The following is an 85,995-nucleotide window of genomic DNA, read 5'->3' as shown; positions in this document are numbered from 1 at the left end:
CCTTTAGCAACACACGGATTTCCGCCGGCTGCGCCTTATGTTAATAAGAGTCTGTCGTGGATGCCCCCGACGCTGACCCCGACGCCGACCCCGACGCTGACCCCGACGTTGACCCCATCGACGACCGGTTCGACGTGCTCACCCTCGATACCGGCGATGCGCCCGACATCGTCGCCCACGCGCCGGACGTGCTCGTTCCCGGCGGATTTCTGGCCGCGTACTCGCCGTTCGTCGAGGGAACGAGCGAGATCGTCAACGCCGCCCGTGCGGCCGGTCTCGAGGACGTCGAGACGCTGGAGACGATCCAACGGGAGATGGACTTCTCCGAGCGCGGCTCACGCCCCTCGACGGCAGGGGTCGGCCACACCGGCTATCTGACGATCGCGCGGCGCCCCTAGACGGGACGGGTGTACAGGTGTGGGGATATACGAGTGTGCAGGTGTGGGTCGTCGATCGGCGCGACGGCGCAGCGATTAGTGGTCGTCCTCGCGCCACTTGTGCTCGCACTCGGTGCAGACGAAAAAGCGCGTCTCCGACTCGTCAGCCGACCGAATCTGTTGCATGTACCAGTAGGCGCTGTCGTTGCCACACTCCGGACAGTGGACCGTCGTGGTCGGGAGACCCTTGTCCTCGGCGTCGCTGACGTCGATGATCTCCGAGGCCTCCTGGCCCTGCGTGGTCACCATCCCCGCCTCCTCCTGTTCGTTGCGGCCCTTCTCGAAGCCACAGGCGGTACATACCCAGTGGTCTTCGCCCTCGCCGGCTTTCATCATCGAACCGCACTCGTCGCAAAACTCCATACCCGGTGAATGCCACGTCACGATATATAAACGACGGGATCGAACCGGTCGACCGTCTCGCGTCGGTCGGCGTCGACGTTCCGGCCCGACCGCCGACGCGTCGTTCAGAAGGCCCTTCAACTCGACCGTCGAACGCCTCGACGGATGGGACTGATCGGACGGCTGGTCGCGCCGATCGTCGGTGGCGACAGACGAGTGATCGTGTTGGGATCGGCCCGGATGGTCGGGGCGATCGGTAACTCGTTTCTGATCGTCGTCCTCCCGCTGTACATCGCCAGCGGCGTCGTCAATCTTGAGGGGCTGCTCGGCGGACAGATCGGGGTCGGTCCGGCGTCGGTTCCGGTCACGGAGCCCCTACTCATTGGGTTCGTGCTCTCGCTGTTCGGGTTCCTCAACAGCTTGTCCCAGCCGTGGACGGGACGGCTGTCCGACCGCGCCGGAGCGCGTCGCCCGTTCATCCTGGCGGGGATCGCGCTGTTGGGGACCGCAAGCGGACTGTACGTCTTCGCCACGGACTACTGGACGCTCGTCGTGCTGCGGGCGGCACAGGGCCTGGGCGCGGCGCTGACGATTCCGGCGGTCGTCGCGCTCGTGAACGAGTACGCCGCCGGCGCGGACGAACGCGGGGAGAACTTCGGCGTGTTCAACACGTTCCGGCTGTTCGGGTACGGATTCGGCCCGATCCTCGCCGGCGTCGTGGTCGAGGGCGGCCCCTACGACCTGTCGGGACTCGGGATCGAGACCGTTCTGGGACGACCGGCGGTGATCGACGGCTTCGACGCCGCGTTCCTCGCGGCCTGTGCGGGCGCGTACCTCTCGTTCGCGCTCGTGTACTGGCTGGTTCACGACACCGAGGAGTCGGCGAAAGCGAGCGACACGGACGTTTCGATCCGCGTGTTCGGGGACGATCGACTTCTCGATCCGGTGTTCGCGCTCGGACTGGCGACCGTCGCGATGGGCATCTGCGTTGCACTCTTTGCCACGTTACAGAACCAGATCAACCTCCGGCTCGACCAGGCGCCGATCTGGTTCGGGGTCCAGTTTGCGGCCGTGACGATCGCGAACGTCGTCTTTCAAGTCCCGGTCGGGCGTGCAGCCGACCGACTCGGCCGGCGACCGTTCCTCCTCGCGGGATTCGTGCTGCTCGTGCCGTCGACGCTGCTGCAAGGAGTCGTCACGACGCCCACGACGATGCTTGCCGTTCGGCTCCTGCAGGGGATCGCCGTCGCGTTCGCGTTCCCGCCGTCGCTGGCGATCGCCGGCGACATCGCCTCGGAGGGGGAGTCCGGGTCGACGCTGTCGGTACTCACGATGGGGTTCGGACTGGGGGTCGCGATCGGTCCGTTGACCTCCGGATTCCTCGTCGAATACGGCTTCATCGTTCCGTTCGCGGTCGGAGCGGCGCTGGCGGTGGGGGCCCTCCTCGCCGTAGTGACGCAGGTCGAGGAGACGCTCGGGGTGAGCGCGTGAGTGCAGACGGATCGGCACGAAACGGGACCCGATAGATCCGTCGATGTTCGCACACCCGTCGGGCAGTCCCGTCCGGTCGGGCAGTCCCGTCCGGTCAGGCGGTCCGCTGCGGCTTGAGCCCCGAGATGTACTCGGTCAGATCGGTCGTGGAGACGACGCCGATCACGTTGCCCTCGTCGTCGATGACCGGGAGGTGATGGATCCCTTCGGCGATCATCACGTCGGCGACGTCGGTGATCGCGTCCTGTGCGCTGGCGGTCGTGACGGCGGTGCTCATGTATCGCTCCACGGTCGTCTTGGCTTTCGGCTTGCTGGCGGCGACGATGTGGACGAAGTCCGTCGTCGTCAGGATGCCCTCGAGCCGACCGTCATCGTCGACGACGATGAGCGATCCGATGTCGTTCTCGAGCAACAGCGAGGCGGCCTCCTCGACGAAGGTGTCCGGATGTACGGTGATCGCCTCGCTCGTCATGACGCGTCCAACGAGAATGTCGTCCATACACCGTCGTGTGGTAGCACACCGAATAAGGCTGTCGACACCGGCCGTCTCCGGCCGGGATTCGGAACGTCCTTACTCGCGGACGGGATAGCCGGCGGTATGAGTCTCACCGACGAGGAGCGGGACCGACTCGCCGACGTGGTCCGGCTGCAGCCGACGAAGAACGCCGAGCTGCAGTCGGCGTGGGAGCTGGACTCCGGCAGCGAGGTCCACGGCTACCTCGAGTCCCACCTGAAGGAGTACTACTTCCGGGACGACAACAGCCTCATCCGTGCGACCGAGGAGGCGGCCGACCTGGTCGACGTCGAACCCGGGATCGAGGCCGGCGGTGCGGACGGGAACGGCGACGGTATCCCGAGCGTGATCCGGGTTCCGGAGCTGCAGGCGCGCGTGTTCGCGGTCGTCCCGGGGCCGGACGAGCGGTCCGAATCGGTCGTGAGCGTCCTCAACGGACTTCGATCGGAGTTCGACGTCGATCCCGACGTGGACGACGTCCGGGCGGCGCTACAGAGCCTTCGTCGAAAGAACGTCGTCGACGTGGTCTATCGAACGGTCCCCACGTTTCGGCGTGCCGTCGAGCGCGACGCGGTCGACGTCGAGATCGCCGAGTAACGGTCGAGTGATCGGTCAGCTCGTAGCGATCGACGAGTGACGGTTCAGAGATCGACCTTGGTCCCCACGCCCAGCCGCCGTGCCTCCTCGTAGACGTGCGTCGCAGCGGCGGCATCGAGCACCGCGCTGCCGACCGATTCGACGACGATGACGTCCGTCGGGGACTCCCGACCGACGTCCCCCGCGAGCGCGGCCGAAAGCGGGATCAGGTCCTCGGCAGTCACGTCGTCCGGGATGTCGCCCGTCTCCGCGGCCTCCTCGGGAACGTCGCCGAACAGCAGCTCGGCGCGACGGATCGTGTCGGCGTCGAGCTCGCGCATCGAGTCGTCGTAGGCCCCGATCGCGACCACGAGCGTGCCGGGGTCGAGGTCGCTCCCGTCGAAGACCGGCTCCCGTGCGGGCGTGGCGGTGACCACGATCGTCGCACCCGAAACCGCCTCGCGGGGCGCGTCGACGGCCGTCGCGTCGATCCCCTCCGCACGAAGCGCGCTCGCACACTCGAACCGGGAGTCGCTCGGCGAGTAGATGCGGGCGCGGTCGAGATCGATCGCGGCGTCGATGGCCCGGACCTGCCAGCGTGCCTGCTGGCCGGCGCCGATCACGCCGAGCGTTGCCGGACCGTCAGTCGCGAGCGCACGGGCGGCGACGCCGCCGATACACCCCGTTCGGGCGTTCGTGATTCGGGATCCGGCAAGGGTGGCGGCCGGTACCCCGGTCGCCGCGTCGGTGAGCGCGATCGTGGCGTTGAGCGTGTCGAGCCCGCGTTCGGGGTTCCCCTCGTGGACCGCCGCGAGCTTCGTGGCATAGGTCTCCGCCCCGTGGACGTACGCTGGCATCACGAGGGCCGTCCCGAACGGTCCCTGGACGGAATCGGGACGTTCCGCGTCGTCGGATCCTGGGTCGGTTGGTGCCGGTAGCGTCAATCCCTCCCCGACCGGGAAGTGCGGACGATCGGGACGTTCGACCTCGCCGCGGCCCTGTTTCCGGAACGCCTCATCGACCACCGCAAGCAGCGTCTCGATGTCGAGGACGCTCGCGACGTCGTCGTCGGAGAGGATGCGCATCTCGTCCCACGAGACGCGGTCTCGTTCCTAAACCGTTTCGACGACCTGGACGGACCGTCCCGTGTCGAAACACGGATCCAGCCGAGCCGGACCGACCGAGCCGGAACAACCGGCGGTCACAGGCCGAGCCGGAACAGCCGACGGTCACAGGCCGAGCCGGAACAGCCGGTTGGCCGTCAATGCGGTCGTCCCGATCGCCATCACGAGTGCCAGCAGCCCGAACGCGACGGTCCAATCCGCAACGTCGGCGACGGTGCCGACGAGGACGCTCCCGGAGGCGCCAAGCACCATATAGACGGTGCGAACGAGCCCGAATCCCGCGCCGCGCTCGGCGTCGCCGAGGAGGTCCATAAACCGGGATTGGACCGGCGCTCCCCACGACATCGCGACGCCGACGCCGGCCGTGGCTGCCGCGAGGGCGATCGTTCCCAGGTCCGCGATCGCGGCGTAGACGAGGCCGCCATAGCTAAAAATGCCGATTCCCATCGTCAGCGTTGCGACGGCGTCCCGGCCGACGCGGTCGGATATCGAACCGAGAACCGGTTGGATGCCGCCGTGCACCAGAAAGTACAGCGAGAACAGGAGGCTCGCGGTCGCCGTCGACAGCCCCGCTGCATCCGTGAGAAACGTCGGGAGGAACGACGCGGTCGACTGCCACGCGAACGCCCCGAGCATCGCGAGGCCGGTCGTGTAGGCCATCGGCGGACGCGAGACGAGCTCCACCAGCGGTCCGAGCGCGAACCGCTCCGCGATCGCCTGATCCGGCCGGAGCGGCTCGGTCGGACGAACCCGCCACGCAAACAGGACGAACACGGGAACAGCCACCAGAACGCCCAGCAGAACTGCCGCTCGCCAGCCGTACCGAGCCCCGACGAGTGCGGCTGCCGGCGGCGCGAGCAGACCCGCGGCCGGTCCGCCGGAGACGTGGATCCCGATCGCGCGCCCGATACTGTCGAACTCGCGGGCGAGCAACGTCGTCGCGACCGAGTAGTGGAGTCCGGCACCGGCGCCGAGCAGAACCGTGAACGCGAGGAACGCCCAGATCGAGGGAGACAGCGCCACGAGCAGCGCCGCGACCGCCGTGGCGCCGATCGCGACGAGGATGATCCGGCGCTCGCCGTACCGTTCGCCGAGCACGCCGGAGGGGAACTGGGTGAGCGCGTAGGCCGCCCACATTCCCGAGAGCGCGAGCCCGACGGTCCCGTAGGAGACTCCGAAATCGTCGGCAACGAGCGGAACGACCGGGCTGATCGCCAGCCGGGCGACCATCGTCGCGCTGAACGCGAGGGTACACAGCCCGAGTACCGTGTACGCGTATCGCCGCGTCATCGGTCCGACACCCTCTCGATCGCCGGCATCACTCGATCACGAACCGCTTCGGATAGTCGGTGATGACCTCACACCCGTCCGTCGTCACGACCACGAGGTCCTCGACCCGGATGCCCCCGACGTCGGGGTCGTACAGTCCGGGTTCGATCGTGACGACGTTCCCCGGCTCGAGCTCGCCGGCCCCCATCGAGAGCCGCGGCGGCTCGTGGACCGCCAGCCCGACGCCGTGGCCGGTCGAGTGGATGTATCCGGTGTCGGTGTCCGGATCGCTTCGCAGCGTCGGGTAGCCGGCGTCTTCATACACCTCACAGGCCGCGACGTGGACGTCCTCGCCGGTCGCGCCGGGTTCGACGGCGTCGATGGCCGCGTCCAGCGCCGACACGGTGAGGTCATAGCGCTCGCGGAGGGCGTCCCCGGGCTCGCCGACGACGAACGTTCGCGTCATATCCGCGAAGTACTTCGTGTCGGTGTCCCGCGGAAAGACGTCGATGACGATGGCGTCGCCGGCGTTCAGGGGTCCGGATCCGCGGTCGTGCGGGTCAGCCGCCTGTGCACCGCCGGCGACGATCGTCTCCTCGGAGGCGCAGCCGTGTCGCAACAGGGTCACCTCGATCTCCTCACGAACCCGTTCGCTCGTCAGGACATCGCCCCCGTGAACCAGCGTCCCGTCCTCGACCGCGGCCTCACTGAGCAGGGACTCCGCGGCCGCCATCGCGGATTCGGTCGCCCGCTGTGCGGTCCGGATCCGGTCCACCTCATCGTCGGACTTGACGGCCCGAAGTGACGCGACGGCGTCCTCGTGGTCGACCGCGACCGTGATCCCACGATCGCGGAGACCGTCCGCGGTTCCGACGGGGGCACGGTCCGGCATCAACACCGACTCGACGCCGACGTCGGCCAGGAAGTCGGCGTACATGTCGAGCCGCCGTTCACGACCGCCGTACTGGAAATCGTACTCGGCGTGTCGGCGGACGGTGTCGGCGCGCGACTCGCGTTTGGCGCGTGCGTACTCGAGCCCGGACACCAGCAGGTGGACGCCGCCGTCGGCGTACAGCGTGAGAAACGGGTCCGGTCCGGTAAAGCCCGAGAGATACAGCTGGGTGGGGTCCTCCCAGTCGGCGTCGATCAGATACCCATCCACGTCACGTCCCGCGATCGTCTCCGCAAGCGCCGGCATATCCCGAGTCATACGGATCGCTGCGGCGGCGTCGCCTATAGTGGTTGGCTTCCGGACAGCGTTAGCCCGTGGACATCCCCGATCGTCATCGGTCACGCGGCACCAGATCGCGGCCCCACCGGTGGCGTCCGATCGTCGCCTTTACAGCGAAACCATTATATGTTACCATCCGTCGGATCGTCTCGTTCAGTGAGATCCACACCGATATGGATCGAATGACAGATAGGGACCGTCTACTATCAATTTTCTATTTGTATATATATGGAATATATAAATACATTTATACGTGCTTGGGCCCTATACTATAGTGAGGACGACGAAGTCGAGACGCATCTCTCGGATCCGACATCAGGCGGATCCGTTCGATCCGAGCGGCCACCGCCCCTGATCCCAGCAAATGAGCAATCACCCCATCACACACCCCGACGAACACGTTGATGAGCACGAGACAGCGGAGAAGACACACAAGAGCGACGAGGAAGCACACGACGAGGAAACACACGACGAGACACACGAAGTCGACGAGGAGCTCCGGTGCCCCGAATGCGGTGGTCAGCTGACGACCGACACCGAACACGGCGAGACGGTCTGTGCCGATTGCGGGCTCGTCGTCGAGGAGGACGAGATCGATCGCGGGCCCGAATGGCGCGCCTTCGACGCCAGCGAGAAGGACTCGAAGTCCCGCGTTGGCGCCCCCACGACCGAGATGATGCACGACAAGGGGCTCTCGACGAACATCGGCTGGCAGGACAAGGACGCCTACGGGCGGTCGCTGTCGAGCCGGCAGCGCGAGAAGATGCAGCGGCTCCGGACCTGGAACGAGCGCTTCCGCACCCGCGACTCCAAGGAGCGCAACCTCAAGCAGGCGCTCGGCGAGATCGACCGGATGGCCTCCGCGCTCGGCCTCCCCGAGAACGTCCGTGAGACCGCCTCCGTCATCTACCGGCGCGCGCTCGACGAGGACCTCCTTCCGGGTCGCTCGATCGAGGGCGTCGCGACCGCCGCCCTCTATGCGGCCGCTCGACAGGCGGGAACGCCGCGATCGCTCGACGAGATCACGGGCGTGTCACGCGTCGAGAAGGACGAGATCGCCCGGACGTACCGCTACGTCGTCCGCGAGCTCAAACTCGAGATCCAACCGGCCGATCCGGAGAGCTACGTCCCCCGGTTCGCCTCCGATCTCGGCCTCTCCGACGAGGCAGAAATGCGGGCCCGGCAGCTGTTGGAGACCGCCAAGGACCAGGGCGTTCACTCCGGAAAATCCCCGGTCGGCCTCGCCGCAGCCGCCGTCTACGCCGCCTCCCTGCTCACCAACGAGAAGGTCACCCAAAGCGAGGTGAGCGAGGTCGCGAACATCTCCGAGGTGACGATCCGCAATCGCTATCACGAGCTGCTCGACGCCGAGGAAGGGATCGCGACGCCGTGAACCGCCTTATTCAGCCGTAGATCGCGGCTCCACCGTCGGTGTCGATCGGCGTTCTTCTTATTCCGTGTCCCGAGACGGGTGGTATGGAGACTACTCGCCACTTCACCGCGACCGCGTACATCGTCAACGACGGCGCCACCGCCCTCCACGACCACGAGCGACTCGGCATCCGCGTGCCACCGGGGGGACACATCGACCGCGACGAGCTCCCGCACGAGGCCGCGATCCGGGAGGTGTACGAGGAGACCGGCCTCGAAGCGGAGCTCGTCGCCGATCGGGCCGGGATCGAGGGCCCGAACGGCCGGAGTCTGCCCCAACCGGCACACCTCCTGCTGTACGACATCAACGTCGACGACGCGGGGCGGGTCGGCCACCAACACGTCGACCATCTCTACTTCGCACGTGTGCCTTCGCGGGCGATCGACCCGGCAGGATCGGAGGAGGTCGATCCCGACGACTGGCACTGGTACACCCCCGCCGATCTGCGGACGAGCGACCTCGATGCGGACGTGATCGATCTCGGCCGTGAGGCGATCGAGCGGGTTTCGAAGTCGCCGGGCGAGTCCGGCGGACGCTGAAGTCGGGAAGGAACGTCTGACGGCCGGCATTCGCTCCGGAAAGTATTTGCGTCGCCTCCGGCGAGTTACCCCCAAATGGATGCCGATCGCACCGACCTCGTGACCGAGTGGGAGGCGGAGTCCGTCTCCGACGGGTTCGCCGGGCTGGCCCGGCTCGCCGATCGCGGCTTCTCGGGCGTGGTGACCGATGCGGCCGTTCGGATCTACCTGTTGAACGGCCGCATCGTCGGCGTCACCGGCGGATCCCTGTCGGCGTTCGAGGACGCCTCGGGAACCGCCTATACCGCTCCCGACGAGTCGCTACCGCTGCTGTTCGCGATGCAGACCCGCGGCGGCGAGCAGAAGGCACAGTATTACACCAACGACACCCCGATCTCCGAGGCCGATCGAACGCTCTCGGAGTCCAACTTCACCGGCTACATCGAACTTTCCGAGAACGTGCTGTCCGGCGATTACTACGTCGCGTACTACGGCGGCGAGTCGTTCCCGGTCGCGTTCATCGGCAACGCCGAACAGCTGAAGACCGGGACGGAGGCTTTCGAGCTGGCCGACGACGAGGTGGGCATCTACAGGGTTCACGAGGTCGATCTTGAGGTCCAGGACGTCCCGGAGCCTGCAGCGGCCGCGGGGTCGGCGGTCTCGGGCCGGGGATCGTTCGCGGAGACGACCTCCGAGAGCGAGACGTTCCCCACGGAGGAGGGCCCCCTGGAGGGCGGGACACCCTCCAAGAGCGGAACGACCGACACAGCGGGATCGAGCGAGATGGCGGACTCCGCGGACGCTACGGAACCCGCGGACGCTACAGAGCCCGCGGACGCTACAGAGCCCGCGGACGCCACGGAACCGACCGAGACCGACGATACGGCCGAGGTGACGGACACGTCCGATGGTGCGGTGACGATGGGTAAACACGGGGAGCCGGGGAGCGGGTCGAACGGAAGCCACCCCGACGAGAGCCACTCCGATGGGAGTCAGTCCGACGGGAGACCACCCACCGAAACTTCGGGAGCCGGGGGCGCCGCCGCGACCGGCGCCACGGCCGACGACGACTCGACGGCGCCCTCGCCATCACCCGGTGAGCCGGACCGTGACGACGCCGAGACGGGAACTGGAGCCGACGAAGCCTCGGCCGGTTCGCGATCGGAGCCCGACCCACGGCCACGTCGTGATCGAGGGTCGACGGAGACACGCAACGCAGCGAAAGGTGGTGAGACGGCGACGCCCCCCGACGCAACGCATACCGGTGAGACGACGGCAACGGACGCTGACGCCCGTCAGCACGGGAACGAGGCCCGGCAGGGAGAGAACCCCCAGCACCAGGGAAAACCACCCCAGCGCCAGGGAGAGAACCCCCAGCACCAGGGTGACGCCCCGGCAACGTCCGAGAACGTCTTCTCCCAGGAGGCCGAGTGGCGGGAGGCGAAGTCGATCCCGTCGATCGACCCCTCGGAAACGCGGGCGAACCGACGGCCGCCGGAGGCCGACGACGCGGCGCCGAACGAGGCGGCCGCATCGGGGAGTGCTCGCTCCGGAACGGACCGGCGGGAGCCACGATCGACGGACGACGCAGCCGGCACACAGCGGTCGGCAACGACCCGGCGATCCGCGGCGGACACCGACTCGAAGGCGGCGGCAGCACGGGACCAACGCAGGTCGGCCTCCGGGACAGGTTCCGGAACGGAACCTCGTGGGGCGGCTGCGGGCGACCTCCGGAACCGGGTCGAACGGCTCGAGAACGAACTCGCGAAGGCGACCGATCAGCGGGACCAACTCGAGGCGGACCGCGATCGGCTCGAGGCCGAACGGGACGAACTCGCCGCCGAACGCGACGACATCGCTGCCGAGCGGGACGAGATCGCCACCGAGGCGGAGCGGCTCCAGGAACGGGTCGAGGAACTCGAGTCGACGCTGGATCGCGTTCGCGGAGAGCTCGAGGAGGCCCGTGCACAGCTGCCGGAGGGTGATCGCGTGCTGTCGCCCGCGGACGCGCTGGCCGGTACCAACCTGTTCGTCCGGTACGACTCCAAGGGCGGGGCCACGCTCGAGAAGGCCCACAACGGCTCGGTCGAGCGCGAGGAGCTCGTCGACAACCTGCGGATCGAACACCACACGAGCTTCGAGGACGAACGCGTCGTGGTGAACGGCCAGCCGTATCGGGAGTTCCTCGTCGAGACGATGGAGTTCGGCTTCACGAACTGGGTCGTCACCGAGTTGCTGTTCGAGATCCGAGACACGGGGAACGTCAGCGGGCTGCAGGACCTCTATGATGCGATCCCGCGAATCGACCGCGCCGAGATCGGCGGGTCGGTGTCACTCACCTACGAATCCGAGGGCGAGGAACACCGCGAACAGCAGACGTTCGACCTGGTGTTGCGCGACCGGATGGGGAATCCACTCGTCGTCGCCGACCTCAACGACGGCCGGGACCCGACTCCCGAGGGAACCCTCGAGGGGCTCGTGGAGACGGGCTCACAGCTTGCCGAGGGCACCGACGAGTTCACCGCGGGCGTCGCGGTCACCTCGAGCTTCTTCGACCCCGGCGCCCTGGAAGCGGCCGAGGATGCGACCGGCGGAGGCCTGTTGAGCCGGTCGAAAAAGCGGAACTTCGTGAAGGTCGCGCGAAAGCGGGGGTTCCATCTCTGTCTGGCGGAGTCCCGCGAGCACGGGTTCCACCTCACCGTACCGGAGCTGTGAGGACGGCCCCGTCGTAGCGGATCGGATTCCCGACACCGATGCGGACAAAACGGTGATCGTGACGGTCTCGCGGCGCTTACGGGACGATCGAAGAAGCAAGCAGCGGTCAGGTCTCCCGAGTGTCGATCAGTTTTCGAGTTCGGCGGCGGAGTCGATGCGCATCTCGGCGAGCTTGTCGCCGATCTCGTCGAGTTTGTCGTCGAGTTCGTCGACGAACTCCTGCGTGCGTTCGGTGGTGATCGCGCCCTGGCTGGACGGCTCGATGAGGTTCTCCTCCTCGAGGACGCGAAGCGAGTACCGAACCTTGTGGTGGGGGTATCCGGTCTCGTTCGACATCTTGACGATGCCGATGGGTTCGTTCTCGATCACCATCTTCAGCACCTGTAGGTGCCGTTCCAACATATCGACTTCCTTCTCCAGTCGGTCTATCATGGCATATGTTAACTTGTCATCCCGGGGTTTAAAAGTTGCTGTCCGCGACGCAAGAACTGCCAATGGATGTGAACGTACCCCACTCAGTGGCTTAACCGTTCGGATCGGGCACGAGTACGGTGATCGATCGGGTGAGACCACACGATATTCCTACTCGACCACGGAGCCGGCTCCACGCCCGGGAACGGTGGTCAACGCGTCCTCCAGAACGCGGAGCGCGTCCACGCTCGCGGACCGATCGACGACGAGGAGGGCGGCCTCGCCGCCGGCCGCACACGTACGAACCTCGATCCCGGCGATCCGCAACCGGTCGATGGCGTGGCCGAGCACGCCGGGATCCACCGATCCGGTCACACGTAGCGCCGTCCGGTTGCCGCCGGGAACGACCGCAACGTCGCCGACGATCGCAAGAGGGTGCGTGTTCTCATCCCGTCCGCACTCCCCGTCTTCATCTCCGCGTCCGTCTTCATCTCCGCTTCCGTCTCCGTCCACGACGGCGGCGCGATCGACGACGTCCACGCCGCTCCGCATCGACACGCTAGCACCGACGTCGGCGTGGTCGACGTCCTCGAAATTCCCCCCGAATCGCCGGATTGCGGTGGCAACTGCATTGGGATCCCCCTCGAGATCGGGGTCGTGGTCGAGGAGCCACTCGGCGGCCGCGGCGTGGTTGAGCACCCCCGCCCGCAGCGAGTCGTGCAGGAACGGGTGGGCACGAACCGCTGCCCGGGTATCGGCTGCAAGCGACATATACGGTGGTACCGTGGCGGCTCCCTTGAAGCCGCCGAACCGGGTACCGGACCCCGGGTCGGGACCCAACCGTCTACCCGAGGCCCAACCGTCTACCCGAGGCCCAGCCGCCTGCCCGGGACCCGGCCACCGTCGCGGCGACGGCTCCGAAGTCCCTAAGGTCGGCGCGTCCCTGGATCACGTATGCAGTCGCTGGTCATCGTGGCTCACGGGTCACACCTCAATCCGGACTCGAGTACGCCGACGTACGACCACGCCGACACCATTCGCGAGGCGGGCGCCTTCGGCGAGGTCCGCACGGGCTTCTGGAAGGAGGAACCACACCTCCGGGAGGTCCTTCGGACCGTCGAGGGCGAGGAGGTGTACGTCGTTCCACTGTTCATCTCCGAGGGCTATTTCACCGAACAGGTGATCCCGCGTGAACTCCGCCTGGAGGGGTGGGACGTCGAGCAGTGGGGATCCGACGGCCTCTCGGCCGACCAGGCCACGCTGACGGCGACGGACACGGGACAGACCGTCCACTACTGCGGGCCGGTCGGCACGCACGAGGCGATGACCGACGTGTTGATCCGGCGAGCGGAGACCGTGACCGACGACCCCGACGTCGGCGACGGGTTCGGCCTCGCAGTCGTGGGCCACGGCACCGAGCGCAACGAGAACTCGGCGAAGGCGATCGAGTACCACGCGGATCGGATCCGCGAGACCGGCCGCTTCGACGAGGTCACGGCGTTGTATATGGATGAGGACCCCGAGGTCGACGACGTGACCGACCACTTCACCGCGACGGACGTGGTCGTGGTGCCCCTTTTCATCGCCGACGGCTTCCACACCCAGGAGGACATCCCGGAGGACATGGGGCTCACCGACGACTACCGGACCGGTTACGAGGTGCCCGCGACCGTCGACGGCCACCGGATCTGGTACGCCGGCGCGGTCGGGACCGAGCCGCTGTTGGCCGACGTGGTGCTCGAGCGCGCGGCCGACGCGGGCGCCGACGTCGGGGCGGCGATCGAGCGCGTTCGTCGAACCACCGCCGTCGCGGCGGGGGAACGATGACGGGACACGCCGAGGCCGACGGGACGGTCCCGGATCGCGACGCGGTGCCATCGATCGACCTCCCGACGGCCGCGGTCGACGCGCTGGCGCGGTCGCCGGACGACGACCACCGTGCACCGACGATCGCGGTCGACGGGTTCCGGGTCACGGCCACGACCGGCGACACGTACACCTTCGAGACGGCGGCGGAGCGACACACCGGTCTGTCCCGAGCTGAACTCGCGGACGCCGCCCGCGACCACGACGTTCTCGTCGCCGATTGGTACGTCTTCGAGCACGTCGTCGACGACGAGGGGGCCCGCGGAGCCTTCCTCCGGTGGCTGGAGGGAGCGACGGAGCGTCTCGAACGCCTCGGACGTCTCGATGACGGGCGAACCGACGCGGCGGATGCGAGCACGTCCGATGCGGCCGAGCGATCGGAACCGACGACCGCAACCGCGATCCGAGACCGGTTCAGGTCGCTGGCGTCGGGCATCGAGCACGACTGGGGCCAGCTCCGGATCACGGCCACGATCGCAGACGACGGAACGCGCCGCTACGCGATCCGCCACGCCGACGCGGCGGGGATCGACCGGGACCATCTCGAAACGCACGATGACCCACGGGACGCACGGTCGATCGCCAAACACGATCCGGACGGCCGATATCGACCGCTCAAGACCGCGCCGACGCTGCCGACCGGGTGGGTCTTTCCCGACCTCGACGCCCACGAGTGTTACGAGACCGTCGAGACGTTCTACCCTGCGACCGTCGCCAACTGGGACCGGGAGCGGCGCGGCGACCTCGACGTCTCCCACTGGCACGAGACGATGGCGCGACAGACCGGTATCTACGGCCTGATCGAGACGTGGGACCGCGGCGAGGGACACGAACACGTCGAGTGGGTCGCGGAGACGTGCTGTGCGGATTCACAGTGCCTCAAGCGTCGCGAGTGGGAGTACGACGCCGAGACCGACCTGTCCGTCGACGGCGGCGACGGGGTCTTCCCCTGCCGTGAGCCCTGCTCGCTCGTCGTCTCGGCCGCCCGCCGGTGGACGAAACTCGAGTCGGAGGCCGAACGCACCTACGAGTTCGACCTCACGCCGAGCGAGAAAGAGCAGCTGGAGGCGCTCATCGACGCGGTCGCCGACGGACGCGTCGAGGAGATCCGCGAGGCGGACCTCTCGGAGGGGGCGAACCGATACCGAACCAGGTTCCTGCGGGCCAAGCGGTTCGACGACGACGGGACCCTCTGTGGCGTCCCGACCAACCCCGAAGAGGGGACGACCGGCGAATAAGCGGCGGCCGAATCACCGAAGGGCCAACGCGAGCGCGACGACGACTGCGGCGACGACGATGCCGGCCGCCAGGAAGACGATGGGCGTGTTCAGGGCGGTGCCGACAGCGAGCGCGAGCGCGACGGCGATCGCCGCCACGACGATCGCCGGGCCGAGACCGTCGCCGAAAACCGCATCGAGCGCCGCAACGAACCGCTCGGCGGGCGTCGGTTCGGGGTCCCGCTCGGGCGGATCCGCCAGTGACTCGTCAACGGTCACCGACTCCGACGCCGGATCCGGCGCCGGCTCGACGATGACGGTGATGTAGGACGTTCCCGACCCGTGGCCGACGACGGCCTTGAGCTTTCCACGGACGGTCTCGGCAGGCCGATTCGGGGTCACGTCGACGTGAACGACCCGCCGGGCGTCGGCCTCGAGGTAGTGGTTCGTCTCCCCGAGGCTGGCGATCCGTCCGAGGTCGTCGTCGACGTTGAGGTGAACGTGGGCGGCCTGGCCCTGATTGTCGATCGCCATCTCGAAGGATCCCTCGACCGTGATCCGGTCGGGAACCGCGATCGAGTGCACGCCGTCGCCGTTCACCTCGATCGGGATCGTCTGCACGTCCATACTCTCGCGTGCACGGTAGAAAAAGGTTCACGACGATCGACGAAGGGCGACCGAGCTTACGCCGGCGCGTCCTCGCGCATATCCGGCGGGAGGAGGTTCGGGATGCCGTCCTCGATCGGGTACGTCTCCCCGCAGTCGGTGCAGGTGAGCGTGCCCGCGAGGATCTCGCCGTCCTCGCGGTCCTCGACGGCCAGGTCGAGATCGTGTTTATCGAGCGGACAGCAGATGATATCCAGCAGCGACTCCTTCATGGCCGGCGGTAGGCGAGGCGCCATCAAAAGTCTGCGGGTTGTGCCCGGCCCGAGCGACGGTGGTGGGTAGCAGCACCGACGGAGAAGCGGGCGGCGACGTCGCCGTGACGCTCCGGATCACCCGCGGCCGTACCGGAACAGCGTCGCGGACGCGACGGCGGCCGCTGCGGGAACGATCGCGAGCAGGAGAAACAGGGCGCGCTGTGTCGTGTACGCCAGGATGGCCCCGCTGACGGCGGCTCCAAGCGACCCGACCCCGAAGTTCGCGAGATACATATACCCGTAGGCGATCCCGCGATCGCCGGACCCGGTGTATTCGGCGACGACGGCCTGCATCAGCGGCTGCTCTCCGAACAGCACGAACCCGAGCAGGAGGCTTACGCCGACCACGGCCACGACGCCGAAGGCCGCGGCCGGGACGAACGCAAGGCTGAGCGCGGCGAGCAGCAGAAACGCGCCGATCGCCACCTGCTCGGGCGGGTACCGGTCGCTGAGCCTGCCGCCGACGTATTGGCCACCCATCCCCACACACAGCAGCGCGACGTAGACGTACCGGGAGGGGGCGACCTCGCGATCGAGGAGGACGACCGGCTCAAGGACCGGCGAGTCGGAGAGGATCTCGGGCAGGAAGGTGAGTATCCCGCGGTAGAAGAACCCCTGCAGAACCACGATGGCGAAGACGATCGCGAACAGACCCGCGAACAGCGTCCGGCTATCCGTGAGGACCTCGCGGACCGAGGGTGGATCGCCGGTTCCGGAGCCGCCCGACCCGGAGCCATTACTCTCCGCAACCGCGGCCGTCTCGTCGACGTCGACGAGCGCGATCGCGATGGCGGCGATGATGGCGGGGATCGCGAACGCCGCCGTGACGGTCCGCCACGGAAGGGTCATCAGGAGGAGGACGGCGATGAGCGGTCCGAGCGTGATGCCGAGGTTACCCGCCATCCCGTGGAAGGCGAACGCCGACCCACGGTCCTCGATGCCGGTGCTAATGAGCCGAAGCCCCGAGGGGTGATACAGGCTTGCGCCAGCCCCCCACACCAACAGTGCCGCCGTCAGGCCGGCGATCCCGCCGAATCCCAACAGGAGAAAGCCGAGCCCCATCCCGAGCAGGCACCCGATCACCAGTCGCTTCGAGCCGTAAACGTCGGCGGCGATACCGGCGGGCAGGGATCCGATCCCGAACAGCGCGTAGCCGACCGCGACGACGGTTCCCATCGTGCCGGATCCGACGTCGAAGGCGACCATCCAGTAGGTGAGAAAGACCGGGATGGACATCTCGAAGGCGTGGACCATCCCGTGACCGGTCATCGCGATCGCGAGGATCGACCGGTCGTTGCCGTTCATCCCGTCTCAGGCGGTCTCGAAGGGGTTCGCGAGCTCGATCGTCTCCTCGCGTCCGGGACCGACGCCAACGGCGTAGACCGGCGCGTCGACCGCATCGCTCAGGTACTCGAGGTACGCTCGCGTCTCCGCGGGCAGGGCATCGAGGCCGGCGTCGGCTCCCTCGGCGGCGACGGCAGACCAGTCGACGTCCGGCCACGGGTCGAACTCGCGGAAGACCGGCTCACACCGGCCCCACTCCTCGGTGGTCGCGGGCATCGACTCGATGCGCTCGCCGTCGAGCTCGTAGGCGTCACACACCTTCAGCTCGTCGAGCCCCGAGAGGACGTCCACGTGGTTGACCGCGATTCCGGTGAATCCGGAGACGCGCGCGGCGTGGCGAAGCATCGGCAGGTCGAGCCAGCCGATGCGGCGCGGCCGACCGGTGACGGTGCCGAACTCGCCGCCCCGTTCGCGGATGTGGTCGGCCAGTTCCTCCTCCCTGTCGGTACCGTCGAGCTCGGTCGGCAGCGGGCCGGTTCCGACCCGCGAGAGGTAGGCCTTGACGATGCCGACGACCTCTCCCTGACCGACGACGGTCGGGCCGACTCCGGAGCCGACCGCGGCGCCGCCGGCGGTGGGGTTCGAGGAGGTGACGTAGGGGTAGATGCCGTGGTCGATGTCGATCGACGTTCCCTGGGCGCCCTCGAACATGATCCGGTCGCCCGCCTGGCGGGCTTCGTGGAGGAACTGCGAGCAGTTGATCGCCATCCCGTCCGCGGCGAGGCGGTCACCGTAATCGGCGTACTCCTCGAGGAGGGCGTCGACGTCGAAGGCGTCGGCGTGGTCGCTGGCAGCGACGTCGAGACCGTAGACCTCCTCGGCAAGTGCCCGCTTTTGCGGGACGACGTACTCGAGCCGATCCCGGAGCACTTCACGGTCAAGCAGGTCGCCGATCCGGATCCCGCGCCGGCCGGCCTTGTCCTCGTAGGTCGGGCCGATCCCCCGGCCGGTCGTCCCGGCGTCGAGGTCGGAGTCGGATTTGACCTCCTCCTCGATGCCGTCGAGCACGCGGTGATACGGCAGGATGGCGTGGGCGCGCTTGGCGACGCGCACGTCGGGGTCGAGCCCCCGGTCGCGCAGGCCGTCGATCTCCTCGAAAAGCGTTCGCGGGTTCACGACGCAGCCGTTCCCGAGGACGCCGATCTTGTCTCGAACGGCGCCGCTCGGGACCAACGATAGCTTGTACTCGTCGCCGCCCTCGACGACGGTGTGGCCGGCGTTGTCGCCGCCCTGATAACGGACGATGACGTCCGCGTCCCCTCCCCACCGGTCGACGAGGGCGCCCTTGCCCTCGTCTCCCAGCTGGGAGCCGACGATGGTGACTGTCATACACCCGCCCTTCTACAGGCCGTACTAAACCGATTACGGTCCGTCCGTCGCGAGGAGTACTCGACGCCACACCAACCCGACCGGAGGCTGCAACTCCCCGAACGGATCGCCCCAGTGCGATCATCTATACGGGTGGGTACCCAATACCAGAGACGCATGACGCAACTCGGGATCGACGCCGACTGGAGCGCGATGTACATCGACGGCGAGTGGATCGAGGCGGCCGGCGGGGAGACGATCGCCGTCGAGGATCCCTCGACGCGTGAGACGGTCGCCCACGTCCCGCGCGGGACGGAGGCGGACGTCGACGCCGCCTACGAGGCCGCCGCCGCGGCCCAGGAGGAGTGGGCCGCAGCGCCGCCGGCACGCCGGGAAGAGGCGATGCAGTCCCTGCTGGGCGCGCTGGAGGAACACCACGAGGCGATCGTCGACCTGCTCGCCGCCGAGGCCGGCGGATCGCGGGCGATGGGTGAAACGTCCGTCCATCTCGCGACCGACCAGGCCGCCGAGGCCGCGACGCTGCCGCGCCGGATGAAGGGCGAGACGGCCGCCTCGAACGTACCGGGCAAGGAGAACGTGGTCGAGCGGATTCCGTCCGGGACCGTCACCGTCATCTCGCCGTGGAACTTCCCGTTGAACCTCTCGATGCGGGCGGTCGCGCCCGCGATCGCGGCCGGAAACACGGTCGTTCTCAAGCCCTCGACGAACACGCCGATCGTGGGTGGACTGCTGTTCGCGAAACTGCTTGAGACGGCCGACCTCCCGGACGGCGTCCTCAACGTGGTCACCGGCCGCGGGTCGGCGATCGGCGACCGCGTGGCGAGCCACCCCGTCAGCGACGTGGTCGCATTCACGGGGTCGACGCCGGTCGGCCGGCAGGTGGCGGCCCAGGCCGCCGAGAACCTCGCGACGCCGGCGATGGAGTTAGGTGGGAACAACGCCCACATCGTCACCGCCGAGGCGGACCTCGATCGGGCGATCGACGCCGCCGTCTTCGGGTCGTTCGTCCATCAGGGACAGGTGTGTATCTCCATCAACCGCCACCTCGTCCACGAGGCCGTCTACGACGAATACGTCGACCGACTCGTCGAGCGTGCCGAGTCGATCTCGGCCGGCACCGCCCACGATCCCGAGACGATCGTCGGCCCGATCATCGACGAGTCCCAGCGCGAGGAGATGCTCGAGTACGTCGAGGAGACGGTTGCGGCCGGCGCGACCCTCGAGACCGGCGGCGAGACGGTTCCACTTGACGGCGTCGACGACTCGCTCGTGGTCGCCCCAACCGTGCTCTCGGACGTCACGAACGACATGTCGGCCGCCTGTTTCGAGCACTTCGGCCCGATCGCGCCCGTGATCCCGTTCTCGGACGTCGACGAGGCGGTGGCGCTCGCCAACGATACCGAGTACGGCCTGTCGGGGTCGGTTCACGCCGGCGACGTCGGGACCGGGCGCGCCATCGCCGACCGGCTCGAGACCGGGATGGTTCACGTCGGCGACCAGCCCATCAACGACGAGGCCCACGTCCCCTTCAGCGGCACCAAGGCCTCCGGAATGGGCGGCTACAACGCCGAGGAGTTCCTCCACGAGGTCACCGAGACGAAGTGGATCTCGCTGCAACACGAGCCGCGGGAGTACCCGTTCTAGGAATTCGTTCTCGGAACCCGTTCCGGGGGCCCGTTCTAGCTCCCGGTGTCGTACTTGTACGTCGCCGTGTCGGGGTCGATGCCGAAGTCCTCGGGCGACTCCTCGTGGTCTCCATCCGTCTCCCCCTCGGCGATGGCGTTCTTGAACGCCTCGCGATCACCCGCGGGGAGGTCGAAGGCGTCGACGTCGATCCGGAGGCCGACCACCGCTTCGTCGACGACCGACCGTTTCTCCGAGAGCCGCTCGCGCAGCCGGTCGGGGAGGTCGGCGTCATCGATCGGTTCGAAGCCGAAGCGCTCGAGGTAGCCGGGCTCGTCGGTGAGCGAGTAGACGGCCTCGAACCCCTCCGTGGCGGCCGTCTCGACGAGCCGCTCGATGACGTGTGCACCGACCCCCTGGCCCCGCCAGGGCTCGAGGACGCCGATACCGGTCAGCTCACACAACTCGGGGTCGTCCTTGTGGATCCGGAGCCGTCCGAACCCGACGCGCTCGTTCGCCTCCTCGTCGACCGCGATGACGTAATCCCGCGAGCGAAACGACATATCGTCGAGACCCATCGCCTCGATGTGGTCGAGCAACCACGCTTCGTCCCGGTTTTTGGCATCACGGACGTACATACTCGCGGCTAAGAACCCCCACGGTGAAAACCGTTCCCCGCCGAACCACGAAAGTACTTACCGGATCGATCACAAGACCCACGGGATGGATCCCCTCGATGACTGCGCGGAGATCGCCTACCGCCCGGATCCGGAAACCGCCGCGAAGACGAACGTCCGGGCGTTCATGCGCGAGTACGGGATCGACGACTACGACGAGCTGATCGACCGAACCTGTTACGGGATCGACGGCGTCGAGGAGTCCGGCGTGGAGTGGTTCTGGGACGAGATCGTCGACTATCTCGGGATCGAGTTCGACGAGCCCTACGACGCGGTTCGTGACGATACCGACGGCCCGCAGTTCTCCAACTGGTACGTCGACGGCGAGCTGAACGTTGCACACAACGTCTGTGACCGCCACGCCGCGCCGGGATCGCCGACCCGGAACCGCGTCGCGGTCGTCTGGGAGGGCGAGCCCGGCGACGTCCGCGAGCTGACCTACCACGAGCTCGCCCGCGAAAGCGATCGGGTGGCAGCCTACCTGGAGTCGATCGGAACCGATCCCGGCGACACGGTCGGGCTGTATATGCCGATGGTTCCGGAGGTCGTCCCGATCCTCTACGGCTGTTTCAAGGTCGGCGCGATCGCCGTCCCGATCTTCTCCGGGTTCGGGACCGAGGCCACCGCGACGCGGATCGCCGACGCGGAACCGGCGGTCCTGTTCACCGCCGATGGCTTCCACCGCCGCGGCTCGTCGGTGACGCTCAAGGACACTGCGGACGCGGCGATCGAGACGGCCGGACACGTCGAACACGTCGTGGTGTACGACCGGCTCGGGCGGACGCCGGATACAGAGACGCCGAATGAGGGGGCTCCGGACGCGGAGGCGCTGGACACGGTCCCCTGGACGGACGGACGCGACGAGACCTGGGCGGCGGCGATCGACTCACAGCCGGTCGGCCACGGGGCCGAACCGCTCCCCGCCGATCACGAGTCGCTGCTGTTGTACTCCTCGGGAACCACCGGCGAGCCGAAGGGGATCGTTCACACCCACGCCGGCGTCCTTCTCCAGTGCAGCAAGGAGATCCACTTCGGGTTCGACCATCGACCGAGCGACCGGTTCTTCTGGGTCTCGGACATCGGCTGGATGATGGGACCGTGGATGCTGATCGGCAACCACACCTTCGGCGGCACGGTCGTCCTCTATGAGGGCGCCCCTGACTACCCGGACCCCGACCGATTCTGGGAGCTGATCGAAACGCACGGCGTGACGACCTTCGGGGTCTCGCCGACGGCGATCCGGGCGTTGCGAGAACACGGCGACGACTGGGTCGACCGACACGACCTCTCGAGCCTACGGCTGCTCGGATCGACCGGGGAGCCGTGGGACCCTGAGTCCTGGCACTGGTTCCACGAGACGGTGGGGAACGGCGAGTGTCCGATCATCAACATCTCCGGCGGGACCGAGATCTGCGGCTGTTTCCTGATGCCGATGCCCGACCAGCCGCTGAAACCGTGCACGCTTGGCGGGCCCGGGCTCGGGATGTGCGTGGACGTCGTCGACGAGACCGGCGAGTCCGTTCGGGAGGCCGGCGAGCGGGGCTACCTGGTCGCTCGCGACTCCTGTCCCTCGATGACCAAGAGCCTCTGGTCGGGCGACGATCGATACCTCGCGGAGTATTGGTCGCGGTGGGAGGGGCTGTGGAACCACGGCGATTTCGCACAGGTCGACGCGGACGGGTTCTGGTTCCTCCACGGTCGTGCCGACGACACGTTGAACGTCGCGGGCCGGACGGTCGGTCCCGCCGAGATCGAAGGCGTCCTGGTCGAGCATCCCGCGGTGACACAGGCGGCCGCGATCGGCGTTCCCGACGAGACGACGGGGACCGCGGTCGTCTGCTACGTCATCCTCGATCCCGACGCGGAACCGACCGACGAGCTCCGCTCCGAGCTGCGAGCGCTGGTCGGCGAGCAGCACGGCAAGCCCTTCCGACCGCGTGCGATCCGGTTCGTGCCCGAATTCCCCGAGACGCAGTCTGGAAAGGTCGTTCGCCGCGCCATCGCGGCAGCCCACCGCGGGGAGGACCCGGGCGATCGCTCGTCGATCGAAAATCCCGAGGCGATCGCGCGGATCCGCGATCTGCAGTGAGTCACCGCTTGCCACGGTGAGCGATGGACGGGAATGGGCAGCGGGAACCGGGAGACGAAGCCGGGAAACGAACTCGTCCCCGGACGGTCAGATCGGAACGTCGTCAGGGCGGATCGCGTCCGGGTCGTCGCGGTCGGCGGTTACGACCAGGTCCTCCGGGGCGATCGCGGACTCGGCATCCGGACGCGACAACACCGTCACTCCGCCGCCACACAGCGGCGCGAGCACGCCGGCCACGACCGCACCTGGATGCGCGAGCGAAGCTCGGAGGACGACCCGGCGGCCGGGGCCGAGATCGTATCGGTCAGCGACGCCGACCGCGGCGTCGATCGCGTCGCCGTGAGTGATGGGATCGCCGCCGGGCGAGCACAGCAGCGGATCCGCCGGCTCGATCGTCGGCGACGGGAACGCCGGATTCTCGCTCCAGACGGTTTCCTCCCAGTGGGTGACGGTGGGGTCTGCCGGATCCTCCCCGACGGCGACCACGCGCGTTCCCGGCCCCGCGTCCGCCGTGACGTCCGGAACGTCGGCGGCCGGGACGACGATCGCTTGCGCGCCGGCCGCAAGGCTCGCGTCCACGTCGAACCGGACGCGAGCGCCCAGGAGGCCGGCACCGAGAAACGCGAGGACGAACGGAAAGTCCGGAACCGGCGCGATGCCGACCGCGGCACCCCGCCGGACGCCCTCGTGGCGGAGCGCGTTGCCGGCCTTGTACGCGTTCGTGATCAGGTCGTGGCGGCTGCGCTCCCGGCCGTCCGGCGTCACGAGGGCGGGGTCGTCGCTTCGTCGATCACGGGCGAGCGGGTCCGCGAGAGTCTCCATACGTCGACTCCGGCCGAGAGGCTCAAAAGCGTCCCTCTCGAGCGGTGCGGACGATGGGGAGCGCGGTGCGGACGATCGGCGTCAGGGTGCGGACGTTCGGTATCGGGGTGGTGTCAGAAGGAGCGCTTCAACTTCTCGAAGAAGCCCTGCTCGACGTCGATCTCCTCGCCGCCGGCCTCGGCGAACGCCTCGAGCGCCTCACGCTGGTCGTCGTTGAGCGAGTCGGGGACGACGACCTGCGCCTGGACGTAGAGGTCGCCGCGACCTCGACCGCGCAGTCGGGGCATCCCCTTGCCGGAGAGCCGGAACGTCTCGCCGCTTTGGGTTCCGGCCGGCACGTCCATCTCGACGGTGCCGTCGACGGCCTCGATCTGCACCGTGTCGCCGAAGACGGCCTGCGGGAACGAGACCGCCTCGTGGACGTGGAGATCGGCGCCGTCGCGTTCGAACCGGTCGCCGACGTCGACGTCGACCTCGATGAGGAGGTCGCCGTTCGGCCCGCCGTTCTCGCCGGGCGCGCCCTCGCCCTCCATCCGGAGGCTCTGTCCCGACCGGATCCCCGCGGGGATCTCGACCGACAGCGTCGCCTCGTTGCGGACGGCGCCGTCGCCGCCACAGTCCGAACATCGCTCGCTGTAGGTCTCGCCGGTTCCCTCACACCGGGGACAGGTGGTCGTCTGCTGGACGCGCCCGAGCGGCGTCTGTTGTACCTGGGTCACCTGTCCCTGGCCGCTGCACTGTCGACACGTCGAGACGTCCGCGTCCGGGGGATGGCCGGCGCCGTCACAGGTGTCACACGTCTCAGGGCGGGTGACGGTGAACTGCTTGGTGACGCCCTCGAAGGCCTCCTCCAGATCGATCGTCACGCCCGTCCGGAGGTCCTGACCCTGCCGCGGGCGATTCGGATCGCCGCCGCGACCGCGGCCGCCACCGCCGAAGAACTGGTTGAAGATGTCCTCGAAGCCGCCCGCGCCACCGGCACCGCCGCCGAAGGGGCCGCCCGCACCCCCGCCGGCGCCACCGGCACCGGATCCGGTCGCGCCGCGCTTTTCGGCCTCGACGAACCGATCGTGACCGAGCTGGTCGTACTGGCGGCGCGTCTCCTCGTCGGTGAGGACCTCCTTGGCCTTCTTGATCGTCTTGAACTTCTCCTCGGCGTCGTCGTGGTCGCTGACGTCGGGATGGTATTCGGCCGCCTTCTTTCGATACGCCTGTTTGATGTCGTCGGCGTCGGCGTCCCGTGAGACCCCGAGTACGTCGTAGAAGTCCTCGCTCATGCGTGGTGTGGTAGTCTTGTGGCGTCGTAATTCGTCGGGCTACTTGAAAAGCGTGACCCAGGACGCGGCACAACGATACCGAAAGCATCGATCCGCCCTGTGTCGTCGGTTCAGCCGGCAGCGCCGGCGTGTGCCGGTCGCCGAGGACGACTACTCGTCGTCCTCGCTCTCGTCCCCGTCCACGTCCTCGAAGTCGGCGTCGACGTACTCGTCGTCGCCGGGCTCGGCAGCACCGTTGCCGGCCGCGCCGCCGGGACCGGCCGCACCGCCCATCCCGCCGGGGCCAGCGCCGCCCATTCCGCCGGGACCGGCGCCCGCGGCGCCGGCGCCGCCGGCAGCTCCGGCCTGAGCCGCCTGCTCCTGGTACATCTGCTTGCCGATCTCCTGGAGCTGCTCGGCGAGGTCCTCGGTGACCGACTCGATCTCGTCGATGTCGGCGTCCTCGTCCTCGAGGACGTCCTCGACGTCCGCCATCGCGTCCTCGATGTCGGCGATCACGTCGTCGTCGACCTCCTCCTCGTTCTCGTCGATGAGGGTCTCCGCGCGCTGGACCGTCGACTCGGCCTCGTTGCGGGCCTCGATCAGCTCGCGGCGCTTCTCGTCCTCCTCGGCGTGCTGTTCGGCTTCCTCCTGCATCTGCTCGATCTCCTCATCGGAGAGGCCGGCGCCGCCCTCGATGGTGATCGACTCGGCGTTGCCCGAGCCCTGGTCCTCGGCCTCGACGTTGACGATCCCGTTCTCGTCGATGTTGAACGAGACCTCGATCTGCGGCGTTCCGGCGGGCGCCGGCGGGATGCCGGTGAGCTGGAAGGCGCCAAGCAGCTCGTTCTCCTCGGCGATCTCGCGTTCGCCCTGGAAGACGCGGACGTTGACGGAGGTCTGGTTGTCCGCGGCGGTCGTGAAGACCTTCGAGGCCTCCGTCGGAATCGTCGTGTTCTTCTCGATGAGCCGCTCGAAGAGGCCGCCCTTCACCTCGATGCCCAGCGAGAGGGGTGTCACGTCGAGCAGGACGATGTCGTCGACGTCGCCCGAGAGCACGCCGCCCTGGACGGCCGCGCCCAGCCCGACCGCCTCGTCGGGGTTGACGTTCTTCTTCGGCTCCTGACCGACGAGCTCCTCGACCTTCTCCTGGACCTGCGGCATCCGGGTGGATCCGCCGACGAGGATGACCTCGTCGATGTCGCCCTTCGAATAGCCAGCGTCCTCGAGCGCCTGCTCGGTCGGGCCGACGGTCCGCTCGAGGAGGCCCTCGGTCAGCGACTCGAAGGTGGCTCGGGTGATCGACTGCTCGAGGTGGACCGGGCCGGAGTCGGTCGCCGTGATGAACGGCAGGTTGACCGTCGTCTCCTTCTTGTTCGACAGCTCGATCTTCGCCTCCTCGGCGGCCTCGGTGAGCCGCTGGAGGGCCTGCCGGTCCTCACGGAGGTCGATCCCGTGGTCGTTCTCGAACTCCTCGGCGAGGTGGCCGATGATCGCCTCGTCCCAGTCGTCGCCGCCGAGGTCGTTGTCCCCGTTGGTCGCGACGACCTCGTAGACGCCGCCGCCGAGATCGAGGATGGAGACGTCGAAGGTGCCGCCGCCCAGGTCGTAGACGAGGACGGTCTGGTCGGACTCGTCGTCGAGGCCGTAGGCCATCGCGGCCGCCGTGGGCTCGTTGACGATCCGGTCGACCTCGAAGCCGGCGATCTCGCCGGCGTCCTTGGTCGCCTGTCGCTGCTTGTCGTTGAAGTAGGCCGGGACGGTGATGACCGCCTTCTCGACGTCGTCGCCGAGGTACTCCTCGGCGTCGCGTTTGATCTTCTGGAGGATCATCGCCGAGACCTGCTCGGGCGTGTACTCCTCGCCCTCTATCTCGACGGTGTAGTCCTCCTCGCCCATGTGCCGCTTGATGGACTGGATCGTTCGGTCGGGGTTCTGAATCGCCTGGTTCTTGGCGGGTTTGCCGACCAGCCGCTCGCCGTCGTCGGAAAACGCGACGATCGACGGCGTCGTCCGGTCGCCTTCGGCGTTCGCGATGATCTCCGGGTCGCCACCCTCCATCACCGCGAACGCTGAGTTCGTGGTACCGAGGTCGATACCGAGGATCTTGTTGCTCGCCATCTTGGGAGGAAATACCGGCTTGCGTCGGTTAAAGGTTACTAGACGGGACCGATCGGCGGTTCAAACGAACCCGACGCAGTCGTGCGGTTTCGTCGATCGGCGTGTTCTCGTGTTCGGTGTATTTATACAGATCCACATTTCAACCGACGCCCACGCTCGTGGGCGGGCGTCGCGCGCTTCGTGTCACTCCCGACCGTGGCCGAGCGGCTTCTTCCGGTCGACCTCGACCTCGACGTGGACGGAGTCGGGGAACTCGCGACCGACCATCTCGCGGGCGATGTCGTCGGCGCCGTGGATCTCCAGTTTGCGCGCGTACACCGTGTACTCCCACGGGGAGAACTGGTCGCCCGGACGGAGCTGTTTATAGAGCTGGACGCGGGTTCGTTCGGGCGAAAAGGCGTGGGGGCCCTTACACTCTACGCCCTTGCGTTCGATCGTCCGGTGGAGATCGTCGACGGTCTCCTCGAGGACGCGCCGATCACCGGATTCGAACGAGAGTTTGGTGACGAAGGTCATCGCTGGGGGATATCGATCGTGGGGCGCCGACGGGTAAAAACGCACCTACATCCGGTTTCCGGAGGGAACGGGAACACGTCACAAACGGATCGGCCGGCGGAAACGAGACGAAAACTCAACACGGAACGTGGACGACGAATCACACAACGTGGATGACGAACCACACGGAACGGAACGGAACGACGTGACGCGGGTGTCGCGTCCGACACCCTCTTTAGCGGCGACCAAGTAGAACGCCGCAATGACGGTCGAAGCGACGAGTGCTGGAGCCATCCTCTTCCGCGACACCCGCGGCCACCGGGAGTATTTACTCCTGAAGAGCCGTCCGGGGGACTGGGAGTTCCCCAAAGGCGGGGTCGAGGGGGACGAGGAGCTCCAGCAAACGGCGATCAGGGAGGTCGAGGAGGAGGCGGGGATCGCGGATTTCCGCCTCATCGACGGCTTCCGCAGGGAGTACGATTACGTCTTCGAGGCGAACGGCGAGACCATCCACAAGACGGTCCACCTGTTCATCGCGCGCTCGTTCGAGGCGAGCGCCGAGCTCTCGAAGGAACACCGCGACCTGCAGTGGCGCGATTACGACCAGGCGATCAACACGATCACCCAGGACGGCCCCCGCGAGATCTTCGAGGAGGCCCACGAGTACCTCGACGAGATCAAAGCCGAGGACGACGACCGGTATCACTAACCACCGGCGGGGCCTACTCCTTCCCAACCGGGACCACGGTACCGCTACCGCGGACCGGAACCGTCTCCGGTCCGATCGACGTCGTCGACGGTCGAACCGGCGCGACGGTCGAACCGGCGTGGCGATGCCGTCCCGGAGCGTCGGCGTCCCCCACGTAACTCCTGCACCGGACGAGTGCGCGATCAACACGACGAGTACGCCGATGACTCAACACACACCGACCCGACCCCGACCGGCCAGACAGCAATGGGGAGACAATGACTGACGAGAATCGTGCCCGGACCACGGGGGAGACTCACGACACCACCGGAGAGGAACGGCAGGACTCGACCGATGACCGACGACGGCAGGACTCAACGGACGACCGACGCCGACGAACGCGGGACCGGACCGGCGAGACACGGAGGCAGGGTCCCACCGACGAGACACGGGACCACCTCGCCTCGTTGTTTCGCGATACGCGACGCAACGCGACGATCGGCTGGGTGCTCGTCCTCCTCGTCGGGCTCGTCTTCATCGAGAGCCTCGTCGGGCTCGATCTCCAATGGCTCATCGTCTCGGCGGCCACCGCAGTCGTGATGGCGATCCCGGCGGTGGCTCGACGTGACTGGCGCGTGATGTTGCCCTGGGAGCTGCTCGTGATCGCCGCGCTCCCGCTCGTGGGGCGAGCGCTCGCGCCGAGCGTCGAGATCGGGATCTTCGCAACCTATCTCGCGCTCGCGGCGCTCGCGTTGCTCGTCGTCGTCGAGCTCGACATGTTCACGCCGATGCGGGTGACCCACTGGTTCGCGGTCGCGCTGGTCGTCGTCGCGACGCTCGCGACGGCGGCGCTGTGGACGATCGTCCGCTGGGGACTGGACCGAACGATGGGCACGGTCTACCTCGCCGACAACGAGGCGTTGATGGTCGAGTTCCTCTGGGTGACGATCGCCGGCGTCGCCGCGGGCCTCCTGTTCGACCTGTACTTCCGCCGGCGCGACCGCGCGCTCACGCGACGGCTCGAACGGGAGCTCGGGGATGCATCGACCTCCGGACCCAGCGACGACGAGGGAGGGGCGTCCCGATGATCCGCCGGCTTCGGGCGGCGCTCCCGAGCGCGACCAAACACGGTCTCGCGCGGACGATGCAGGGCCTGCTCGTGGTCCTCATCGGCTACGGGCTGTGGATCGGCCAGCCGAAGGCCGTGACGAACGGCAGCGCTGCGCTGGCGATCACCTTCGCGCCCGCGATCATCCAACGGAACTACCGCGTGGCGATCGACCCGTTCCTCGCGCTCTGGTTAACGACGGCCGTGTTCCTCCACACGCTCGGGTCGGCCGGTCTCTACGCCACCTGGTGGTGGGACCACATCACTCACGCCACGTCGGCGTCCGTCGTCGCCGCGATCGGCTACGTCGCCGTCCGGGCGGTCGACACCCACCACGAGGAGATCCATCTCCCGCGGCGGTTCTTCGTCGTCTTCCTCGTGGCGTTCGTGCTCGCGTTCGGCGTCGTCTGGGAGCTGTTCGAGTTCGGTCTCGACGTCTTTTCGGCCCGAACCGGGGTCTCGATGCCGCTTGCCCAACACGGCCTCGAGGACACCGTCAAGGACCTGGTGTTCAACTCGATCGGCGCGCTGATCGTCGGTATCTGGGGACAGGCGTACCTCTCGGGTGTCGGCGAGCGCGTGGTCGATCGCCTCCCGGTGGACGACTGAGGGATCGGCGAACGGGGCGGTCGCGAGCCTGCACACGACCGTGATCCCGCGCACCACTCTCCGCACACGGGTGGGAGACCGGCGCACGCACGCCGATAACCGCCAGGCTTTATCCGACCGGGTCTGTACCGGCGGCATGGACCTGCTGGAGCAGTCACTCCTCGACGCCCCGATCATCGAGAAAGGTGACTACGAGTACTTCGTCCACCCGATAAGCGACGGGGTTCCGATGTTGAAACCCGAGCTGCTTCGGGAGATCGTCATCCGGATCATCCGGAAGGCGGAACTCGAGAACGTCGACAAGATCGTCACGCCGGCGGCGATGGGGATCCACATCTCGACGGCGCTGTCGCTGATGACCGACATCCCGCTCGTCGTCATCCGGAAGCGGCAGTACGGCCTGGAGGGCGAGGTCCCGCTGTTTCAGGAGACCGGCTACTCCGAGTCCGAGATGTTCATCAACGACGTCGAACCGGGCGACCGCGTGCTCGTGATCGACGACGTCCTCTCGACGGGCGGGACGATGAAGGCGATCCTCGACGCGCTCACGAACGACATCGGGGCGGACGTCGTCGACGTCGTCGCCGTCATCAAGAAGGCCGGCGAGACCGAACTCGAGGACACGGACTACACCGTCCGGACCCTCATCAACGTCACCGTCGAGGACGGCGAGGTCGTCATCGTCGACGCCCACGGCGACGGGTGAGGTGACTCCGGGGACGCCGAGCCTGGACCGATCGCCCACCCGAGGATCCAGGCGACGGTCCGCCTGTGGATGTTGACTCCGCGCTCACTCCACACGCCGAACGCCGGTGATCTCGAACCGGGCGCCGCCGGAATCCGACTCGACCGCGCGAACGGTCCAGCCGTGTGCCTCCGCGATCTCCGAGACAATGGCGAGGCCGAAGCCGGTTCCCTCAGGCTCGCTCGTGTAGCCGTACTCGAAGACCTCCTCGCGTTTCTCGGGCGGTATCCCGGGCCCGTCGTCGACGACGTAAAATCCCGCCCCGTCCGCAAGCAAGCCGACGGTGATGGTCACGTCCTCGCCGCCGTGTTCGATCGAATTTCGGAAGAGGTTCTCGAGTAGCTGCTGGAGCCGGTCGGCGTCGGCGTCGATGGCGGCGTCGGCATCCACTTCAAGCGTCGCCGATCCCGCGTCGATCACGCTCCAGGCCTCCTCACACACCGTCCCGAGCCGGACATCCTCGGTCTCGCCGATCGGCTGTCCCTGCCGGGCGAGCGTGAGGACGTCGGCGATCAGTTCCTCCATCCGGTCGAGCGCGTTCGCGGCCGCCTCGAGATGCTCGTCGTCGCCGGTCTCCACGGCGAGATCGACGCGTCCCTGGGCGACGTTGAGCGGGTTGCGGAGGTCGTGGGAGACGACGCTTGCGAACCGGTCGAGCCGCTCGTTCTGTCGCTCGAGCTCCATCCGGTAGTGTTCGCGGTCGGTGACGTCGGCGATCGTCAGTAGCCGGCCGAGGTGACGCGACCCGGCAGTAAAGGGCCCCACGGAGATCCGGTAATACCGGGTGTCGCCGTTCCGGTCGACGCGACAGATGTCGTCGTCGGAGTCGATTGCGGCGGCGATTTCGGGAAGCGCCTCGGCGAGCGGCTCGCCGATGACGATGCGGTCGGCGATCTCCGGGAGGTATCGCCGTGCGCTGACGTTGTAATCGCGGACCCGGCCCTCGTCGTCGAGGACGATCACGGGTTCGTCGGCCTCATGGGCGATGCGCGTCGCCTGGAACTGGTCGAAGAAGATGAACAGCACGCCGACCGCGAAGACGGCGACGCCGAGGGGCTCGTAGGTCATATCGATCAGCCCGGGGTTCAGGTAGCCGACGATGTCGAGCACCAGCGGGAGCCCGGTGATGCCGACGAGCACCGCAAGCGGCGTGGTGTCGGCGCCGACCTGCGTGAACTGTTCGACGAGCATAAAGATCCCCACGGTCGCAAGCGCGTAGGCGAGCCCCATCGCGATCCAGTGGCCGATGAGGTGTTGGACGCCGAGGTGGGGGAACGGCGTCGCGCTCGCCTCGGCGACGAAGTACATCCCGTGTATCGGGTTGGTGAACTTCGCCGCGAGGACGACGACGAAGATGCCGATCGCGGTGCGGCGGTAGATCGGCTGCCGGTGGATCGTTCGTCCGGTGTAGGCCGAACAGAAGTAGAGCCACGCGCCGATCGTGGAGAATCCGGCCACCAGACCGATGACGTAGAGGACGAGCGCGATCGTTCCGGGCGGCGCGAGCAGGAACCCGACGTGGGCGGTCGCCCAGAGACCGCTCAGGACCAGCAGCGAGACCAAGCCGGCGCGAACGTCGGGGTCGTCGAACGTTCGTGCGCGCGGGACGCTCGCGAAACACGCGACCGCGGCCGCGGCGAACGCGAGCACGTAGACTGCCAGGAGCGTCGATCCCGAACCGAACGACTGGACGAGCACGTTCCGACCTAATGACGGGGAACGCTAAAGGTGTTTACCCGCCGTCGATCCGGTAGGCGGGCTCCTCGAGACGCTCACAGCGACACTCCGGACACCGGGAGGGTCGCGACAGCAGCGTCTCGAACCGGTCGAACCCGCACTCCGGACAGGTCGGCGGCGCCGCGAGGAACCGCTCGTCGGGCTCGACCGACTCCGCGACGTGTTCGAGGTGCTCGTAGACGACGGGCACCGGCACGGCGAACTCCTCGGCAAGCCCGCTTGCGGTGGCCGCGTCGTCGCGAAGCCGATCGGCGATCCGCTGGCGCGTCGTGCGGTCGTCGGCGGGGGCGGACATACGCGGTGGTATGCCGCCGCCGGGATAAATACGTCTCGCCGTCCCGGGCTGTGACGGTCCCCTCGGCGTCACGTAGATACGTTCGTCCCCGGCGTCGACGTCGGGTCGCCACGAGACGAAAAGAATGATACGACCCCTTCACGTCTGGGCGAGTATATGAAGGCGGTTGTCCTCGCCGGCGGGTACGCGACGCGGCTGTGGCCGATCACGAAGGATCGTCCGAAGATGTTCCTCCCCATCGGCGACCACACGGTCATCGACGAGATCTTCGCGGATCTGGAGGCCGACGACCGGATCGACGAGGTGTTCGTCTCCACGAACGAGCGCTTCGCCGGGGAGTTCGAGACGTATCTGGCGGAGACCGACTTCGACAAGCCCACGCTGTCGATCGAGGACACGACCGACGAGTCCGAGAAGTTCGGCGTCGTCGGCGCGCTCGCCCAGCTCGTCGACCGGGAGGGGATCGACGACGACCTCGTCGTCGTCGCCGGCGACAACCTCATCAGCTTCGACATCGCCGACTTCGTCGACTTCTTCGCGGAGACCGGCGAGCCGGCGCTTGCCGCCTACGACGTCGGCTCCCGCGAGAAGGCGAAGTCCTACGGCCTCGTCGAGCTCGACGGGGATCGCGTCGTCGACTTCCAGGAGAAGCCCGACGACCCCAAGAGCACGCTCGTCTCCATCGCCTGTTACGCGTTCCCCGCCGACCGGCTCGGGGATCTGTCGACCTACCTCGAGGCGGGCGAGAACCCCGACGAGCCCGGGTGGTTCATCCAGTGGCTCCAACAGCGCCGGACGGTGCGGGCGTTCACCTTCGACGGCGCCTGGTTCGACATTGGGACGCCCGAAAGCTACCTCGACGCCATCGAGTGGTCACTCGACGGCGGCACGATCGTCCACGAGGACGCGACGGTGGCCGACTCGCGGCTGGGTGAGACCGTCCACGTGATGGCGGACGCGACCGTCGAGGACGCGACGCTCGACCGGGCCGTCGTCTTCCCGAACGCGAGCGTCCGGAACGCGGAGATCCGCGGGTCGATCATCGACCGCGGCACGACGATCGAGAACTTCGACCTCTCGGGCGCGCTCATCGGCGCCCACACCTCGATCACCGACGGCGGGCAGTTCTAGGCGGCGATCGGCGCCAGCTCTCGGTCGACGGGCAGTTCTCAGTCGGCGCGGGTTCTAGCGATGACCGCCGGCTCGGTCCCGCTGACGGTTCCGGCGATCACTCCAGCCAGGCATCCTCGATGCGCAGGTGGCCGCGTGACCCCTCCCAGACCGGGTCGGCGTCGAACCGGATCGGGCGGTCCATCTCCGGGCCGTCGGTGACGATCGTCTCGAACTCGCCGCCCTCGCCGAGGACGTGGACGCCGTACTCCTCGGTGAGCGCCTGCAGCTCCGCGAGGGCGTCGCGATCCAGCGTTCGGCCGAGCCAGGATTCATCGAGGCCGTAAGCAGCCACCTGAACGATCCTGATCTCGAAGCCGGCGTCGATCATCGCCTCGGCGAGCGCGACCGGGTCGCGCTGCCACAGCGGCGCGAACAGGCCGATCCCCAGCCGGTCACACATCGCCTCGATCCGGCTCGTCTGGAACTCGCTTTCGACGGCGCCGGCGGTGACGCCGGCCAAGTCGATCGGGCCGTGCCGGCGAGCCAGGGCGTCGGTGGGGTCGACGGTCGTCTCGGCGTCCGGTCCGCGCTGGAGACTCGCGAGGGCGGCCTCGAGCGGTTCGAGTTCGGCGTCGCCCTGTGCGCCGGACTCCTCGGCTCCGGCGGCGTCGAAGTCGTCCGGTTCGATCTCGAGGAGGTCGATGCCGATGCTCTCGGCGGCGAGGCTGGCGAGCCCCGTCGCCGGCGTGTGGTACATGTACGAATCCCCCGTCGGATGGACGGTCAGGAGGGCGGCGACATCGAGGTCCGCCTCGAGGGCGCGATGGAGGGCCCACGCGGAGTCCTTGCCGCCCGAAAAGAGGCTCACCCACTCGTCGGTCATACTTGAGACGGCGAGCCCCGCGGATAAAGCGGCAGCGGTCCGGGTGTGAGGACTGCAGGGTGGAGGCGGATGGCTGCAGGGTGGAGGCGGATGGCTGCAGGGTGGAGGCAGATGGCTGCAGGGTGGTGGAAGGGGGAAACGGCGATCCGGGTGTGGGTCGGATGTGGTCGGGGACCGGTCGGGACGTTGATGAGTGCGGGCGTGCAACTCGGTATCGAGATGTACGATCGCGTACTCGTTCCCACGGACGGCACCGAGACGGTCGAGCAGACGCTCCCGCACGCGCTGTCGATCGCCGCCGATAACGACGCCACGGTACACACCCTCTACGTCGTCGACAATCGCCTCGTGACGGCGGCCGAGGGCGACGCCACGGACAACCTCCGGGACTCGCTGGAGGCGGACGGCGAGGCCGCCGTCGCGGACGTCGCCGACCGGGCCGCCGCTGAGGGTCTCGAGACGGTCGAGGCGGTCCGAACGGGGACGCCCTGGAAGGAGGTCCTCGCGTACGCCGACGAGGCGGACTGCGACCTGATCGTCATCGGCGCCCACGGGAAGACGCCCAAGGAGAAGATCGTCTCGCTCGGCAGCGTCTCCGAGCGCGTGGTCGACAACGCCTCGATCCCCGTCTTCGTCGTGCGACGCGACCGATCCGAGTAGCTCCACATCGGGGCGGCTCGCGTCGAGTGGTTCTGGGTCAGAGGAGGGTCGCTCATCCGAGAGGACGAACGCGGCACCGGCCGCGACGGCTGCGAAGACGAACAGGACCGCACTCGTGGGGAATACTCGTAGCGAGCGAGATCACTCCTCGTCGACGTCGTCGGCCTCGGCTCGTTGCGCGCTCAGTTTTTCCCAGATCTCCGTACAGCCGGCTCCGTCCTCAACGTCGGCGAGGTGCTCGTCGTCGGCGACAACTTTGTTACTCATATTTCGAGTAACTACCCGTCGTGGTATCAATCTTCGGGTCGGTGACATCGGTTCCGGTATCTCGGATCCGCCCGATTTGCGGTGAACGCGGTTCAGGACGAAGGTGAAACGATCGTCGGCGGTGAGGTACTCGTCAGCGACGTCGACGCAGGAAACTGTGGGTTAAAGGCGCTCGCGGCGCAGGTCGGCATATGGCCACCGAGCGCGACCCGAGCGATCTGTTGGAGACGCTCGATCGCACCGAGTACGAGGAGCGGGCGCTGGAGCGGTTGCTGGAACTCGGGCGCACGACCGCCCCGGACCTCTCGGAGGCGACCGGGATCCCGAAGGCCCGCATTTACGGCGTGCTCGACGAGCTGGCGGACGCGGGCTACATCAAGGTCATTCCGGGACGACCCAAGCAGTACCAGCCGAAGCCGCCGGCGGCGATCCTCGATCGCGCCGTCGAAAACCGCCGGCAGTCGTACGAATCCTACCGTGCCGAGATCGAGTCGGTTCGCGAGGAATTCCTGGAGACGCTCGGGCCCCTCTACGAGCGCGCGAGCGAGGACATCTCCCCGACCGAGGAACTGTTCCACGTCGTCGACGTCGGCGACCCCAGCGAGGCCGAGACGCGCTCGCTGTATCGGGACGCCGCCGAGCGCGTCGACGTGCTCACGAAGAGTTTCGAGTACTTCGAGTCGGTCGAGCCGGCCGTCGCGGACGCGATCGACCGCGGCCGGGACCTCCGCGTGCTCTTCCTGGACCCGTCCTTTCTGAGCGCGGAGAACGCCGCCGTGCAGGAGCGGACGGTGGCCCGCCTCCGCGACGACTATCCCGACGTCGCGGTCCGGTTCAGCGCGACGCGGTTGCCCTGGCGCGGGACGATCGCGGACCCGAGTATGGCGTACGACTCCGGCCGCGCCGTGTTGCTCGTCGAGGAGGAGGAGATCCCCCTTCACAAGCGGCAGGCCGCGGTCACGGAGAACCCGTCGTTCGTGGCCGGGCTCGAGCGGTACTTCCAGCTCACCTGGGAATACGACACCCTCGAGACCGACCCGTATTCGTGAATCATCTCGGCGTTCACCGACTCGCCGTACCTCACCGATACCGCCGGACGTCGAGGTCGCGAACCGCATCGAAGTGGCCGTCTGCCGTGACGAGCGTCGCTCCCGCATCGCGGACCGTTCCCGCGATGATCGTGTCCATCGCCCCTATCGGCGTTCCCGCGTCCCGGAGTTCCGCGTCGATCACGGCGGCCTCGGCCGCGCCGCCGGGCGAGAGTTCCAGCGGTTCGAGCCAGTCGAGATCCGCACGGGCGTCCGCCACCCCCGATCGCCCGCGCAGCCGCGCGGCGCCGACGAACACCTCGTGCAGCGCGATCGTGGATGCGAACAGGGGACGGCGATCGGTCTCCTCGAGGAACGTGGCGATCTCGGGCTCCCCCTCGAGATAGTCGATCAACGCGTTAGCGTCTAAACAGTGCATTCTGGCGGTCCTCGAAGTCCTCGTCCAACTCGTCACTCGCGTCGTCGACCGCGTCCCGGAGTCCCGTCCCCTTCCAGGCCCCGAACCCCTTCATCACGTCACGTTCATCTCCCGTCACCCGCAGGAGGACGTCGGTGAAGCTCTCGTCATCCCGTTTCATCTCCCGCAACCGCTCGTAGGCCTCCTCGGTCACGGTGATCGTTTTCGTCGCCATACCCGATATCGTGTACACGTACACGTAAATGTATCTGGTAAAACGACGGACCGGGACGTCGTTCGTGACTCGACTCAGGCGTCGAGCTCGTCCGCGCGATCGCGGAGCAGTCGGCGGATCGAGTCCTCGACGGTGTGGTCGGGCTCCCACCCGAGCTCGGTCCGGGCGGCGTCGATGTCGACGTCGAAGGTATCGACGAGCGTCTCCTCGCGGGGGTTCTCCAGCAGCGTGACCTCGGGGTCGACGCCGAGCTCCTCGCGGGCGATCGACGCGGTCAGCTTCGCGACCGACATCACGCTCGGGTCCTCCGCGGAGGCGATCTCGTACTTCCGCACGCCGGTCTCGCCGGCGTCGAGCGCCTGGAGGAGTCGCTCCGTGCTCCGGACGTACGCCCGCGCGACGTCGGTGACGTGGACGTAGTTTCGCGCCTGCGTCCCGGGTTCGTAGACGGTGAGCGGCTCGCCGGCGAGCACGCGGCCGACGAAGAAGTTGATGACCGTCCCCTTCGAGACGCGCTGACCGTCGATCTCGTGTTCGCCGTAGAGGTTCGACTTGAGGTAGAGGTGGGCGGGGAACGCGCCGTCGGCGAGGTCCTCGATCGCGTGCTCGCCGAGCACCTTCGTGCGCCCGTACCAGTTCATCGGGTCGCGGTCGTCGTCGACGGTGATCGGGAACGACTCGGGGTCGCCGAGCACCGCCATACTGAACGGGAACACGAGCGCGGCCCCGGTCTTCCGGCAGAACCACGCGACGTTGGTCGTCCCCTGGACGTTCACCTCGTAGGCGAGATCGGCGTGGTCCTCGCAGTCGTCGACGCCGCTTATCGCCGCCAGGTGGCAGACGACGTCCGCGCCGGCGAGCGCGTCCTCCAGCCGATCGCGGTTCCGGACGTCGACGTGTTCGACCGCGACGTCGCCGATCCGGCGCACGTCGCCGAGGTAGAAGTTGTCGACGGCGACGATCTCCCAGTCGGGGTGTGCCTCCCGAAGCAGGCGCACCACCTTGCTGCCGATGAACCCGGCCGCGCCGGTCACGGCGACGGTCGTCTGGCTCGTCATACTCGGGGTCGCGTGACGTGGCGGCAAATAGGCCACGTTTCGGCCGCGGGGCTCGTCGACGGTCGTTCCGGAGGCCGTCGTCAGTCGTCGGCGACGCGGGCGTCCAAACGGCGCCACTAAGTAGCACGGTGTCCAATCGATGGGTATGAGCAGCATCGATGTCCCCCCCGACGTGCTGGATGCGATCGCGGCGCCGCCGGAGGATCGTGAACCGATCGTTCGGCAGGAACTCGCGGTGTCGCTGTACCGGGAGGGGTACCTGTCCTTCGGGAAGGCACGGGAGCTAGCCGGCCTCTCGAAGGCGGCGTTCCACCAGCTGCTCGGGGATCGCGGGGTGGAGCGACACTACACGGAGGCTGATCTCGCGATCGACGTCGAGTACGCGAACGAATGACGATCGTCTCAAACACGTCACCACTGTTGAATCTCGCGCTCATCGAGCGACTTCACTTGGTCGAGGCGCAGTTCGGCGAAGTCGTCATTCCGCGGGTCGTCTGGGACGAACTCACCGCGGGAGCCGAGGGTCGGGACCTCATCGAGGCGTTCCACGATCGGGGAGGGATGCGGATCGTTTCCCCGAAGCCGACCGAGCTTCGAACTGAATTCGAACGGCAACTCGATCGGGGAGAGGCCGCCGCCATCGCATACGCGATCGAGGTCGACGCCGAACGCGTGCTCATCGACGAGCGTGAAGGCCGTGCGACGGCCACACGTCACGGCGTCCCGGTGACCGGCGTCGTGGGGATTCTCCTCCGCGCATCCGCCCGAGAAGCGATCGATCTCGAAACGGAACTGGACGCCCTCCGTGAGGCGGGGTTTTGGATCTCGGACGCGCTGTACGACCGTGCTCTCGAGATGGACGGGAATCGGTAACTACTGACGTCGTGCGATCCCGAGCGAGTCGGTGAGAAAGCGTATCGACACTAGACGGTGTGTGGCGGTGAGAGCGAGCGTTTCGCGAGCGTTCGGATCGTCTCCTCGCGATCGCGACGAAGTGCACGCATTTCGTCGGGATGCTCGTAGTAGTACGCGAGCGCGGCGTGGACCTCCGCGAGCGTGCGATCGAGTTGGTCGGCCACGTCGGCGGGAGCGTGCCCGCCGGCCGCGAGGTCGTACACGTCGAGGACCCCGACTCGACTTCCCGCGATCCGGGGTTCCCCGCCGAGTACGTCTTCAGTAGACACGATCTCAGCCATACGGACGAGTTCGTCGGGAACCGATATAAACGTCCGGGCGGTGGTCCCGACTATTCGGGAACCGTCTCCAGCTGGCTCTCCCGGCGAGAGCCAGTCGAACGCCGGCCTCGCGGAGCGGGAAGCGTACCCGCCACCCCATCGCTTCGCGACCCGGCTATTCCGTCGCCGACTCCGTCGCGATCGGGGCGCCCTCGCCGAAGCGGTCGGCCAGATCGCGGATGCCCTCCCGGAGGGAGCGCTCGGTCTCGAAGCCGGTCTCCGCGAGGCGGTCGAAGTCCACGTTGTAGGAGGGGCCGGGGTGTTCCTCCTCGAGGTAGGTGACGTCGAGGTCGCGGTCGAGCTCCTCGCGGACGGCCTCGGCGATCTCCGCGACGCGGTAGTTGGCGTCGTCGTCGCCGACGTTGTAGACGAGCCGGTCCCAGCTCTCGGGGTCGAGGGCGGCGTGTGCGTACGCGCGGGCGGCGTCGGTCACGTGGATGAACGGGCGCCAGTTGCTGCCGTCGCCGTAGACGGTGAGGGGGTGGTCGGTGAGCGCGCGGAAGACGAAGTGGTTGACCACGAGGTTGAACCGGACGCCGGGGGCGTAGCCGTAGTTCGTGCTCATCCGGAGGGCCGTGCCCGTCAGGTCGTACTCGTCGATCGCCTCCTCGAGGAGGCCCTCGGCGCGGAGCTTCGTCTCGGCGTAGGGGTTGATCGGGTCGGGATCGACGGTCTCGTCGATGTCCTCGGCGGCCGCCCGCCCGTAGACGTTACACGAGGAGGCGAAGACGACGTTCGAGACGCCCAGCTTGCCGGCGGCCCGGAGGACGTGCTCGGTCGCGTCGTAGTTCACGCGGGCGGTCTCTTCGGGGCGGTCGTGGGTCGAGGCCGCGCCCGTGATGGCCGCGAGGTGGATCACGGTGTCGGCCGGGCGCATCGCCGACTCGACGTCGCCGTACTCCGTGACGTCGCCGCGGCGGAACCGGATCGTGTCGTCGGTCGCGAGCCCGCTGGCGAGCAGGTTGCGCGGGGAGGACCCGGAGAGGTCGTCGAGGACCGTGACGGTCGCGACGCGCTCGTCCGCGCGCAGGCGGGGGACGAGCGCACTCCCGATGTAGCCGCAGCCGCCGGTGACGAGGACGTGTCGGGGCGTGGTCGTCACCGGGCCTCCACCTCGGGCTCCCGGTCGTCGGCGTCGCCGGTGGCGTCGGCGTCCGTGTCGTCATCGTCCGCCTCCGCCGCGAGGCGGTCCTCGAGCACGCCGGGGAGGAAGCGGTCCTCGTGGGCGGCGATCGTGTCGGCGTTCTCGAGGAGGGCCTCGATCACGTCGCGGATGCCCGCCTCGAAGGTGACTGACTGGCCGTCGATGAGGTCGAGGTAGCGGTCGTTTTCGATCTCCATCTTGTGCGTCTCGTCCTCGTCGCGGGGGTTCTCGAAGTGTTCGACCTCGGTGCCCAGATCGAACTCGGCGGCGACGTCGGCGATGGTGGTGCCCATCTCGACGATGGAGATCGGGCGGGTGACCTGGTTGTAGACCACGTGGTCAGCCGGGCGGTCGTCGGGGTCGCCGAGCGCGAGGCGGGCGAGGCCCTCGACGGCGTCCTCGAGCGCGACGAAGGGCTTGCGCTGTTCGCCCTTCCCGTAGACCGTGATGGGGTAGCCCGCGACCGCCTGGGCGGCGAAGCGGTGGGCGACGACGCCGAAGTAGTAGTCGAAGTCGAACCGGGTGGCGAGGCGGTCGTCCGCCGCGGTCTCCGCGGTTCCGGTCCCGTAGGTGATCGCGGTCCGGACGTCCGAGACCGGCAGATCGAACTGGGCGTTCGCGAGCCGAAGGTTGGCCGCGTCGTGGCTCTTGGTCAAATGGTACCAACTCCCCGCCATCGCGGGGAAGGGGACGTCGTCGCACTCGCCGCCGTGTTCCATCGTCGCGCCGCCCTCGGGGATGGGGAACTCGGGGGCACCGTAGACGCCGGTCGTCGTCGTCTCGATCAGGTGGGTGTCCGAGAGGTCGTTCTCGTGGAGCCCCCACGCGAGGTTGCGCGTGGCCTGCATATTGTTGTGCTGGGTGAAGTTCGCGCGCTCGCCGTTGATCTGCGAGTAGGGCGCGGAGGGCTGGGCGGCCGTGTGGACGACCGTGTGGGGCTCGTGGACCTGCAGCAGCTCGTCGACGAACGACCGATCGGTCAGGTCGCCCTCGACGAACGAGAGGTTGCTACAGCCGTGAACCTCCTCGGCGGCGTCGAGGCGCTCCGCCATCGACGCGATCGGGATCGCCGACGTCGAGCCGACCTCCGAAACCCACTCCCGGCGCCCGAAGTTGTCGGTCAGGAGGACGCGATCGTCGGTCCGTGTCGCGATGCGCAGTGCGGTGGGCCAGCCGATGTAGCCGTCGGCGCCCGTGACGAGGATCGTCATTGGTTACTCAGGAGTTGAGTAACTAGTGGGTAAAAGGTTGTGGAAACGGGGTGGGTGGCAGTTTGGGGGGACACACCTCGTACCGAGTGAGTTGCGGCGTGTTTCGGGGTGAGGTCGTGGTCGTCGATCGTGGTGGCAGACACACCTCGTACCGAGTGAAGATCCAACTGGGTGGGACGTGCAAACGTGCAGAACGTGCACAGCGTACAGAACGCGCACGTGTGGCACGTGGCGGTCGATCGGTCCTCCGTGACGCGGTCCTTCGTGGTGCAGTCCTACGTGGCGTCGAGACCCTGCGCGACGACGTCGGGTGACCGGAGGAGTCGGTGGACGCGGAAGCTGCCCTCGCCGTGTCCCCCGCCGGTGTATTCGCTCTCCGTGACGCCGAGGAAGGACTGATCCTTCAGGAGGCGCTGGACGCGATCGTCGCTGAGCGGGCTCGTGCCGGCCTGCTCGGTGAGGAGCGCAAGCGCCCGGAGGATGTGTTTGACGTGTGGCGTCCGTCCGCTCACGAGCTTCTGGAACCGGTTGATCTCGGCGCGTTTCAGCGCGTCGTCGACGTGCTTCTCGGTGACGCGATCGGCGCGTTCGGTCTCGGCGAGGCGCCCGGACTCATACAATATATCCATCGCCTTTCGGGCGTCGCCGTGTTCGCGGGCGGCGAGCGCGGCGGTCTTCGCGATCACGCCGTCCTCGGGCTCTCCCCTCACTCCCGGTCGACGTCGACGGTCCCGTTCGGACCGATCCGGACGACGACGTCGAAGATGGGGCGAACGGTCCCGACGACCATCTCGTGGTGGGCGTCGGGGTCCATATGGAAATGCGCCCGACACCCGCTTGCGGCCAGCCGCCGGGTCAACACGTGGAGGAACCGGAACAGCTTCTCGTCGGAGACGGCCTGCTGCAGCGCCGTCAACGAATGCAGACAGAAGACGATCGGCCGCCCGTCGGATTCCCACTCGGAGAGCTGTTTGGTGATCAGAATGCCGAGCTTCGAGAGGTTCCCGGGCCGGGAGACGCGCGTGACCGAGACCGACTGTCCGCCCCCGGTCGTCTCCGAGGCGACCGACCGCGACCCGCCGTGGCTGCCGACCTCGATCGCCGCGATCTCGCCGGCATCGATGCCCGCCCGGTGACACACGTCGATCCGCTCGGCGGCCGACGCTTCGACCGCGACCAGTAGCACGTTTCGCTCGCGAGGTCCCGCCGGCGCATCCTCGTCGGCCGGCCCGGACCCGACCGCGTCGGCCGCCGCCCCCTCGCCGGCATCGAGCAGTCGACCGCAGGCCGCCGTCGAAAGGGGCCCCGACAACGGGCTGAGCACGAGCGCGCTCGATCCCGGCTCGAGCGCGTCGAACGCCGGAAGCTCGGGGACCGACTCCGATCGTGGCTCGTTCGTGGGTCCCGTCGGCACTGATGCATCGGTTGCGTCCGCCAGCGATTCGCCGAGGTGATCGGTGTCGGAATCCCGGTCTCCCGCCATCGATGTCGTCGGCTCCCCGTCGACCGCCCCCGAGTCGGCCGCAGCCGAGTCGGCGGACGTCGTCTCGGTGGCGGATGCCTCCGTCGTCTCCCGCAAGCCGGACGACCGGGTCTCGGTCGACTCATCCGGCCCACCTGACTCATCCGACCCATCCGCGTCGACCGAGCGAGTGTCCCTCGGCGATGAGTCCGTGTCCGTCATCGCCGAATCCGTGTCCGTCGTCGCCGACATCGACGACGTCGGGTCGTCCCATATCCGCCCCGTTGACGTACGATCCGCCGACTCTCCGGCGTCTGCGGGGACATCGCCTCGAGTCTCGACGGCGTCCGTCTCCGTCGCGTCCGTCCCCGTCTCCCCCGCGGACCAGACGCGATCGCCGGCATCTCCCGGCTCCCCAGCAGTGTCGGGTTCCGTTGCCGGCTCCACGTCGGTTTCCGTTGCCGGCTCCGTATCCGACTCCGTGTCGGGCGCTCCGTCGACGGTCTCCCCCGCCTCCGGTGGCCCCTCGTCGTGTACCCATTCCCAGGAATCCGCATCGTCCTCCGAATCGGCGCCAGTCGTCATCCTCGATCCGTCAATCGTCTCGGCGCGATCAGTCCCCTCGGGATCGCTCTCGGTCTGCTCGGTCTGCTCAGTCTGCTCGGCCGTTTCAGGATCGCTCTCTGTCGTCGATCCCGTCCCCGTGGTGGATGGTGATGCGGGCGTCGTGGATTCGGTCGGAATCGGATCCACCTCGGCTGGCCACCGGTCATCCACGCCGTCGGGTGCGGTATCGCCCGCATCCTCGCTCGCATTCTCGTCCCCACTGCTCGTGTCGCCTGCCACCTCGTCCGGCGTCTCCGTGGCCGTCCCGTCCCCAGTTTCGCCGCGCAAGCGGGCTCGGAGCTGCTCGAACCGCCCGCGCCGTCGCGCGTCGGCGGCGTCGCCGTCCGGATCGTCGGCATCAGCGGCGTCGTCGGTCATCCCCGACCCTCCAACCGAATCGTGGCCCGCACGGCCCGCACCCGTCCGTGTCGGCACGCCCCCGACGCGACCGGCTCACGCGTCACCGTCGAGGGGATCGTCGTCGGCCCCGTCGGACGCGTCGATCGGGGGATCCGTCGGTCCGGTTCGCAGCGTCGCCGACGCGAAGGGGTTCCAGCCCGCCGGCTCGACCGCCCGGAACGTCGCGGTACAGTCGGGACAGCGGGGCGCCTCGAGCAGCGCGAGATCGACCGTTTCGCCGCAGTCGGCACACGCGGCCGTCCGGATCCCGGTCGTCATCGCCTCGCGTCTGAGCGCCGCAAGCCGGTCCCGATCGTCGAGCCGCGATCGGATCGACGCGAGCTCCGACTCGAACGCCGACCGAATCGCCGCGTCGCGGTCGTCAATCTGGCTCTCGAGGTCGTCGACCATCGAGAGCACGTGTTCGAACAGCGCCTCGATGTCGTCGAACTCCGCATCGATCCAGTCCTCGAGGTCGCCGATCTCCCGGTCGACCGCCGCCTCGGTGGCGTAGGGATCGAGGTCGTCCGCGGTCAGGAACCGCTCGGTGGACTCCTCGAGCGTCCGGACCCGGCCGTTGATCCGCGTGATCTCGTCGGAGATCCGGTCGGTGTATCGATCGTGGCGTTTGCGCTGGTCCTCGACGTCGAGCGAGAGGTCGTGGAGCTGGCGTTCCAGGCGCTGCGTGTCAGGGGCCGACCCCGATCCCGACGCCACGTCGGCCGACTCCAGGAGCGCCTCGAGGACGTCCTGGCGGTCACCGGCCATCCCGTCGGCGTCGTCGCTCTCGGCGGAATCAGTGGCGGCGTCGTCCTCGGCGGAATCAGTAGCGGCGTCGCTCTCGGCGACATCGCCGACGGCATCGTCCGCGACGGAATCGGTGGTGTCGTCGCGATCGTCGTCGCCAACGCCCGGTTCCGCCGTCTCGGCAGCCGACTGCTCGGCGTCGGCGTCCTCGGTGCCGACGTCCGACGAATCGAATCCCGGGACGGCGACCGAGTCCTCAGCAGTCGACGAACCGGATCGATCCTCGCCGTCGCCGACGGACCCGTCCCCGGATCCACGACGGAGGTTGTCGAGCTCGTCGAGCACCCAGAGGGCGGACACCAACTGGTTCAACAGCTCCTGTTCGGAGACGCCGCGGGCTGCCGCCGTCTCGGCGACCCAGTCGGCGAACGGCTCGGCGTCGGCAGGGAGATCAGTCATACGATCAGGGTGGGGGACCATCGTCTCGCGATACGTGTCGTTCGTCTGAATGTTATTCTACGGCTGAATAAAGGTATCGGGGAATCTCGCCGGGACCGGCGCCGCGTCCCGGACGGTATCTTGCGGTCGTCGGACGTCGTCGGTCGCGGATCCAGATCGGATCCTGGATGCAGATCCGGGTCGGGTCCCCGGTCGAGCCTCAGGTCGGCGTTTATAAGCGTCCGCGCCGTCGAGGGGTCGGTATGCTCACGTTCATCGGGCTCGGGCTCTACGACGAACGGTCGATCACCGTCGAGGGGCGGGACGCGTTGCGGGCGGCCGACCGCGCGTTCGCGGAGTTCTACACGAGCCGGCTCGTCGGCGCGGACGTCGACGACCTCGAGGCAGCCCACGGTACGACGATCGAGGTGCGCGACCGCGCCGGGGTCGAGCAGGACCCCGACCCGATCCTGGAGGCGGCCGCGGCCGGCGACGCGGTCTTTCTGACCGCCGGCGACACGATGGTCTCGACGACCCACACCGACCTCCGGCTGCGCGCCGAGGAACGCGGGATCGATACGCGCGTGATCCACGGGGTGACCGCCCAATCGGCCGCCTCCTCGCTGACCGGCCTGCAGAACTACCGGTTCGGCAAGGCGGTCACGCTCCCGTTCCCGTACGCCCACGGCGGCGACGGCGTTCCCGACAGCGTGATCGAGACGATCGAGGCCAACCGCGAACGCGGGCTCCACACGGTCGTCTACCTCGACATCAAGGTCGGAATCGGCCCCCGCGGCCCCGACCCGGACCACGAGGAGTACATGACCGCCGATCACGCCGCCGCTATGCTCGCGGACGACTGGGCAGACGTCCTCGGTGTCGTCGTCGCCCGCGCCGGCAGCCCCGACGCGGTCGTGGCCGCCGACCGCCTCTCCGCGCTGGCCGACCGGGACTTCGGCGACCCGCTCCACCTGCTCGTGATCCCCGGCGACCTCCACCACGTCGAGGCCGACGCGTTGGCCGGCCTTGCCGATGCACCGGCCGATCTGCTGCCGGATCGGTAGGGGACGGCGTATCGGTAACTCTGCGCGGGATCGATCGGGTCGCTCCCCACGAGCGCCGCGGACGGGAAGCGATTAGTCGCCCCGTCAGCAAGGGCGCCTATGGAGACGACTGACGCCTATACGGGACTCGCCTGTCACGACTGCGGGGCCGACCACGACCTCGTGGCCGCGGCCCGCTGTCCCGACTGCGGCGGACCGCTCGATCCGACCTACGACTACGACGCCGTCGATCCGGCCGCGGTCGAGGCGGCCATCGATCCGACCGCGATCGGGGACGCCGCTGCGGATGCGGAGACCACCGCGGATGCGGGGACCACGGCAGGCGGGATGTGGCGGTTCGACGCGCTTCTCCCGTTCCCGGCGACATCGGCCCTGTCCGCGCGAGAAGGCGGCACGCCGCTCGTCGCGGCCGACCGGTTGGCGGACGAACTCGACGTCGCGGACGTATACATCAAGGACGAGGCGCGCAACCCGACCGGGACCGCCCTCGACCGCGGCCTGTCGGTGACGATGACGGCCGTTTCGGAACTGGACGCGGACACGGACGCTGACGAGGGCGCGGACGACGCCGGCGTCGTCGAGCCGCTCGTCTGCGCCTCCCCGGGGAACGCGGGCCAGTCGATGGCGGCCTACGCGGGACAGACCGGGCTGCGGTCGTACGCGTTCGTCCCCTCGCGATGTGCCTTCTCGAACAAGGCGATGACGAACGTCCACGGCGGCGAGATGCGCGTCGTCGGGGGTCGCCATCCCGACGCGGTCGCGGCGGTCGACGAGCAGCTCGCGACCGACTACACCGACCTGACCGAGTTCGCGACGCCGTTCCGCCACGAGGGGGCGAAGACGATCGCCTACGAGCTGGCCGCCGATCTCGGCTGGACCGCTCCGGACGTGGTCGTCATCCCGACCGGCAGCGGGGAGTTCGTCGTGGGGATCGCCAAGGGCTTCCGGGAGCTCGAAACGCTCGGGCTGATCGACGATCGACCGTGGCTCGTCGCGGCTCAGGCCGAGGGGTGTGCGCCGATCGCCGCCGCGCTCGAACGCGGGATCGACGCTCCGGAGCCGTGGGACACGCCCGACACGATCTGCGGCGAGCTGGAGATCGCCGACCCCGCGGGCGGCGCATGGGCGGTCGAGGCCATCCGCGAGAGCGACGGGCGCGGCGTCACCGCCGGCGACGACGACGTCCTCGAAAGCGCCGTGGCGGTCGCCCAACACGAGATCCTCGAGATGGGTGCCGCCGGCGGTGCCGCTCCGGCTGGTGCCTGGGAGCTGGCCGAGGACGGGTTCTTCGCGGGCGATGAGACCGTGGTCCTGCTCAACACCGAAGCCGGACTCAAGACGCCGGACGTGTTGCGTAGCCACCTGATGGGTCAGGGGATCTGAGGGGACCCCGTCCGCGGATCGACCGACACAACCGGCACGTCACCGGACCACCATCGTCACCATCGGACCACCACTGACACCATCGGACCACCACCGTCACCACCGCCACCACCGGCACGAAAGGTTTACGCGAGGCAGTTGCCTACCTGCCGGCAATGAGTCGCGGCCCCGAACTGATCATCACGGAGAAGGACAACGCCGCCCGGCGGATCGCGGACGTCCTCAGCGGGGAGTCCGCCGAATCCGACCGGGTGAACGGCGTGAACGTCTACAAGTGGGGCGGCAAGCGCTGTATCGGCCTGTCGGGCCACGTCGTCGGGGTCGACTTCCCGGCGGAGTACAACGACTGGCGCGACGTCGAGCCCGTCGAGCTGATCGACGCCCCGGTCAGCAAGGAGCCGACCCAGGAGGGCATCGTCGCCGCGCTGCGGCGGCTCGCGCGCAACGCCTCCCGTGTGGTCATCGCGACCGACTACGACCGCGAGGGCGAGCTGATCGGCAAGGAGGCCTACGAGCTCGTCCGCAAGGTGAACGAGGACGCCCCGATCGACCGCGTCCGGTTCTCCTCGATCACCGAGAACGAGGTGAAGGACGCCTTCGCGAACCCCGACGAGCTCGATTTCGACCTGGCGGCCGCCGGTGAGGCCCGACAGGTGATCGACCTGATGTGGGGTGCCGCGCTCACCCGGTTCCTCTCGCTGTCGGCGGGCCAACTCGGCGACGACTTCATCTCGGTGGGCCGGGTGCAGGGCCCGACGCTCAAGCTGATCGTCGACCGGGAACGCGAGATCCAGGCGTTCGACCCCGAATCCTACTGGGAGCTGTCGGGGAACCTCACCAAATCCGGCGGCGACCCCTTCGAGGCGAGCTACTTCCTGCTGGACGCCGACGGCAACGAGGCGGACCGGATCTGGGACGAGGACGCCGCCGAAACCCTCTCGCGGGCCCTCGATGCGGCCGACGGTGCGGCCGTCGACGACGTCCGACGACGAACCCGCACCGACGACCCGCCGGCGCCGTTCAACACGACGCAGTTCATCCGCGCCGCCGGATCTCTGGGGTACGGCGCCCAGCGCGCGATGTCGATCGCCGAGGACCTGTACACCGCGGGGTACGTCACCTACCCGCGGACCGACAACACCGTCTACCCCGACGACCTGGACCCGCGCGAGCTGCTCGAAGCCTTCCTCGACACCGGTTTCGGCGACGACGCCGATGCGCTGCTCGACCGAGAGGAGATCGAGCCGACCGAGGGTGACGAGGAGACGACCGACCACCCGCCGATCCATCCGACCGGCGAGATCCCCGCGGCGTCGGACCTCTCCGACGACGAGTGGGAGGTCTACGAGCTGGTCGTGCGCCGCTTCTTCGCCACCTGCGCGCCGGCGGCCACCTGGGAGCACCTCCGCGTGGTCGCGCTCGCGAACGGCGAGGCGACCGCGATCGCCGCCGGGGCCGATTCCCGATCCGCCCTTCGGGACCCCGAAGCGGCGGAGTCCGGACAGGAACCCTCCCTGGCGGCCGACGGCGGGCTCCGGCTGAAGGCGAACGGCAAGCGCCTGCTCGAGCCGGGGTACCACGACGTCTACCCCTATCGGTCCTCGAGCGAGACGATCGTTCCCGACGTCGAGGTCGGCGAGGAGCTCGCGCTGACCGACCGGGAGCTCGAGGGCAAGGAGACCCAGCCCCCGCGGCGGTACGGCCAGTCCCGGCTCATCGAGGAGATGGAGTCGCGGGGCGTCGGGACCAAGGCGACCCGACACAACACGATCGAGAAGCTCTACGACCGCGGCTACATCGAGAACGACCCGCCCCGACCCACCAAGCTCGCGGAGGCGGTCGTCGAGGCCGCCGAGGAGTTCGCCGACCGGATCGTCTCCGAGGATATGACCGCCCAGCTCGAGGCGGACATGCAGGCGATCGCCGCCGGCGAGGCCGACTACGAGGACGTGACCGCCGAATCACGCGAGGTGCTGTCGGCCGTCTTCGAGGAACTCGGCGACTCCCGCGAGGAGGTCGGCGACCACCTCCGGACGTCGCTCAAGGCGGACAAGCGGCTGGGTCCGTGTCCCGAGTGCGGCGCCGACCTGCTCGTCAGGAAGTCCCGGTACGGCTCCCACTTCGTGGGGTGTGACGGCTACCCCGACTGCGAGTACACGCTCCCGCTGCCCTCGACGGGCAAGCCGCTCATCCTCGAGGAGACCTGCGAGGACCACGACCTCCACCACGTGAAGATGCTCGCCGGGCGGAAGACGTTCGTCCACGGCTGCCCGCAGTGTCAGGCCGACGAGGCGGACGCGACCGAGGACACGGTCATCGGTGACTGTCCGGAGTGTGGCGACACCGAGGGAGGAGAGCTCGCGATCAAGCAGCTCCGCTCCGGCTCCCGGCTGGTCGGGTGTACGCGCTATCCCGACTGTGAGTACTCGCTGCCGCTTCCGCGCCGCGGCGAGATCGAGATCACCGACGAGACTTGCGAGGAACACGACCTGCCACACCTCCGGGTCCACTCGGGCGATGAGCCCTGGGAGCTCGGCTGTCCGATCTGCAACTACCGGGAGTTCCAGGCCCGCGAGCACGGCTCCGAGCTCCAGGCGATCGACGGGATCGGCGAGAAGACCGCGGAGAAGCTGGCTGACGCCGGGGTCGACGGCGTCGAGGCGCTCGCAACCGCCGACGCGGACGACCTCGCAGAGCGTGTCGACGGCGTCGGCGCCGACACGGTTCGCGAGTGGCAGGCGGACCCCGACGTCGGGACGGCAACCGATGATTCCGACGCCGACACCGGCGAGGACGAAGCGGAGGCGACGGAAGCGGGGCCGGACGAGGAGGAGGAGATCCTCGAGGACATCGTCTCGGACGTGACCGGCCAATAGTCGGCGACGAGACCGGCCATCGGCGACGGCGTCCGTCGACGGCGACCGGCGTCCGGATCCCATCTGTCCCGGCCAGTCGAACCGAGTCATCGCTTGCTTTTTACATCGCGCCGGTGTGGCTCCGTATAATGACGAATCCGTGGGCGGAGTGGGATCACGTTCTCAAAGTCGATCCCGACAAGGAGCTGTACGGGGACGAGACGTTCGAGGACGTCGCCGCAACCGGAACGGACGCGATCGAGATCGGGGGGACCCTCGGGATGACCGAGGAGAAGATGCAACGCGTGATCGACGCCTGCGCGGACCAGGACGTCGCCCTGTATCAGGAGCCGTCGAACCCGGCCGTCGTCGTCGACTCGCCGGCGCTTGACGGCTACCTCATCCCCACTGTGTTCAACGCCGCCGACCCCTTCTGGATCGTCGGCGCCCACGCCGAGTGGGTGCGCATCGAGGACGGCCTCGACTGGGACCGTACCACCACCGAGGCGTACATCGTGTTGAACCCGGAGGCGTCCGTCGCCGAGTACACCGACGCGGACTGTGATCTCACGGCGGATGACGTGACCGCCTACGCCCGTATCGCCGAGAAGATGTTCGGCCAGGAGATCGTCTACCTCGAGTACTCCGGCACCTTCGGCGACCCCGAAACCGTCGCCGCCGCGGCCGACGCGCTCGACTCGGCCACCCTCTTTTACGGCGGCGGCGTCCACGACTACGAGACTGCCAACGAGATGGGCGCTCACGCCGACGTCGTCGTCGTCGGCGACCTCCTCCACGAGGAGGGCTGTGACGCGGTTCGGGAGACCGTCGAGGGCGCTCGCGACGCGAACGCGGAGTGATCCGATCGTGGTCGCCGCGGAGTGAGGGCGGTGGCGGTCGCCGCGGAGTGGACGACCGGACCGATTCCGACCGGACGGATCCGTAGCTATTTCCCCGCCGATCCGCAACACCGGATCGATGCTCAGCGACGTGATGGAGGATTATCTGAAGGCGATCTACGTCCTCCAGACCGAGGACGGTCCGCCGGTGTCCACCTCGGCGATCGCCGCGGAGGTCGACAAAACGGCGCCGACGGTCACCGACATGCTCGGCAAGCTCGCCGAGCGCGGGCTCCTGGAGCGGGAACCGTACACCGGCGTCGAGCTCACACCGGAGGGGGAGGCGGTCGCGCTCGAGGTGATCCGTCATCACCGCCTGATCGAGGCGTTCCTCGCCGAGCAGCTCGATTACGACTGGAGCGAGGTCCACGAGGAGGCCGACCGGCTCGAACACCACATCTCCGAGGCGTTCGAGCGGCGGGTGGCCGCGGCGCTGGGCGACCCCGAGGTCGACCCCCACGGCGACCCCATCCCCGGCGCCGACCTCGAGCCGGTCACCGACGACTCGGTCCGTCTCGCCGACTGTGAGGCCGGCGAGACCGTCGTCGTCGCCCGCGTGTCCGACCGCGACGAGGACGAGCTCGAGTACCTCGCCGACGCCGGGATCACGCCAGACACCGAGCTCGATGTCGTCGACGTCGCCCCTTTCGGGATGGTCACTGTTCGGACGCCGGACGGCGAACAGAGCCTCCCGGAGTCGGTCGCGACGTCGATCCGCGTTCGGCGACGGTGAGCGTGGTCGGTCGCGCCGAGGAACGGAGCAACCCGTGTTCCGACCCTGAATCTCGTATATTCGAGATCGCTCCAAAGATATAATAGATGTCGAAGACTACCAGCACGTATGCCCGAGTCCGGCCTCACCTCGTGGAGCCACGATCTCTCAGCCCGCGAGCGTGTCAGGAAGATCGCGACGACGCTTACACAACCGCGGTCCGTGGAGTGGATTCGCGATCAGGCCCAGGTCTCCTCGTGGCAAACGGCGAAGGACGAACTGGAGATGCTCGTCGAGTTCGGGCAAATCCACGCCTTCGAGGGAGACGACGGACATACGAAGTACGCGCCGAACTACCAACGACGGTATCTCACGGCGGTGACGGAGTTGATAAACGACCATACCCGCGAGGAACTCCGTGAGGAGGTCGCGGCCATCCAGACGGCGATCGACGAGTGGAAGGCCGAATACGGCGTCAGCTCCCGGTCGGAGTTGGAAGCGACGATCGCCGATGTTGACGCCGACCTCGACGGCGAATCGATCCGTGAACGCAACCGCGTGCTTCGCGAGTGGGAGCGGTATGCGGACAACAAGCGCTTGGTTGCTCACGCACTCGAACTCTACGACGATGCGCGCTCGCTTTCACCCGAATGGGACGGTCCCTCGAACACCTCGGTTTCGCTCTCACAGTAGGGGGATCGATGGTCTTTCTCGCGAATCGGGCGAACCTCGACAAACGGACGCTTCTGGGCCGGTTGCACAACCAACTCCGGACGCAGGTTCCCGCAGCGGACTCCCCGATCGAGCAGGTGTGGTATCACACCTCCTCCGGAAACAAGGTCGGCGTCCGAGCCGCCCTCTCCCCGTCGGGGTTCCTCGGCCAGTCGTATCCCATCGACACGGTGGAACTGCAGGTGTCTTTCGATTTCCCGGCGACCGCCGAACACGACTACTACGCGATCCAGTGGATCGAGTCGGAGCGGGACCTGCTGATCGGCTGGCACCAGGACGAGACCCATCCCGATCTGGGCCCGTGCCACTTTCAGATCGATCATCGTGATGAGACGATCCAACGAGCGACGGCGACGTTCCGGGATGAACACCCGCTGAACGTCTTCGATCAGCGACTCGATGACCTCGTCGTCCTGCTCAATGCGCTCGAGTGGACTGACGGTCAACCGTCAGTTCCCGACGAAGCGATCCGGTGACGGGTCATCGATCGTTCGTTCGATTCGCCTGATCCGCCTTTCCCTCCTCCATCCCGTCCGTCCTCTCAACCCCATCCGCCTCATCCGCGTCACCTGCACCGCTTTCCTTCCCTGCTCCGATCAGCTCGATGGCGTCGCCGAGTCCCTCGAGAGACGCCTCCCGTCCCTCGATCCCGGGAGCGTCGATCACGACGCGCCGCGAGTCCGGGAGCACGGTCGCGACCCGGTGATTGTCGGTTGCCGGGGGGCCAACCACGACCGTCACGTCGGCCGCCGCGGCGCGGTCGGTGGCGGCCGCAGCGGCGTCGTCCGACACCCCGGCGAAGGGTGGAACGGTGACCGGGTCGGCGCCGATCTCGCGAGCGCGTTCGGCGGCCGCGTCGCCCGCCGGGACGACGCCGACGCTCACCTCGTGGCCGGCCGCGACGAGGACGCCGACCGCGGTCGCCGCCTGCTGTCCGGTGCCGACGACGTGAACGCGGCGGCTTGCAGCGTCCGGGTCGTGGTCGGGCAGCGCGGTGACGAGCGGCGCGGTCGATCCCGGCTGTTCGGTGACGACGGTCCGGGCGTCGAAGGCGTCCCGCAGGGCGGGCTCGGAGAGGACGGCTTCGGGGGTGCCGACCGACCGAACGCGTCCGTCCGCGAGCAGCAGGAGCTCGTCGCAGTACCGCGCCGCGATGTTGAGGTCGTGGATCGCGGCGACGACCGTCTTCCCCGCCTCGACGAGATCGCGGACGAGCGCAAGGGTCTCGACGGTGTGGTTGACGTCGAGGCTACCGGTGGGCTCATCAAGGAGGAGCACGGGGGTCTCCTGGGCGAGCGCGCGGGCCAGCAGCACGCGCTGGCGCTCCCCGCCCGAGAGCGTCCCGACGGAGCGATCCGCAAAGCGCGCGGTGTCGGTCGTCGCCATCGCGTCGGCGACGGCCTCGCGGTCGGCCGCGTCCGCGGTCGCGAACCGCGATCGGTGGGGGGTTCGGCCCATCCCGACGACCTGTTCGACCGAAAAGTCGAACGAGAGGACGGTGTCCTGCGGCACCGATGCCACGCGCCTGGCGACCGCCCGGGCGGAGCGGTTCGTGAGGTCCTCGTCGTCGACGCGGACGCGACCGCGGTCCGGCGCCAGACTGCCCCGAAGCGTGCGCAGGAGCGTGGTCTTGCCGGCGCCGTTGGGCCCGACCACGCCGAGGAACGAGCCCGCCTCGACCGCCAGATCGACTCCCTCGAGCACGGTCGCGCCGCCGATGGAGACGGTCACGTCAGTCGCCTCGAGGTACGGTCGCGCGTCGTCGGCGTTCGCCTCGTCATCGGCGTTCGACTGGTCGCCGACATCCGACCCGTCGTCGGCGTCCACCTCGTCGTTCATCTCGGCCCGGACTCCGTGACCCCGGCTCACAGCTCGTGCACCTCCCGCTTCCGGAGCAGGAACAGGAAGAAGGGCGCGCCCACCGCGGCGGTCACCACGCCGACCGGGAGCTCGGCGCTGCCGATCCGGGCGACCGTGTCCGCGATCACGAGGAAGGAGCCCCCCGCCAGGGCGGCCGTCGGGAGGAGGATCCGGTGGTCGGGTCCGACGACGAGCCGGAGCATATGGGGCACGATCAGGCCGACGAAGCCGATCACGCCGGTGACGGCCACGCCGGCCGCCGTGATCAGCGCGGAGACGCCCAGCAGGATCCGCTTCGTGCGCTCGACGGCGATCCCGAGTCCGCGTGCCTCCTCCTCGCCGAGCAGGAGGACGTTGAGGTCGCGAGCGTACACGAGCAGGACCGCGAACAGGACCGGCACGACCACGAGCGTGACGCGTACCTCCGCCCAGCTCGCGCCCGCGAGGTGGCCCATCAGCCACCCGACGACCTGTCGGAGGCTCTCCTCGGCCTGTAGCTGGAGGTACGAGACGACCGCGCCGAGGAACGTCTGGACGGCCACCCCCGCAAGCAGGAGGGTCGCGACCGGGGTGCGGCCGTTCCGCGTCGCGATCGCGTAGACGCCGAAGGCTGCCGCGAGCGCGCCGAGGAAGGCCATCCCCTGCAGCCCCATCCAGTGGAGCCACCCGGGGAGCATCGCCGGCGCGACGATGAAGGCGACGGCGCCGACCGCGGCCCCCGATGAGACGCCGATGATCGACGGGTCGGCCATCGGGTTCCGGAAGAACCCCTGCATCACCGTTCCCGCCGCCGCAAGCGCAAAGCCGACGACCGCCGCAAGCAGGATCCGGGGCAGGCGGATCGCGACGACGATCTGCCGGTGGAGGTCCGCGACTGGATACGCGAACGGCGAGACGTAGCGCAACTCGATCGCGGGCACGAACAGGGGACCGGGCATCGAACGCATCCCGACCTCCGCGCCGACCGGCACGGCGAGCGCGTTCAACAGCACCTTCGTGACCTCGACGGGCGGGACCCGAACCGGGCCGAGCGCGGCGCTGACCGTGACGGCGGCGGCGAGCAGCCCCGCCAGTCCCAGACACCAGCTCGCCGTCCGCGCCGCGACCCTCATTCGTTCTCAAACCGGCTTGCAGTAGGTAAATATTTATTGGGCTACGGCCGAGGACCGCCATGCGACCACGATCGATACTCGTCGCGAGCCTCGTCGCCGTCCTCCTGTGTGCCGGGGTCGCGGCGCCCGTCGCAGCACAGGGATCGCCGACCGTGGACGGGGCACAGCTGCAGACGGCCACCGCGGACGCCGGCGCCGGCGCCGACGCCGAGACCGACGCCGACGCCTGTTCGTTTCCCGTCGAGCTGACCGACGCCTCCGGGGAGACGCTCCGGCTCGAGGAGCGCCCCGAGCGCGTGACGACGACGAACCCCTCGGCCGCCCAGACGATGTGGGAGATCGGCGGCCGGGAGCAGGTCGTCGGGGTAACGCGGTATGCGTCCTATTTGGAGGGTGCAGAGGAACGGAGGGACGTCTCCTCGGAGTTCGGCGTCTCGATCGAGAAGGTTCAGGGAACTCAGCCCGACCTCGTGTTGGTCCCGAACTCGACCGACAGTGACCAGCTCGCTAAGCTCCGACGAGTGGGACTCCCGGTCTTCCATCTGCCGCGAGCCCATACCATCGAGGACATCGCCGACAAGACGACGACGATCGGCCGGCTCACGGGTAACTGCGAAGGGGCCGCCGAGACGAACGCCTGGATGAACGAACGCGTCGAGGAGTCACAACTTTCGGTCGCGGCGGACGAACGCCCGACGATCCTCTATCCCCTCGGTAGTGGGTACGTCGCCGCCGGCGACACGTTCATCTCGGAGATGCTCTCGGTGGCGGGCGCCCAGAACGTCGCGGCTCGAAATCACACGGGGTATCCCCAGCTCTCCGATGAGGTGGTTCTTCAGCTGGACCCCAAGTATCTCCTGATCACCGACCGCGACACCGACATCGTCAACGAGGAACCGTACTCCCTCACGACCGCCGGTCGTGAGAACAACACCATCCACGTCGACGTCCAATGGGTCAACCAGCCCGCTCCACGGAGCGTGGTCTACACCGTCGAGAACGTCTCGGCACAGCTCCAGGCTGATCGGACGGCCGAGGGCGCCGCGACCGCGACTCCAGCTACCACGGCTCCCGCGACCGAGGACGGTGACGACGACAACGGGACGGCCACGAGCAACGAGACGCCCGGGTTCGGACCGGTCGTCGCCACGGTCGCGCTGATCGCGACGGCGCTCGTGGCCCGCGCCCGCGGCGGCGGGCGTGAGTAGCCGATCCCGGGGATGTGACCGGTGACGGGACGTCGGCTGGTCGTGCATCGCCGTATCGTGACACGCCGATCGGCGCTGCCGTCCGGACCAAGATGATACTTCAAAGTATGATACTTCAGAGTATCATATTTTAAAGTATGATACTTTGAAGTACGATCATCGGAAGGGCTATCCCGGTCGCCGCCGATGACGCGATATGGCCACGTTCGTGAATCGAACCGAGGAACTGGCTCGGCTCCGGGATTGCTACGACTCGAGTGAAGCCGAACTCGCGGTGATATTCGGCCGTCGTCGACTCGGAAAAACGGCGCTCGTCAGGGAGTCACTGGAGGGGATCGACGACGCTGTGGTGTATCAGGCGAAACAGAAGACGAGCGCGCTCCAGCTCGAACAGTTCATCGAAACGGCGGCGGAGACGTATCCGGGAGTGACGCGGATCAGGGAGGACTGGGAGGCGGTCTTGGGCTATCTCGCCGATCAGGACGCGATCGTCGTTCTCGACGAGTTTCCGTACCTCATCGCGGAGGACGAGAGCCTTCCGTCCGTGCTCCAAGCGATGTTCGATCACGAGCTCGACGATTCGGCCGCAACGTTCGTTCTCGTCGGGTCATCGATCAGTATGATGGAGGAGGCCGCGCTCCTCGGCAACAGTCCGCTCTACGGTCGATCGTCGCTCACGCTCGACGTCGGACAGCTCCCCTTCGACGCCGCGATGTCGTTTTTCGACGATGGGTTCTCGCCGACCGACAAGGTACGGACGTGGGGCATCTTCGGCGGCGTTCCCTACTACCTCGAGGAGGTCTCTGCCGAGACGTCGCTCGCGGAGACCGTCCAGCGGACCATCCTCTCACGACACGGCACGCTGCACGATGAACCCGATTACGTTCTCCGAATGGAACTCACGGAGCCGACGCGGTACTTCTCGATCCTCGAGGCGATCGCCGGCGGAAACACCACCCGGAACGAGATCGCCGGGGCGACCGGAATTGACTACAACCAGCTCTCGAAGTACCTCGGTCGACTCGATAGGCTCCGGCTCGTGGGCCAGCACGTCCCGGTGACGGAACGGAAGGAGCGGAGCAAACGCAGTCGGTACCGGATCCGGGACCCGTTTTTCAGGTTCTGGTTCCGATTCGTCTACGGAACCGGCGACCGGTACGCGGGGTTGGGTGCCGACGCCTTCGAGGCGCTCATCGAACCGGCGCTCCCGGACTTCCTGAGCCGGTCGTTCGAGGACCTCTGTGGGTCCGCGCTCCGATCCCTCTATCCCGAGTACACGATCGCCGACGTCGGTGGATGGTGGTACGGCGAACACGAGATCGACGTCGTCGGGCTGACCGTCGGAGAGACGCTGATCGTCGGTGAATGCAAGTTCCAACAGTCGCCGCTCAGCTACGACGCGCTGGCGTCGCTTCAGTCACACGCCGACGCGCTTCGCTGGTCGCCTCGAGACGGCAGCGAGCGCACTGAACGGTACGCACTCTTTTCGCGAAGTGGATTCACCGCATCCGTCGAAGAAGCAGCCGCGGACCGCGACGATCTCCGCCTGTTCGGCGTCGATGACGTCGTCGACGCGCTCTCCGATCCGAGGGACGCGGAGGACGACGGGGATCCGGCGCCGCGACGTTCGCGCTAACCGGTTCCGTCGTCCCGTTTCCGTCCGTGTGTCCGTCCCACCTCCCCTCGCGTCTCGGCAGTCGAAACGACCTTACGGGCCGGGCCCGGCGGATCGATATGGTCGAGAACGTCATCTATCCCGCCTACCTCGACGCGGAGCTGTCCCGCTCGAAGGGCCGCCGCGTCGCCGCCGAGGAGGCGCTGTCGAACCCGACCGTCGACGAGATCGCCCAGGCGGTCCAGCAGATCGGCTACGACGCCGTGATCGAACGCGACGTCACCTACTCCCGCGAGTACGAACCGCGCGGGCGGGTCCTCGCACAGGGCACCGAGGACACGACGAAGAACGACCTCGTGCAGGCCGTCGCCGCCTACGTCGGCCTCCTGCGGGACGACTCGTGAAACGCGTCGGCAGCGTCGTGCGAACGGCGCAGGGACTGGCGATCGCTCGCGGCGGGGACGGCGAGGATCCGCCGTCGATCGGCGAGGTCGTGATCGACGATTCGCTGTCGACCGTCGGGCGCGTGGTGGACGTGTTCGGCCCGGTCGACCGCCCCTACGTGGCGGTGACGCCGAACGACGGGATCACGCTCGCCGCGCTCGTCGGGGGGACGCTGTACGCCCGATGACGCCACGCGAGCTCCGCGGGATGGCGGTGGCCGTCCTCCTGTTCCTCCTCGTGCAGCTCGGGGCGCTCGTGCTCGTTCCCGAGTTCGTCGAACAGGGCTACCAACCCGTCGAGAACCCCCAGGATCCGACGAACTCCCTCGCATACATCGCCGCGATCCTGGTCGCGACCGGACTGATGCTTGCGGCGTTCCGCTTCGAACTCGACCAGCTGGTCCGGTACGTGATCGTCGGCAGCGCCGGCCTGTTGGCGTGGTACGTCTTCGCCGCGCTCGTGCCCCCGGTGCTTGCGATCGGCCTGTCTGTGGCGGTGTCGATCGCGCTGCTCGTCCACCCCGAGTGGTACGTGATCGACGTCGCCGGCGTGTTGATGGGCGCCGGCGCGGCGGGACTGTTCGGCATCTCCTTCGGCATCCTGCCGGCCCTGCTGCTGTTGAGCGTGCTGGCCGTCTACGACGCGATCTCGGTCTACGGGACCGAGCACATGCTCTCGCTGGCGGAAGGGGTGATGGACCTGCGGATTCCCGTCATCCTCGTGATCCCGCTGTCGCTGTCCTACTCGTTGCTCGCGGACGATTTCTCCGGCGCGGCGGACGTTCACGACGACGGGGACACGGTCGACGAGACCGATGCCGACGCCGAGGTCGATGCCGACATCGATCGCGACGCCGACGCCACCGATGCCGGCGATACCGCCACCACCGACGACGAGGGTCGCGACGCCTTCTTCATCGGCTTGGGCGATGCGGTCATTCCGGCGGTGTTGGTCGCGAGCGCGGCGAGGTTCTCGCCGGCAGCGAGCCTGGACGTGCCGATCGTCGGCCTCAACCTCCCGGCGCTGTTCGCGATGGGCGGGGTCTTTCTCGGGCTGGTCGTGTTGCTCCGGTGGGTGCTTCGCGGCCGGGCGCACGCCGGCCTCCCGCTGTTGAACGGCGGCGCCATCGGCGGCTACGTACTCGGGTCGATCGCCGCCGGCGTGCCGCTCCTCGAGGCGCTCGGGATCGCCGGAGTCGTGTGAGGCGTTTCGGGGAGACGACCGCTCCGGAGACGAAACTTTTCAGGAGACGAAACTCTTCCGAGGACTGACGACGGTCGAAGTACTGTGTCCGTGCTCGGGGGACGGAACCCGTGGCTGTGAGTCAGTGAACGGGGCGGACGACTCGACGAACCGACGACGGTACCGCGGTTTCGGGATCGCTACTCGGAAATGAACTCGTTGTCGCGCCAGTTGACGCCGCCGCTGCCCTCGCCGTTGCCCTGCGGGTTTTCGACGACCTCGACGGTGGCGGGCCGTTCCTCGCCCTCGACGATCCGCGTCGCGTGGAGTTCGTCATCAGTGTTGGTGATCGCCGTGAGCGTTCCCTTTTCGGCCTTCAGCGCGATGTCACGCAACACGAGGAACATCGGATACTGCAGCGCCGTGTTCTGTAACACCGTCTCGCGGTCGCCTTTGAAACAGGCGAACTCGACGAGTTCGGAGGGAATCTCCTCCTCCTCATCGTCCATCCACTGGGGACCGCCGGCCCGCGGCGGTTCCTCCTCGTAGACCCGTGTCTCGGTGACCGACGCCTTGAGCTGGGCGGTCGGTGTATACTTGCTGATGCTCTCGTCGTCGGAGACGGCCTTGAGTATCAGCGTGTTGTTGCGGCGAGTGATCTCGACATCGTCGATCTCCGGGGGCAGCTCCGGATCGCTGTCGAAGTGATCCTCTACGTCCTCGAGTGGCAGTTCGAGCGTCGAATGGAGTCGGAACACGCAGCCTGACATGATTGAAATGGGGGGAATGGATGATGGTTCGTCACAGCGCCGACACTGCGACTGTACCTGCTGATCGGTAGGGGACCGAGCCTTATAGGGTCTACCCTTTGCTGGATCCGGGGACTGCAGCGGGATGGAGAGGTACCACGGTGACTACTCACCACGATCGAATCTCGGCGGGCGTCGAACTACGTCGTCGTCAGCGCATCGGCGAGTTCACCGCGCTCCTCGAGTTCGGCGAGCACGTCGCTACCGCCGACGAACTCGCCGTCGACGAACGTCTGGGGGATCGTCTCCCACTCGCTGCGCTCCGACAGCGCCGCCCGGTATTCCGGCAGCGCCGGCAGAACGTCGACCGTCTCGAACTCGTCGACGTGGTCGGCGATCAGCGCGACGGCGCGCTTGGAGTAGCCACACTGGGGCATCAACCGGTTTCCCTTCATGAAGAGCACGACGTCGTTGTCCGCGATCGTCTCGGCGACGCGGGATTCGACCTCCTCGCTCGTGGCCTCGCTGTCGGGTGTGAACGTCATACCACCGGGTACGTCGCCGTGAGCCAAAGAGGTTGCGCTGTCGGCGACGCGGACCGTGTCGGTCCCGGGACCCCGAAGCGAGGACGCGGACCCGGGCGGGACGCCCGGATCCACCGGACGGTTTTTGCCGGTTGCCCGTCGAGGACACGACGTGTGTACGCTCGCACTCGCCTGGCACGTCTTCCCGGGAACGCCGATCGCTGCCGGGGCGAACAGGGACGAGCAGCTGGACCGTCCCGCCGAGCCGCCACAGCTCCGCCCCGACCGGTCGCCGGCGGTCATCGCGCCGCGGGACCGGGAGGCCGGCGGCACGTGGATGGGGCTGACTGAGACGGGCCTGTACGTCCTGCTCACCAACCGCTGGCTCGCGACACCGATCGACGGGGACCGGTCCAGAGGGCTGTTGGTCGACGACTGCCTCGACCGTGCCACCGCCCGGGAGGCAGTTTCTCACGTTCGTGCCGAGATCGAGGATCACGGCCGGTCATACGCCGGCTTCTCGCTGGTTCTTGCCGACTCGGCCGCCGCGTTCCTCCTCGTCAACGACGGCCGGCTGCGCGTGAGGCGGCTCGATCCCGGGGTGCACGTCCTCCGCAACGTCGGCGGCGTGATCAACGGGCGCCCACGGTTCGCGATCCCAGACCGACGATCGGACGCCGGAACCCGACAGCGGACGTCGGCGCGTGCGATGGCCGAGCGGGCCCGCCCCAAGCCCGGCGAGTCGGCGACCGCATGGCTCGATCGGCTCGGCGAGACGCTCGGCGACCACGACGTCGACGTCTGCATACACGGCGAGACGTTCGGCACTCGATCGAGTACCCTCGTCCGAACCGGGGACGATCCGGCGTTCCGGTATGCGGACGGCCCGCCGTGTACGGCCGCCTACGATCCGATCGCCGTTCCGCCGGGGTTCGCCGAGGCGACCGCGAACGCGGGCGGCGAAAGCCACCTTTAAGCGAGTCGCGGGCCCACGGACGGGTATGAGCGTGTCCGAACTCGAGGCCGATCTCTCGGCGGATGAACGCGCCGGACTCGAGCTCATCCGCGAGACCGGCGGCATCCATCAGAGCGACTTCTGGAAGGAACTCGACGTCTCCTCGCGAAAGGGCAGCCGCATCGCCGAAGCGCTGGCGGAAGCAGACCTCATCGAGCGTGAGGAGACGGTCTATGATGGACACAACACCTACTTCCTCGAGCCGAGCGCGCGCGATCTCGATTTCTCGTTGTTGATGGCGGGCGATATACTCTCCCCGTTCATCGGTGAGGAGGAGATCGACCCCCAGTCCGATGCGTTCTCCCAGTGGATGATGAACCTCGCCTACGAGGAGTACTGACGACCACCGCGGAGCCGAATCACTTGGGGTGGATCACTCCGAGTCGGCGTCCGGATTCTCGCCGTCCACGTCCGAATTCCCGCCGCCCACGTCCGAATTCTCGCTGTCGACGTTCGCATCCTCATCGGCACCGTCCTCACTTCCATCCCCGACGACGGCGGCCTCCGCATCAGACTCTCCGTGCTCCCCGCCTTCGTCGGCGGGGGCCGGCACCCTGGCAAGGTCGACGTCCGCCGTCGGCGGGGCCGGAGCGTCGGCGATCGTCTCGAAGAATCGACCGGAGATGCTCTCGCGAACGACATCGACGAGCGAGTCGGTCGAATCACCCTCCACCGCGCCGAGGATGCCAAGCGGGATCTGTGCGCCGGCCATATCCGCGTGACCGCCGGCCGACCCGATCTGGCCGAGCGCGTCCCGAAGGGTCTCGCCCAGATCGACGTCGGCCCCGCGGGCCCGCGCGGAGGCGTAGATCGTGTCGTCGAGGAAGCCGTAGACGAAGGTGACGGTGACGCCCTCCATATCGAGGAGCCGTTCGGCGGCCTGCGAGAGCGTGTCCCGGTCGGCGATCTCGCCGACACAGGAGGCGACGACCGACCCCTCGAGTTCGCGTTCGCGGATCGCCCGCGCGAGCGTCTCGAACGTCTCGGGGCTCACCGTCGGCGTCTCGACGCGTTCGAGCGTCTCGACGTTGGCCGCCCCGAGGATCGCTGCGGCGGCCTCGATGTCCGCGATCGCCACCTCTCGCGTGAAGTCCCGCGTATCGATCCGGATCCCGTACAGCAGCGCGGTCGCGATCCGTTCATCGGGCTCGATCCCGAGCCGGTCGAGATACTGGGCGATCTGCGTGCTCGTCGCGCCGAGGTCCGGCCGGACATCGATGTACCGCGCCTCGACTGGCCCCCGGGGGGGATGGTGGTCGATCACGATGTCGACATCGGTGTCCGTCGGAAGGCTATCGTTGATCCCCGGACGCGAATGGTCGACGAGCGCGATCCCACCGTAATCGGCGAGGTCCACCGATTCAAGGTGCCGCAACCGGATGTCGAGCAAGTTGACGAGCGCGCGGTTCTCCTGATGGGATATCTCACCGCCGTAGCAGGCGTCGGCGTCCACGCCCACGGCGTCGGCGACGCGTGTGAGTCCGATCGCCGCTGCGATGGCGTCGGGATCGGGGTTGTCGTGTGTGACCACCGCGAGCGGCCCCGACAGCGACCGGATGGTCTCAACGAGCGAGACGATGCGTTCGTCGGCGTCCGCATCGACAACCTCCAACACGCGCTGGGTGAGCGACGACACGGGATCGATACAGCGATCGACGGTCGCCACGATCAACTCACGGGTTGCGGCGTCGGCCTCGACGCCCACGTACGCGATCAGGGTTGCCGCCGGATACGCTCGGCGTGCGGTGCGGGCAGCCGCCAGGTTCCGGTCGGCGTCGTCGGCCGCACACACCACGACGTCGGCACGCTCGGGATAGGCCGTCGCGTCGGCGGGATCGGCCTCCGTCGCCGGCACGTTCGACTCCCGAAGCGTCGTCACCCAGCCGGTGTCGTCGGTGATGACGTAGACGTCGCCGCGGCGCTGCCGGGCATGTTCGATGAGCGTGTGCCCGACGCCGCTACAACCCAACACGAGGCGCCGAACCATTACACCGGTTCTGTGGGACCCGCGGATAAAACGGTGCCGTCCGAGAAACGTGCCGTCCGGGAGATGGTGGACGGCTGTCAGCTCAGCCGAACAGCGCCGTGGCGGCGGCCTCAGCGGTCTCGATGACCGGCCCGAAGCCGGGCAGCACGACCACGGTCGCGACCGCGGCGACGATCACGGCGCCGTAAAGCGCGGTCGGTCGCGAGTCCACCGCCGACAGCGCGTCCGTCGGCTCCTCGATCCAGAGCGCCTTCACGACGCGGCTGTAGTAGTACAGCGAGAGCACGCTGTTGAGCGCGCCGATCGCGGCGAGCCACCAGAAGCCGTTGAAGACGGCGCCGGCAAACAGGAAGTACTTCGAGAAGAACCCGCCGAACGGGGGCAGCCCCGCAAGCGAGAACATGAACACCGTCATCGCCACGGAAGCCATCGGGGCCACCGAACCGAGGCCAGCGTAGTCCTCGAAGGTCCGGCCGACGCCCCAGCGCTCGACCATCGCGATGAACAGGAACGCGCCGGTGTTCATAAAGCCGTAGACGAACAGGTGCGCCATCGAGGCACCCATCACGGCGCCGTTGTGGCTGCCGCCGGCCGACAGCGCGGCGAGGCCGATGAGCGCGTAGCCGGCGTGGCCGATCGAGGAGTACGCCAGCATCCGCTTGACCTCGGTCTGAACGGCCGCCGCGAAGTTTCCGAGCGTCATCGTGAGGACCGCGAGCACGGCGAAGACGAGCGGCCAGTCGATGCCGACCGCCACGGCGTCCGCGATCGGGAACGCCTCGGTGAACACCCGGAAGGCGACCGCGAAGCCGGCCGCCTTCGAGGCCGACGAGAGGAACGCGCTCACGGGTGCGGGCGCGCCCTCGTAGACCTCCGGCGCCCAGAAGTGGACGGGGACGGAGGCAGTCTTGAACGCGAACCCGGCGATCATCATCACCACGCCGACGCCGGCAACGCCGGCGAGATCGTCGAGGTCGCCGAACGCGGCGGCGACGTCGCTCAGGACCAGCGAGCCGGTCGCGGCGTAGACGAGCGAGATGCCGAAGACGAAGATCGCCGAGGAGACGGCCCCGACGAGGAAGTACTTCATCCCGGCCTCGACGCTGCCTCGGTCCTCCTTGAGGTACGCGACGAGCGCGTAGGAGGGTAGCGAGACCATCTCGAGCGCGACGAAGATCGTCGCCAGCGAGCTCGCGGACGCCAACAGCGCCATCCCTGCCGCCGCGAGGACGACGAGCGAGTAGAACTCGCCCGGCGTCTCGTGGTCGTCCAGGTAATCGCGGCTGGCGACGGCGACGAGCGCCGTCACGACGGCCACGATCGCGGTGAAGAACAGCGCGAGCCCGTCGATCGTGATCGCCTCAGCGAAGAGGGTGATCGCGCCGCCGGTTGCCGGTTGTCCGGTTCCGGCCGCGAGGTACCAGCCGGACAGCGCCAGCGTGACCAGCGCGCCGACCGCCGCGATGACCGAGAGCTCGGTGTTCGTCCGCCGGTTCGGGAAGACGGTGTCCCAGCCCAGCAGGAGCAGCCCCGTCGCGACGAGCGCGAGGATCGGGCCGAGTGCCGTCCACTCGGGGAGCGGCGCCCCGCCTGTCTGTGCGGGCAGGGCCGCGAGCGGTTCGAGCGTCGACGACTGTATGATGCTCATCAGTTGACACCTCCTTCGACCACGGGAACGACCGCCTCACGGATCATCTCGAAGAACAGATCCGGGGCGATGCCGAGGACGATGATGGCGACGAGCAGCGCCGCGAGCGGGAGCGTCTCCCGACGCGGGGCCCGGCCCAGTTCGTAGTCGGTGTCGAGCCGGAAGGGGCCGAACAGCGTCCGCTGCATCGCGAACAGCAGGTAGCCGGCGACGATCACGATGCCGAACATCGCAAGCGCCGTGAAGACCGGCATCAGCCCGTTCGCGACCGGCGAGCCGAACGAGCCCACGAAGACGTAGAACTCGCCGGCGAAGCCGGCCAGAAGCGGCAGTCCCATGTACGCGAACGCGCCCGCAACGAGGATCCACACCGCGACCGGCATCCGGTCGGCGAGTCCGGACATGTCCGTCACCATCCGGGTGTGGGTCGCGTTGTAGATGACCCCGACCGCCATGAACATCAGCCCGGAAATGAGCCCGTGAGCGACCATCTGGAAGGTCGCGCCGCCGACGCCGTAGACGGTGAAGGCGATCAGTCCGAGGATGACGTACCCCATCGAGGAGACGGAGGAGTACGCGACGATCCGCTTGAGGTCCTGTTGGGCCAACGCGAGCATCGCGCCGTATAGCACCGAGATCACCGCGAGCGCGGCGATCGGAACCGCGAGCGCGCTCGCCTGCTCTGGCAACATCGTGAAGTTGAACCGGAGCAGCGCGTAGGTCCCCATCTTCAGGAGGACGCCGGCCAAAAGCACCGACGCGGGCGTCGGCGCCTCGACGTGGGCGTCCGGCAGCCAGGTGTGAACCGGCACCATCGGGACCTTCACGGCGAAGCCGGCGAACATCGCGACGAACGAGATGAGCCCGATCGTCTCCGCCGGAATCCCGTAGAAGGACCCGAGCTCGCCGGCCGCGATCGACTGTGTGACCTCGGGAAGGCCGAAGGTCTCGACCGGCAGGCTGAACACGAGCGCCATAAACCCGAGGAACATCACGAGCGACGCCGCGTTCGTGTACACGAAGAACTTGATCGCGGCGTACTTGCGGCGCGGACCGCCCCAGACCCCGATGAGGAAGTACATCGGGAGCAGGACGGCCTCCCAGAAGACGAACCACGCGAAGAAGTCCAGCGCGGCGAACACGCCGATCAGGTTCGCCTCCATGAAGAGGATCAGCCCGTAGAACTGGCTCTGGCGCTCGTCGATCGGCGTCCACGCCGAGACGATCGCCAGCGGCACCAGGAACGCCGTCAGGACGACGAGCGGGAGGCTGATCCCGTCGAGGCCGACGAACCACTGGATCGTGTAGCCGCCGACGTCGATCCAGTCGATCTGTGTCTCAAACGCGAGCTCGCCGCCGGTGAGGGCGTTGCCGCTCCCGTCGAACCGTGCCCACAGGAAGAGGCTCCCCAGGAAGGGAACCAGACTGAGCGCGAACGCGAGGCGGCCGGCCCACTCGTCGGGAGCGAGCAGCACCGCCATCGCGCTCACGAACGTGAATGCGATGAGTGCTTCGATGATCACAGGAACCACCCTCCGAGAACGCCGAGGACGAGAATCAGCCCGGTCACACCGAGCGTGAGCAGCGCGGCGTAGTGGGTGACGACGCCGGTCTGCACGCGGCGGATCCGGTCACCGGAGACCAGACTCACCGAGGAGACGCCGTTGACGACGCCGTCGATGACACCCTGGTCGAACGTGTCCGCGACGCTTGCGACGCCGGCGGTCACCTGGGCGATCCGGACCTGCAGCTCGTCCTGGTAGTAGTTGTTGTACAGTACGGTCTTAATGCCGCCGAGGGCGGCCGTGTGCTCGGCCGGCTCCGGAACGTTGTAGAGCTTCCAGGCGAGTCCGAGCCCGCCAAGCGCCAGCGCCAGCGAGACGCCCGCGCCGATCAGCACGGTCGGCACCTCGCCGCCGGCGATGTATCCGGAGCTGTAGGGCCCCAGATCCGCGTAGTGGTGTGAGGTGAGTTCCGAGAAGCCGCCGTAGTGGCCGTCGAGCCACAGATGGAGGAAGTCGATCCCCTCGAGACCAAGCACCTTCTGGACCGGCACCATATTGACCGCGCCCGCGACGACCGCGAGAACGCCGAGGACCGTGAGCGGTCCCTTGACGTTCCATCGAACCGGGTGCGGGTCACGCGCGGTGTCGGTCCGGGGCTCGCCGTGGAAGGTGAGGAAGACCATCCGGAACGTGTAGAAGGCGGTGACGGGGACCGCGAGCAGCCCCATCGCCCACGCGCCCAAAAGCAGCGGCTCGTTCAGGCCGTGGACCAGCGCCTCATAGAGGATCTCGTCCTTCGACCAGAAGCCGGCGAACGGGAAGATCCCCGCGAGCGCGAGCGAGCCGGCGACGAACGTCCAGTAGGTGACGGGAAGCTTCTCCTTGAGGCCGCCCATCTCCCACATGTTCTCCTCGTGGTGCATCGCGATGATGACCGCGCCGGCACCCAAGAACAGCAGGGCCTTGAAGAAGGCGTGGGTCATCAGGTGGAAGACCGCGGCCACGTACCCGCCAGCGCCCAGCGCGAGCATCATATACCCGTACTGGGAGATGGTGGAGTACGCGAGCACCTGCTTGAGCTCCTCCTTGACGAGCCCCATCGTCGCGGCGAACAGCGCGGTGAAGCCGCCGACGAACGCGATGATCGCCATCGTCGTCGGCGTCAGCACGTAGAAGCCGTACATCCGAGCGACGAGGTAGACGCCGGCCGCGACCATCGTCGCGGCGTGGATGAGCGCGGAGACCGGCGTCGGACCCTCCATCGCGTCGGGCAGCCACGTGTGCAGCGGGAACTGCGCGGACTTGCCGATCGCGCCGCCCAGCACGAGCAGACCGACGGCGGTGAACCACGTCCCGACGTCGAGCCCGAACGGCGTCCACGCGTCGAACTCCCCGTTGAGCGCGTGCTCGGCGAGGACGGGGAACGACTCCGACCCGACGAAGGAGGCGGTCCCGAACGTCGCGAACACGGCGACGACGCCGACCAGGAAGAAGTAGTCACCGAACCTGGTGACCAGGAACGCCTTCTTCGCCGCCGACGGCGGTCCCGGTTCCCGGAAGTGGAAGCCGATGAGCAGGTACGAACAGAGGCCGACCAGCTCGAAGAACATGAACGCCATCAGCAGGTTGTCCGCGACGACGAACCCGAGCATCGACGCCGTGAACAGCCCGAGTCCGGCGTAGTAGCGCGGGAGGTCCCGCTCGCCCTCGTCGTTCATATAGCCGAGCGAGAACACGTGGACGAGGGTGGCGATGAGCGTCACGATGACGAGCATCAGCGCCGACAGCGGGTCGATCAGAACGCCGAAGGTGAGTTCGATCTCCTGGGGCCCGATCCCGCCGGCGACTCCGTCGGTCGAGACCCAGGTGTACAGCGTCTCGGTGTGCTGGCCGCCGCCGGCGACGGTGACGAGCACCCACAGCGACAGCAGGAACGATCCCGCCGTCGCCGCGATCCCGCCGAACGCGCCGCCTTTGGGGAGATACTTCCCGAACGCGAGCGCGACCAGGAACGAGACGAACGGCAATACGACGATCGCTGGAACGTAGGCGAAGGCATCTACCATCTTACCACCTCATCTCCCGCGGAACGGTGACGTCGGTCACGCCGAAGTTGCGGTACAACACCAGGATGATGCCGATCCCGATCGCGACCTCCGCGGCCGCGAGCGCGATCACGAACAGCGCGAACACCTGTCCCGTGAGGTCGCCGTAGTACGAGGAGAACGCGACGAAGTTGATGTTTGCCGCGTTCAGCATTAACTCGACGCTCATCAGGAAGTACAGGGCGTTCCGGCGGGTAAGGACGCCGAACAGGCCGATACAGAACACGGCAGCGGCCAACAGCAGGTAGTATTCGGGGGCGACCACGGTCAGTCACCTCCCTCCCCGGCCTTGCGGCCGCGGGAGAACGCGCCGCCGACGGCCGAGACGATCGAGCCGTCGGACTCGCGCTTCGCGAGGTACAACGCGCCGTCGATCGCGACATCGAGGGTGATCGCGACGATGAAGAAGGCCGCGAGGAATCCCTCAGTCGACCCCGCAAACGCCCCGAGGTCGATGTTGAAGAGTGCGAACCCGATGCCGTGGGTGATCCCGTAGTCGCCGGCCTCCAGGCCGGCGGGTGTGCCGAAGTCGGCGTTCAGGATCGTCACGGCGAGGACGCCGAACAACAGCAGCGACGCCAGGCCGGGGACGAGCCCCCGGTCTGCAACGTCGTACTCGTCGGGCCCGCCACGTTCGCGTGTGTCCGGGTTATCACTCATACGCTACTCACCTCCGGGTCGTCGGTACGCGTGAGCATCACGGCAAACGTGATGAGGATGAGGACCCCGCCGACGTAGACGAGGACCTGCATCGCAGCGATGAACTCCGCCTGCAACATCACGTAATGCACCGCGACGCTCAACAGGGCGGCGCCCAAAAGCAGGGACGCGTGAAAGACGTCCCGTGCGAGGACGACGCCCAGGCTGCACGCCAACGTAACCAGGGCGAACAGCGCGAACGCGATGGTGTCAAGGACCATTGTGTGTGACTCCTATGAGATACCTTTTGTAGATTTCGAGAGCGACTCCGCCGTCGCTCCGCGGCTACTGGTAATCGACCTCCCCGTCTCCCTCGCCGACCCATGCACCACGGTCGGGATTCCGGGAGTTGAGCGGGTCGATCCCCTTGTACCACGGGACGTTCTTGAGCTGTTCTTTGTTGTACACGAAGTCGTCCTTCGTGTCCGCGGTGAACTCGAAGTTCTGGGTCAACAGGATCGCGTCGACGGGACAGACCTCCTCACACAGTCGGCAGTAGATGCACTGGCCGATGTGGAGGTTGTACTCTTCGCCGTTGCGCTGGTCGTCCTGGACGATCTGGATCGTGTCGTTCGGACAGACGTTTTCGCACTGTCGACACCAGATACACCGCTCCTGACTGAACTTGTGGACGCCACGGAACCGCGGGCTCACGTCGGGGGCGACGTCCGGATACTCCACCGTGAACGTCGTCCCGTCGAGCGCGTGTTTCATCGTGGTCGCCATCGATTTTAACAATCCGATCATGAGGCGATCACCCCCACGAGCACCGCCGTGAGGATCAGGTTCGCGAACGACAACACCAGCATTCCCTTCCAGCCGATCTCGATCAGCTGATCGATACGGACCCGCGGAATCGCCGAGCGGCACCACTGGGTGAACAGGAAGAACGCCCAGACCTTCACCACGAACCAGACGAACCCGATGCTTGCGGGTCCGGGGCCCGAGGCGCCGCCGAGGAAGGCGAGGGTCAGGATCGCGCCGCCGAGGAAGATGTGGAGGAACTCTCCGAGGTAGAACAACACGAAGTACGCCGAGGAGTACTCGGTCTGGTACCCGGCGACGATCTCGGTCGGGGCCTCCGGAATGTCGAAGGGATTGCGACCGATCTCCGCCATGTTCGCCACGACGAACAGTCCGAACGCGAATGGATTCACGATGGCGAACCACGACGGGATCGCGACACCGGCCACCGTGAACAGCGCCTCCTGCTGGGCGGCGACGATCTCGCTCGTGCGGAGGCTACCGGTGAAGATGACGACCGACATCGCGGTCACGATGAGCGGGATCTCGTACGCGAGGTTCTGGGCGATCGCGCGAAGGCCACCGAGCAGCGAGTACTTGTTGTTCGACGCGTAGCCGGCCATCACCAGCGAGATTGAGGCGATCGACGCGAACGCGAACGTCAACGCGAAGCCGACTTCGGGGTCGGCAAGCTGCAGATTGATGGGCCCGAGCTGTCCCATCGGGATCACGGAGAACCCGAGCATCGCCGACGCCGGGAGGACGAGGGGTGCGAGGTCGTAGGACGGTCGGTCCGCGCCCTCCGGGATGATGAGCTCCTTGGCAAGCAGCTGTACCGCCGCCGCCGGGATGATGAGCAGCCCGAACGGGCCGATGCGGTCGACCGCGATCCGGTCGGTGAACGCGGCAGTGATCTTCCGTTTCGCCCACGGACCGGCGACGCCGGTGAACGCGAGCATAATGTTCCCGACCAGGAACGCGGCGATGAGCGCGCCGACGAGCTCCCCGATGACGCCGGGGAGGCCGAGCGCGTTCGTCACCTGTTCGGGGAACAGCTGTGCTGGAGCCACGTCGAGGAGGGAACCGGCCGCCATCAGCGGTCCACCTCCCCGAGCACGATATCGAGGCTGCCGAGCGCGGCGACCATATCGGGGACGTACTCCCCGTTGGCCATCTCGGGCAGTGTCTGGAGGTTCGAGAAGCACGGCGACCGGATCTTGAACCGGGCGGGCTTGTCGGTTCCATCGGCCCGGATGTAGACCCCGAGTTCGCCTTTCGCCCCTTCGACGGCGCGGTAGATCTCCGTGTCGTCCTCGGGTTTGAGCGTGCGCGGCACGTTCGACTGGATGGTGCGGTCCTCCTCGGGCCAGTCCTCGAGCAGGTCGATGCACTGTTCGATGATCTTCGCGGACTCCTCGACCTCCTGGAGCCGCACGAGCAGCCGGCTGTAGTTGTCACAGCCGTCCTCGGTGATGACGTCCCAGTCGAGCTCGTCGTAGTAGCCGTACGGGTCGTCACGGCGCAGGTCGTAATCGACGCCGGAGCCACGGACGACCGGGCCGGTCGCGCCGTAGTCCTTTGCGACCTCCGGCGGGAGGATCCCCGTGTCGATCGTTCGCATCTGGAGGATCTCGTTGGCGGTCAACAGGTCGTGGTACTCCTCGACGGAGCCGGGGAGCTGATCGAGGAAGGCGCGCGTCTTCTCGAAGAACTCCTCGCGGGGCTCGGGGAGGTCCCAGACGACGCCGCCGAGCCGGAAGTAGTTGAACATCATCCGCTGACCGGTCAGGTCCTCGAGGATGCTTTGCGCCTGCTCGCGATCGTTGATCGCGTACATAAACGTCGCGGTGAAGTCGCCGTTGATGTCCAACGCGAACGTGGCGACCGCGAGCATATGCGCGGCGATCCGGCACAGCTCGGCACCCATCGTCCGGATGACCTGCGCGTACTCCGGCACGTCGATGTCCGCGAGGTCCTCGGCGGCTCGGGCGTAGGCCCACTCGTTCAACAGCCCGGCCGAGATGTAGTCCCAGCGGTCCGGGTACGGCATGATCTGGTGCCGGTAGGTCCCGCTTTGGGCCATCTGCTCCTCCGAGCGGTGGAGGTAGCCGATGTCGGATTCGACGTCGGCGACCTGCTCGCCGTCGAGGGTCGTCTTGAGGTGCAACACGCCGTGGGTCGCCGGGTGGTGAGGACCGATGTTGATGAACATCGTGTCCGACTCGTCCTCCCGGTGGTCTGCCTGCAGCGGGTTGGCGTGTTCACGCAGTGAGACGACCTGCGGCTGGTCCTTGTCGTAGTCCATCGACATCGGATGCCCCTGCCAGGTCTCCGGCAGGAGGATGCGTCGCAGGTCCGGGTGGTCGTCGTACTCGATCCCGACGAGGTCATACGCCTCTCGCTCGTGCCAGTCGGCGGTCCGGAAGACCGGCTCGGCGGACTGTGAAACCGGATTCTCCTTGTCCGCGGGCACGACGACGCTGACCTCCTGGGTCGGGTCGGCGAACTTCTTCAGGTGATAGATCGACTCATAGCGGTTCTCGTACTCCTGGGCGGTGACGACCGAGAGATGGTCGTAGCCCGCCTCGTCCTTGAGCGTCGAGAGGACGTCCTGGACGGCGTCCGGCCGAATCACGAAGCCGGGCGCGTTGAGGTGTTGCTCGCGGCCGATGACCGCATCGCCCAGGAGTTCGGCGAGTTCGTCGGGGTCTCGTTGGGCGACGACCGACGCCTCGTCGGCCGGCTCGAGGTCCCCGTCGGGGTTCTGTAAGCTCATGGCGAATCAGCGAAGTTGTATCGCATCACGAGGTCGTCCTCGTCGATCTGGTCGGTCAGATGCTCGACGAGCTCGTCCTGTTCGAGGTCGGAAAACTGCTCGAGCTCGTAGGGTTTGACCGTGACCGGGCTTGCCTCGCCGTTGGCGATGCGTTCCTGGAGCTTGGCGACGCCGTAGACGAGCGCCTCCGGACGCGGGGGACAGCCCGGAACGTGGATGTCGATCGGGATGACCTCCTCGGCGCCCTTGATCACGTTGTAGCCCTCCTGGAACGGGCCGCCGGAGATGGTACACGATCCCATCCCGACGACGAACTTCGGCTCGGGCATCTGGTCGTAGACGCGCTTCATCCGCGGGGCGAACTTGGAGACGATCGTCCCGGGGACGATCATCACGTCCGCCTGTCGCGGCGACGCGCGGGGGACGCCGGACCCGAACCGGTCCAGGTCGTGTTTGACCGCGTAGGTGTGCATCATCTCGATGCTGCAGCAGGCGATCCCGAACTGCAGCATAAACATCGATGACCCACGGGCCCAGTTGAGGAACTTGTCGAACTTCGTGAGGATGAACGGCGAGGAGCCGAACGCCTCCCGAAGCCGCGAGTTGAATCGGTCGCCGCGGCCCTCGCCCATCCGAGCGTCGCGGGTCTCTGTCACCACCGCGGAATCGTCCGTGATAAATGGTTGATCGCTGCTCATGGTTGGTTACGTTTCGTCTTTCGGCGCGTTGCGCGGGGACTGCGCATCCATTCGACCGCGCCGTTGCGCCACGCCCACACGAGTCCGATGGTAAGGATGCCGACGAACGCCAACATCGGTGCCAGCAGCCGTGCCATCGGGATCCCCGCCTCGAGCGCGGGTCGATAGATGACGACCCACGGGAACAGCAGGACCGTCTCGATGTCGAACACGAGGAACAACAGCGCGACCATATAGTACTGGATGTTGAACCGGATGTGCGCGCTGCCGGTCGGTACCTCCCCGGACTCGTAGATGGTTCGTTTGCCTTGTTCCGGCACGCTTGGACGGAGCAACGCCGAGACCCCCAGCATCCCCAGCGGGATGCCGATCCCGACGACCGCCAATGCGCCGATAGCTATCCAATCACTCATACAGGTCTCCGTAACGTGCGTGGGTTTGGTTGGACCCTACATAAGCGTTGATTCTCGTACGCGCGGGTGTGAGACGCAGGTTCACGGGATGGCGTGTTCGATCGTCGTCCGTTCGATCGTCGTCCACCCCTTGATCGATCCGCACTCGATCGCCGGAACGGCCGGACGTCCTGATCTCCGGAGCGGTCAGGCGTCCCGATCGCGGAAGCCGTCGATCCCGAGGTCGTGGAGGGCCATCGAGACGTCCGCGACGTCGGCAGTGAGATCCTCGTGGTACTCGATGAGCCGATCCTCGATGGCGTCGTGCTCACGCGCGAGCACCTGTGCGGCCGAGAGGGCCGCGTTGAACGATTTGCCGGCGTCGACGGCGACGATCGGCGCGCCGGTCGGCATCCCGATGACCGAGTCGACCGACTTCTCCTGGACGGGCACGCCGATCACGGGGATCGGGTAGGCGATCGAGGCGGTCATGTTCGGCAGGTCGGCGGACTTGCCGCCGGCACCTGCGATGATGACGTCGAGGCCCCGATCACGCGCGGTCTCCCCGTACGCATACATTAACTCCGGCGTCCGGTGGGCCGAAACGACGTACGATTCGTAGGTGAAGCGGCTCGACGGCGGGTCCGAGAAGTCGGTCTGTTCGGCGAACCCAAGGGTGTCGAGGGCCTCGTAGGCCCCCTCCATCGTGGGCAGATCCGAATCCGATCCCATGATGATGCCGACGTCCGGGGTCGTCTCCGGGTCGGCGTCCTGTGCAGCCTCCGTCTCGAGTCGGTCGATGAGGTCCTGTGGCGTCGTCATTGTGTCGGGTCGGCGTCGATCGGTTTCGCGGTCGGTTGGTGTTCGTGGTCGGTCACTCGGTATCGGGTGTCGTCGATCACTCGGTCTCGGGTGTATCGACGGGTGCGAACGTCACGGCGTCGCGGAGGTCGCGTGCGCGATCCAGTCGCTCCGAGCGAGCTGAGATCGCGTCGGCGTCGACGAGGGACCCTGAGCCGCCCGTCACGGTCAGGTGGCCCATCTTCCGGAGCGGTCGCACGTCGTCCTTGCCGTACCAGTGAAGGTCGACGTCCGGGGCCTCGAGGACCGTGTCGACGCCGCGAAGCCGTGCCGGTCCCGTTCCGTCGACGTCACCGAGGACGTTCGCGGTGACCGTCGGCTCGCGCAGGTCCGTCGGTCCGAGCGGCCAGCCGAGAACCGCGCGGGCGTGGTTCTCAAACTGGGACGTTCGCGCGCCCTCGATCGTCCAGTGGCCGGAGTTGTGCGGCCGCGGCGCGATCTCGTTGACGAGGATCTCCCCGTCCGGCGTCTCGAAGAGTTCGATGCCGTAGACGCCGCGCCCGTCCAGGAACTCGAGTACGTCGTGAGCGACCGTCTCCGCCCGATCGATGACGCCGTCGTCGGTCCGTGCCGGCGTCACGCTCTCCCGAAGTATCTCCTCGCGGTGGATCGTCTCCGTCACCGGATAGGTCCGAACGTCGTCGTCCCCCACGACGCCGATGACCGAGAGTTCGCGTTCGAAGGGGACGAACGCCTCCGCCATCGCGTTCGTGCCGAGTTCCTCGAGCGCCGCATCGATCGCTTCGACCTCCGTCACGGGGCGGTTCCCGCGCCCGTCGTACCCGCCCTCGCGGGCCTTGAGCATCACCTCGCCGAACCGGTCGAGCGCGGCCTCCAGGTCGGCCGCCGAGGAGACGGCTTCGAACGGCGGGACCGGGATCCCGGCGTCCGCCAGCGCCGACTTCTGGACGAGTTTGTCCTGGATCGTCCGAAGGGTGTCGGGATCGGGATGGACCGACAGGTCGTACTCCGCGGCGACCGTCTCGAGCACGTCCGGGTCGGCCAGCTCGATCTCGTAGGTGAGCAGGTCCGCCCGATCGGCGAGCTCCCGGATCGCCGCCTCGTCGTCGAAGTCACCGACGATCTGCTCGGAGACCACCGGCGCGGCGGGACACTCCGGCGTCGGGTCGAGCACGACGACCTCGATCCCGCGACGGGCGACGGCCTCGCCGATCATCCGCCCGAGCTGTCCGCCGCCGACGATCCCGATCGTCGGTCCTGGTAGCGTGACTGTCACGCGCGGGGCTTTCGAACGGGACCGCATAAGGATTACCACATACGCCGAATGGCTGGATCGATCGTCCCGAATACGAACCAAAATAAGCACACCTATGGATCGAACGCGACCGGATCGGCAACCGATCACGCAGGTCGGGACGCCGACCGGTCACACAACTCGACATGCGGACCGATCACTCGATCCGACCGGCCTCACGGAGCGTCTCCTCCTCGACGAAGAAGACGAGTCGGAAGTTCCACAGCCGGAACTCATGGGCGGTGACGCGATAGCCCTCGAGATGGGGCTCGACGGCGGCCCGGCCCGATTCGTGAACGATCACGACCGGCGGCGGATCCGCCAACGCCGCAGCCCGGTCGGCGTCGGCGCTCACGCTGTCGACGGTCGCGCCCGCGCGTTCGTAATACCACGGAAGTGGAAGGCGATCGTACCAGCCGCCGGGTGCGCCGTCCCGGTCGGCGGCCGACTCGTTGTCGACGTACATCACGTCCTCCCGATCCGAGGTGTGTGTCCCGACGAACAGGATATCGACGCCGTCGTCGTGGGTCGCCGCGACCGCCTCGACGTCGGCGATCGTCGACCGGGCGTCGTTGTGCGGTTGGGCCCACTGGACCGCCGCGGTGTGGTCGGAGTTCGTGGAGTTCCAGTAGGTCGCGGTCGGCGCGGTCACGCCGGCGGTCGCCGCCAGCAGGACGAGCGCCGCAAGCGTCGCCGTTTCCCGATCGATGACTCGCAGAGGAGGTCGTGGTGCCGACGGTCGCTCGACCGCCGCCCACCCCTCCCGGGCGACGTACGCGAGGCCCACGCCCGCGGGAATCGTCAACGGGAGCACGATGTGGACGGCCGACCAGGGGGCGTTGATGTCGGTCGCGGCCGGGTAGCCGACCAGGCTCGCGAGCCCCCAGTAGGTCGCGAAGGCGATGAGTGCGCGACGGCGACCGGCGGGAACCCCCTCACGGCCACGAACGTGTCCGTCGACGAGAAACCCGACGATCGCGAAGATCGCGGTGACGGGTGCCGTGTACGTGAGCGTCTCCAGCTCGTGGTGGAGGAACTGCAGGTAGGGGTTATCCTGCATCTCGCCGGTGAGCCAGAGGTCGGCCAGCTTTTCGGCCGATCCGACCGTGGCCTCCCGCAGGACCGTCCCCCACAGATCCGGCGACTCGATCGCCCGATACAACAGGGGTCGCGGCGCGTAGAAGAACACCGTGACCGCGAGGAAGGTGGCAACGAGCCCGACGACGTGACCGATCAGATAGCCGACCGGATGCCACCGCCCGGCAACGGACGAGAGCCCGCGCCACCGTGCACGAAGCCAGACCACCACGCCAGGCCGGATCGGCGGACCGGGTTCGGCATCCGACCCGTCCACGGACATCGATCCCACCTCGCCGTCGGCGTCGACGCTCCCCGTGAGGTGGCGGACGAGCCGGTGATCCGCGATCAGCGCGCCCGCCCCGAGAAAGCAGAGGACGTAGATGATCGTGTTCGCCTTGGTCGCGAGCGACAGTGACAGCGCAACCGCACCGGGGTAGAGATAGCGAGCACGACGAGTGTCGATCGCCCGGACCGTGAACCCGAGCGCGACGAACGCGAATCCGCCCACGAGGACGTCGTTGCGCATAAACCGCGAGTAGTAGACCAACAGGGGATTGCACGCGAGCAGCCCGGCGACCGCAACGAGCTCCCACCGATCGAGGTGGGCTCGGAACAGCCAGACCGACAGCGGCAGGAGTCCGCCGACGAGGGCAACGATCAGCCGTGCTGACGCATCAGTCGGCGGCAGGACGCCGAAGACGGCCGCGTTGACGATCCGGAGGAACGGTCCGTGGATGATCGGCTCGTACTCCAGCTGTCCGCTTTCGACGTACCGGAGCGTCCAGTATCCCACGCGCCCCTCGTCCCAGTGGAAGACCCGCCCGCCGAGATCGTACAGCCGGAGCACGAGCGAGAGGATCGTGACGGCCGCGAGTGCCCCGAGCGTGCGTCGCCCCGCGGCGTCGGCACGGCCGGTCCGATCGGTCCGATCGATCCGATCGACCCCGTCCCGGTGCTCCGGTGGCGACATACCCGAGGGTCCGTGTGCGAGGTTACAATTCTTGTGTTCCGGTTCGGACGACGACGTGGCCGCGAACCGGCCTCCGTCCGGTTAGTCGTGCCGGAAGCTCCGCGATCCGGTGAACGCCATCGCCATCCCGTGGTCGTTGGCCGCCTCGATGACGTCCTCGTCGTTGACCGACCCGCCGGGCTGGATCACGGCCTCGATCCCGGCCTCGGCCGCCTCGTCGATCCCGTCCGGGAACGGGAAGAACGCGTCCGAGGCCATCACGGCTCCCTCAGCGGACTTCCCGTCCGCGTCCTTTTCAGCCTTCATCGCGGCGAGCGTGACGGCGTCGACGCGGGAGACCTGTCCCATCCCGACGCCGACCGTCTCGGTGCCGGTCGCAAAGAGGATCCCGTTCGATTTGACGTGTTTGAGCGTCCTCCAGGCGAACAGCATCGTCTCGATCTCCGCGTCGGTGGGCTCACGTTCGGTAACGATCTCCAGATCGTCGGCGGTCGGCGATTGATGGTCACGTTCCTGCACGAGTCGACCGCCAACGAGCGGCTTTTCGGTCAACGGTTCGCTGAACCGGTCCTCTCCCTCCCCGAGCGGTCCGACGTCGAGCACGCGCAGGTTCTCCGACTCCCGGAGCACGTCGAGCGCGGCGTCGGTGTAGCCGGGCGCGACGACGACCTCCTTGAAGGAATCGGTGATCGCGGTGGCCGTCTCGGCGTCACACTCGCGATTGAGCGCGACGATCCCGCCGAACGCCGACTTCGCGTCCGTTCGCAGCGCCCGGTCGTAGGCGTCCGCGAGCGTGTCGCTCGTGGCACAGCCCGCCGGATTCGTGTGTTTGATCACCGCCGCCGCCGGCTCGTCGAACTCCTTGACGAGCGAAAGCGCGGCGTCGGCGTCGTTGTAGTTGTTATACCCCATTCCCTTCGCGCCCTCGTTCAGCTGGGGGGCGCCGACGACCGATGCCTCCTCGCAGGCGTCGTCGACGTACAGCGCGGCGTCCTGATGGGGGTTCTCGCCGTACCGGAGCTGCTCGCCCCGATCCTCGGAGACGAGCCGGCGCGTCGGGAAGTCGCCACCGGTGTCTCCCTCGATCGAGACGGTCTCGGCCTCGTGGTCGACGTCGACGCGTCCCTCCGCGAACCACCGAACGACCCGCGGGTAGGCCGTGAACTCGGCTTCATATAGCACTCTTTGCTTTAAGCTCGCCGCGTCATCGTCCTCGTAGACGGGAACCGGTTCCTGGGTGAGGATCGGACCGGCGTCGACGTCCTCGGTCGCCACGTGGACGGTGCACCCGGTCGTCCGAACGCCCGCCTCGAGGACCTGCTCGTGCGCGTCCGATCCCGGGAAGGCCGGCAGCAGGGACGGGTGCACGTTGATCGTCGTCGGCGCGTTCTCGAGGAACGTCTCGGTCAGGACTCGCATATAGCCGTCCAGACAGACGAGGTCGACGTCGTAGTTCCCGAGCCGATCCAGGACGCGCCGTTCGTGGTCGGCCCGCGACTCGTCGTCCGCCCGGTCGACGACCTCGGTCGGGATCCCCCGCTCGGCGGCCGATTCGACGATCGGCGCGCCCTCCTGGTTGGTCAACGCGACGGCCAGCTCCGCGCCACCCGGCGCCACGTCGTCGATGTGCAGCAGGTTCCGTCCGCGATTGCTCGCTAACCCGGCGATCTTCATACGCGAGGGTCCGCGCGATGGAGTATATGAATTGCGGTCCGCTATCGGTATGTATCCACGAACACGGATATATTTGGGCGCCGACGGCGCTGTATGGGCCGGATATATCCACACCCGTGCACGACCATCGACACGCTTTTGCGCCGTCCGCGGACAGCAACGGGTATGACCGACGAGTCTCGGTCGGCGACGGACGACGGTCGAGGGATCGCGGGACTGTCCCGCGAGGATCCCCTCGCCGCCGTCTCGCCGCTCGATGGACGATACGCACGCCGAACCGAACCGCTCTCGCCGTACGCGAGCGAGGCGGCGCTGATGCGGGCTCGAACCCGTGTCGAGGCGGAGTACCTGATCGCGCTGGCCGACCTCAAGGCGACGCCGATCGAGATCGACACCGACGCCCGTGCCGCGATCCGGGCGACGTACCGGACGTTCGACGCCGACGACGCCCGACTCATCAAGGATCTCGAAGTTCGGGGTGCAAAGGGATACGACGCCACGAACCACGACGTGAAGGCGGTCGAGTACTTCCTCCGGATCCGGCTGACCGAGGCGGCGGATACGGTGGGTGCGGTGGATGCGGCATCGACCGACGGCGAAGCCGGAGATCCCCCGATCGACGACGCCGAGACGCTCTTCCCGTGGATCCACTTCGGACTGACGAGCGAGGACGTCAACAACCTCGCACATCGGCTGCTCGTGAAACCCGCCGTCGAGGACGTGCTCGTGCCGGCGATCCGCGAGGTTCGCGACGGGCTCGTCGATCTGGCCCACGAGTACCGGGACGTTCCGATGCTCGCGCGCACCCACGGCCAGCCGGCCACGCCCACGACCTTCGGCAAGGAGATGGCGGTCTACGCGGCGCGGCTCGGGCGGGCGCTCGGGCGGCTCCGGCGCGAGACGGACGCGATCGCCGGCAAGCTGGCCGGTGCCTCCGGAACCTACGCCGCCCACGAGGCAGCCTACCCGGACGTCGACTGGCGAGCGTTCTCCCGGACGTTCGTGGCGGATCTCGGGCTCGAACACGTCCCGCTCGCGACCCAGGTCAACCCCTGTGACGACATCGCGGCCGTCTTCGACGCGATCCGCGGAGTGAACAACGTCCTTCGGGACCTCGATCTGGACGCCTGGCTTTACGTCTCCGACCGCTATCTCGGCCAGGAGACCGTCGCGGGCGAGACCGGGTCCTCGACGATGCCCCACAAGGTGAACCCGATCGACTTCGAGAACAGCGAGGGGAACCTCTCGAAGGCCAACGCCGACCTCACGTTCCTCGCCGACTACGTCACGACCTCCCGGCTTCAGCGCGACCTCTCGGACTCCACGGTCAAACGCAACATCGGCGCAGCCCTCGCCCACAGCCTGATCGGCTACTCGAAGGCCGCCGACGGGCTGGGGAAGGTTGTCCCGAACGAGCAGGTGATGCGCGAGGATCTCGAGGCGACGCCGGCGATCATCGGCGAGGCGGTCCAGACGATCCTCCGGCGGGAGGGGGACACGGACGCGTACGAGCGCGTCAAGGAACTCACTCGCGGGAAGACGGTCACGCTCGCGGATTTCCGAGACCTGTTCGCGGACCTCGACGTCGACGAGTCCGTCCGCGAGGAGCTGAACGCCCTGACGCCGGCCGGGTACGTCGGCCTCGGCGCGGACCTCGTGGACGAGATCGACGCGGACGTCCGCGAGTGACGCTCCGGCGATAAACCATACACGGCGATAGTGAATCACGGATCGTCCGGGCAGTTCACTGATTCCGTTGAATCTCTACACCCCACCATCCAAACAGCACTGTTAGAGGAGATCGGATTTTGACGAATAGTTCTCATCAGGATCCTGATCGGACCGGTTTGCACGAACCAAACGGTTATGCAGGATCACCACGTCAGTAGAACCATGAGCCAAGGACGCGATGATGCGGGCCGATTTGAGGAGTCCGTCACCGAACAGGACCTTCTCAAAGTGTTCGACTACGAGGACGATCCGGTCCTCACGGCACCGGAAGTCGCTGATGGTCTTCGGCGGTTTGGGATACAGATCACCCCTGAAGGAGTCCGAAACCGACTCGAAGAGATGGACGAGAAAGGGCTTGTAAGCCGTAAAAAGCTCGGTGCGAGATCTGTAGGATGGTGGGCAGAGGTCGCCCCTGAACTGGATTCGCAGACCGCCGAAACCGTCGACTCGAGAACGGAGTCGCACGAGTGGGAGGAACTGTAGCGATAGATGCCGACGGTGTTGTTGCATCCCGATGTGGAGAAGAAGCTGCAGGCTCTGCCAACCGATGTCGAGGCTCGAATTCGATCGAAGTTGACCGAGGCCGGGTAGAATCCGGACCGTCATCTCAAGCCGCTCAAGGGACGAGACGACTATTCGCTCCGCATCGGGAAACGACGAGCGATCATCGAGTGGGTCACCGAACGGAACGAACTTCGAGTACTGGAACTGGATACTCGAGACACCGTCTATCAGTAGTATCGTCAATAGAACATAATACAGTGACGACATATCGGGTCCTTGCGTTCTCCTTTCGTCACAGAACTTCGACTCATCCGATCGGCGTGACGCTTTTGCTCCCCACCCGCGAACCGACCACATAGTGGGAGGAACACGGTGACACACACTGACGATTCCACCGGCGACGATTCGACCCGGGACGGGAAATGGTCCGATGCGTTCGGACCGTTCCGTCGGTTTCTCGCCCTCGAGCGGGACGTGCTCGTGTTGTCGCTGGCGATGTTCGCCTTCAGTCTCGGGTTCCAGATGACGAACCGGTACCTCCCGGAGTACATGGTCGCGCTGGGCGCGAGCGGCTTCGTCGTGGGGCTGTTCGGAACCTTCGGGAACGTGATCTCGGCCGTGTACCCCTATCCCGGCGGGGCGATCTCCGACCGGATCGGGTCGCGGTACGCGCTGACCCTGTTCGGGTTGCTGTCGACGCTCGGCTTCCTCGTCTGGCTCGTGGCGCCCGGGATCGGCCCGATCGGCGTCGGCGGCGTCACGATCGAACCGTGGATCTGGATCTTCGTCGGGCTGGTCCTCGCACAGGCCTGGAAGTCGTTCGGCCTGGGCGCGACGTTCGCGGTCGTCAAGCAGGCCACCGATCCGTCGCGGCTGGCTGCCGGGTTCGCAAGCACCGAGACGTTCCGCCGGACGGCGTTCCTCGTCGGACCGGTGCTTGCGGCCGTCCTCATCGGCTTCCATCCGGACTTCACGGTGAGCTTTCAGTACGTCCTCGCCGTGGCGGTCGTCTTCGGGGTCGTCGGCACGGTCGCCCAGCACGTTCTCTATGCGGCCGATGCGGATTCCATCGGCGGTTCGTTCGAGGGGATCGGTCGGATCCGGCGAGATCTGCGCGAAATGCCCGGTCCGCTGCGTCCGCTGCTCGTGGGCGACACGCTCGTCCGGTTCGCGAACGGGATGGTGTACGTCTTCTTCGTGCTGGTGATAACGCGGTTCTACGCGGTCGGGTTCGAGACGACGGTCTCGCTGGCCGGCGTTTCGTACGCGATCGATCTCTCGCCGGCCGCCTTCTTCGGCTATCTGCTCGGCGTCGAGATGTTGATCGCGCTCGGCTCGATGATCCCGGCGGCCAAGGCGGCCGAGCGCGTCGGGCTCAAGCCGGTCGTCGCGCTGGGATTTGCGGTCTACGCGCTCTTTCCGATCGTGCTCATCGGCGCGCCCGGGGTGCTCGCACCCCTCGTCCCGCTCCAGTGGGCAATGGTGCTCGTCTTCGCGTTCTCCGGACTTCGGTTCGCGGGCTTGCCCTCGCACAAGGCGCTGATCGTCGGTCCCGCCGAGCAGGGCTCCGGCGGGCGCGTCACCGGGACGTACTACCTCCTGCGGAACACGATCGTGATCCCGAGCGCCGCACTCGGCGGCTATCTCTGGGAGTTCGTGAGTCCCGAGATTGCGTTCACGATCGCCGCCGCGATCGGGGTGGTCGGGACCGGCTACTTCCTCGCCTTCGGCGAGGAGTTCGAGGCGTATGCCTAATTCCCCGCCACGATGTCGGCGACGGCCGACCGATCGAAGAGTTCGACGTCGTCGGTCACCGTCTCGAACGTCTCGGGGAACAGCTGTGTCGCGGCGCGTTCGGTCAGAAAGAGGTTGTGGATCGGTCCCTGATTGAGGAATCCCCCGCGGTCCTAGCCGAACGCGTGCAAGCAGCGCTGGCACCTGTACAGCAGGTCCAACCACTGCTCACGACGGTGACAGCGCTCTGGAACGAACTCATTTAGCTGAATGCAGGCGGTAAGCCCCCGCCCTCAACGAGCAACGCAGGCCGAAGGCTGAGTAGCGCAGTAGGGCGGGGATACACCGCCGTCATCGTCTCCCATACGCCCAA

At 67.5% G+C, this 85,995-nt stretch carries 83 protein-coding genes and 3 pseudogenes; 36 read left to right on the top strand and 50 right to left on the bottom strand.

The genetic code is table 11. The features are described 5' to 3' along the window. Positions 1-128: 128 nt before the first annotated feature. Positions 129-398 (top strand): annotated as a pseudogene (locus OQF70_RS09925) (SAM-dependent methyltransferase); the annotation flags it as partial. Between the two features lie 75 nt (positions 399-473). Here the strand turns inward: OQF70_RS09925 and OQF70_RS09920 are convergent. Next, complete coding sequence (locus tag OQF70_RS09920; protein WP_280537326.1) at positions 474-800, bottom strand: transcription factor S; 327 nt, start codon at positions 798-800, stop codon at positions 474-476. 144 nt (positions 801-944) lie between these two features. Between OQF70_RS09920 and OQF70_RS09915 the strand changes: the two genes are divergently transcribed. Further along, positions 945-2,270, top strand: coding sequence for an MFS transporter (locus OQF70_RS09915; RefSeq protein WP_280537325.1), 1,326 nt, complete (start codon positions 945-947; stop codon positions 2,268-2,270). A gap of 94 nt (positions 2,271-2,364) precedes the next feature. Here OQF70_RS09915 and OQF70_RS09910 read toward each other — a convergent pair whose 3' ends face one another. Then, a complete protein-coding gene (locus OQF70_RS09910; protein ID WP_280537324.1) occupies positions 2,365-2,769 on the bottom strand; it encodes a CBS domain-containing protein in 405 nt (134 codons plus the stop codon). 99 nt (positions 2,770-2,868) lie between these two features. Between OQF70_RS09910 and OQF70_RS09905 the strand changes: the two genes are divergently transcribed. Then, positions 2,869-3,381, top strand: a complete 513-nt coding sequence (locus OQF70_RS09905; protein ID WP_280537323.1) for a DUF5797 family protein — start codon at positions 2,869-2,871, stop codon at positions 3,379-3,381. Positions 3,382-3,425: 44 nt separating this feature from the next. Here OQF70_RS09905 and OQF70_RS09900 read toward each other — a convergent pair whose 3' ends face one another. From OQF70_RS09900 to OQF70_RS09890, 3 genes are all read right to left on the bottom strand, one after another. Further along, entirely contained in the window at positions 3,426-4,445 is a 1,020-nt protein-coding gene (locus OQF70_RS09900) for an ornithine cyclodeaminase family protein (RefSeq protein WP_280537322.1), read from the bottom strand. A gap of 144 nt (positions 4,446-4,589) precedes the next feature. Continuing rightward, on the bottom strand, positions 4,590-5,774 hold the full coding sequence (locus OQF70_RS09895) for an MFS transporter (protein ID WP_280537320.1): 1,185 nt from the start codon (positions 5,772-5,774) through the stop codon (positions 4,590-4,592). A gap of 28 nt (positions 5,775-5,802) precedes the next feature. After that, positions 5,803-6,963 (bottom strand): Xaa-Pro peptidase family protein, encoded by a 1,161-nt coding sequence (locus OQF70_RS09890; RefSeq protein ID WP_280537319.1) that lies wholly within the window; start codon positions 6,961-6,963, stop codon positions 5,803-5,805. Between the two features lie 385 nt (positions 6,964-7,348). On the opposite strand from OQF70_RS09890, the gene OQF70_RS09885 reads away from it, so the two are divergent. From OQF70_RS09885 to OQF70_RS09875, 3 genes are all read left to right on the top strand, one after another. Then, positions 7,349-8,377, top strand: a complete 1,029-nt coding sequence (locus OQF70_RS09885) for a transcription initiation factor IIB (protein ID WP_280537318.1) — start codon at positions 7,349-7,351, stop codon at positions 8,375-8,377. Between the two features lie 83 nt (positions 8,378-8,460). Then, on the top strand, positions 8,461-8,955 hold the full coding sequence (locus OQF70_RS09880; protein WP_280537317.1) for an NUDIX domain-containing protein: 495 nt from the start codon (positions 8,461-8,463) through the stop codon (positions 8,953-8,955). Between the two features lie 75 nt (positions 8,956-9,030). Further along, positions 9,031-11,649: a hypothetical protein gene (locus tag OQF70_RS09875; protein WP_280537316.1), complete on the top strand. Its 2,619-nt coding sequence runs from the start codon at positions 9,031-9,033 to the stop codon at positions 11,647-11,649. Between the two features lie 126 nt (positions 11,650-11,775). Here the strand turns inward: OQF70_RS09875 and OQF70_RS09870 are convergent, their stop codons facing one another. Both OQF70_RS09870 and OQF70_RS09865 read right to left on the bottom strand, forming a co-directional pair. Beyond that, complete coding sequence (locus OQF70_RS09870) at positions 11,776-12,081, bottom strand: hypothetical protein (protein ID WP_092814288.1); 306 nt, start codon at positions 12,079-12,081, stop codon at positions 11,776-11,778. A gap of 150 nt (positions 12,082-12,231) precedes the next feature. Beyond that, complete coding sequence (locus tag OQF70_RS09865; protein ID WP_280537314.1) at positions 12,232-12,831, bottom strand: hypothetical protein; 600 nt, start codon at positions 12,829-12,831, stop codon at positions 12,232-12,234. 183 nt (positions 12,832-13,014) lie between these two features. Here OQF70_RS09865 and OQF70_RS09860 point away from each other — a divergent pair, with 183 nt between their 5' ends. Beyond that, positions 13,015-13,887, top strand: a complete 873-nt coding sequence (locus tag OQF70_RS09860) for a CbiX/SirB N-terminal domain-containing protein (protein WP_280537312.1) — start codon at positions 13,015-13,017, stop codon at positions 13,885-13,887. Further along, on the top strand, positions 13,884-15,164 hold the full coding sequence (locus tag OQF70_RS09855) for a DR2241 family protein (RefSeq protein ID WP_280537311.1): 1,281 nt from the start codon (positions 13,884-13,886) through the stop codon (positions 15,162-15,164). The genes OQF70_RS09860 and OQF70_RS09855 overlap by 4 nt, the downstream gene beginning before the upstream one ends. A gap of 12 nt (positions 15,165-15,176) precedes the next feature. Here the strand turns inward: OQF70_RS09855 and OQF70_RS09850 are convergent, their stop codons facing one another. From OQF70_RS09850 to OQF70_RS09835, 4 genes are all read right to left on the bottom strand, one after another. After that, positions 15,177-15,770, bottom strand: a complete 594-nt coding sequence (locus OQF70_RS09850; RefSeq protein WP_280537309.1) for a hypothetical protein — start codon at positions 15,768-15,770, stop codon at positions 15,177-15,179. A 56-nt stretch (positions 15,771-15,826) separates the two neighbouring features. Further along, on the bottom strand, positions 15,827-16,021 hold the full coding sequence (locus OQF70_RS09845) for a methytransferase partner Trm112 (RefSeq protein WP_092814273.1): 195 nt from the start codon (positions 16,019-16,021) through the stop codon (positions 15,827-15,829). Between the two features lie 117 nt (positions 16,022-16,138). Next, a complete protein-coding gene (locus OQF70_RS09840; protein ID WP_280537307.1) occupies positions 16,139-17,368 on the bottom strand; it encodes an MFS transporter in 1,230 nt (409 codons plus the stop codon). A gap of 6 nt (positions 17,369-17,374) precedes the next feature. After that, on the bottom strand, positions 17,375-18,736 hold the full coding sequence (locus OQF70_RS09835) for an adenylosuccinate synthase (protein WP_280537306.1): 1,362 nt from the start codon (positions 18,734-18,736) through the stop codon (positions 17,375-17,377). A gap of 156 nt (positions 18,737-18,892) precedes the next feature. On the opposite strand from OQF70_RS09835, the gene OQF70_RS09830 reads away from it, so the two are divergent. After that, a complete protein-coding gene (locus tag OQF70_RS09830) occupies positions 18,893-20,380 on the top strand; it encodes an aldehyde dehydrogenase family protein (protein ID WP_280537304.1) in 1,488 nt (495 codons plus the stop codon). Positions 20,381-20,415: 35 nt separating this feature from the next. On the opposite strand, the gene OQF70_RS09825 is transcribed toward OQF70_RS09830, so the two are convergent. Beyond that, complete coding sequence (locus OQF70_RS09825; protein WP_280537303.1) at positions 20,416-20,997, bottom strand: GNAT family N-acetyltransferase; 582 nt, start codon at positions 20,995-20,997, stop codon at positions 20,416-20,418. A gap of 85 nt (positions 20,998-21,082) precedes the next feature. On the opposite strand from OQF70_RS09825, the gene OQF70_RS09820 reads away from it, so the two are divergent. After that, on the top strand, positions 21,083-23,125 hold the full coding sequence (locus OQF70_RS09820) for an AMP-binding protein (protein WP_280537302.1): 2,043 nt from the start codon (positions 21,083-21,085) through the stop codon (positions 23,123-23,125). Between the two features lie 87 nt (positions 23,126-23,212). Here OQF70_RS09820 and OQF70_RS09815 read toward each other — a convergent pair whose 3' ends face one another. From OQF70_RS09815 to OQF70_RS09800, 4 genes are all read right to left on the bottom strand, one after another. Continuing rightward, complete coding sequence (locus tag OQF70_RS09815; protein WP_280537301.1) at positions 23,213-23,947, bottom strand: hypothetical protein; 735 nt, start codon at positions 23,945-23,947, stop codon at positions 23,213-23,215. 113 nt (positions 23,948-24,060) lie between these two features. Next, positions 24,061-25,224 carry a molecular chaperone DnaJ gene (gene dnaJ, locus OQF70_RS09810; RefSeq protein WP_280537299.1) on the bottom strand — a complete coding sequence of 388 codons (1,164 nt, stop codon included), beginning with the start codon at positions 25,222-25,224 and terminating at the stop codon, positions 24,061-24,063. A gap of 150 nt (positions 25,225-25,374) precedes the next feature. Then, positions 25,375-27,324, bottom strand: a complete 1,950-nt coding sequence (gene dnaK, locus OQF70_RS09805; protein ID WP_280537298.1) for a molecular chaperone DnaK — start codon at positions 27,322-27,324, stop codon at positions 25,375-25,377. Positions 27,325-27,507: 183 nt separating this feature from the next. Beyond that, positions 27,508-27,840 (bottom strand): uS10/mL48 family ribosomal protein, encoded by a 333-nt coding sequence (locus OQF70_RS09800; RefSeq protein WP_092814246.1) that lies wholly within the window; start codon positions 27,838-27,840, stop codon positions 27,508-27,510. Positions 27,841-28,081: 241 nt separating this feature from the next. Between OQF70_RS09800 and OQF70_RS09795 the strand changes: the two genes are divergently transcribed. From OQF70_RS09795 to hpt, 4 genes are all read left to right on the top strand, one after another. Next, positions 28,082-28,528 (top strand): NUDIX domain-containing protein, encoded by a 447-nt coding sequence (locus tag OQF70_RS09795; RefSeq protein ID WP_092814243.1) that lies wholly within the window; start codon positions 28,082-28,084, stop codon positions 28,526-28,528. Positions 28,529-28,785: 257 nt separating this feature from the next. Then, positions 28,786-29,595, top strand: a complete 810-nt coding sequence (locus OQF70_RS09790) for a hypothetical protein (RefSeq protein WP_280537297.1) — start codon at positions 28,786-28,788, stop codon at positions 29,593-29,595. Continuing rightward, the gene (locus OQF70_RS09785; RefSeq protein WP_280537296.1) at positions 29,592-30,224 is read left to right on the top strand and encodes a hypothetical protein; all 633 of its coding nucleotides are present in this window, start codon (positions 29,592-29,594) and stop codon (positions 30,222-30,224) included. Before OQF70_RS09790 ends, OQF70_RS09785 begins: the two co-directional genes overlap by 4 nt. Positions 30,225-30,360: 136 nt before the next feature. Then, complete coding sequence (hpt, locus tag OQF70_RS09780) at positions 30,361-30,930, top strand: hypoxanthine/guanine phosphoribosyltransferase (protein WP_280537294.1); 570 nt, start codon at positions 30,361-30,363, stop codon at positions 30,928-30,930. 84 nt (positions 30,931-31,014) lie between these two features. On the opposite strand, the gene OQF70_RS09775 is transcribed toward hpt, so the two are convergent. Next, positions 31,015-32,667: an ATP-binding protein gene (locus tag OQF70_RS09775; RefSeq protein ID WP_280537293.1), complete on the bottom strand. Its 1,653-nt coding sequence runs from the start codon at positions 32,665-32,667 to the stop codon at positions 31,015-31,017. Positions 32,668-32,701: 34 nt separating this feature from the next. After that, positions 32,702-33,001, bottom strand: coding sequence for a transcriptional regulator (locus tag OQF70_RS09770; protein ID WP_280537292.1), 300 nt, complete (start codon positions 32,999-33,001; stop codon positions 32,702-32,704). A gap of 156 nt (positions 33,002-33,157) precedes the next feature. Between OQF70_RS09770 and OQF70_RS09765 the strand changes: the two genes are divergently transcribed. After that, entirely contained in the window at positions 33,158-34,132 is a 975-nt protein-coding gene (locus tag OQF70_RS09765) for an NDP-sugar synthase (protein ID WP_280537291.1), read from the top strand. A gap of 97 nt (positions 34,133-34,229) precedes the next feature. Here the strand turns inward: OQF70_RS09765 and OQF70_RS09760 are convergent, their stop codons facing one another. Then, positions 34,230-34,997, bottom strand: coding sequence for a diphthine--ammonia ligase (locus tag OQF70_RS09760; RefSeq protein WP_280537290.1), 768 nt, complete (start codon positions 34,995-34,997; stop codon positions 34,230-34,232). A gap of 219 nt (positions 34,998-35,216) precedes the next feature. Between OQF70_RS09760 and OQF70_RS09755 the strand changes: the two genes are divergently transcribed. Next, positions 35,217-35,657, top strand: coding sequence for a universal stress protein (locus OQF70_RS09755; protein ID WP_280537289.1), 441 nt, complete (start codon positions 35,217-35,219; stop codon positions 35,655-35,657). A gap of 141 nt (positions 35,658-35,798) precedes the next feature. Here the strand turns inward: OQF70_RS09755 and OQF70_RS09750 are convergent, their stop codons facing one another. Beyond that, on the bottom strand, positions 35,799-35,924 hold the full coding sequence (locus tag OQF70_RS09750) for a hypothetical protein (RefSeq protein WP_280537288.1): 126 nt from the start codon (positions 35,922-35,924) through the stop codon (positions 35,799-35,801). Positions 35,925-36,115: 191 nt separating this feature from the next. On the opposite strand from OQF70_RS09750, the gene OQF70_RS09745 reads away from it, so the two are divergent. Continuing rightward, a complete protein-coding gene (locus tag OQF70_RS09745) occupies positions 36,116-36,973 on the top strand; it encodes a helix-turn-helix domain-containing protein (protein ID WP_280537287.1) in 858 nt (285 codons plus the stop codon). 31 nt (positions 36,974-37,004) lie between these two features. Here OQF70_RS09745 and OQF70_RS09740 read toward each other — a convergent pair whose 3' ends face one another. From OQF70_RS09740 to OQF70_RS09730, 3 genes are all read right to left on the bottom strand, one after another. Beyond that, a complete protein-coding gene (locus OQF70_RS09740) occupies positions 37,005-37,391 on the bottom strand; it encodes a type II toxin-antitoxin system VapC family toxin (protein ID WP_280537286.1) in 387 nt (128 codons plus the stop codon). Then, entirely contained in the window at positions 37,372-37,605 is a 234-nt protein-coding gene (locus tag OQF70_RS09735; protein WP_280537285.1) for an antitoxin VapB family protein, read from the bottom strand. Before OQF70_RS09735 ends, OQF70_RS09740 begins: the two co-directional genes overlap by 20 nt. A gap of 74 nt (positions 37,606-37,679) precedes the next feature. Beyond that, positions 37,680-38,663: an NAD(P)-dependent oxidoreductase gene (locus OQF70_RS09730; RefSeq protein ID WP_280537284.1), complete on the bottom strand. Its 984-nt coding sequence runs from the start codon at positions 38,661-38,663 to the stop codon at positions 37,680-37,682. 145 nt (positions 38,664-38,808) lie between these two features. Between OQF70_RS09730 and OQF70_RS09725 the strand changes: the two genes are divergently transcribed. Then, on the top strand, positions 38,809-39,057 hold the full coding sequence (locus OQF70_RS09725; protein WP_280537283.1) for a UPF0175 family protein: 249 nt from the start codon (positions 38,809-38,811) through the stop codon (positions 39,055-39,057). Beyond that, a complete protein-coding gene (locus OQF70_RS09720; protein ID WP_280537282.1) occupies positions 39,054-39,536 on the top strand; it encodes a DUF3368 domain-containing protein in 483 nt (160 codons plus the stop codon). Before OQF70_RS09725 ends, OQF70_RS09720 begins: the two co-directional genes overlap by 4 nt. 50 nt (positions 39,537-39,586) lie before the next feature. Here OQF70_RS09720 and OQF70_RS09715 read toward each other — a convergent pair whose 3' ends face one another. The 6 genes from OQF70_RS09715 to OQF70_RS09690 form a co-directional block, all read right to left on the bottom strand. Next, entirely contained in the window at positions 39,587-39,859 is a 273-nt protein-coding gene (locus OQF70_RS09715; RefSeq protein ID WP_280537281.1) for a DUF433 domain-containing protein, read from the bottom strand. Positions 39,860-40,013: 154 nt separating this feature from the next. After that, the gene (locus tag OQF70_RS09710) at positions 40,014-41,000 is read right to left on the bottom strand and encodes an SDR family oxidoreductase (protein ID WP_280537280.1); all 987 of its coding nucleotides are present in this window, start codon (positions 40,998-41,000) and stop codon (positions 40,014-40,016) included. Beyond that, positions 40,997-42,253 (bottom strand): NAD-dependent epimerase/dehydratase family protein, encoded by a 1,257-nt coding sequence (locus tag OQF70_RS09705; protein WP_280537279.1) that lies wholly within the window; start codon positions 42,251-42,253, stop codon positions 40,997-40,999. The genes OQF70_RS09710 and OQF70_RS09705 overlap by 4 nt, the downstream gene beginning before the upstream one ends. Before the next feature lie 275 nt (positions 42,254-42,528). After that, a complete protein-coding gene (locus tag OQF70_RS09700; protein WP_280537277.1) occupies positions 42,529-42,963 on the bottom strand; it encodes a hypothetical protein in 435 nt (144 codons plus the stop codon). Next, positions 42,960-44,699: a hypothetical protein gene (locus tag OQF70_RS09695; RefSeq protein WP_280537276.1), complete on the bottom strand. Its 1,740-nt coding sequence runs from the start codon at positions 44,697-44,699 to the stop codon at positions 42,960-42,962. Before OQF70_RS09695 ends, OQF70_RS09700 begins: the two co-directional genes overlap by 4 nt. Before the next feature lie 75 nt (positions 44,700-44,774). Next, complete coding sequence (locus OQF70_RS09690) at positions 44,775-45,926, bottom strand: hypothetical protein (protein ID WP_280537275.1); 1,152 nt, start codon at positions 45,924-45,926, stop codon at positions 44,775-44,777. Positions 45,927-46,168: 242 nt separating this feature from the next. Between OQF70_RS09690 and dph5 the strand changes: the two genes are divergently transcribed. From dph5 to OQF70_RS09655, 7 genes and pseudogenes are all read left to right on the top strand, one after another. Further along, complete coding sequence (gene dph5, locus OQF70_RS09685) at positions 46,169-46,969, top strand: diphthine synthase (RefSeq protein WP_280537274.1); 801 nt, start codon at positions 46,169-46,171, stop codon at positions 46,967-46,969. A 99-nt stretch (positions 46,970-47,068) separates the two neighbouring features. Beyond that, the gene (locus tag OQF70_RS09680) at positions 47,069-48,352 is read left to right on the top strand and encodes a threonine synthase (RefSeq protein WP_280537273.1); all 1,284 of its coding nucleotides are present in this window, start codon (positions 47,069-47,071) and stop codon (positions 48,350-48,352) included. 155 nt (positions 48,353-48,507) lie between these two features. After that, a pseudogene (locus OQF70_RS09675) lies at positions 48,508-51,102 on the top strand (DNA topoisomerase); the annotation flags it as partial. Between the two features lie 254 nt (positions 51,103-51,356). Then, positions 51,357-52,067 (top strand): phosphoglycerol geranylgeranyltransferase, encoded by a 711-nt coding sequence (locus OQF70_RS09670; RefSeq protein ID WP_280537272.1) that lies wholly within the window; start codon positions 51,357-51,359, stop codon positions 52,065-52,067. A gap of 118 nt (positions 52,068-52,185) precedes the next feature. Next, positions 52,186-52,839, top strand: coding sequence for a metal-dependent transcriptional regulator (locus OQF70_RS09665; protein ID WP_280537271.1), 654 nt, complete (start codon positions 52,186-52,188; stop codon positions 52,837-52,839). A 108-nt stretch (positions 52,840-52,947) separates the two neighbouring features. After that, positions 52,948-53,511 carry a hypothetical protein gene (locus tag OQF70_RS09660; protein ID WP_280537270.1) on the top strand — a complete coding sequence of 188 codons (564 nt, stop codon included), beginning with the start codon at positions 52,948-52,950 and terminating at the stop codon, positions 53,509-53,511. Positions 53,512-53,519: 8 nt separating this feature from the next. Then, positions 53,520-54,026, top strand: coding sequence for a hypothetical protein (locus OQF70_RS09655; RefSeq protein WP_280537269.1), 507 nt, complete (start codon positions 53,520-53,522; stop codon positions 54,024-54,026). 4 nt (positions 54,027-54,030) lie between these two features. Here OQF70_RS09655 and OQF70_RS09650 read toward each other — a convergent pair whose 3' ends face one another. Further along, positions 54,031-55,389, bottom strand: coding sequence for a heme ABC transporter ATP-binding protein (locus tag OQF70_RS09650; RefSeq protein ID WP_280537268.1), 1,359 nt, complete (start codon positions 55,387-55,389; stop codon positions 54,031-54,033). A 26-nt stretch (positions 55,390-55,415) separates the two neighbouring features. Continuing rightward, on the bottom strand, positions 55,416-56,522 hold the full coding sequence (gene btuC / locus OQF70_RS09645) for a vitamin B12 ABC transporter permease BtuC (RefSeq protein ID WP_280537267.1): 1,107 nt from the start codon (positions 56,520-56,522) through the stop codon (positions 55,416-55,418). 59 nt (positions 56,523-56,581) lie between these two features. Between btuC and OQF70_RS09640 the strand changes: the two genes are divergently transcribed. The 5 genes from OQF70_RS09640 to OQF70_RS09620 all read left to right on the top strand — a co-directional run bounded on the left by OQF70_RS09640 (position 56,582) and on the right by OQF70_RS09620 (position 60,992). Next, positions 56,582-57,730 carry a PGF-CTERM-anchored ABC transporter substrate-binding protein gene (locus OQF70_RS09640; protein WP_280537266.1) on the top strand — a complete coding sequence of 383 codons (1,149 nt, stop codon included), beginning with the start codon at positions 56,582-56,584 and terminating at the stop codon, positions 57,728-57,730. 196 nt (positions 57,731-57,926) lie between these two features. Next, on the top strand, positions 57,927-59,366 hold the full coding sequence (locus OQF70_RS09635) for an ATP-binding protein (RefSeq protein ID WP_280537265.1): 1,440 nt from the start codon (positions 57,927-57,929) through the stop codon (positions 59,364-59,366). A 98-nt stretch (positions 59,367-59,464) separates the two neighbouring features. Next, entirely contained in the window at positions 59,465-59,749 is a 285-nt protein-coding gene (srp19, locus tag OQF70_RS09630) for a signal recognition particle subunit SRP19 (protein WP_280537264.1), read from the top strand. Next, positions 59,746-59,976 carry a Gar1/Naf1 family protein gene (locus OQF70_RS09625; RefSeq protein ID WP_280537263.1) on the top strand — a complete coding sequence of 77 codons (231 nt, stop codon included), beginning with the start codon at positions 59,746-59,748 and terminating at the stop codon, positions 59,974-59,976. Before srp19 ends, OQF70_RS09625 begins: the two co-directional genes overlap by 4 nt. Continuing rightward, the gene (locus OQF70_RS09620; protein WP_280537262.1) at positions 59,973-60,992 is read left to right on the top strand and encodes a presenilin family intramembrane aspartyl protease PSH; all 1,020 of its coding nucleotides are present in this window, start codon (positions 59,973-59,975) and stop codon (positions 60,990-60,992) included. The genes OQF70_RS09625 and OQF70_RS09620 overlap by 4 nt, the downstream gene beginning before the upstream one ends. A gap of 179 nt (positions 60,993-61,171) precedes the next feature. Here OQF70_RS09620 and OQF70_RS09615 read toward each other — a convergent pair whose 3' ends face one another. Both OQF70_RS09615 and OQF70_RS09610 read right to left on the bottom strand, forming a co-directional pair. Next, the gene (locus OQF70_RS09615) at positions 61,172-61,741 is read right to left on the bottom strand and encodes a hypothetical protein (protein WP_092814149.1); all 570 of its coding nucleotides are present in this window, start codon (positions 61,739-61,741) and stop codon (positions 61,172-61,174) included. A gap of 179 nt (positions 61,742-61,920) precedes the next feature. Then, positions 61,921-62,265, bottom strand: coding sequence for a glutaredoxin domain-containing protein (locus OQF70_RS09610; RefSeq protein WP_280537261.1), 345 nt, complete (start codon positions 62,263-62,265; stop codon positions 61,921-61,923). Between the two features lie 151 nt (positions 62,266-62,416). Here OQF70_RS09610 and OQF70_RS09605 point away from each other — a divergent pair, with 151 nt between their 5' ends. Then, a complete protein-coding gene (locus OQF70_RS09605) occupies positions 62,417-63,220 on the top strand; it encodes an NRDE family protein (RefSeq protein WP_280537260.1) in 804 nt (267 codons plus the stop codon). Positions 63,221-63,245: 25 nt separating this feature from the next. Then, the gene (locus OQF70_RS09600; protein WP_092814143.1) at positions 63,246-63,599 is read left to right on the top strand and encodes a MarR family transcriptional regulator; all 354 of its coding nucleotides are present in this window, start codon (positions 63,246-63,248) and stop codon (positions 63,597-63,599) included. 33 nt (positions 63,600-63,632) lie between these two features. On the opposite strand, the gene OQF70_RS09595 is transcribed toward OQF70_RS09600, so the two are convergent. The 16 genes from OQF70_RS09595 to purN all read right to left on the bottom strand — a co-directional run bounded on the left by OQF70_RS09595 (position 63,633) and on the right by purN (position 81,653). Further along, positions 63,633-65,246, bottom strand: coding sequence for a bifunctional oligoribonuclease/PAP phosphatase NrnA (locus tag OQF70_RS09595; RefSeq protein WP_280537259.1), 1,614 nt, complete (start codon positions 65,244-65,246; stop codon positions 63,633-63,635). Between the two features lie 82 nt (positions 65,247-65,328). Further along, entirely contained in the window at positions 65,329-66,894 is a 1,566-nt protein-coding gene (locus OQF70_RS09590) for an NADH-quinone oxidoreductase subunit N (RefSeq protein ID WP_280537258.1), read from the bottom strand. Continuing rightward, positions 66,894-68,417: a NuoM family protein gene (locus OQF70_RS09585; RefSeq protein WP_280537257.1), complete on the bottom strand. Its 1,524-nt coding sequence runs from the start codon at positions 68,415-68,417 to the stop codon at positions 66,894-66,896. The genes OQF70_RS09590 and OQF70_RS09585 overlap by 1 nt, the downstream gene beginning before the upstream one ends. After that, the gene (gene nuoL, locus OQF70_RS09580) at positions 68,414-70,465 is read right to left on the bottom strand and encodes an NADH-quinone oxidoreductase subunit L (protein ID WP_280537256.1); all 2,052 of its coding nucleotides are present in this window, start codon (positions 70,463-70,465) and stop codon (positions 68,414-68,416) included. Before nuoL ends, OQF70_RS09585 begins: the two co-directional genes overlap by 4 nt. Before the next feature lies 1 nt (position 70,466). Next, complete coding sequence (nuoK, locus tag OQF70_RS09575) at positions 70,467-70,769, bottom strand: NADH-quinone oxidoreductase subunit NuoK (protein WP_218143024.1); 303 nt, start codon at positions 70,767-70,769, stop codon at positions 70,467-70,469. Between the two features lie 2 nt (positions 70,770-70,771). After that, on the bottom strand, positions 70,772-71,164 hold the full coding sequence (locus tag OQF70_RS09570; RefSeq protein ID WP_321166942.1) for an NADH-quinone oxidoreductase subunit J: 393 nt from the start codon (positions 71,162-71,164) through the stop codon (positions 70,772-70,774). After that, positions 71,161-71,424, bottom strand: a complete 264-nt coding sequence (locus tag OQF70_RS09565) for an NADH-quinone oxidoreductase subunit J (RefSeq protein WP_092814128.1) — start codon at positions 71,422-71,424, stop codon at positions 71,161-71,163. Before OQF70_RS09565 ends, OQF70_RS09570 begins: the two co-directional genes overlap by 4 nt. Positions 71,425-71,488: 64 nt before the next feature. Continuing rightward, complete coding sequence (locus OQF70_RS09560; RefSeq protein ID WP_039400544.1) at positions 71,489-71,950, bottom strand: NADH-quinone oxidoreductase subunit I; 462 nt, start codon at positions 71,948-71,950, stop codon at positions 71,489-71,491. Continuing rightward, positions 71,947-73,041 (bottom strand): NADH-quinone oxidoreductase subunit H, encoded by a 1,095-nt coding sequence (locus OQF70_RS09555; RefSeq protein ID WP_280537254.1) that lies wholly within the window; start codon positions 73,039-73,041, stop codon positions 71,947-71,949. Before OQF70_RS09555 ends, OQF70_RS09560 begins: the two co-directional genes overlap by 4 nt. Then, positions 73,041-74,723, bottom strand: a complete 1,683-nt coding sequence (locus tag OQF70_RS09550) for an NADH-quinone oxidoreductase subunit D (protein WP_280537253.1) — start codon at positions 74,721-74,723, stop codon at positions 73,041-73,043. The genes OQF70_RS09555 and OQF70_RS09550 overlap by 1 nt, the downstream gene beginning before the upstream one ends. Further along, on the bottom strand, positions 74,720-75,421 hold the full coding sequence (locus OQF70_RS09545; RefSeq protein ID WP_280537252.1) for an NADH-quinone oxidoreductase subunit B: 702 nt from the start codon (positions 75,419-75,421) through the stop codon (positions 74,720-74,722). Before OQF70_RS09545 ends, OQF70_RS09550 begins: the two co-directional genes overlap by 4 nt. Further along, positions 75,418-75,834 carry an NADH-quinone oxidoreductase subunit A gene (locus OQF70_RS09540; RefSeq protein ID WP_280537251.1) on the bottom strand — a complete coding sequence of 139 codons (417 nt, stop codon included), beginning with the start codon at positions 75,832-75,834 and terminating at the stop codon, positions 75,418-75,420. The genes OQF70_RS09545 and OQF70_RS09540 overlap by 4 nt, the downstream gene beginning before the upstream one ends. 186 nt (positions 75,835-76,020) lie before the next feature. Beyond that, a complete protein-coding gene (purE, locus tag OQF70_RS09535; RefSeq protein ID WP_280537250.1) occupies positions 76,021-76,635 on the bottom strand; it encodes a 5-(carboxyamino)imidazole ribonucleotide mutase in 615 nt (204 codons plus the stop codon). Positions 76,636-76,711: 76 nt separating this feature from the next. Beyond that, positions 76,712-77,911, bottom strand: a complete 1,200-nt coding sequence (locus OQF70_RS09530) for a 5-(carboxyamino)imidazole ribonucleotide synthase (protein ID WP_280537248.1) — start codon at positions 77,909-77,911, stop codon at positions 76,712-76,714. 175 nt (positions 77,912-78,086) lie between these two features. Beyond that, the gene (locus OQF70_RS09525) at positions 78,087-79,979 is read right to left on the bottom strand and encodes a flippase activity-associated protein Agl23 (protein ID WP_280537247.1); all 1,893 of its coding nucleotides are present in this window, start codon (positions 79,977-79,979) and stop codon (positions 78,087-78,089) included. A gap of 81 nt (positions 79,980-80,060) precedes the next feature. Continuing rightward, complete coding sequence (gene purN, locus OQF70_RS09520; protein WP_280537246.1) at positions 80,061-81,653, bottom strand: phosphoribosylglycinamide formyltransferase; 1,593 nt, start codon at positions 81,651-81,653, stop codon at positions 80,061-80,063. 165 nt (positions 81,654-81,818) lie between these two features. Here purN and purB point away from each other — a divergent pair, with 165 nt between their 5' ends. From purB to OQF70_RS09505, 3 genes are all read left to right on the top strand, one after another. Further along, positions 81,819-83,342, top strand: a complete 1,524-nt coding sequence (gene purB / locus OQF70_RS09515) for an adenylosuccinate lyase (protein WP_280537245.1) — start codon at positions 81,819-81,821, stop codon at positions 83,340-83,342. A 204-nt stretch (positions 83,343-83,546) separates the two neighbouring features. After that, positions 83,547-83,867 carry a winged-helix domain-containing protein gene (locus tag OQF70_RS09510; RefSeq protein WP_280537244.1) on the top strand — a complete coding sequence of 107 codons (321 nt, stop codon included), beginning with the start codon at positions 83,547-83,549 and terminating at the stop codon, positions 83,865-83,867. Between the two features lie 393 nt (positions 83,868-84,260). After that, on the top strand, positions 84,261-85,643 hold the full coding sequence (locus OQF70_RS09505) for an MFS transporter (RefSeq protein ID WP_280537243.1): 1,383 nt from the start codon (positions 84,261-84,263) through the stop codon (positions 85,641-85,643). Here OQF70_RS09505 and OQF70_RS09500 read toward each other — a convergent pair. Further along, positions 85,640-85,792, bottom strand: a pseudogene (locus OQF70_RS09500) (Fe3+-hydroxamate ABC transporter substrate-binding protein); the annotation flags it as partial. The gene OQF70_RS09505 and the pseudogene OQF70_RS09500 overlap by 4 nt on opposite strands. Between the last annotated feature and the right edge of the window lie 203 nt (positions 85,793-85,995).

Origin of the sequence: Halopenitus sp. POP-27 (assembly GCF_029889855.1) — an archaeon.
GTDB classification, from domain to species: Archaea; Halobacteriota; Halobacteria; order Halobacteriales; family Haloferacaceae; genus Halopenitus; species Halopenitus malekzadehii.
The sequence above is the reverse complement of the archived record's forward strand: the minus strand, read 5'-3'. Positions and strand labels throughout refer to the sequence as shown.

Coding starts and splice junctions, on each gene's coding strand:
- OQF70_RS09920 (WP_280537326.1), bottom strand. CDS start 800: ATGGAGTTTTGCGACGAGTGCGGTTCGATGATGAAAGCCGGCGAGGGC.
- OQF70_RS09915 (WP_280537325.1), top strand. CDS start 945: ATGGGACTGATCGGACGGCTGGTCGCGCCGATCGTCGGTGGCGACAGA.
- OQF70_RS09910 (WP_280537324.1), bottom strand. CDS start 2,769: ATGGACGACATTCTCGTTGGACGCGTCATGACGAGCGAGGCGATCACC.
- OQF70_RS09905 (WP_280537323.1), top strand. CDS start 2,869: ATGAGTCTCACCGACGAGGAGCGGGACCGACTCGCCGACGTGGTCCGG.
- OQF70_RS09900 (WP_280537322.1), bottom strand. CDS start 4,445: ATGCGCATCCTCTCCGACGACGACGTCGCGAGCGTCCTCGACATCGAG.
- OQF70_RS09895 (WP_280537320.1), bottom strand. CDS start 5,774: ATGACGCGGCGATACGCGTACACGGTACTCGGGCTGTGTACCCTCGCG.
- OQF70_RS09890 (WP_280537319.1), bottom strand. CDS start 6,963: ATGACTCGGGATATGCCGGCGCTTGCGGAGACGATCGCGGGACGTGAC.
- OQF70_RS09885 (WP_280537318.1), top strand. CDS start 7,349: ATGAGCAATCACCCCATCACACACCCCGACGAACACGTTGATGAGCAC.
- OQF70_RS09880 (WP_280537317.1), top strand. CDS start 8,461: ATGGAGACTACTCGCCACTTCACCGCGACCGCGTACATCGTCAACGAC.
- OQF70_RS09875 (WP_280537316.1), top strand. CDS start 9,031: ATGGATGCCGATCGCACCGACCTCGTGACCGAGTGGGAGGCGGAGTCC.
- OQF70_RS09870 (WP_092814288.1), bottom strand. CDS start 12,081: ATGATAGACCGACTGGAGAAGGAAGTCGATATGTTGGAACGGCACCTA.
- OQF70_RS09865 (WP_280537314.1), bottom strand. CDS start 12,831: ATGTCGCTTGCAGCCGATACCCGGGCAGCGGTTCGTGCCCACCCGTTC.
- OQF70_RS09860 (WP_280537312.1), top strand. CDS start 13,015: ATGCAGTCGCTGGTCATCGTGGCTCACGGGTCACACCTCAATCCGGAC.
- OQF70_RS09855 (WP_280537311.1), top strand. CDS start 13,884: ATGACGGGACACGCCGAGGCCGACGGGACGGTCCCGGATCGCGACGCG.
- OQF70_RS09850 (WP_280537309.1), bottom strand. CDS start 15,770: ATGGACGTGCAGACGATCCCGATCGAGGTGAACGGCGACGGCGTGCAC.
- OQF70_RS09845 (WP_092814273.1), bottom strand. CDS start 16,021: ATGAAGGAGTCGCTGCTGGATATCATCTGCTGTCCGCTCGATAAACAC.
- OQF70_RS09840 (WP_280537307.1), bottom strand. CDS start 17,368: ATGAACGGCAACGACCGGTCGATCCTCGCGATCGCGATGACCGGTCAC.
- OQF70_RS09835 (WP_280537306.1), bottom strand. CDS start 18,736: ATGACAGTCACCATCGTCGGCTCCCAGCTGGGAGACGAGGGCAAGGGC.
- OQF70_RS09830 (WP_280537304.1), top strand. CDS start 18,893: ATGACGCAACTCGGGATCGACGCCGACTGGAGCGCGATGTACATCGAC.
- OQF70_RS09825 (WP_280537303.1), bottom strand. CDS start 20,997: ATGTACGTCCGTGATGCCAAAAACCGGGACGAAGCGTGGTTGCTCGAC.
- OQF70_RS09820 (WP_280537302.1), top strand. CDS start 21,083: ATGGATCCCCTCGATGACTGCGCGGAGATCGCCTACCGCCCGGATCCG.
- OQF70_RS09815 (WP_280537301.1), bottom strand. CDS start 23,947: ATGGAGACTCTCGCGGACCCGCTCGCCCGTGATCGACGAAGCGACGAC.
- dnaJ (WP_280537299.1), bottom strand. CDS start 25,224: ATGAGCGAGGACTTCTACGACGTACTCGGGGTCTCACGGGACGCCGAC.
- dnaK (WP_280537298.1), bottom strand. CDS start 27,324: ATGGCGAGCAACAAGATCCTCGGTATCGACCTCGGTACCACGAACTCA.
- OQF70_RS09800 (WP_092814246.1), bottom strand. CDS start 27,840: ATGACCTTCGTCACCAAACTCTCGTTCGAATCCGGTGATCGGCGCGTC.
- OQF70_RS09795 (WP_092814243.1), top strand. CDS start 28,082: ATGACGGTCGAAGCGACGAGTGCTGGAGCCATCCTCTTCCGCGACACC.
- OQF70_RS09790 (WP_280537297.1), top strand. CDS start 28,786: ATGACTGACGAGAATCGTGCCCGGACCACGGGGGAGACTCACGACACC.
- OQF70_RS09785 (WP_280537296.1), top strand. CDS start 29,592: ATGATCCGCCGGCTTCGGGCGGCGCTCCCGAGCGCGACCAAACACGGT.
- hpt (WP_280537294.1), top strand. CDS start 30,361: ATGGACCTGCTGGAGCAGTCACTCCTCGACGCCCCGATCATCGAGAAA.
- OQF70_RS09770 (WP_280537292.1), bottom strand. CDS start 33,001: ATGTCCGCCCCCGCCGACGACCGCACGACGCGCCAGCGGATCGCCGAT.
- OQF70_RS09765 (WP_280537291.1), top strand. CDS start 33,158: ATGAAGGCGGTTGTCCTCGCCGGCGGGTACGCGACGCGGCTGTGGCCG.
- OQF70_RS09760 (WP_280537290.1), bottom strand. CDS start 34,997: ATGACCGACGAGTGGGTGAGCCTCTTTTCGGGCGGCAAGGACTCCGCG.
- OQF70_RS09755 (WP_280537289.1), top strand. CDS start 35,217: ATGTACGATCGCGTACTCGTTCCCACGGACGGCACCGAGACGGTCGAG.
- OQF70_RS09750 (WP_280537288.1), bottom strand. CDS start 35,924: ATGAGTAACAAAGTTGTCGCCGACGACGAGCACCTCGCCGACGTTGAG.
- OQF70_RS09745 (WP_280537287.1), top strand. CDS start 36,116: ATGGCCACCGAGCGCGACCCGAGCGATCTGTTGGAGACGCTCGATCGC.
- OQF70_RS09740 (WP_280537286.1), bottom strand. CDS start 37,391: ATGCACTGTTTAGACGCTAACGCGTTGATCGACTATCTCGAGGGGGAG.
- OQF70_RS09735 (WP_280537285.1), bottom strand. CDS start 37,605: ATGGCGACGAAAACGATCACCGTGACCGAGGAGGCCTACGAGCGGTTG.
- OQF70_RS09730 (WP_280537284.1), bottom strand. CDS start 38,663: ATGACGAGCCAGACGACCGTCGCCGTGACCGGCGCGGCCGGGTTCATC.
- OQF70_RS09725 (WP_280537283.1), top strand. CDS start 38,809: ATGAGCAGCATCGATGTCCCCCCCGACGTGCTGGATGCGATCGCGGCG.
- OQF70_RS09720 (WP_280537282.1), top strand. CDS start 39,054: ATGACGATCGTCTCAAACACGTCACCACTGTTGAATCTCGCGCTCATC.
- OQF70_RS09715 (WP_280537281.1), bottom strand. CDS start 39,859: ATGGCTGAGATCGTGTCTACTGAAGACGTACTCGGCGGGGAACCCCGG.
- OQF70_RS09705 (WP_280537279.1), bottom strand. CDS start 42,253: ATGACGATCCTCGTCACGGGCGCCGACGGCTACATCGGCTGGCCCACC.
- OQF70_RS09695 (WP_280537276.1), bottom strand. CDS start 44,699: ATGACCGACGACGCCGCTGATGCCGACGATCCGGACGGCGACGCCGCC.
- OQF70_RS09690 (WP_280537275.1), bottom strand. CDS start 45,926: ATGACTGATCTCCCTGCCGACGCCGAGCCGTTCGCCGACTGGGTCGCC.
- dph5 (WP_280537274.1), top strand. CDS start 46,169: ATGCTCACGTTCATCGGGCTCGGGCTCTACGACGAACGGTCGATCACC.
- OQF70_RS09680 (WP_280537273.1), top strand. CDS start 47,069: ATGGAGACGACTGACGCCTATACGGGACTCGCCTGTCACGACTGCGGG.
- OQF70_RS09670 (WP_280537272.1), top strand. CDS start 51,357: ATGACGAATCCGTGGGCGGAGTGGGATCACGTTCTCAAAGTCGATCCC.
- OQF70_RS09665 (WP_280537271.1), top strand. CDS start 52,186: ATGCTCAGCGACGTGATGGAGGATTATCTGAAGGCGATCTACGTCCTC.
- OQF70_RS09660 (WP_280537270.1), top strand. CDS start 52,948: ATGCCCGAGTCCGGCCTCACCTCGTGGAGCCACGATCTCTCAGCCCGC.
- OQF70_RS09655 (WP_280537269.1), top strand. CDS start 53,520: ATGGTCTTTCTCGCGAATCGGGCGAACCTCGACAAACGGACGCTTCTG.
- OQF70_RS09650 (WP_280537268.1), bottom strand. CDS start 55,389: ATGAACGACGAGGTGGACGCCGACGACGGGTCGGATGTCGGCGACCAG.
- btuC (WP_280537267.1), bottom strand. CDS start 56,522: ATGAGGGTCGCGGCGCGGACGGCGAGCTGGTGTCTGGGACTGGCGGGG.
- OQF70_RS09640 (WP_280537266.1), top strand. CDS start 56,582: ATGCGACCACGATCGATACTCGTCGCGAGCCTCGTCGCCGTCCTCCTG.
- OQF70_RS09635 (WP_280537265.1), top strand. CDS start 57,927: ATGGCCACGTTCGTGAATCGAACCGAGGAACTGGCTCGGCTCCGGGAT.
- srp19 (WP_280537264.1), top strand. CDS start 59,465: ATGGTCGAGAACGTCATCTATCCCGCCTACCTCGACGCGGAGCTGTCC.
- OQF70_RS09620 (WP_280537262.1), top strand. CDS start 59,973: ATGACGCCACGCGAGCTCCGCGGGATGGCGGTGGCCGTCCTCCTGTTC.
- OQF70_RS09615 (WP_092814149.1), bottom strand. CDS start 61,741: ATGTCAGGCTGCGTGTTCCGACTCCATTCGACGCTCGAACTGCCACTC.
- OQF70_RS09610 (WP_280537261.1), bottom strand. CDS start 62,265: ATGACGTTCACACCCGACAGCGAGGCCACGAGCGAGGAGGTCGAATCC.
- OQF70_RS09600 (WP_092814143.1), top strand. CDS start 63,246: ATGAGCGTGTCCGAACTCGAGGCCGATCTCTCGGCGGATGAACGCGCC.
- OQF70_RS09595 (WP_280537259.1), bottom strand. CDS start 65,246: ATGGTTCGGCGCCTCGTGTTGGGTTGTAGCGGCGTCGGGCACACGCTC.
- OQF70_RS09590 (WP_280537258.1), bottom strand. CDS start 66,894: ATGAGCATCATACAGTCGTCGACGCTCGAACCGCTCGCGGCCCTGCCC.
- nuoL (WP_280537256.1), bottom strand. CDS start 70,465: ATGGTAGATGCCTTCGCCTACGTTCCAGCGATCGTCGTATTGCCGTTC.
- OQF70_RS09570 (WP_321166942.1), bottom strand. CDS start 71,164: ATGAGTGATAACCCGGACACACGCGAACGTGGCGGGCCCGACGAGTAC.
- OQF70_RS09565 (WP_092814128.1), bottom strand. CDS start 71,424: ATGGTCCTTGACACCATCGCGTTCGCGCTGTTCGCCCTGGTTACGTTG.
- OQF70_RS09560 (WP_039400544.1), bottom strand. CDS start 71,950: ATGATCGGATTGTTAAAATCGATGGCGACCACGATGAAACACGCGCTC.
- OQF70_RS09555 (WP_280537254.1), bottom strand. CDS start 73,041: ATGGCGGCCGGTTCCCTCCTCGACGTGGCTCCAGCACAGCTGTTCCCC.
- OQF70_RS09550 (WP_280537253.1), bottom strand. CDS start 74,723: ATGAGCTTACAGAACCCCGACGGGGACCTCGAGCCGGCCGACGAGGCG.
- OQF70_RS09545 (WP_280537252.1), bottom strand. CDS start 75,421: ATGAGCAGCGATCAACCATTTATCACGGACGATTCCGCGGTGGTGACA.
- OQF70_RS09540 (WP_280537251.1), bottom strand. CDS start 75,834: ATGAGTGATTGGATAGCTATCGGCGCATTGGCGGTCGTCGGGATCGGC.
- purE (WP_280537250.1), bottom strand. CDS start 76,635: ATGACGACGCCACAGGACCTCATCGACCGACTCGAGACGGAGGCTGCA.
- OQF70_RS09525 (WP_280537247.1), bottom strand. CDS start 79,979: ATGTCGCCACCGGAGCACCGGGACGGGGTCGATCGGATCGATCGGACC.
- purN (WP_280537246.1), bottom strand. CDS start 81,653: ATGAAGATCGCCGGGTTAGCGAGCAATCGCGGACGGAACCTGCTGCAC.
- purB (WP_280537245.1), top strand. CDS start 81,819: ATGACCGACGAGTCTCGGTCGGCGACGGACGACGGTCGAGGGATCGCG.
- OQF70_RS09510 (WP_280537244.1), top strand. CDS start 83,547: ATGAGCCAAGGACGCGATGATGCGGGCCGATTTGAGGAGTCCGTCACC.